We start from the raw sequence: 112,162 nt of genomic DNA on the forward strand, positions 1-112,162 counted from the left end.
TCAGGAGTTCACGTGGACATCCAACTCCAGCCCGATCCGGCGGCTGCGGACGACCTCGCTCTGATCGGGCGCGCGGCGAATGGCGACCTGACGGCCTTCGAGGCCCTGATGCGCCGCCATAATCAGCAGCTCTACCGTGCCGCCCGCAGCATCCTGCGCGACGAGGCCGAGGCCGAGGACGCCGTCCAGGAAGCCTGGTGGAAGGCTTATGGCCATCTGCGGGATTTTCGCGCCGAGGCCCGGCCCGCGACCTGGCTGACGCGCATCGCCATCAACGAGGCCCTGATGCGGCAGCGGCGAAACAGATCGCGCGAAACCCTCATCCAATCCGCATACCAGGTTTCGCACGAACAGGACACCATGCCGACGCACGACCCCGACACCGCCGCGCCCGCCTCTTCAGGCCCCGATCAGATGGCCTGGCGCGCCGAACTGCGGCGCCAGCTGGAACGGCACATCGACGCCTTGCCGGATCTCTACCGTACAGTCTTCATGCTGCGCGCCGTGGACGACATGCCGGCCGCCGAGGTCGCGGTCGTCCTGGGCTTGCCCGAAGCCACCGTGCGCGTGCGCTTCATGCGCGCCCGCCGCCTGCTGCAGGAAGCGATGCGGCCGGATTTCGACCCGCACGCCGTGGGCGCGTTCTCGTTCGCGGGCGCACGCTGCGACCGCATCGTGGCCGGCGTCATGGCCAGGGTGCGGGCGGCGGGCTGAAGCAGCGGGGGCGAACGGGGACCTGCCTGACCGGTGCCGCGGCACCGGGGCACACACGCCCCGGCGCAGGCTCAATCGACCCGCCCCTGTTTCAGAATGGCCGCCACGTTGGGGAAACCCGCCACGGCGACCGGCGGCAGTTGCGCATCCGTGTCGGCATAGGGGTGGGCGTCCGGCGCGTCGCCCACCACGATCCGCCCGACCATCCCTGCGTGCTCGTGCGGCAGGCAGAAGTAGTCATAGACACCCGGCGTGTCGAACACCATGGTGTAGGACTGTCCGGGCAGCAGATAGTCCGAATTCCACGGCTTGACGCCTTTCGGCATGCGCAGCGGCTTGCCGTTGGCCGGATGATAGGCCGTCGAGGTATGGACATTGCCGGCATCACGGTTGATCCAGCGGACCGCCTGGCCCGGCCGGATCAGCAGGCCCCGAGGCCGGAACCAGACCTCGGACCCGGTCGACGTACCGGACATGCCGATCTCGACCGGATCGCCCGCCGCAGCCGGCCACGGCAGGACGGCCGCCAGCAGCAGGCCGCCGCCGGCGCCCAGCAACAACCGGCGGCGCGGGTCGTACGCGATCGCGTTCATTTCGCCACGCGGTTTTCCTGCGCGGCCGGCACGTTCCACAGCACGATGTGGATGTGCGGCTCCGCCACGCCAGGATGCCCCGCGTTGTACATGATGTCGACGTGATCCACCTTGACGCCGGCCGGCACCTTCAGGTCATTCAGGTGCATGTCCGGCTTCATCAGCGACAGCGGGATCATGTAGGTGGTGTTCACCAGGTGGCCTTCATGGTCGTAGCCCAGGAACGGCCCGGCCGGCAGCGTGGCGGGATCGACAAACAACTGCCCCATGCCGGGAATGAAATCGGGCAGCTTTACCAGAGAGCTGACTGCCTTGTAGGGCGCGGCGGGCGGCGCCTTCAGCGCCGACGTGCCGGCCGCCTGAGCGACGGACGCGCCAAAGCAGAGCACCACGGCGGCCGTGGCCGCCGTCAAAAAGGAACGTGAGGACATGTGAATCTCCCGATCTACGCGGCGGGAATCGCCGTGTTTCGCGCCATTGGATGCGCAGTCCGGGAAATTCGTTTCGGCAGCGGGATATCAGCAGCGGATCAGGCCGCCTCGTCCTCGCACATCAGTTCGGGCAGGCCCCGCAGGACGGCGCGCGCGTCCAGCGAGCGCAGAGGGATGCCCGTGTCAGCCGGGATGCGGCCGTCGACCTGCAGCATCTGGTAGCGCAGACAGCAGACGCGCAGGAAAGAGGAAAAATTGCCGGTCTCGCCCCGGTAAGCCAGCAACTCGTCGTACAGACGCTCGATCAACTGGGTCACCCGCATGCCGTCGCGCTGCGCAATGTCTTCCAGCACCTGCCAGAACAGGTGCTCCAGGCGCACGCTGGTCGCCACGCCATGCAGGCGCAGGGAACGGGATTCGCTATCGTAGGACCGGGGGTTGGCCCGGATGAAGATTTCGCACATGGCGCAGGCTCCGGAACGGTCACGGGACCCTGTGACTGTAGAGACGTGCACCCGGGCCGCGCAAGAGGGAAATCCCCGACGCCCCGGACCGCAGCCGCAGGACACGCGGCGCGCGGCACCGTCACGCCGGCCCGCGCGCGCCCCGGAGAATCAGTGCTGGATACGCGTGCCCAGCACCGCCAGGAACTGGGCGATCCAGGCCGGATGCGCAGGCCAGGCCGGCGCGGTCACCAGATTGCCGTCCGTGTGCGCCTGATCGATCGCAATGTCGGCATACTGGCCACCCGCCAGACGGACTTCGGCCGCGCAGGCCGGGTACGCGGAGCAGGTGCGGCCCTGCAGCGCACCGGCCGCCGCCAGCAGTTGCGCCCCGTGGCAGATCGCCGCGATGGGCTTGGCGGCGGCGTTGAATTGCCGCACGATGGACAGGACACGCTCGTCCATGCGCAGGTATTCGGGGGCACGCCCGCCGGGCACCACCAGCCCGTCGTAGGCCGCCGCGTCCACCGCATCGAAATCCTGGTTCAGCGTAAAGCGGTGCCCAGGCTTTTCGCTATAGGTCTGGGCGCCATCGAAATCGTGGATTGCCGTGGCCACCCATTCGCCCGCTTTTTTTCCCGGGCACACCGCATCGACCTGATGCCCGACCGCCAGCAAGGCCTGGAACGGCACCATGACTTCGTAGTCCTCGACATAGTCGCCCACCAGCATCAGCAATTTCTTGGCCATTGTTCGTCTCCTGTTTCAAGTGATTCCCGGACATACCCCGGGAATGAATATCGGGCGCCGGAACTCGCGTCCGGATGCCGCATCCGCTCATTGTGACCCCCGGAACGCTGACCCGGGTGGTATTCCCATACCGCCCGGCGTCCATACGGCATCCCTTGGAAACCGGTCGGCCCGACCCCATGTGTGTCTCATTGCCCGATTTCCTCATTGCACACTGCACACACGGAACACCCCATGCCCACGCTATTCGATCCCCTCCAGCTCGGCGACCTGTCGCTGCCCAACCGCATCATCATGGCACCGCTGACCCGTTGCCGGGCCGAGCCCGGGCGCGTCCCGGGGGAACTGATCGTCGAATACTATCGCCAGCGCGCCAGCGCCGGCCTGATCATCAGCGAAGCCACGGCCGTCACCCCGATGGGGGTCGGCTACCCGGACACCCCGGGCATCTGGTCCGATGCTCAGATCGAGGGCTGGAAGAAAGTCACCGCCGCCGTGCACGAAGCGGGCGGACGCATCATGCTGCAGCTCTGGCACGTGGGCCGCATTTCCGATCCCCTGTACCTGGATGACGCGCTGCCGGTCGCGCCCAGCGCCATTCAGCCCGCCGGCACCGTCAGCCTGGTGCGCCCCAAAAAGGCCTACGTCACGCCCCGGGCCCTGGACACCGAGGAGATCCCCGGCATCATCGATGCCTACCGGAAAGGCGCGGCAAACGCCTGGGCGGCAGGCTTCGACGGGGTGGAGATCCACGCCGCCAACGGCTACCTGATCGACCAGTTCCTGCAAAGCAGCACCAACCGGCGCACCGACGCCTACGGCGGCCCGGTCGAACACCGCGCCCGCCTGCTGCTGGAGATCACGGACGCCATTCTGGAAACCTGGGCACCCGGGCGCGTCGGCGTCCATCTGTCCCCTCGGGGCGATGCCCATGACATGGGAGACGACCGGCCGCGCGAGACCTTCGGCTACGTAGCCGAAGCCCTGGGCCGGCGCGGCATCGCCTTTCTGTGCTTGCGCGAACACGAAGGCGAGGACAGCCTGGCACCGATGATGCGCGAGAAATTCCCGGGCCGGCTCATTGCCAACGAGGCCCTGAATCAAGAGCGGGCCACCGGCTGGCTGGCGCAGGGGCGCGCCGACGCGGCTGCCTTCGGCCGGCTGTTCATCGCCAACCCCGACCTGCCCGCCCGCTTTGCCCAGGACGCGCCCCTGAACACGCCCCGGTCCGAGACCTTCTACGCCTCGGGCCCGGAGGGCTACACCGACTACCCGGCGCTGGAAGGCTGCGGGGCCGACGCCTGAGGTCTGCCCTACTTCAGGCTGGCGTCGATCAGCAGTGCTGCCGCCTCAGTCAGATGCTGCACCGGACCGGCCGCGCCGAGCATCTGGCTGGACACGTAGGCGCCTTCCAGCAGCAGTTGCAGCCCATCGCCCAGAACCTCGGGGTTGCGCGCGCCCATCCGGCGCGCCAGGTCGGTCAGGCGCTCGCGCACCTTCTGCTTGTTGGCCACCGATACCAACCGGGCCGGATGGTCGGGTTCGGGGTATTCGACGCAAGCGTTGGTCAAACCGCAGCCCCGGTAGCCCGGCAGACCGGTGCGTTCGGTCAAGCCCGAGAAATACGCCAGGATCTGCGCGCGCGGATCATCCGGATAAGCCTGGGCCGTCGCATCGAAGCGACGCCAGAATTCCAGTTCGTAGTCCCGCAGATAGGTCGCGGCCAGTTCGTCCTTCGAGGCGAAGCTGCGGTAAAGACTGGGCTTGGTGACGCCCGCCTCGGCCACGATGGCGTCCACCCCCACCGCCCGGATCCCCTGGTGGTAGAACAGGTCCCGCGCGCTGCTGCGGATGCGGTCGGCCGCGCGCGGCGGCTCGGCCGGCGACGCAGGCCCCCGCTCATCCGGCCGTTTCCGAGGTTGCAATGTTTTTTTCATAGCGGCACTTGACGATGTTACTGACCGGTACGTATTATAAGCCCTTTAGAACGTACCGGTCAGTAACATCCATCATGCCCTCCCCCGCACGCCCTGTCCGCACCGCCCTCGTGTCCCGCATGGGCCAGCGTTATGCCTTTGTGGTGGTCGGCGTCATCTTCTTCTGTCTGCTGTTCTCGGCCGGACTGCGCGCCACGCCCAGCGTGCTGCTGGACCCGCTGCAGGCATCCTTCGGCTGGAGCCGGTCGGCCATCTCGCTGGCTGCCGCCATCGGCATCTTCTTCTACGGCATGGTGGGGCCTTTCGCTGCCGCCGCCATGGACCATTTCGGCCTGCGCCGCGTGCTGCTGACGGCACTGGTCGTCATGGCAGCGTCATCCGCCGCCAGCGCCTACATGACACAAACCTGGCACCTGATCGCCTTGTGGGGCGTGTTCTCGGGCATCGGTTCGGGTGCCGTGGCCACGGTGCTGGGCGCCACCATCGCCAGCCGCTGGTTTCTCAAGCACCGGGGTCTGGCCATGGGCATCCTCACGGCCAGCACCGCCACCGGCAACCTGATCTTTCTGCCCCTGCTGGCCGCCCTGGCCTCGTCGGGCGACTGGACGCGCGCTGTCTGGATCGTGGCCGCCGCCATGGTGGTCATGGTGCCGCTGGTCTGGCGGCTGGTGCCCGACAGTCCCGCCAGCGCGGGCCTGCTGCCCTATGGCTCCAACCCGGACGACCCGCCCGCGCCCGCTGCGCCGCGCACCGGCCTGATCGCCGCCACCTTCGGCGCACTCGGCCGTGCCAGCCGCACCCGCGCCTTCTGGTTCCTGTTCGCCACCTTCTGGGTCTGCGGCTTCACCACCAACGGCCTGGTGGGCACGCACCTGATCGCGATGTGCGGCGACCACGGCATCGCCGCCGTCCAGGCGGCGGGCCTGCTGGCCTTGATGGGGGTGTTCGATCTGGTCGGCACCACGGCCTCGGGCTGGCTGACCGACCGCTACGATCCGCGCAAGCTGCTCTTCGTCTACTACGGCCTGCGCGGCGTGTCGCTGATAATGCTGCCCTATACAGACTTTTCGCTCTACAGCCTGTCCATCTTCGCCATTTTCTATGGCCTGGACTGGATCGCCACCGTACCGCCCACGCTGCGCCTGGCCACCGACATTTTCGGCGACCGCGACACCCCAGTGGTATTCGGCTGGATCGTGGCCGGCCACCAGATCGGCGCCGCCACGGCGGCCTGGATGGGCGGATTCGTGCGCGAGGTGTCCGGCAGCTACCTGATGGCCTTCGTGCTCTCGGGCGCCACCGGCATCGCCGCCGCCGTGATCGCGCTGATGATCAAGCGACGGCCCGTGGCGGGAGGGCTGGCGGCGGCTTGAGGGAGCGTCTGCTCAGTCAGATCAGTCCAGAGGAATCTCGCCATCGAGTTTGACGAGCAGTTTGTTGGTGGGATGACGCAGCAGGCGTACGACGGTACTGTCGCCAAAACGGCCGAAGGCTTCCGGTGAAATCTCGGCATCCACAGGAATACGGGTGCGGTGCCCGGTGCTGTTATAGCTGTCGACCTGAACCCATAGCCGCACCGGCACTTTCCCGGAAACTGTGGGCTCGCCCGTCGCCTGCACGGACTTGACCACGGCGCGCACCGGCACCCATGGCACGGAGGTGTCGTGCAAGCCGCGCTTCCGGATGCGACTGCCATACCAGCCTAACAACGCGATGCCGCAAAACAGGAACAGCACGAACACCAGCCCCGCCCACGTCGGATAGTGTTGCTGCATCCATGCGAAACCGTAGATCAGCAGTCCGAGCACTGCGAAAAAAATGAGGATGCGAAGCAGTCTGGGCAGTCTCATGACATGTCTCCCGGAGGGCTGATCACACTGGCCGGATGGCCTAGCCGGCAACTCCCACGACGCATTGCCGACTCACCTCATCCGGCAGCAGGCTCGCAGCCGCTTCGTCGAGGATCATCGTCGTCCGCGGGTGTCTTTTCAAAATCGTGAACGGCACCGTCTCGGTCACGTCCCGTCGATACCATTCCGCCACGATCTGCGCTTTGGACTCACCCGTGGCCACCAGCAGGATCTCTCGCGCAGCCATGATCTCGGCCAGCCCCAGGGTCATCGCCGAGGCGGGAACCGTCGCGCCCGCCGCAAAAAAACGGCGGTTGTCGATCCGGGTCTGCTCGGCCAGTTCCACCACGTGGCACGGACAATCAAAAGCCGTCCCGGGCTCGTTGAAACCAATATGCCCATTGCCGCCAACACCCAGTAGCTGCAGGTCGATCCCGCCGCACGCCCGCAGCTTGGCAGCGTATGCCTGGCAATGCTCGGCCGGGTCCTGCGCCAGCCCGTCCAGCAGATGCAATCGTGCCGCGTCGAACGCCAGGTGCCGGAACAGGTGTTCCCGCATATAGACCGAATAGCTTTTGGGGTGATCCGCGCTCAGTCCGACGTACTCATCCAGGTTGAAGGACGTCAGGCGGGACACGTCCAGACCGGACTGGCGCGCCTGGTCGATAAAGCGTGCATAAATCGGTTCCATCGTCCCGCCCGTGGCCAAGCCGAGGACGGCATCAGGCTTGGACTGGATCTTGGCGATGAGCGCCGCGCTGACGTATTCCGCGACGGCGGACGGATCGGAGAAGATCTGGAGCATAGATGAGATTGGCCTTTGCTTGGCGTCCTGACACGAGACGGGAAGTATGCCGGACAAAATGCGCCAATCCTAGCACCAGAACGGGGTACGCCGTGTTGAATTCTGTCAGAAGTTCTCAGCAATTACCCTTCTTGGCTTGCCCCGGAGGACAGAAGCCTCCATGCCCGTGACTCGGAGCCGGATCGACCACCACGGCCCCGCGCGGCGTGTACACCGCACAGGCCGAAAACAGGGAGAGCATTGCACACACCAACAGTATTCTTTTCATGCCAGCCTCTTTTAGAGCACAGCAATTTTGCCCCAAGCTGCCGAAAAAGGGGTTACGGAGCGTGACTGATCAGCCAGCACCTACGGGGGATAAGGTCCCGCATGGTAGCAATCTCTGAAGACAACAAAGCCCGCGAACCTTTCGGTGGGCGGGCTTACGTTGACTGGCGGAGAGGGTGGGATTCGAACCCACGGTACGGGGTTACCGTACGCCTGATTTCGAGTCAGGTACATTCGACCACTCTGCCACCTCTCCGGTACGACGCATTGCAAGTCGAGTCGCGCACTATAGCATGAATCCGGTCACTCCGCCTCATTGCCCGCCCCCGCTGTTGGTGCAACGTGAGAATGTCCGGTCTGTGCAAAGTAGAAATGTCCGCTTCAATGGGGAGAACCACACGACCGAGGCGGGCAGGGACGATGATCACGATGAGCCAGAAGGAAGTGAGCCGACTGCGGGTGCTGGAGCAGGTCGTGCAGGGTGCGCTGAACCAGGACGCGGCCGCTGACGTGCTGCAACTCTCGGTGCGCCAGCTACGCCGTATCCAGCGCCGCTACGAGGCCGGCGGCGCCAGCGCCTTGGTCCATGGCCTGCGAGGCCGAGCCTCCAACCACACGCTTGAGGCCGCAGTGGTGCGCCAGGCCCAGCAACTGATTGCCACGCACTATGCGGACTTCGGCCCGACCCTGGCCTGCGAGATGCTCGCCGAACGCCACGGCATCAAGCTCTCGGTCGAGAGCGTGCGCACGCTGATGCGTGCAGCCGGCCTCTGGCGCGCCCGGCGCCGGCGCTGCACCCCGATCCATCCGATGCGCGAGCGCCGCCCCCGGCGTGGGGAACTGATCCAGATCGACGGCAGTCCGCACGACTGGTTCGAGGGGCGCGGGCCGCGCTGCACGCTGCTGGTGTTCATCGATGACGCCACCAGCGAACTGATGGCGTTGCGCTTTGCGCGCGCCGAGACCACGGCCGACTATCTGCGGGTGCTGCGCCAGCACATCCTCGCCCACGGCCTGCCCATGTGCCTGTACAGCGACCGGCACAGCATCTTCCGCTCCACCAGTCCCCAGGACCCGCAGCCCACCTGTTTCGCCCAGGCGCTTGAGCGCCTGGGCATCGAAGGCATCCAGGCCAACTCTCCCCAGGCCAAGGGGCGTGTCGAGCGGGCCAACCAGACCTTGCAGGATCGGCTGGTCAAGGCCATGCGCCTGGAGGCCATCAACGACATCGAGACGGCCAACGCCTGGCTGCCCGCGTACATCAAGGCACATAACCAGCGCTTCGCTGTCGCACCGGCCCTGCCCGAGGATGCTCACGCGCCTTACCTGGGCCAGGCCGATGCCTTGGATCTGGCCCTGGCCTTCCACCACGACCGGCGCCTATCAAGCACGCTCTCGTGCCAGTTCCGCCAGCGCGTCGTGCAGGTCCTGGCCCCGGCCGAGCAGCGGCGTCTGGCCGGCGAACGGGTACAGGTCATCGAACACCTGGATGGCTCGCTGCAGGTTCTGCACGCAGGACGAGCGCTGCGCTTTGAGACCCTGCCCAAGCCCAGCCGCATCAAGCCGGTCGAAGACGCCAAGTCGCTCAACACCAGGGTGCAGGCCGTCGTCACAAAGCGCTCGGGGCCACCGGCCAATCATCCCTGGAGACGCTGGGAGGGGCCTATCGAACGCCTGCGCGCACACCCGGCCGCCTCCCCCTGAACCGGACATTTCTATTTGGGAGAAAACCGGACATTTCTATTTAGCGTTGACACATTGCCCGCCCCCGCCTTCTGGCCTATAGTGAACTCAGGCATAAACGCAGTCGGAGGTCCGCCATGAACATCCAAGCCCTGCATTTCGTGCTCGACATCGACGGCAACGGTTCGATTGCCGGATGGGAGATCATCGCCGCCCTGAAATGGGCTTTTTCCCTGCCCGGCCGCCTGATGGTCGAAGGCCTGGGCAACATCCCGCTCGTCGCAGACACCTTCCACATCCAGGCCTCGGCCGCGACCGGCTACGCCAGCTTCCACAGTCTGCTGGCTACGGTCCTGAATCTGCTGTTCTGGGTTGGTTGCCTGGTCCTGGTCACGCGTATCGGCGCCGACAGCAAGGCCCACGCCACCACGACGGATGTGACACCCTCGGGCCCCGACGGCATGCCGCACTACCGTGGCCCGAAGACGCACAAACAGTAATCAGCCCCGGATGGCTTCCAGCCCGCCCATGTAGGGACGCAGCGCGGGCGGAATCACGATGCTGCCGTCGGCCTGCTGGTAGTTTTCCAGCACGGCCACCAGGGCGCGACCCACGGCCAGCCCTGACCCGTTCAGGGTGTGCAGGTATTCCGGCTTGGCTTTGGGGCCTTCGGGGCGGAAACGTCCCTGCAGGCGACGAGCCTGGAAATCCAGGCAGTTCGACACCGACGAAATTTCCCGCCAGGTGTTCTGCGCCGGCAGCCAGACCTCCAGGTCGTAGGTCTTGGCCGAACCGAAGCCCATATCGCCCGCGCACAGCAGCACCACGCGGTATGGCAGCCCCAGGGCCTGCAGCACGTGCTCGGCATGCCCGACCATCTCGTCCAGCGCCTGCCAGGACTGTTCGGGATGCACGATCTGCACCATCTCGACCTTGTCGAACTGATGCTGGCGGATCAGGCCGCGCAGATCGCGCCCGCCGCTGCCGGCTTCGGACCGGAAGCACGGCGTGTGCGCGGTCAGCCGGACGGGCAGATCCTGCGCTTCCAGGATGCGGTCACGCACCGTGCCGGTCAGCGGGATTTCGGCGGTGGAGATCAGATACAGGTCCTCGACCGGACCGTCTTCGTCCGGGGTGCTGCCCTGCCCGCCCTTGGTCACCCAGAACATGTCGTCCTTGAACTTGGGCAACTGCCCGGTGCCATACAGGGTGGAGCCATTGACGATGTACGGCGTATAGCATTCCTGGTAGCCGTGCTCGCCAGTCTGCAGGTCCAGCATGAACTGCGCCAGCGCGCGGTGCAGACGGGCGATGGGGCCGCGCAGCATCATGAAGCGGGCGCCCACCAGGGACCGGGCCGCCTCGAAATCCAGGCCGAAGGGCTCGGCCAGAGCGACGTGGTCGCGCGGCTCGAAACCCAGGCCGGCGGGGTTGCCGTCGGCACCGGCGGCACCCGGCAGCCAGCGGCGGACTTCGACGTTGCCGGCTTCATCCGCGCCGTCCGGCACGCTGTCGTCGGGCAGATTGGGGATGGTCATCAGCCAGGCGGACAGTTCCTGCTGCACCTCGCCCAGGTCCTGCTCCAGGGTCTTGAGCCGGTCGGGGATGGCCTGGGATTCGGCCAGCACGGCCGAGGCGTCCTCGCCGCGCGACTTCAGTTGACCGATCTGCTTGGCCAGCGCATTGCGCCGCGCCTGCAGTTCTTCGGTCTGGACCTGCACCGCCTTGCGGCGGGCTTCCAGGGCATGGTAACGGTCGGTATCGAAGGCCAGGCCGCGCCGGGCGAGAGCCCGTACGACGCGGTCCAGGTCCTTGCGCAGCAGATTGGTATCGAGCATGGCGAGAGGGCGACGAAGATTCTGGAAAAGAAGTATTGTATTCAATCCGGCCCGCGCCCCGTCGCACTGCCCCGGAGATGCGCGCCGCCCCTGGAATCAGAAGGAGTCTTTCCATGTCGAAAGTACTGGTGCTCTACCACTCGACCTATGGTCACATCGAAACCATGGCCCAGGCCGTCGCCGAAGGCGCCCGCTCGACGGGCGCCGTCGTCGACATCAAGCGCGTGCCGGAACTGGTCCCCGAAGACATCGCCCGCAAGTCCGGCTACAAGCTCGACCAGGCTGCGCCCGTGGCTCAGGTCAAGGATCTGGTCGACTACGACGCCATCCTGATCGGCTGCGGCACCCGCTTCGGGCGCATGTGTTCGCAGATGGCGAACTTCCTGGATCAGGCGGGCGGCCTGTGGGCCAGCGGCCAACTCAACGGCAAGGTCGGCGCGGCCTTCACCAGTACCGCCACGCAGCACGGCGGCCAGGAAATGACGTTGTTCTCCATCATCGCGAACATGCTCCACTTCGGCTTCGTGATCGTGGGTCTGCCCTACAGCTTCCAGGGCCAGATGCGCCTGGACGAAGTCACCGGCGGCGCGCCCTACGGGGCTTCCACCATTGCAGGAGGCGATGGCTCGCGCAAACCATCCGCCAACGAGCTGGACGGCGCGCGCTACCAGGGCAAGCACGCGGCGGAAGTGGCGAACAAGCTGTTCGGGTAAGGCCGAGGCACATGGAAAAAGGGGCCAAGGCCCCTTTTTCCTATTCCTGCCCCGCGTCCTCGTCCCACGCCCGCAACTGCGCCAGTTTTTCGCCGATCTTCAGTTCCAGGCCCCGGGGCACCGGCCGATACCAGCCCGGCTCGGCGATACCATCGGGGAAATAGGTTTCCCCCGCCGCGTAGGCGTTGGGTTCGTCATGGGCATAGCGGTAGGCATGGCCGTAGCCCAGTTCCTTCATGAGCTTGGTCGGCGCGTTGCGCAGATGCACAGGGACTTCGCGGCTCTTGTCCTGCTTCACGAAGGCGCGCGCCTGGTTGTAGGCCATGTAGCCTGCGTTGCTCTTGGCGGCGACCGCCAGGTAGATGACGGCCTGCCCCAGGGCCAGCTCGCCTTCGGGACTGCCCAGGCGCTCGTAGGTCAGCGCCGCGTCGTTGGCGATCTGCAAGGCGCGCGGGTCGGCCAGGCCGATGTCTTCCCAGGCCATGCGCACGATGCGGCGCGACAGGTAACGTGGGTCGGCGCCGCCGTCCAGCATGCGCGTCAGCCAGTACAAGGCGGCGTCCGGGTGCGAGCCGCGCACCGATTTGTGCAGCGCCGAGATCTGATCGTAGAAATTGTCCCCGCCCTTGTCGAAGCGGCGGCTGTTCAGGGTCAGGGCGTTTTCGATGAAACCGGCGTCGATCCGCGTGACGCCACTGGCGCCCGCTGCGGTCTGGCACTGCTCCAGCAGGTTCAACAAGCGACGGGCGTCGCCGTCGGCGTAGCCCACCAGGGTATCGAGAGCCAGATCATCGAACACCAGACCGTCCATGGCCTGGGATTGGGCCCGCCGCGCCAACTGGCGCAATTCGTCTTCGCCCAGCGACTTCAGCACGTAGACCTGGGCACGCGACAGCAGGGCGGAATTGACTTCGAACGACGGGTTTTCCGTCGTCGCGCCGATGAAGGTCACCAGGCCGCTTTCGACGAAGGGCAGCAGCGCGTCCTGCTGGGACTTGTTGAAGCGATGGATTTCATCCACGAACAGGATGGTGGGCTGGCCCCGGGCCAGGTTCTGTTCGGCCTGCGCCATGGCGGCGCGGATGTCCTTGACGCCGGAAAACACGGCCGACAAGGCGATGAACGCACAATCGAAGGCCGTGGCGGTCAGCCGCGCCAGAGTGGTCTTGCCCACCCCCGGCGGCCCCCAGAAGATCATGGAATGCGGCTTGCCCGACTGGAAGGCCAGCCGCAATGGCTTGCCCTCGCCCAGCAGATGCGACTGCCCAATGACCTCGTCCAGGCTGCGCGGGCGCAGCACCTCGGCCAAGGGGGCGTGCGCCGGTTTGGCGCTGGCGCGCGCCGGTGCGGCCGCATCCGCAAAATCGGGGTCGTCACCCAGCAGATCGCCCTGATTCGCCATGGCCGATTTAATCCATCTTCACGAGATCGGCGCCCTTGGGCACCGTGAATTTGAACTGCCCGGCGGGAATGTCGGGATTGGCCTTCAGGTCTGTGAAGACGATGCGCGAGACCTGAGCAAAGGCGTCCAGCAACTCCAGCCGCCGAGGCAGGCCACCGGAAAAACCGATGTCCGCATGGACGAAGCCGGCGTCCGGGGTCTTGGGCACGGCGCGCAGCCATTGCAGGCCGTCACGGTCGGGTTGGGGCTGGAGGTTGAAAGCCTCGTCCAGCGATCCCGAACCGAACAGCAGCGCGGCCGGCGAGGCGCCGACGGCCTGGCTGGCGCGACGTTCCGTGACCTGCTCCAGATCGGGGTCATACTGATAGACATGCTGCCCATCGGACACGATCAATTGTTCGTAGGGCGCGCGGACTTCCCAGCGGAATTTCCCGGGCCGCTGAAAGGCGAAAGCGCCACTTTGCGGCTTCTGGGCAGCGCCTTTGCCGTCGGTCCGTTCCTGGCTGAACTGGCCAGTGGCGGATTTGACCTTGCTGACGAAGGCCTGCAACTGTGCCTGCGCCGGTTCGGCCGCCCAGGAAAAACCGGGCAGTCCCGCCAGGCCGCACCACACGATGGCCGCAGCCAGGACGCGGCGGCGGTTGGAAAAATCGACGTTCATAGGGATCACTCGTCCTCGCCGGCCTTGGCCGGCACCAGGATGTCGCGGTTGCCGTTGGGCTGCTGGGGGCTGACCAGCCCCGCGTGTTCCATTTGTTCCAGAATCCGTGCCGAGCGGTTGTAGCCGATTCGCAGATTGCGCTGCACGAAGGAGATCGAGGCCCTGCGGCTGCGCATCACGACCTCGACGGCCTGATCGTACAGCGGATCGCTTTCCGCGTCGGCAAAGCCCGTGACGGAGCCGAGCCCGTCGCCGGTCTCGCCTTCGCCGGCGCCTTCCAGCAGGCCCTCGACATAATCGGGTTCGCCTTCGGCCTTCAGGGCCTCGACCACGCGGTGGACTTCGTCATCATGCACGAAGGCGCCGTGGACCCGTGTCGGCATGCTGGTGCCCGGCGGCTGGTAAAGCATATCGCCCATCCCCAGCAGGGTTTCAGCGCCCATCTGGTCGAGGATGGTGCGCGAATCGATCTTGGACGAAACCTGGAAAGCAATGCGCGTGGGGATGTTGGCCTTGATCAGGCCGGTGATGACGTCCACGCTGGGGCGCTGGGTGGCCAGGATCAGGTGGATGCCGGCGGCGCGGGCCTTCTGGGCCAGCCGGGCGATCAGTTCCTCGACCTTCTTGCCCACCACCATCATCAGGTCGGCCAGTTCGTCGATCACCACCACGATCATGGGCAGCGTGCCCAGAGGTTCGGGCGCGTCGGGCGTCAGCGAGAAGGGATTGGGAATGGGTTCCTCGCGCTTTTGCGCATCCCGGATCTTGGTGTTGTAGCCCGCCAGATTGCGCACTCCGAGCTTGCTCATCAGCTTGTAGCGCTTTTCCATTTCGGCCACGCACCAATTCAGGGCATTGGCCGCGTGGCGCATGTCGGTGACCACGGGGGCCAGCAGATGGGGAATGCCCTCGTAGACGGACATTTCCAGCATCTTCGGGTCGATCAGGATCAGACGCACCTGGGTGGCGTCGGCCTTGTAGAGCAGCGACAGGATCATGGCGTTGATCCCGACCGATTTGCCCGAACCGGTGGTGCCGGCCACCAGCAGGTGGGGCATCTTGCCCAGGTCGGCCACCACCGGATTGCCGGCGATGTCCTTGCCCAGTGCCATCGTCAGCATGGACGTGCTGGTGTGATAGACCTGGGACCCCAGGATTTCCGACAGGCGCACCGTCTGGCGCCGAGGATTGGGCAGTTCCAGTCCCATCAGGTTCTTGCCCGGGATGGTCTCCACCACCCGGATGCGGACCAGACTGAGCGCACGGGCCAGGTCCTTGGCCAGATTGACGATCTGGCTGCCCTTGACGCCGGTGGCCGGCTCGATCTCGTAGCGCGTGATGACCGGCCCGGCCTGGGCGGCCACGACGGTGACGCTGACGCCAAAGTCGGACAGTTTCTTTTCGATCAGGCGCGAGGTGTATTCGATGGTTTCCGGCGAGACGGTTTCCAGGGATTGCTCCACCGGGTCCAGCAGCGACAGGGCCGGCAGGCTGCCCGCCATCGACGGATCATCGCGTGCAGTGAACAGGGCCTGCTGTTTTTCCTGCTGGACGCGTGGGGATTTCGGCACGGTGGTGACGGTGGGCTCGATACGCACCGGCTGCTCGTGCACCAGTTGGGTCTGGCGGGTCTCGACGATTTCCTGGCGCTCGGCCTGGGCCGTGACGCCCACGCGGCGATCCTGCCAGGCGTTTTTCAGGTCCCGCAGGCGACGCCAGGCGAGTTCGATGGCGTAGCCGACACGTTCGGACACGTTCAGCCAGGAAAAGCCGAAGAACAGACTGGAGCCCATGACGATGAAGGCCAGCAGCAGCAAGGTGCTGCCCGCCCCGCCCATCAACCGGGCCAGGGCGCCTGCCAGCAACTGGCCCAACTGGCCGCCCGCCCCGGCGGGCAGTGCGCCCCCCCAGACCTGCAGCCGCAGGGCCTCGACGCCCATGCAGCCCAGAAACAGCAGGGTATAGCCGATGCCGACTTCCCAGCGCACACGCGGCAGCAGTTCCGGGACCTTGCTGGGCAGCACCGCCCGGGACAGGCGGTAGAATCCCGCCGCCACCCGGCGCAGCAACAGCAGCACCCACAGCCAGGCGGACGCGCCGCACAGATACAGCAGCAGATCGGCGACATACGCGCCAAACGTGCCGCCCCAGTTGTGGACCACGCCGCCATGCACGGAATGGGACCAGCCCGGGTCAGTGCGCGACCAGGTGGCCAGCACCAGGATCAGCCAGCAGGCCAACGCCGCCAACAGCACCCAGCGGGCTTCGCGGAACAGGCCCGAGAGGCGTGTCTGCAGGGGCGAGGGGCCATTGCGCACGTTGCGGGAGGAACGGGTGGGGGTCGCCGGAATTCTTGCCATCGGATCATTATAATTGCGGGGTCAATGTCGAACGGATTTTCAGCGATGTCCAGCGCAAAACACGCCAAACTCATCATTCTCGGGTCCGGCCCGGCGGGCTACACCGCCGCCGTCTACGCCGCGCGCGCCAACCTGTCGCCGGTCCTGATCACCGGCCTGGAACAGGGCGGCCAACTGATGACCACGACCGAGGTCGACAACTGGCCGGCCGACGTCGCCGGCGTCCAGGGCCCCGACCTGATGCAGCGCTTCATGGAACACGCCCAGCGCTTCAACACCGAAATGGTGTTCGACCACATCGCCAGCGTGGACCTGTCCAGGCGCCCCTTCATGCTGACCGGCGACACGGGCGCAACCTACACCTGCGATTCCCTGATCATCGCCACGGGGGCCTCGGCCCAGTACCTGGGCCTGCCGTCCGAGCAGTCCTTCATGGGGCGCGGCGTGTCGGCCTGCGCCACCTGCGACGGCTTTTTCTACAAGAACCAGGACGTGGTCGTGGTCGGCGGCGGCAACACCGCCGTCGAAGAAGCCCTGTATTTGTCCAACATCTGCCGCACCGTCACCCTGGTGCACCGCCGCGACAAATTCCGTGCCGAACCCATCCTGGTCGACAAGCTGATGGAAAAGGTCGAACACGGCAATATGCGCCTGGCGCTGTTCCGCACGCTGGACGAGGTGCTGGGTGACGATTCCGGCGTCACCGGGGTGCGGCTGCGCAATACGCAGAACGACGAAACCGAGGACCTGGCCGTCATGGGCGCCTTCATCGCCATCGGCCATAAGCCCAACACGGGCATCTTCGAAGGCCAGCTCACCATGGAAAACGGCTACATCACCACCCGCAGCGGCCTGCAGGGCCTGGCCACCATGACCTCCGTGCCCGGCGTCTTCGCCGCCGGCGACGTGCAGGACCATGTCTATCGCCAGGCCATCACCAGCGCCGGCACCGGCTGCATGGCCGCCCTGGACGCCCAGCGCTGGCTGGAGAGCGAAGGCCTGTAAGTTGAAGGCCTCCAAGTCGTCTCTGGCCGACCTGCGCCGTCTGCGCGCCGAGGCCGTCCCGCCTGAACCGCCCCCCGCCCCGCGCCGCCCGACCGGCAAAAAGCGCGGCGATCGGGGCGCGTCCGCACGTCCGCAAGACGACAAGGCAGGTGCCCCGGCGGCACATCGGGACGACGAGCCGCAAACAGCCCCTCCCCTGGACCTGGCTGATCGTGCCCTGTTCCGCCAGGCCATGCGCTTCGTGCAGCCCTTGCCGGACCACGGCCCCCGCGCCAGGGCGGGCGGCGCACGGCGCGACTCCGCATCCCTGCTGCAAGCCCGGCGCCAGCATGCCCAGGGTGCCACTGCTGAATCAAAAGCGGTGCCGACCCACAAGCAGCGGCGCAAGACCCCGGCCTTCGACCCCGAGGCCGACGCCTTCCTGCAGACGGGCTGCGGCCCGGACCTGCTGCGCGGCCTGCGACGCGGCAAATGGATACCCCAGGCGTCGCTGGACCTGCACGGCAGCACCCTGGAGCAGGCCCGCGAACGCCTCGACCGGTTCCTGGCCTCGTGCCTGGAACACGACATCCGCTGTGTGCGCGTCATCCACGGCAAGGGCATTGGTTCGCGCCAGGGTGAACCCGTCCTGAAGGCCGCGATCCGCCGGCACCTGTGCCGCCTGGAGGCGGTCCAGGCCTGGGTCCAGTGCGGCGAACGCGAGGGAGGAGACGGTGCCCTGCATGCCCTGCTGCGGCTGCCCGGGCAGCCCGAGAACTGACGACGCACCAACGACCCGCACCGACGCCGCCCATCCCGCACCCCACCCATCCGCACTGACCGGAGCCTCCGATGAACCCTAGCTGGATCTACCTGAGCATCGCCATCGTGGCCGAAGTCATCGCCACATCCGCCCTGAAGGTCTCGGACGGCTTCTCGCGCCCCCTGCCCTCAACGATCACCGTCATCGGCTACGGGCTGGCGTTCTATCTGCTGGCCCTGGCGCTGAAGACCATTCCCGTCGGCATCGCCTACGCGGTCTGGTCGGGTGCGGGCATCGTCGCCATCGCCCTGATCGGCTATTTCATCTTCGGTCAGACGCTGGACACCCCCGCCCTGATCGGCATCGGCCTGATCCTGGCGGGCGTGCTGGTGCTGAACGTGTTTTCCGCCTCAGGCGGGCACTAAGACCGGCGCCGGCATCAGGCGCCGGTAGCGTGCCGGCAGGGCGAACAAGGCCCCGTGGAATTCGGCACTGTAGACCTGCAGTTCGCCAATGCCCCGAGCCTGCAGGCGGGCCTCGACGTCCCCTGGCGTCAGTTCGACCGGATCGAGCATATCCGACGCCACCGCCAGGGCCCAGTACGAACCGTACAGCGGGATGTGCAGGCCATAGCCGCTGACCCGCGCAAAGACCTCGCCCAGGGCCGCCGCCAGACCGGACACCTGATCCGGTTCGTGGAACGGCGCCCCCAGATGCAGCACCAGGGCGCCGCCCGACGCCAGGATGCCCTGACACGCCTCGAAGAACGCCTGGGTGTACAGCGGCCCGGCCGGAGTCTCCGGATCGGTCAGGTCCAGATAGACGAGATCGAAGGTCTGGCCCGTTTCACCGCATTCGCGCACGAAAGCCGCTCCGTCCTGGATGCGGAGCGTCACCCGGGGATCGTCCAGACTGCCCCGGTGGATGGACTTCAGGTGCGTCCGCGCGATGTCCACCACGCCGCCGTCCAGTTCCACCAGGGTCGCGGCTTCGATACAGCGGTGCTTCAGCAGTTCTTCCAGCGCGCCGCCATCGCCGCCGCCGACGATCAGCGCCCGGCGCGGCGCCGGGTGCGCCAGCGCCGCCGGATGGATCAGGGCTTCGTGGTAGAACGCCTCATCCGCCTCGGACGTCATCAGGTGGCCGTCCAGGCGCAGCGTCAGCCCCAGTTCGCGCGATTCGAGCAGCTCCAGCCGCTGCAGGCCCGTGTCGCGCTCCAGAATCCGGCGATCGAAACGGAAACCGTATTCAGCGCCCTCGCTCAGAGGTTCCAGCAGCAGCTCGCCATCAGGCGACGGACCGTCGCGCTCCCCCCGCATCAGACGCTGGCGCTGACCTTGCGTGGGCTGAAAGGCGGTTTCGATCCGGGCGATCAACTGTTCCGCCCGAGCGGAGTTGTCGGCCTCGAAATTGCAGACGTAGACATCCAGCGTCACGCCGCCGCGTTCCGGCCAGGTGTGCACCGCCAGATGGGATTCGGCCAGCAGCAGCGTACCGGTCACGCCCCCGGGCTGGCCCTGGTAGTCGGGAAAGGTATGCCATTTTTCACCGACGATGGTCAGGCCCGCGTCGAGCGTGGCCTGGCGGCACAAGTCGGCGAGGGCCGCCTCGTCGGTCAGCAGCGCGCTGTCGGACTGGCAGTGATAGAGATCTGCGGTGAGGTGCAGGCCTTGCATGATGGCATCCCCCAAAACAAAGGATTGCGCGTCGTGCGCGGTGTCGCAGTCTGGCGGGGCGGCGTCTGCTGACGCACCCTGACCGCCAGTGCGGCGAAAAATCCATCGATGATAGATGAAGACTCATTTTGAATCAAGATGAGTGCAGATTATCGCAAAAAGCAGCTTTTTTTATTTTCCAACCCTCTGGCCGGACGGCGCCGTCCGGGAGGCAGGCCGACGGCCGTGCATCTGGTGGACGCCGGAAATGGAACGGGGCCGACGATTGTGTCGTCGGCCCCGCCAGATTTCTGTTTTTTATGGGTACTGCTACAAATGAAAGCACCCTCTCCGTGGTGCCAGTGCCCAGCAGGGCTGTCTCCTCACCTGCATGGGCTGCATTATGACGTCTGTATCTATAAATAACACCTAGGGAAGTCCCGTAGCCGGCGCAGGCCGGCCGAACAGGAAACCCTGTCCATGGACGCAGCCCATGGACAGCAGTGCGTCACGCTGGGCAGTGGTTTCCACACCCTCGGCGACCACGCCCAGATTCAGGGACCGGGCCAGACCAAGCACGGCCGAGACGATGGCGGTGCTGCGCTGCGGAGAGTCCAGCCCCAGCGGCGCGATGAAGGATCGGTCGATTTTCAGCGTGCGCAACGGAAAACGGTGCACGTGGCTGAGCGAGGAATAGCCGGTGCCAAAATCGTCCAGCGCGATGCGTACGCCGGCTTCGTGCAGGCTGCCCAGGATTTCAGTCGCCGTGTCCGGGTCCGCCAGCAGAGAACTTTCGATCACCTCGACACACAATCGATCGGTTGCAACCCCGGCCTGCGCCGCCAGATCCAGCAAGCGCTGCGGGAAATTCCGGCTGTGGAAGTGGCACGGCGAGATATTGATGTTCAGGATCTTGTCCTGTCCCAACAGCGCGGGCGCGGCCCGACAGGCCAGGCCATACATGTGCCAATCGATCGCCTCGATCAGGCCGGTCTTCTCGGCTGCCGGCAAGAACTGGCCCGGCCCCAACAGGCCGAGCTCCGGATGCTGCCAGCGGATCAGCGCCTCGTACCCGGTGACACCGCCGTCCGCCAGGCGCACGATGGGCTGGAAATACGCCACGAACTGCCCCTGTTCCAGCGCGTCTCGCATCTGCTGCTCCAGATCGAGCACATTCATGGCCGATACGTGCAGCGCCTCGTCAAACATCACGAAGCGCTGACGGCCGGACGCCTTGGCCCGATACAGGGCGGTATCGGCGTCATGTACCAACTGGTCGACCGTCCGGTACGCCTGGCGACTCATGGCAATCCCGATGCTGACCGAGATATGCAACTGACGGCCGCCCACTTCGATGGCCTCGGCCATCCGGGTCTGGATCCGTTCGGCCACCAGGCAGGCGGCAGAAGGCTGCGGGCAGTCTTCAAGCAGAACGGCGAATTCGTCGCCCGACAGCCTGCCGACGATATCGGGCGCCCGCACGCAATCGGCCATCCGGGCCGAAACGATGCGCAGCACCTCGTCACCCACCCCATGCCCCAGACCGTCGTTGAACAGCTTGAAGCGATCCACGTCCAGATACAGCAGGGCAAAACCGTGCGCCGGGTCGAGCTTCTGGGCGTCAAACGCACGCTCCAGGCGCTCGCGCAGGTATAACCGATTGGGCAGGCCGGTGAGCGAATCATGCATGACCTGATGCTTGAGCTGCTTTTGCGCCTGCTCACGGACCACGATCTGCCGACGCAGTTCCTGCGTGCGCTCCTGGACCCGCTCTTCCAGTTCGGCATTCAGAGTCTGCAGGGCCTCGGCCTGCTGGCGCCGCTGCAAGGTATTGGCGATCTGATAGGACACGAAGGTCAGCAATTCGGCATCCTGCTGGGTGTAATACAGGTCGGCTCGATAGCTTTGCACCACCACCATGCCCATCACGCCCTGCGCCCCCATCAAAGGCGCCCCCAGCCAGGAGACGGCAGGGGTTCCATAGGTGGCCGCATCCACCTCGCCCTGAGCGATCAACGCATTGACCTCATCGGCGTCAATCAAGAGGGTCTGCGCGCGGCGGATCGCGTACTCGCTCATGCCCCAGCCCATGGGCCGGCGCTGAAGTTCCGCCCCGGAACTGTCGACGTAATAAGGGAAATCCAGCCACTGCCCGTCGTCTGAGATCAGTGCGATGCAGAAACTCTCGACGTCGAGCAGTTCGCCCACCGCCCGGTGGATGCTGCGATAAAACGCCTCGTTGCCGTCCTCGCCGTGGCTGAGCGCGGCGATCCGGTACAGTGTGGCCTGCAAGTGGGCCGCCCGTTCGCTCTCGCGCACCTGTTCCTGCAGTTTGGCGTTGGCACAGGCCAGTTCGCGGGTCCGTTCCGCCACCCGGCGCTCCAGGGCTTCCTGCCCCTGCTTGCGCTCCACGGCGTTCAACACGTGGCCGGCCACGAAGGCCAGCACGTGCTCGTCGGACTGCGTGTAGCCCCGCCCTTCCTCGTAGCTCTGCACGGCCAGGATGCCGAGTACCTGACCGTCCCGGCACATCGGCACCGCCATGAAGTCCACCGAGGGCGTGCCGATCCCATGCCCCTGTTTCAACCCCAGGGCGCGGGCGATCGTGTCCGACGGCCCGCGCATGGGCTGTGCCCGCTGGATCAGGCGCAGCGTGAGAGTGTCACGCAACTGCTCAACGGAAAATTCCTGGCCGGGCTGGAAGATCGACCCATCCATCACATCCGCGAAATAGAGGAACCGGACGGTCCCGCGTTCCGGGTCGTGCTGGGCGATCAAGAAATTTTCCGCATACATCAACTGGGCGATGCTGCGGTGCAGCCCTTCCATCAGGCTTTGCATGTCCAGCCCGGACGCTGCCATGTCGGCAATCGCGAACAGCGCCCGCTGCAGACGTTCGGAATGCTCGAGACGCTGCACCGAGGCCTGCAGACGCTGAATGGCCCCCGCCTCGGTGATTTCCGCCGAGCCCGACAGATCCGTCCGACGCTGATGTCTCATACGATCCCCAGTGGCGCCGCGCGATGCGCTGATTTCCGTCTTTTTTTGCAGTATACCGGCCGATGCCGGCCTGAAAAGGCAAGAAAACTAGGGGAAAACAACGAAGACCCACTTTCGCCGCCCCGATCGAACCCAGTGACAACAGATACAAAGTAAAGCTCGCTATCCACCCTCGCATACCCCAGACTGAATGAAACGAGGCAGAAGTCATTCAAGGCCGATATTTGAACCAACAGATTGCGCCACCGCCTCCGTCAAAATCGCATATTCAGTACATGCGGCCCCTTGCACACTGATTTCGTCGAAATCGGAACGTTTCGCGATGGGCAACCCTGGCTCAGATGTATACAAGAACCCGGCCAGGCTACTTGGAGCCCTCATGATCCTTTACCTCTCTCCCGATGGCGTTTTCGCCCCGAAACTGCAGGCAGCAGACATGGATTGCCCGCCTTCGCCACCCTCACCGTTCGACGAGATCGAACGCAACAGGCGGCGCATTAAGCACCGTGCCCATTTTCTCAAGCTGATGAAAGAAAAATTCCCCGGATTGCCATACTAAACCCGCGATCCGGCCACGCAGCGGTACTGCCAAACTCCTAACCTAACACCCGTGCCATCAACCCATTTTGGGCGATGGCAACCGAAATCTCGGAGCACACCATGGAACAAATCAGACCCATCAACACCCCTTCTGTTAACGAGAAGAAGGATGAGTTGCAACCGAAGCCCAACCCCAAGGGCGGTCACCAAGAATCCGCTGGGCATGAGCGCAGGGATCAAGCGCCGAAAAAGTAACGGTAGCCAAAAGGCTACTGAAGGAAGGCCTAGCAACCCTTCCCTCATCTGCACTACCAGCCGCCTACGGGCGGCTCTTCTTCGCCCTCACTGCCTGCACACCTTCTTCCACGCCGCCGCCATCGGTCAAGGGATACGGCTTTTCTTTGGGCTTGGCCGCGTCGATGGCGGCAGGCCGTAGGAAATACACGAACGTGCGAGGCATGGGACCATGCTCCTGATGAATCCCGAGAAGGACGGGGCCATACCTGCACACATGGCCCCGACTCCTGGCCCCAAAATGATCCGATCCCAATGGATTCATCTGGACAAGAAAAAGCCCGGTCTCATAGGGAGAACCGGGCTTTCGTGGACTTTAATGGATCAATCTGGAGTCGATCACATATTGTCGATCATCACCTGGCCGAAGCCCGAGCACGACACCTGGGTCGCGCCTTCCAGCAGGCGGGCGAAGTCATAGGTGACCTTCTTCGACAGAATGGACTTTTCCATGCTGCTGATGATCAGGTCGGCGGCTTCGGTCCAGCCCATGTGACGCAGCATCATCTCGGCGGACAGGATTTCCGAACCCGGGTTGACGTAGTCCTTGCCGGCGTACTTCGGCGCGGTGCCGTGGGTGGCTTCGAACATGGCCACGGAATCGGACAGGTTGGCGCCCGGGGCGATGCCGATCCCGCCGACCTGGGCAGCCAGGGCGTCGGAAATGTAGTCGCCGTTCAGGTTCAGCGTGGCGATGACGTCGTATTCAGCCGGGCGCAGCAGGATCTGCTGCAGGAAGGCGTCGGCGATGACGTCCTTGACCACGATATCGCGACCGGTCTTGGGATTCTTGAATTTGCACCACGGACCGCCGTCCACCAGTTGGGCGCCGAATTCCTTCTGAGCCAGGTCATAGCCCCAGTCACGGAAGCCGCCTTCGGTGAACTTCATGATGTTGCCCTTGTGCACCAGGGTGACGCTCGGACGGTCATTGTCGATGGCGTACTGGATGGCCTTGCGGACCAGGCGTTCCGTACCTTCGCGCGACACGGGCTTGACGCCGATGCCGGACGTGCCCGGGAAGCGGATCTTCTTGACGCCCAGCTTGTCCTGCAGGAACTCGATCAGTTGGCGAGCCTTGTCGGATTCGGCCTCGAATTCGATGCCGGCGTAGATGTCTTCGGAGTTTTCACGGAAGATGACCATGTCGGTCTTTTCCGGCTCGCGCACAGGCGAAGGCACGCCCTTGAAGTAGCGCACCGGGCGCAGGCAGACGTACAGGTCCAGCTCCTGGCGCAGGGCCACGTTCAGGGAACGGATGCCGCCGCCGACGGGCGTGGTCAGCGGTCCCTTGATGGAGACGACGTACTCGCGCACGGCTTCCAGGGTTTCCTCGGGCAGCCAGACGTCCGGACCGTAGATCTTGGTGGACTTTTCACCGGCGTAGACTTCCATCCAGTGGATTTTGCGCTTGCCGTTGTAGGCCTTGGCCACGGCGGCGTCGACGACTTTCAGCATCACCGGGGTGATGTCCTGACCCGTGCCGTCGCCTTCGATGTAGGGAACGATAGGCTCGTCGGGGATGTTCAGGGAGAAATCGGCGTTGACCGTGATCTTCTGTCCGCCGGCCGGGACCTTGATGTGCTGATAGGACATGGGTGCTCCAGTGTTGCTGGGTTTGTTGTTCAGAAAAGAGAGAGAGGAATCAGTCTTATATAAGAGTGAGAGTTTAACGTAAAGTAGCCGCCCGCAGGCAGCCTTTCTGTCCTATTCTACCGGCCCTCTCCCAAGGGGATGCTTTTTACCTTGGGGCGACCGGGCAGTAAAATGCACGATCCAGCCTATTTTTCCACGCTCTCCCCCATGTTCAATCCCTCCAAGGAACAAGTCCGCGCGTTCTTCATCGACGCCTGGCGCAAGCGCCGCGAGGGCGGAGTGCCCACGCCGCTGGAAACCATGGCCGCCGATCTGGTCGAGCGCCATCCCGAATATCACGACGATCTGCAGGACCCCGACGCCGCCGAACGCGACTACCCGGTCGAAGCCGGCCGCACCAACCCCTTCCTGCACCTGTCGATGCACCTGGCGATCCAGGAACAGTTGTCGATCGATCATCCGCCCGGTATCCGGGACGCCTGGAACGCTCTGCTGCGCAGCCGCGACGAGCACGAGGCCGCCCATGTCATCATGGAAGCGCTGGGTGAAGTCGTCTGGGAGGCCCAGCGGCTGGGCAAGCCGCTGGACAACGAACACTACCTGGACCTGATCCGGCGACACGCCACGCACGACCGCTGAGCGCACGGGCGAACGGCCCGACGATGAAAAACGCCCGCCTCATTCAGGCGGGCGTCTGTCGGCAGGTGACGCGCTTTACTTGCGCACGGCCAGCGACGAAGGCTGGGCCGACAGCCAGGCGGAGATGTTCTCGATGTCCACAGCCGACAACTGCGCCGCCATGGCGCCCATGATGGCGTTCTTGCGCACATTGGCCGAGGCCGGCGCGCCCGCCTGACCACGCTGGTAAGCGATCAGGGCATGCGCCAGATAGTCCTGATGCTGCCCGGCCAGGATCGGGTATTCGGGCATCATCGGCGTCTTGGCGTCGGCGCCGTGGCAAGAGGCGCAGGTGTATTTTTCAAAGGCGGCTTTGCCGGCCTGCAGGTCAGCCGCCTGCGCGCCGGTCGCCGTCAATCCGAGACCCAGCAGGGCAATCCACAATGTACGCATGATGGTGTTCCCCCGGATCACTTGAGACTGGAATAGTAGGCCGCGACGTCGGCCATGTCCTGTTCGGACAGGGACCGGGCAATGGCGTCCATGGTCGGGAAGGAACGCGCGCCACTGGCGTATTCCTTCAGTGCCGCGACGAGGTAGGCCGCGTTCTGACCGGCGATCATGGGGACATGGTACAACTCGGGATAGGCTGCCTTGTAGCCCTGGATTCCATGGCAGCCAATGCACATGGACACCTTTTGGGCCCCGGCCTGGGCATTGCCCTGGACGGCGGGGGGATCCGCCGCCAACGCCGGACCTGCCAGCAGACAGGATGCCGCCACTACAACGGCACCCAAACCACGATCAAGCATTGCTCGCGACTTCATATGGCCTCTTGTCTCTATGATTCATATTGTGTCGGCATCGGCCAGCCTCCTGCCGGGCCGATGAGGCATGTCGATTGTACGATAATTGTTTCGATACAGTCAGACCTCGACATTTCAAACCCATAATATCCGGCTTCCGGATCCACGCGCCACGATTCTGCCTCCCATGACCCGCACGACCGCCTCCGCCCCAAGCACCCGTTTCGACGGCACTGACCGCTATGTCGCCACCGACGCCCTGAAAACCGCCGTCAATGCCGCCCTGACGTTGCAGCGCCCGCTGCTGGTCAAGGGCGAGCCGGGCACCGGCAAGACCCTGCTGGCCGAGGAAGTCGCCCGCGCCCTGGGCCGGCCTCTGCTGCAATGGCACATCAAGTCCACCACCAAGGCGCAACAGGGCCTGTACGAATACGATGCCGTCTCGCGCCTGCGTGATTCCCAGTTGGGCGAAGCCGCCGTGCACGACATCCGCAACTACATCGTTCAGGGCGTGCTGTGGCAGGCCTTCGAGTCGGAGCAACCCTGCGTGGTGCTGATCGACGAGATCGACAAAGCCGACATCGAATTCCCCAACGACCTGCTGCGCGAGCTGGACCGGATGGAATTCCACGTCTATGAAACCCGCCAGACGATCCAGGCGCGCCACAAGCCTCTGATCCTCATCACCTCGAACAATGAAAAAGACCTGCCCGACGCATTCCTGCGGCGCTGCTTCTTTCATTACATCGAGTTCCCCGATCGCGAGACCCTGAGCGACATCGTCGCCGTCCACTTCCCGGACCTGCGCGCCGACGTCCTGAGCGCGGCGCTGGACGCCTTCTTCCGACTGCGCGAAGTCCCCGGGCTGAAAAAACGCCCCTCGACCTCCGAATTCCTGGACTGGCTGCACCTGCTGCTGGCCGAATCCGTGCCGCCCGACAGTCTGGCGCGCGGTGACGTCCCGCCGCTGGCCGGCGCTCTGCTGAAGAACGAACAGGACCTGAACCTGCTGCGGCGGCTGGCCGCCCTGACGCAGCGCGGCGGGCGTTGAACGCCGCCACGCCGCAACGATCAGGCCGCGCAACGCCTTCCCCCGATTCCTCACCACCGGACCGACCCATGAGCACTCCCGGTTTCAAGCAAGCGCCCCACCCCGTCACCCTCGAAGGCCATGGTGTGCGCCTGGTCCCGCTGTCCCCCGAACACAGTGCCGGCCTGCGCGCCGCAGCCGCCGACGGCGAACTCTGGAACCTGCGCGTCACCTCGGTGCCCGAACCCGAACAGACCGAAACCTATGTCACCCAGGCGCTGCAAGGCCGGGACGACGGTCACATGCTGCCCTTCGCCGTCCTCGACGCCGCCAGCGGCACCGTCCTGGGCACCACGCGCTACCACGACATCGTGCCGGCGGTCGCCCGGCTGGAAATCGGCTACACCTGGTACGCCCGCTCGCACCAGCGCACCCGCATCAACACAAGCTGCAAGCTGCTGCTGCTCGAACACGCCTTCGACGTTCTGGGGGCGGGTGTGGTGGGCTGGCGCACCGACAACTACAACCACGCCTCCCAGCGCGCCATCGAGCGTCTGGGCGCCCGGCGCGACGGCGTGATCCGCCACCACGCCCTGCGCCGCGACGGCACCGTGCGCGACACGGTCATGTACAGCCTGCTGGCGGGCGAGTGGCCCGAAGTCCGCGCCCATCTGCTCTACCAACTGCAACGCCCCCGCGCCTGAACCTGCATCCCCTTTCCTGGCTATGCTGATCGATTTCTTCACCCAGTTGCGCGCCGCCGGCATCCCGGTCTCCATCCGGGAATACCTGAGCCTGCTGGAACTCCTGTGCAGCCCCGCCGCACCGACCAGCACCGAGGCGTTCTATCACCTGGCCCGCCTGGCGCTGGTCAAGGACGAGACCCGCTACGACCGCTACGACCGGGTCTTCGCCGCCTTCATCGGTCAGCTTCAGGTGCGCGCGGGCGGCCCGGACGTCCCGCCGGACTGGCTCGTCCAGACCTTCCGCAAGCAACTCAGCGACGCCGAAAAGGCAGCGCTGGAAAAGCATGGCTGGGAGCGCCTGATGGAAATGTTCCGCGAACGCCTGGCCGAACAGAAGGACCGCCACGCGGGCGGCAGCAAATGGATCGGCACCGGGGGTTCCTCACCCTTCGGTCACGGCGGTTATCACCCCGAAGGCATCCGCATCGGCGGCCCCTCGGCCGGCAACCGCACCGCCATCAAGGTCTGGGAACGGCGCGACTACCGCGACTACGACGACCAGCAGACCCTGGGCACGCGCAACTTCAAGATGGCGCTGCGGCGCCTGCGGCGCTTTGCCCGCCAGGGCGCCGCGATGGAACTGGACATGCCCGGCACCATCCGCGGCACCGCCGAACAGGCCGGCATGCTGGACCTGCACTGGGTGCCTGAACGCCACAACGCAGTCAAAGTCCTGATGCTGCTGGACGTGGGCGGCAGCATGGACGATCACATCGCCCGCATCGAGTCCCTGTTTTCCGCCGCGCGCAGCGAATTCCGGCACCTGGAGGTCTATTACTTCCACAACTGTCCCTACGAGTCCGTCTGGCGTCACAACAGCCGCCGCCACGGCGAACGTCTCGAAACCTGGGACCTGTTGCGCAGCTACGGCGAGGACTGGCGCCTGATCCTGGTGGGCGACGCCACCATGAGCCCCTACGAACTGTTGTACCCGGGCGGCTCCGTCGAGCACCACAACGAGGAAACCGGCGCCGCCTGGCTGCAGCGCATTCTGGGCCACTGGCCGCGCGCCGTCTGGCTGAACCCGGAACCGTCCGGTTCCTGGCAATACCGCCAGTCCATCGCCATCGTGCGCGAACTGATGCACGAGCGCATGTTCGGCATGACGATGGACGGGCTGGAACAGGCGATGCGCCTGCTGTCGAAATAGGCGGTGCCGAGCGGCCCGCGCAGGCTCAATCCACCGTCTGCAGCACCTCGGCCAAAGTCCCGAAAATCTGCCCGATCTGGGCCTCGTCGATGATGAGCGGCGGCGAAATCGCGATGATGTCGCCGGTATAGCGGACCAGCACCCTTTTGTCGAAGCACTTGCCGAACACCTCGGCGGCCCGGGCCCCGGGCGCGCCCGGGCGGGGGCTCAGTTCGATGCCGGCCACCAGGCCCAGGTTGCGCACGTCGATCACATGAGGACTGCCCTTGAGCGCATGCGCGGCGTCTTCGAACGCGGGCGACAGCGCTTTCGCCCGATCGAACAGCCCCTCGTCGCGATAGATGCCCAGGGTGGCGCGGATGGCGGCCGTCGCCAGGGGGTGCGCGGAATAGGTATAGCCGTGGAAGAATTCGATGCCGGCCGCGCTGGCCTCGATGATGGTGTCGTGTACGCCGCGGCGCACCGCGACCGCGCCGGCCGGCACCGCCGCGTTGCTGATCCCCTTGGCCAGGGTCATCAGGTCGGGCGTCACGCCGAAAAACGCGCTGCCAGTGGCTGCGCCCAGGCGGCCGAACCCGGTGATGACCTCGTCAAAAATCAGCAGGATGCCGTGCTTTTCGGTGATGGCCCGCAGCCGTTCCAGGTACCCTTTGGGCGGCAGCAGCACGCCGGTGGAGCCTGCCAGCGGCTCGACGATGACCGCCGCGATCGTCGAGGCGTCGTGCAGCGCGATGATGCGCTCAAGCGCGTCCGCGAACGACTCGCCGCCCCAGGCCGGCTGGCCCCGCGAAAAGGCGTTGTGCTCCAGATCGTGCGTGTGCGGCAGATGATCCACCCCCGGCAGCAGCACCCCGGAAAATGCCTTGCGGTTGGGCGAGATGCCGCCCACCGAGATGCCGCCGAAACCGACGCCGTGATAGCCGCGTTCGCGACCGATCAGCCGGGTCCGCTGGCCCTCGCCGCGCGCCCGATGGTAAGCCAGCGCGATCTTGAGTGCCGTATCGACCGACTCGGAGCCCGAGTTGGTGAAGAACACCCGATCCAGGCCGGCGGGCATCAGGGCCGCCACGTCGGACGCTGCCCGGAAGGAGTCCTCGTGGCCGATCTGGAAGCTGGGCGCGTAGTCCAGATGCGCGGCCTGCCGGCTGATCGCATCGATGATGGGCTGCCGGCCATGCCCTGCGTTGACGCACCAGAGCCCGGAGGTGCCGTCCAGCACCTGATGGCCGTCCGCAGCGGTGTAGTACATGCCCCGGGCGGCGGCGAGCATGCGGGGATGCGCCTTGAATTGCCGGTTCGCGGTAAAGGGCATCCACAGATTGGACATATCGGGGGAACGCACGGCGTCGCTTGGCATGGCAGCCTCTCAATCCAGGGTTCAGGGGGTCGGTGTGAATAGCTTCATTCTGGTCCGGCCCTTGAGCGAAGGCCATAGACGGTGACAGAACAGCCGGATAACTGTATTGTCCAAATTGAGACAACTGTATTGAAAGCACACCCATGATCCTGTTTGCGCCGGACCGTCGGCGGAGTGTCGCCCCGTCCCTGGTGGACCAGACCGTCACCGCCCTGGAAAACGCCATCCAGACACGCCTGCTCCGCCCGGGAATGACGCTACCCTCGGTGCGGCAGTTCGCCCGCGACCATGGCCTGAGCACGTTTACCGTCATGGCGGCCTACAACCGTCTGGTCGCGCGCGGCCTGCTGCAGTCACGCCCAGGCGCCCACTTCCGCGTCGGCCGCCAGCAACAGGCCGCACCCGCACCGGTGCCCGAATGGGTGGCGCCACGCATCGGCGCCTCCTGGCTGCTGGCCGACGTATACGCCGACCATTCGATCGCGATCAAGGCAGGCTGCGGCTGGCTGCCTCCGGACTGGCACGATCAGGCCGGCCTGCCCCATGCCATGCGCCAGCTCAGCCGCGCCCCTGTCAGCCAGATCGCGACCTACGGCCACCCGCTCGGTTACCACCCCTTGCGCGAACACATTGCGCACAGCCTGCTGGGGCACGGACTCGACATTGCGCCCGAACAGGTACTGCTGACCCATGGCGCCACGCAGGCGCTGGACATCATCGTCCGCACCCTGCTGCGCCCTGGAGACCATGTCGCCATCGAGTCGCCCTGCTATGCCAACCTGCTGCAGATCCTGGCTCTGAACCGCATCACGGTTCACGCGGTCCCCAGAACGGCGGAAGGCATCCACGAAGAAACGCTCGAAGCGCTGGTGCACCAGCACCCGATCCGGGCGGTGTTCGTCACCACGGTGCTGCAGAATCCGACCGGCGCCAGCTTCACGATGGCGGGGGCATTCCGCCTGCTGCAACTGGCCGAACGCCATGACTTCCTGGTCGTGGACGACGACACCTCCCGCGAGCTCCTGCTCGAACCAGCCCCCATGCTCGCCGCGCTGGCCGGCGCCAGTCGGGTGATCTACGTGTCCGGTTTTTCCAAGAGCGTGATGCCCTCTACCCGGGTGGGCTATCTGGCCTGCGCCAAACCACTGGTGGATGAATGCGCGCGCACCAAGATGTCGCTGGGTCTGACCTCCACCGAGGTCATGGAGCGCGCCGTCTATCACGTCCTGCGGGACGGACGCCACAGCACCTATCTGCGCGGCATCCGCGAGCGCCTGCGCCAGGCGCACGATCAGGTCACCACCGCCCTGCACGCGCACGGCTTCGAAGTTTGGGGAGAACCGGGTGCCGGGCTGTTCCTGTGGGCCAGACCACCCGCACCGTACCCCACCGGGGCTGATCTGATCCGGCTGACCGAGCGGGCGCTGAAAGCCAGCATCTGGCTGGCCCCGGGCAGCTATTTCGACCCGGAAGGCCGGGAGGAAGGCTGGATGCGCTTCAATGTCGCGTATTCCGGGGACCCTCGCCTGTGGCGGTTTTTTCAGGATGCGCTGGCAGAATCGGCATCAAAGCCGTCCGCAAACGCCTCCAGCAGATAATCCAGCAGGACCCGCACGTTCCTGGGCGTCCGATGCGTATACGGACGCAGCGCGAAGATGGTCCGCCCGAAGGTGCCGACCGGGCGCCATTGGGGCAGGATTTCCACCAGACCGCCCTGGCGCACCGCATGCTGCGCGGAGAAGTTCGGCAGCAGCGCAATGCCCAGCCCCGCGCAGGCCATGTCACGCAGCACCTCGCTGTTGTTGGCCACGAACCGTGGCTGAACAGGGACCGTGACCTGCTTGCCCCTGCGCCGGGAGTCCACGCGCTCGAACACCCAGTGGGCCGCCCCCTGTTGACGCGGATAGTGCAGGTGCCAGTGCTCCACGAGCTGCGCGGGCTCCTGGGGGGTGCCCTGCGCCGCCAGATAGGCGGGGCTGGCGACCAGCAGCGTACGGGTGCGGCACAAGACCCGGGCTACATCGGTGTCCGGCGGTGATTCGACATGGCGCAAGGCCAGGTCGAATCCTTCCGAGGCCAGGGACACCAGGCTGTCCCGCATATCGAGTTCCACCCGGATTTTCGGGTAGCGCCGCAGGAATTCCGGCAGGCGGGCAACCAGTTGCTGACGCGAGAAGGCCACGGGCGCCGTGATGCGCAGCAACCCGGCAGGCACGTCAGACAGATCGCGCACGTCCGCGAAGCTGTGCGCGATGCGCGCGTAGGCGTCGCGCGTGTCCTCGACCAGGCGCTGTCCGGCATCCGTCAGCCGCACCGAGCGCGTCGTGCGCAGGATCAGGGGCACGCCCGCCGCCCGCTCCAGTTCGGCCATCCGTTGACTCATGGCCGCTTTGCTGACGGCAAGCCGCCGGGCGGCCGAGGTAAAGCTGCCCTGCTGCGCCAGGACGATCAGCCAGTGAATATGCGGCCAGAGCCTGTCAATGTTTTTGGAATCCATAAGTCTATTGTTCATTAAAACAAACAATGATTCCAGCCTTCGAGTCTATGCAGCCGCCCAGGCCGTTCTTACACTGGCTCCACCGTGCGCCATGCGCCATGCGCAACGATCGAACCCCTCGGGAGACCACTATGCAAGCCTACGCAGACACCGCCGACGTCGGCCATTTCATCAACGGGCAGCGCACCCTGGGCCAGGGCGACCGCACCCAGGCCATCTACAACCCGGCCACCGGGCAAACCACGCGTCAATTGCGCCTGGCCGGCGCTGCGGACGTCGAAGCCGCAGTCGCCGCCGCAGCCTCAGCCTTTCCCGCCTGGGCGAACACCCCTGCGTCCCGCCGCGCCCGGGTCATGTTCAAATTCCTGGAACTGATGAACGCCCACCAGGAAGAACTGGCGGCCATCATCACGGCGGAACACGGCAAGGTCTTCAGCGACGCCATGGGCGAACTCGCCCGAGGCATCGACATCGTCGAATTCGCCTGCGGCATTCCGCAGTTGCTGAAGGGTGACTACACCGAGCAGGTCGCGACCGGCCTGGACAACTGGACCATGCGCCAGCCCCTGGGCGTCGTCGCCGGGATCACGCCCTTCAACTTCCCGGCCATGGTGCCGTGCTGGATGTTCCCGCTGGCAGTCGCCTCGGGGAACTGCTTCATCCTCAAGCCCAGCGAACGCGATCCCTCCGTGTCCCTGCGCATCGCCGAACTGCTGCGCGACGCCGGATTGCCCGACGGCGTGTTCAACGTCCTGCAAGGAGACAAACAGGCGGTGGACGCCCTGCTGACCCACCCCGAAGTCCAGGCCATCAGCTTCGTCGGCTCCACGCCCATCGCCCGCTCGATCTACGAACGCGGTGCGCAGCATGGCAAGCGGGTCCAGGCCCTGGGCGGCGCCAAGAATCACATGGTCGTCATGCCCGACGCGGACCTGGATCAGGCCGTCGACGCCCTGATCGGCTCGGCCTACGGTGCGGCCGGCGAACGCTGCATGGCCGTGTCGGTGGCCGTGCTGGTCGGCGACGCCGCCGACCGCATCGTGCCCATCCTGGCCGAGCGCGCCCGCACGCTCAAGGTCTCCCACGGCATGGACCCCCAAGCCGAAATGGGACCGGTCATCACCCGGGACGCCCTGGAGCGCATCCGCGGCTACCTGGACATCGGCCTGGCCGAAGGCGCCCAACTGGTGCACGACGGCCGCGACCTGTGCGTCCCCGGCCACGAAGACGGCTTCTTCATCGGCGGCAGCCTGTTCGACCACGTCACGCCCGACATGAGGATCTACCAGGAAGAAATCTTCGGCCCGGTCCTGGCCTGCGTCCGCGCGCCGGACATCGATGCGGCCATCCGCATCATCAACGAACACAGCTTCGGCAACGGCGTCGCCTGCTTCACGCGCGACGGCCACGCGGCACGCGAATTCGCGCGGCGCATTCAGGTCGGCATGGTGGGCATCAACGTGCCCATCCCCGTGCCCATGGCCTGGCACGGCTTCGGCGGCTGGAAAAACAGCCTTTTTGGCGACATGCACGTCTACGGCGAAGAAGGCGTGCGCTTCTACACGCGCCAGAAGTCAGTCATGCAGCGCTGGCCGGACAGCGAGGCCAAGGGCGCGGAATTCGCCTTCCCGACGCACTGATGCACGGGCGCGCCGCCGCATACTCTCTATCTAGCGGCGCTATATCTCCGGCTTATACCCCTGCGCAAAAAATCCTGCTTCCCAGCGTGGGCGCGCCTGCCTAGAATCGGAGCATGAATGCGGACGACGAGACCTTCGATCTGATCGTACTGGGCGCCGGCGCCGGCGGCATGACCGCCGCGTTGGTCGGTGCGCTGGAAGGACTGCGCGTCGTGCTCATCGAACGCACGGACTGGATCGGCGGCACCTCCGCCACGTCCTCGGGGACGGTCTGGATCCCAGACAACCCGCACCAGCGCGCGCTCGGCGTCACGGACGATGCCGGGCACGCCCTGACCTATCTGGACGCCCTGGTCGGCGGACATGCCGACCGGTCCCTGCGCGCAACCTTCATCGACCAGGGCACACGCATGGTCGAATACCTGGAAGCACGCAGCGACGTGCGTTTCAAGGCCTATCCGCACCACCCCGATTATCGTCAGGAACTGCCGGGCGCAGCCCTCGGCGGCCGCCCCCTGGAACCCCTGCCTTTCGACGGCCGTCGGCTGGGCGCCGCGTTCGGGCGGCTGCGCGCGCCGATCCGCGAACTGATGCTGCCCGGAGGCCTGATGGTGACCCGGGGCGAGGCGGCCCGCCTGCTGAGCGGCCCGGCCTCGTGGGACGCCATCCGGCTGGGCACCACGCTGTTCGCGCGTCTGCTCGCCGACCGCCTGCGCCACCGCCGGGGCACGCGGCTGGTCCTGGGCAACGCGCTCGCCGCCCGCCTGTACCAGAGCCTGCTCGATCGGGGGGTGGGCATCCTCATCGGCACGAAGACCACGCAACTGCTCGTCACCGAGGGTGCCGTCCAGGGCGTCATCGTCAGCCGGGACGGCATCAAACGCACCCTGCGCGCCCGCCGCGGTGTGGTGCTGGCCGGTGGCGGCTTTCCCGCCGATCCGCAATGGCGCGAACGCTATCTGCCCTCGCCCACGCCACACCACACCGCAGCCTGGGAGGCCTGCACGGGGGAAACCATCCGCCTCGGCTTGGAAGCGGGCGGCGCGCTGGGCCCTGCCGCAGGCGACAACGCACTCTGGTTTCCCAGTTCGATCGCCACGCGCCGGGACGGCTCTACCGCCGTCTATCCCCACATCGTCCTGGATCGCGCCAAACCCGGCCTGATCGCGGTCAACGCCGCAGGCCGGCGCTTCGTCAACGAAGCCGCGTCCTATCATGAGTTCTCACGCGGCATGTATGCCGCGCACCGCGACACACCCTCGATTCCCGCCCTGCTGGTCTGCGACCGCCGCTTTCTATGGAAGTACGGCCTGGGCATGATCTGGCCCCATGCGCTCACGGTCCACAGACATGTCCGCAGCGGCTACCTGCTGAGCGGCGAAACGCTGGCCGATCTGGCGCGCCAGGCGGGCGTCGATCCCGAAGGCCTGGCCCGCACGGTGGCAGCCTGCAACGCATCCGCCGACAGCGGCCGGGACCCGGATTTCCACAAGGGCGAAAGCCTCTATGACCAGAACAACGGCGACGCCGCGCACCGGCCCAATCCGTGCCTGGGTCCGATCGCGGCCCCGCCGTTCTACGGCGTGCGCGTCTATCCCACGCCGCTGGCCACCAGCCTGGGCTTGCGCACCAACGCCCATGCCAACGTCCTGAGCCAGGACGGCCAGCCCATCGCCGGCCTCTATGCCTGCGGGGCCGACATGCACTCGGTCTTCGGCGGCGAATATCCCGGCGCCGGCACTCAACTTGGACCGGCCATGACCTTCGGCTATCTGGCGGCGCGGCACGCCGCCGGTGCCGCGCCCGAGGCCTGAGCCCGAGGCGCAGCAGCGCCCCCTGTGCAGTGTTTCCTAGCGACAGGGTTCCTCGTCCATCGGCGGACTGGTGATCACCAGGAACACCAGCGTCTCGGTGCCGGTGCAATGAAACTCATGCACCACACCGGGCGGAATGTGCGTCACGTCGTTCGCGCGCACCAGGCGCTCCTCGCCATCCACCACCAGGATGCCCTCGCCGCTGATGACGTGGTAGATCTGCTCCTGGACTTTGTGCACGTGGCTCTCGACGTAGGCGCCGGGCTCGTAGCACGACATGCGATAGTCGAAGAAGCGGCTGCCCGAACGTTCGGGGGTGACGATCGCCTTGGACAGGGCCTGGTTGAAATGGCCGGGGTACTGAATCCACTTCAACTGACCCAGATTGCAGGTCGTCGCCACGGGCTTCTGTTTCGATCGCCCGGAGGATTTTCCACGGACTGCGGCTGGTTTGCTCATCACGGTCTCCTGGTCGGAATTTCAGTTCATGTCCCGGTGCCCGACCCGCCGGGCGCGAGATACGGTTTGCCATACGCGGGTTCAGGATAGCGCAGCGGCGGCAACTGCCAGGTGCCGGTCGACGGCGGGCGCACGTTCGCGTCCACATGCACGTCGACGACGCAAGGCTGCCGCGCCGCCAGGGCCTGCTCGATCGCGGCGCGCAGTTCCTGGGGCCGGGTCACCGTATAGCCCTGGGCGCCGCAAGCGCGCGCCCAGGCGGCGAAATCCGGGTTGTAGGATTCGCCGGTGCGGCCATGGTAGAACGCCGTGCCGATCTCGCGGCCGTCGAACAGACCGTACTGCAGGTCGCGGATCGCTCCCCAGGCGAAATTGTTCCAGACCACCCAGACCACCGGCAGGTTGTACTCGACAGCGGTGCACAGGACATAAGGCGCCATGGTGAAGCCGCCGTCGCCGACCACCGCCACGCAGGGCCGGTCGGGGGCCGCAAGCTGCGCGCCCAGAATGCCGCACACGCCGAACCCCATGGACGAATAGCCCCAGCTATTGAGCATGCTGCCGGGCCGCCTGGCGCGCCAGAACTGCATGAACCAATTGTGATGCACGCCTGAATCCAGGGACAGGATGACGTCGTCGGGCAGCATCTCCTGCAAGGCGCCCACCACGAACTCGGGCCGCAAGGGGCTGGTCGAATCCTGGAAATGCGGCCGGATGAAGGATTCCCACTCGGCCTGCCAACCGGCGACCTCTCGCCGCCAGTCGCCATAGCGTGCCGAGGTCAGTTCGGGACGCGCATCCAGCCCGGTCAGCAACTGCCGCGTGAAGACCTTGGCATCGGCGACGATTCCCACCGTAGGAGGATAGTTCCGCCCCAGTTCGGCAGGATCGATGTCCACATGAACCAGCCGGGTCTGCGGGAAGTTCCAGGAATACCCGGGAATCCAGGTCGAGGACGAACGGTCATCGAAACGCGTCCCGATCGTGAGGACCAGATCGGCGTGGCGGCCCGCCTGATTCGCCGGATAAGCGCCGTTGCGGCCGATGAAGCCCAGGACCAGGGGATCGTCGGCCGGCACGCAGCCCATGCCGTTGGGCGAGGTAATCACCGGAATACCCAGGCGACGCGCCAGCTCGGTCAGTTCGGGACCGGCCTCGGCCAGCGTCGCGCCATGGCCGATGAACAGGGCCGGCCGATGTGCAGCCGCCAGCAGGTCCAGGACGGCGCCTACGTCGGACTCGCGTGCCGAAGGACGTACCCGGTCGTCCAGCCGGGAGGACGGCGGCAACTCGACGTCGGCCTCTTCCTGGAAGACGTTGTAGGGGATGTCGAGGTTCACGGGGCCGGGCCGCCCCATCACCATGGCATCCATCGCCTGACGCAGCGCCAGCGGCAGCATGTCCACCCGCGAAGGCTGGAACGAACGCTTCACCACCGGCCGGATCACCGAGGAAAAATCCGCCTGGTTGTGGGCGTACAGTTCCTGGAAAGGCGCGCGATTGTGCTGGGACGTCGGAACGTTCGCCGTAATGGCCAGGAACGTCGAGGAGTCGGACAGGGCCGTGATCAGCGACATCACCAGATTCGCCGACCCCGGGCCGGTCGAGGTCAGCGTGGCCGCCGGCCGGTGCCGGACGCGATAGTAGGCATCGGCCATGTGCCCCGCACACTGCTCGTGCCGGGGCGAGACCAGCGTGATCCGGTCCCGCGCGCCATGCAGGGCATCGAGGATGCCCACGTTGCCGTGGCCGCAAATGCCGAACACATAGGGAATCTTTTCCTGGATCAGGTATTCGACGATCAGTTCGCCGCCCTTCATCATGGCCATCACATCACTCCCGCAAGGCCGGCCGATCCGGCCCAAGCTCAAAAATGTTCCGGACGTGCGGTACGACGCACACGCGTGGACCGCGATCAGGCGGTCCGCTAGACCCGGATCGTCACCATCCGCTCCTCGCTCATTTCGCGCACTGCGTAGTGGGGTCCTTCCCTGCCGAACCCGCTCTCTTTGGAACCCCCATAGGGCATCATATCGACCCGCGAGCTGGACGTCTCGTTGATGTGCACGCCCCCCACCCTCAGACGCCGAGCGGCGTCGAATGCCGCGTCCAGGCGATTGGTGAACAGGCCGGTCGCCAGGCCGTAAGGCGTGGCATTCACCCGTTCGATCGCCTCGTCCAGCGTCGTGAACGGGACCACCGTCATCACCGGCCCGAAGACTTCCTGGCAACTGATCGGCAAGGATTCATCGACGTCGGCCAGCAGCGTGGGCGGCACCACCGCGCCGTGCCGGGCACCGCCCGCCAGCACGCGTGCACCCCGGGTCCGTGCCTCGTCGATCCATTGCTCCACGCGGCGTGCCGCCGCCAGGCTGATGAGCGGCCCCACCACAGTGTCCGCCCGATCGGGATCGCCACACGGCAGCGCCGACACCATGCCAGCAAGACGGGCCTCGACGCGATCGAGGATCGGCGTCTGAACCAGCAGGATCTGCACCGAGGTGCAGACCTGCCCCGCCTTGCGATAGGCCGCGCTCACGATCTTGGGCAGCGCGACGTCCAGGTCGGCATCGGCCGCCAGGATCGTGAAGGCGATGCTGCCGAGTTCCATCTGGGTGCGGCGCAGGCCGGCATGCTGCTGGATGTAGCGCCCGGCGGCGGTACTGCCCGTGAACGCATAGAAGCGCACGAGCGGCTCGTCCAGCAGCCATTGGGCGACCTCGGCGCCGCCGTGCAGGACGGACAGCAATCCCGACGGCAGGCCGGCCTCGAGCAAGGACTCGGCCAGAATCACCGCCGCACCCGGAGTATGCTCGGACGGCTTGAGGATCACGGCATTGCCGGCCGCCAGGGCCGGTGCGATCTTGTGCGCGACCGTATTGAGCGGCGCGTTGAACGGCGTGATGGCGCACACCACCCCCAGGGGAACCCTCAGCGTGAAGCCCAGCCGTCCTTGCTGCCCCGCCGCACCCTCCAGAGGGACCATCTCGCCCGACAGGGCCCGGGCCTCGTGCGCGGACAGGCGCAGTGTCTGGGCGCTGCGCCGCAATTCGTTCAGGGCATCCGATACGGGAAATCCGGCCTCCTGGCGCAAGACCGCCAGAACGTCGGCCTCGCGCCGCAACAGGACATCGGCGGCGCGATCCAGGATCTGGCCGCGTTCGAACGCGTCCAGCCTGTCGCTGCCAAAAGACTCCTGCGCGCACGACACCGCCTGGCGCACCTGATCGCGCGACGGCACGGCCATTTCGGCACAGACATCCTGGGTGTACTTGTCCAGCACCTGCCCGACCCGCTCGCCGTCGGTCCAGCCGCCGCCGATCAACAAACGGCATCGAGTCACTCGCCGTGTCTCTTCCATGTCTCGTCCCTTCGTCTCAGTGCGCTGGAGAACCGCTCGGGTCATGGCTTACGGCCGATCGAACCCAGGCGATGAGCAGCCTTTGCCGGCATTATAGGAACGCGGAAAAATAGGTAAAAATACTATTTTCGGCGAAGGGGTATAAGCATAATATATAGCGATCCGTCTTTCCCCTCATGCTCCCGTCGATCCCGTCCGGAACCGCGCCATGAATCTCAAGCAGCTGCAGTATTTCGTCCAGATCGTCGAAAGCGGCAGCTTCGCCAAGGCTTCGCGCCAACTGTTCATCGCCCAGCCCGCGCTCAGCCAGCAACTGAGCAAACTCGAAGACGAGGTCGGCAAACCGCTGCTGCTACGCTCCCCAAAAGGCGTCACCCCCACGGAAAACGGGCTGGCCCTCTACCATCACGCCAAGTTCATGCTGCGCCAGCTCGACCAGGCGCTGTCGATCGCCCGCCAGGAAACCATGGAAACCCACGGCATGGTCACCGTGGGCCTGCCGGCCACCACGGTCTCGGCCCTGGGCCTGCCCCTGGTCCAGCGCATCCATGAACGCTACCCCCGGATTCTGCTGAACGTGGTCGAGGGCATGAGCGGCCATCTCAGCCAGATGATCCGCCTGGGGCAGCTCGACATCGCCATCCTGTTCAAGCCCAACGTCGGGACGGATCTGAACGCCGTCCCCATCATCGAAGAAGAACTGTTCGTCCTGCTGCCCCGGTCCAGTGCGCTGGTCGCGCCGCGCCGCGCCCGGATCACGCTGGCCGAGGCGGCCGAACTGCCCCTCATCCTCCCCACCAGCAAACACGGCCTGCGCCAGCGCATCGAAAGCGAACTCGAAGCACGCAATCTGTCGGCGCGCATCGTCGCCGAGATCGATTCGCTCTCCCTGCTCATGAACTGCGTCTACGCCGGCATGGGCGCCACCATCAAGCCCATGTCCGCCCTGCAGCTCGAAGGCGAACGCGGCAAAGAGTGGCGGGCACTGGCCATCTCGGACGCGCAGATCACCCGCCGCAACTATCTCTACACCGTTTCCCACGAAATGCTGTCGCCGGCGGCCGCGCTGATCGCCTCCGAGATTCGCACCACAGTCCGCTGGCTGACCGAAACGGGCCGCTGGCCCACAGTCAGGCTGCTGGAATGAAGCGCCGGCCGCGCTGATCCGGCGGTACGCACCGAGGGCGCCCATGGGCTATATGAATTGCCTATACCCTATCTCGAAAAACGGTATTTCATGATGAGGGGAAATCACCCCTATCATCAACCTGTCATTCCTACAAGAAGCAGCACTCCTGCAAACAATCCATCGGAGACAAGGCCATGAAATACGGCAAGCAGAACACGGGCGCGTCGATACCGCGCCGTGCCGTGCTGAAGTCCGGCGCGGCATTGATCGGTAGCGCAGCTCTGGGTTTTCCCCTGCTGGGCAGAGCCCAGTCCGACGCCATCCGGATCGGTCACCTCACCCCCATGACGGGCTTCCTGGGTGCCCTGGGCAACTATGCCGTCATGGGCATCCAACTGGCCACAGAACAGATCAATGCGGGCGGCGGGCTGCTCGGCCGCAAGCTCGACGTGATCTCGGAGGACTCCGTCAACCCTCAGGTCGCCTCATCCAAAGCGCAGCGCATGATCGAACGCGACCACGTCGTGGCGCTGATGGGCGAGATCAGCTCGGCCTCCGCACTGGCCATCTCGCAAGTCGCCGCGCGCAACAAGATCCTGTTCCTGAACACCGGCGCCCGGTCCGACACCCTGCGCGGCAAAGACTGCAACCGCTACACGTTCCACATCGACATCCCCGTCACGGTCATGGTCAATGCGGCGGGCGAGGCCCTGGCCCGGGACGGCCTGATCAAGGGCAAGAAGATCTACGCCCTGACCGCCGACTATCTGTTCGGCCACGACCTGTCGGCTGCAGTGCGCAAGTTCGTCGACTCGCATGGGGGCAGCTTGATCGGCGACGAACTGGTCGCCACCGACGTCACCGACTTCAGCCCCTATCTGCTCAAGATCCGCCAGGCCAAGCCCGACGTCGTCGCCTGCAATCTGGCGGGCAATCAGGTGACGAACTTCGTCAAGCAATACGCCGAGTTCGGCCTGCAATACCCGATCGCGGGCTTCAACCTGAACACCGCCGACGCCTGGGCCGCCGGTCCCGGCAACCTGAGCGGCATCTGGCCCACCGTGTGGCACCACAAGCTGCAGACGCCCGGCACCCGGTCCTTCGTGGCCGAATTCACCAAGAAATACAACAAAATCCCCGAGAACCACGCCTGGATCGAATACGTGTCGCTCAAGATCCTCGCGCAAGGCATCACCGAGACCAAATCGACCGACACCGACAAGCTCATCGCCTATTTCGAATCGGGCGCGCAGTTCGACATCCTCAAGGCGCGCAAGGCCTACTTCCGCCCCTGGGACCACCAACTCATGCAGGAAGCCTACCCCTTCACCGTCATGCCCCCCGACCAGGTCAAGGGCCCGCAGGACTTCCTGGTCTTCGGCGACCCGGTCCCGGCGCCTGACCAGTCGCTTGAAGTGCTGGCACCGCCCAAGTCGGCCAACACCTGCGTCATGTAGTTCCGGCGCCGCCCGAGGCGGGGCACACGCCCCGTCCCGGGCCCGGCGGCACGCGATCCCCCCCTTCCCTGCCTGGTGAGCGGACATGGAATTCACTTTTTTTCTGGAGCAGGCCGTCAACGGTCTGGTGCTCGGCGGCTACTACCTGCTGCTCGCCCTGGGCCTGTCCCTGATCTTCAGCGTCGGCGGCATCGTCAATCTCGCCCATGGGGCGTTCTACGCCCTGGGCGCCTACGTGTCCCTGGAGGTCATGCGCCACCTGGGCTTCGGCGGCAGCATCCTCATCACGCCGGTGCTGGTAGCCCTGCTGGGCATCCTGTTCGAACGTTTCCTGCTGCGCCGCTTCTACACCGCCGATCCGATCCTCAGCCTGCTGATCACCTTCGCGCTGGCCATGGTGGTCGAACAACTGATCCGCATGATCTGGGGCGCCTCGCCGCTGCCCTCCACCATGCCGGCCGCCTTCAAGGGTTCGATCTCCGCCGGCGATTTCCTGTTCTCGAAATACCGCCTCTTCATCCTGCTGGTGGTCCTGATCGTGATGAGCGGCATCTGGCTGCTGCTGCACAAGACGCCTTTCGGCCGGGTCATCCGCGCCGGGGTCCAGAAACCCGACATGGTGGCCGCCCTCGGCATCCGCCTGCAGCCCTACATGACGGCGATCGTGATGCTGGGCGTCGGGACGGCCGCGCTCGGCGGCGTGCTGTTCGGCCCGATCACCGTCGTGCACCCCGCCATGGGGACCGAGATCATGACCGTCGCCTTCGTGGTGGTCATCATCGGCGGACTGGGCAGCTTCTGGGGAGTCGTGCTGGCCGCGCTGCTGGTCGGCGTGGTGCGCGGCATCACGATCTACTTCGAATCCGCCGCCGGCGAGGCCTCGATGTACGTGCTGATGTTTCTGGTGCTGATGTTCCGCCCGCGCGGCCTGCTCGGCAAGCGGATCGAGCGTTTCGAGTGAGGCCGGCGACATGATGCGCACCTATCGACCCTTGTGGACCGGCATCCTCTGCCTGATCCTGCTGCCCTTCGCGCTCCAGAGCGTCGGCCTGACGCTCGACAGCGCCACGCTCGTGGTGATCCTGGCCATGGCCGCCATGGGCCTGAACCTGCTGGTGGGCTACACCGGCCTGGTGTCCTTCGGGCACAGCGCCTGGTTCGGCATCGGCGGCTACGCGGCGGCGCTCGCCCAGATCCACTGGTTCCCCAACCAGATCTTCATGCCAATCCTGTGCTCGATCGTCTTCACCGCACTGGCCGCGCTGATCATCGGCTTCCTGATCCTGCGCCGCCGGGGGGTGTATTTCGCCCTGCTGACGCTCGCGCTCTGCGCGCTGACCTTCGCCATCGCCTTTCGCTGGACCAGTGTGACCGGCGGCGAGGGGGGGCTGGGCGGCCTGCAACGCGGGGCGATCGGCCCGATCGACCTGAACGACTACCTGGCGTACTACGTCCTGACGGCGACTCTGGCAGTGCTGGTGCTGTACGTGCTGCTGCGCCTCGTGCGATCGCCCTTCGGCCATGTCCTGGAAGCCATCCGGGAAAACCAGTTGAGGGCCACCTTCCAGGGCTACGGGGTCGAATACTACAAGCTCGTGGCCTTCATCCTGTCGGCCTGCGTGACCGGCCTGGCCGGTGCCCTGCTGGTCTTCCTGCACCATCTGGCCGCAGCGGAATCCACCACCGTGGTGTTCTCCGGCGAACTGCTCGCCATGGTGGTGATCGGCGGCATGCGCAGCCTGCTCGGCCCCGCCCTGGGCGCGCTGTTCTATCTGCTGTTCCGGGAACTGTTCTCGATCTATACCGATAACTGGCTGTTGTGGTTCGGCCTGATCTTCATGGCCTTCGTGCTGTTCTCGCCCGCAGGCCTGACAGGCATCTGGACCGCGATCCGGCAGCGCATCCAGCCGCCCCCCGCCGACGGCGCGGCGATGAGCAAGCGCAAGATCCACGAAGGCCTGCCCCTGCCCGCGTTCCTGCGCCCCGAGGCCGACTCCGGCGACGTGCTGCAGGCGCTGGACATCGACGTGCGCTTCGGCGGCATCCACGCCGTGCGCGGCGTGAACCTGACCGTGAGCGCCGGCCAGATCCATGCGCTGATCGGCCCCAATGGCGCGGGCAAGACCTCGACCTTCAATCTGATCTCGGGCCTGTTCATGCCCACCTCGGGCCGGGTCCTGCTGCATGGGCGCGAGATCCAGCGCGAACGCGCCGACACCATCTGCCAGCGCGGTCTGGCGCGATCCTTCCAGATCACCAGCCTGTTCAAGGGCCTGTCGATCCAGGAGAACCTGCGCCTGTCCCTGCAAGCGCACCATCCCGGGCATTTCAATCTCTGGCGCGACATCGACGACTTCCCGGACGTCCAGGCGGAAACGGCCGAACTCATGAAATTCCTCGGGCTCGAAGGCATGGAGCACGTCGGCGGCGATCAACTTTCCTACGGGGGCCAGCGCCTGGTAGACCTGGGCATCGCGCTGGGCTCCAAGCCGCGCGTCCTGCTGCTGGACGAACCCCTGGCAGGCCTGGCCGCAGCCGAACGCGAACGCGTGTCGCGCCTGATCCAGACCATCGCCGCCCACATCCCGGTGCTGATCGTCGAGCACGACATCGACCGGGTGCTGTCGTTTTCGCACCAGGTCACCGTGATGAACCAGGGTGAGGTCCTGCTCACCGGCACACCCGAGATCATCCGCCAGGATCGCCGGGTGCAGGAAATCTACACCGGCACCGGCACACCGCCGGTCACGGGGCGCTCGGCCACGCCGACGGCCGAGCGACCCCTGCTGCTGCGTTTCGACCAGGTCGATGCCTACTACGGAAAAAGCCATATCCTGAGCCAGGCCACCCTGGACGTGCGTCAGGGCGAGATCGTGGCGCTGCTGGGACGCAACGGCGCCGGCAAATCGACGCTGCTGAAAACGCTGATGGGGCTCGTCCACCCCGCCTCCGGGACGATCGAACTCGCGGGACGGCCTCTCTCGGGACTGCCCACTCCCGACATCGCCCGCCTGGGCATCGGCTACGTGCCGCAGGGTCGCGGGCTGTTCGCCGGCATGACGGTCGCCGAAAATCTCGCGCTCGGCCGGCAGGCGCGCGCCACCGACGGGCGCTCGGGCACCGTGTGGGACGAGGCGAAGATCTTCGACTATTTCCCCCGCATCAAAGAACGCATGCACGTCGCTGCCGACTACCTTTCCGGCGGCGAACAGCAGATGGTCGCCGTCGCCCGCGCATTGTCAGGCAACGTCCGGCTGTTGCTGCTCGACGAGCCCTTCGAAGGCCTGGCGCCCACCGTCGTGCAAGAGCTGTTCACCGTGTTCGACCGTCTGCGCGAGCACGTTTCCATCCTGATCGTCGAACACAATCTGGATCTCGTGCTGGCCCTGGCCGACCGGGTCTACGCGCTCGAACGCGGATCGGTCTTCCACGAGGGTCCGGCCGAGCCCCTCCTGACCGACCTGGAATACCGCAAGCAAATCCTGTGGCTGTGAGCGGCACTCTGCCGGCCCACTGCCGACACTCCACCCCATGACCCTGCAGAGGTTACCCATGAGCAACAAGACAGCCCTCATATTCGGCGGTTCGCGCGGCATCGGCGCGGCCTGCGTCCAGGCCCTGGCTGCGGACGGCTTCGACGTCGCCTACACCTACGTCGCCCGCCCGGGGGATTTCCCCGAGCAGATCGGCGGCCGACGCTGTGTCGGCTACGCGGCCGACATCCGGGACGAGGCGCAGGTCGCCCAGGTCTTCGCCGACGTGGCACGGGACTTCGGCGATGCACCCACCTGCGTGGTGGCCAACGCCGGCATCAACGTGCCGCCCGGCCCCCTTGCGCAGTTCGACAGCGATCATTTCCGCAGCCTGGTCGAAATCAATATCGTCGGCGCCTTCAACGTCCTGCGCGAAGCCGCCCGCCACGTCAAGGACGGCGGCACCATCATTGCCCTGACGACTTCGCTGGTGCGCCACGCGGTGCCGGGGATCGGCCCCTACAGCGCCACCAAGGCGGCCGTCGAATGCCTGGTGCGTTCCCTGGCCAAGGAGCTGGCGGCACGCAATGTCCACGTGAACGCGGTCGCGCCCGGCCCCGTGGATACGGATCTGTTCCGCTCGGGCAAGAGTGCGGAGGCCATCCAGCGTTCGGCCGCCATGAGCCCGTTCAACCGCGTGGGCGACCCGGCGGAGATCGCAGCCGTCATCGCTTTTCTCGCCTCGGGCAAGGCCTCGTGGGTGCACGGACAGGTCATCCAGCCCAATGGCGGGCTGATCTGAACGTTCAGTCGCTGACAGGCGGTTTTTCTATACGCTTGTCCAGCGCGCTCCTGAACAGCGCCGCCGAACGGAACACCCCGTGGGCGAACTTGCCGTACGGCATGGTCAGGAAGAAGGCCATCACGGCCCCCAGATGCAGGGCCAGCCACAGGCCCATGGCGCCGGTGTCGCGCCAGACGAGCAAGGCCAGGCCGGTGGCGCTCACCAGCACCAGTAGCGCAATGAAGCCCCGGTCCATGGGCTGCTGGGCCGACACGGCGTGTTCGGGATGGCGCCGGAGATTCAGCCACAGCAGGCCTGCAGGCCCGATCAGCAGGCCGATCCCGCCCACGATGCCGAACAGCACCGGCACGCTGACGACGGGATACGGCGCCGGGTAGTCCAGCAGATAGTGGTACAGGGTCGCCACCGAGGTGGCGATGAAACAGCACACGAAGCCGTAGAACGTCAGGTGATGGAACACCCGACGCCTGTGGGTGTAGCGGTCATCCTCGTCGTTGCAGCCCTCGCCATGGCCGCCATCCAGATATTTCAGCGTCAGGGCCTTGCCTGCGGCATCCAGGCCGGCTGCGCCCAGGACGGCTACCGGCGCAGCCGCAGGCGACAGCATGCGCCAGAACGCGGTGACCCCCAGGCCCAGGGCCACGATCGCGTACAGGAACACCGCACCGAACATCAGCACCAGGGTGTTGTGCGGAAAGATCGCATAAAAATTGCCTGCCAGCGGGGCATGCAGCCAGGCGCCCTGATTCACGATCAGCACCAGCACGAGGAACAGCGCCAGACCGCCCGCAGTCGCCAGCGCCATGGTCAGGCCGGCCCGCCGGTACAAGCGGCCCAGCGCCGGCGGCCAGGCGAACTCCGCATAGGTCAAGGGCCGCACCGCCGCCAGCGCACGCGGCACGTTGACGGCGAACTCGTGGGGCTCGGCATACTGGCAGGCATGCAGACAGGCGCCGCAGTTGTGGCAGACGTTCGCCAGGTAGTGGATGTCGGCCTTGTCGAATTCCAGCAGGCGCGTCATCGCCGGGAATACGGCGCAAAACCCTTCGCAATAGCGGCAGGCGTTGCAGATGGTCATGACGCGGTCGACTTCGGTTTCTTCGGGCGACAGCATCAGGGTGGATACCGCGTCCCGGGTCAGAGCTTGCAGGGTCTGCATGAAATGTCCTCGATACTATGCGACGAGCGCAGGGGCGGGCCGATGCAGGGCGGCCGCTGCAGCCTGGGTCCCGGCGATCCGGCCGAAGGCCGTGCCGATGCTCATGCCCACGCCGGCGGTATAGCCCTGCCCCAGAACGTTGCCGGCCATGACTTCGCCGGCCGCGAACAGGTTGTCGCTGGGTCGTCCGCCGAAATGCACGGCGGCGCGCGCGTCGACCCGTACGCCCAGATAGGTGAAAGTGATGCCGGGACGCAGGGCGTAGGCGTAATAGGGCGGCGTGTCCAGAGGCCGAGCCCAATGGGTCTTGGGCGGCACGAGCCCCTCGGTATGACAGTCGTCCAGGACCTCATGATCGAAATGTCCGGTGCGGCAGGCCGCGTTGTAGTCGGTCACGGTCCGCATGAAGGCGGCCTCATCCAGGCCCAGGCGCCGCGCCAGCTCATCCAGAGTATCGGCCTGCTCGCCCTTGAACACCGGCGGCATGAAGCGGCCGATCGCCTTGGCATCGATGATGGAATAGCCGATCTGGCCGGGTTGCCGGGCCACCAGCCGCCCCCAGATGGCATAACGCTTGGGCCAGAAATCCTCGCCTTCGTCGTAGAAGCGCTGCGCCAGGCGATTGACCACGATCCCGAGCGACACGCAATCGATGCGCGTACAGATGCCACCGTCGTACAGCGGCGCACGCGCGTCGATCGCCACCGAGTGGCATTGCGTCGGGTCGCCGATCCGGTCCGCCCCCTGATTCAGCAGGTCGCGCAGCAGCACGCCTTGATTGAAGCGCGTGCCCCGGATCAGGAAATTCTCAGCGGGCCACTCCCCGGCCTCGTCGGGGCCCCACGCCTCGCGCAGCCACTCACGATTCGATTCGAATCCGCCCGAGGCCACGACGCAGGCACGCGCCTCGATGCGCTCATCGCCCAGCCAGGCAGCCCGGAAACGGCCGTCCTCAAGTTCCAGCCGATCCACCGTCGCGTCATAGCGCACGCGCACGCCCAGCGCCTCGGCGCTGCGGTAGTAGGCGTTGACCAGAGCCTTGCCCCCGCCCATGAAAAAGGCGTTGGTGCGCGCCACGTGCAGCGTACCCGACAGGGACGGCTGAAACCGCACGCCGTGGCGGCGCATCCAGCCGCGGCAGCTTGCCGAGGCGCGGATCGCGATGCGCGCCAACTCTTCGTTGGTGCGCCCGCCCGTGACCTTCAGCAGATCCTGCCAGAACTCTTCCTCGGGATATGCGCCCACCAGCACATCCTGGGGCGCGTCGTGCATGCAGCGCAGATTGCGCGTATGCATGGAATTGCCGCCACGCCACGCCCGGGGCGCGGACTCCAGGAGCAGCACCTCGGCGCCCGCCTCGCGCGCCATCAGCGCGGCGCACAGGGCGGCGTTTCCGCCGCCGATGACCAGGACATCGAGCATGATCGGCTCTCGAAAGGTTGCACACCTCCGAAAGCTTAGGTGACGCCGAACGAATCCGCTAGACGTCCGTCCGGCAAGCCCTCTTCACGATTCGTGAAGACTGCGGGCACCAAGCCACTGCCCGCTTTCGACCAGCCCGCGCACCACGTCACGCAGCGCCACGCGGACCGCCAGGCCTGCGGGTGACAATTCTTCATCGGACAGGCTGGCCAGCAGATTGCGGCGCACCAGGCCCGGGTCCGAGAGCCGCGCCATGGCCAGATCATGCCCCGCCATGCGGGTGATGGCCGCCCCTGGCTGGATCGTCGCCACCAGCCCGGCCGCCACCGCATCCATCAGCATCGCCAGAGAATCGATCTCCAGCGCGACTTCCAGCTTGACGGCCTGACGGCGCACTGCGGACGCCAGGGTGCTGCGCAAGCCATGCAGGTGCGTGGGCATGGCCAGCGGCAGGCCGGCCAGGCCGGCCAGACGCACGGTCTTGCGCCGGGGAAAGTCCTTGAATCCCCGAGCCGCAATCACGTAAAGATTTTCTTCGAGCAAAGGCATCACCGACCACTTGCGCCCTGCCTCATCGTTGAACAGGATCGCCAGATCGAGCTGACGGGCATTGAGCATGGCCGCCAGATGTCCCGACAAGGACTCGACCAGATGCAGACGCACATCGGGATAGCGTTCGCGCATCGCCAGGATCAGGGGCAAGCCGAGGACAGCCGCCGTGGTGGGGGCCAGACCGACGCTGACATGACCGGACAAACGCGCCTGCCTGGCGGACCGCGCCGCCTCATCGATATTGCGCAAGGCAAGCTGAGCCTGGCGAAAAAACGCGATGCCCGCATCGGTCGGCACAATTCCCGTCGCCGTGCGCTGCAACAGTCGGGTCGAGAGCTCGGACTCGAGGCGGCTGATCTGCTGGCTCAGGGTCGAGGTGACCACGCTCAGTTCGCGCGCGGCCCGGCCCATGCTGCCTTGCTCGATCGCGCACACGAAGTAGCGCAGTTGGCGGATTTCCATGAATCGATAGTAGCCCAATATACATGGAGAAAATCTGCTGTATGGTGCTGTATCGTTATGGATTGCCCCAACCTATGGACACTGAGACATGCGCCTGACGAGACTCCCGATCGCTCTGGCCGCGCTGCTGCTGGCCACTGCCGCCCTGAGCGCCGAGACGACCCCGCCCCCGCCTCCCGCCGCGTCCACGACAACCGCGCCCGCCCTTCCCGCCGGCATCCGCCAGATCGTGATGATCGAGGGCGTGACCGAATACCGCCTGGACAACGGCCTGCAGGTGCTGCTGGCGCCGGACGATTCCCGCGCCCAGACCACGGTGAACATGAGCTACCGCGTCGGCTCGCGCAACGAGGGGCCGGGCGAAACAGGCATGGCGCACCTGCTGGAGCACCTGCTGTTTCGCGGCAGCCCCAAGCACCCGGACGCGCTGGCGGAATTCGCCCGCCGGGGGCTGGCGGCCAACGGCTCCACCACCGTCGACCTGACGAACTACTACGCGACCTTCGCCAGCGACCCCGACACACTGCGCTGGTACCTGTCCTGGCAGGCCGACGCCATGCTGAACTCACGCATCGCCCGCGCCGACCTGGACGCGGAAATGCCGGTGGTGCGCAACGAAATGGAACGCGGCGAAAACAGCCCGTTCAGCATGCTGATGCAGCAGGTCGCTTCGGCCGCCTACGTCTGGCATCCCTACGGCCGCAGCGTCATCGGCGCGCGCTCCGACGTGGAACACGTCGGCATCGATCCGCTGCGCGCGTTCTACCACCGCTACTACCAGCCGGACAACGCCACGCTGATCGTCACCGGCCGCTTCGACACCCGGCAGGCGCTGCAATGGATCGCCCAGGATTTCGGCTCCATCCCCAGGCCGGCCCGGACCCTGTCGCCCGAATATACGGTCGAACCCGTCCAGCAGGGCGCCCGCAGCGTCACCCTGCGGCGTATCGGCGGCAGCCCCATCGTCCTGGCGCAATACCACCTGCCGGAAGCCGCCAGCGACACCTATACGGCCCTGTCCATCGGCACCGCGATGCTGGCCGACACCCCGGCCGGCCCGCTCTACCAGGCCCTGGTGGCCAAAGGCCTGACCAGCAATGTGTTCGGCTTCGCCCGCGCCATGAAACAGCCCGGCTACGTCGTGTTCGGTGCGCAGGTCCAGCCCGGCGCGGACGCGCAGGCGGCACTGTCCGCCCTGGAACACGGCCTGGAAAACGAGGGCACTGCCCAACTGGACCAGACCGCCCTGGAGCGCACCCGCACCGCCTGGCTGAACGACTGGAAACAGACCTTCAACCAGCCCGCTGCGCTGGCCAGCGCCCTGTCCGATGCCGTCTCCCGGGGAGACTGGCGCCTGTTCTTCATCGAACGACTGCGGGTCCAGGCGCTGACGCTGGAGGGCGTGCACACGCAACTGTCCACCTGGCTGCTGCCCAGCAACCGTACCAGCGGACTGTATCTGCCCACGCCAGACCCGAAGGACGCGCCCGCACCCGCTCCAGCCGATCTCGCCCCCTGGATCGGACAACTCGCCACCGACACCGAGCGCCCCGCCGTGGCCGCCTTCGACACCCGCCCCGAGGCCATCGATGCCGCCACCCGGCGCAGCATCCTGACCTTGCCCAACGGACCCGTGGCCCTGGCCCTGTTGCCCAAGGCCACCCCAGGGGGTCAGGTTCACGCCGTGCTGCGCATGGGCTTTGGCAGCGCCGATGAACTGCGTGGCCTGGGCCTGGTGCCCCTGGCGACCAGTGCCATGCTGCTGCGCGGTGCCGACGGCATGAGCCGCCAGCAGATCCAAGATCGCCTGAACGCGCTGGATTCCGAGTTGGGACTCAACCTCGACGGCAACGTCCTGAGCGTGTCCATGCGCAGTTCCCGCGAGCACCTGCCCGACGTACTCGACCTGGTCTTCCACCTGCTGCGGTCGCCCACATTCCCGGAGGATGAACTGGAGCAGATGAAGCGCAGCCTGCGCACCGACCTGGAAGACGATGCCGCCAGCCCCGGCTTTCTGGTGCGCAACACGCTGCAGCGTCACGACCAGCCCTGGAGCCCGGACGACATCCGCTACACCCCCACGAACGACGAAGTCCTGGCCCAGGCCAACAAACTGAGCCGCGACCCGCTGCAACGCTTCCACGATCGGTTCTATGGCGCGGGCCACCTGTCCCTGGCCGTGGTCGGTGACTTCGATCCCGACGCCGTGGAACAGCACCTGCGCACCGGCCTGAACGGCTGGCGCAAGGCACCGACCTACGCGCGCCTGGCGGACCCCTGGTATCCGATGAAGCCCGAAACCTTCCGCATCCCCGCCCCCGGCAAGGCCAATGCCGAATACCAGGCCACCCTGCCCTTGAAGCTGCGCGACACCGATCCGCGCTGGCCTGCGCTGATGCTGGCCAACTACCTGCTTGGCGGATCGGAGGATTCCCGGCTGTGGCAGGGCATCCGGGTGCGCAGCGGCCTGTCCTACGGCGTGGGCAGCGCCGTCGACGCCTCGGCCTTCGAGGCGTCCGGCACCTGGACCCTGTTCGCCAGCATGGCCTCCCAGAACGCCGACGCACTGCAAACCGCGATGCGCACCGTACTGGACGAGACCCTGAAGACCGGCTTCACTCAGGCCGAGGTGGATCAAGGGGTTCTGTCCCTGCTGAACTACCTGGATCTGGGACGCTCCAACGACACCTACCTGGCCTACCGCTGGAGCGACTATCTGGACACGGACCGCAGTTTTGCCTGGCAACAGCACATCATCGACCAATTGCGCGGCCTGAAGGCCGATCAGGTCAACGCCGCGATGCGCGACCTGCTCAAGCCGGATCAGCTCAGCATCGCCATTGCGGCCGATGAGGCCGGACACGGCAAGGAATGATTGAATTCATCTTTCCCTTCATCGGCGGCATCGGGCTTTTTCTCATCGGGATGAAACTCCTGTCCGATGGGTTGGTCGCCTTTGCGGGCGGTTCCTTGCGCAGCGCCCTGGTCCGTTTCACCGACACCTCGCTCAAAGCCTGCCTGTCCGGCGTGGTGGTCACGGCGGTGGTGCAGTCTTCGACCGCCACCACGGTGACGCTGATCGGCTTCGTCAGCGCGGGGCTGATCACATTCACGCAGGCGATCGGCGTCGTGATCGGCGCCAGCCTGGGCAATACCGCCACTGGCTGGATCGTGGCGGGCCTGGGACTGAAAATCAGTCTGGGCTTCTACACCCTGCCGATGATCGGCGTGGGCGCCATGATGCACCTGCTGGCTGCAGGCCGCTGGAAATCCATGGGACTTGCCCTGGCCGGATTCGGCACACTGTTTCTCGGCCTGGATACCCTGCAGGAAGGCATGCAGGGGATGGCCAGCGTGCTCAGCTTTGCTGATCTCCCGGTGGGCGGCTACGGCGCGTATTTCCTGGTCATGCTGACCGGTCTGGCCCTGACGGCCGTTCTGCAATCGTCCACCGCCGCCGTGGCCATGACGCTGACCGCACTGCACGCCCAGGCGATCAACTTCGACCAGGCCGCCGCCCTCGTCATCGGCGCTTCCATCGGCACCACCTTGACCAGCGCGCTGGTCGCCATCGGTGGTTCCCTGTACGCCAAGCGCACCGCGCTGGCCTACATCCTGTTCAACCTGGCCGCCGGCCTGATCGCCACGGCGCTGCTGCCCGTGCTGATCAAGCTGATCGATTACGCCAACCAGCACGGCCTGGCGCCAGGCGCGCTCAGCCTGGCCGCCTTCCACAGCCTGTTCATCGGCATCGGCGTAGCGATTTTCCTGCCCTTGACGCCGCGCTTCGCGTATTGGGTCGAAAAACTGATGCCCGAACGCAAAGACGACGCCGCGCAGCACCTGGACGACAGTCTGCTGGGCGTGCCCACCGTCGCCCTGGAGGCATCGCAACGCGCACTGGAAGACATGGCCGTTCAATTGGTCGATGGCTATGAGCACTTGCTGGCCGGGCAGGCCGGCAATCAGATCGAGCCCACCCTGGCCCGCATCCAGCCGGTGCTGGAGCATGCTTTCGATTTCGTCACTCGCATCCAGGCGCCCCCAGGCGATGCTGCCGCAGCCGCGCAGCAAGTTGCGCAATTGCATGCGATCGACCACCTGCTGCGCCTGCGCGCGCGCCTGCTGGACATGGCGCGCGCCAGCGTCGACTTCAAGCGGCCGGAATTCCAGGGAGTGGTCGGAAAAAGCCAGGATCTCCTGGCCCAGATCCGCGCAGTGATCGCCCTGCCCGCCCCCCAAACCACGAGAGACTGGCTGGAACGCATCGGCGAAAATGCCTGGGCGCTGACGCATCTGAGCACTCTGGCGCGTCAGGAATTCCTGCAAGGCACCCACCCCGGAGGTGCCGCGCGAACGCTGCACACCACCGACGTCTTTCGCTGGCTGGATCGCACGGGCCGCCATATCTGGCGAGCCTGCCACCACCTGGCTCAGGGCCGCTACCCGGAAACGGCACTGTCCAAATCATCCCCCACCCAGGACGCGGACAGCACCGAACTGGAGGCGGTGTAGATCAAGCCCCGCCGGACAGACTGCGGCGAAAGACCCGGGGCGACACCCCGGCTGCGCGCGTGAAAACCCGGCTGAAATGCGCCGGATCGGAAAAGCCCAGGCCATAGGCGATGGTGACCACCCGCATCTGGGTGTAGGCCAGGTTGCGCCTGGCCTCGCGGATCAACCGGGCCTCGATCAGAACCGAGGCGGGCTCGCCCGTAGCCGCGCGCACGATGCGACTGAGGTGGGTGGGCGTCACCGCCAGCGCCCGCGCATAGTCCGCCACTTTCCAGTGCGCGCGGAAATGCTGCTCCAGCAAAGCCTCGAACCGCGCCAACAGGACCGGCCGGGCCGCCTCGCCGCGAGACAGGCTCTGGCGTGCCGTCGCGCGCGCCACCAGACCCAGCAAGGTGGCGCACAGGCCGCGCAACACCAGCGCACGCGCCGCCTTCAGCGCATTGAATTCCGTCCAGAGCGGCGGCATCAACGCGGCGACGGATCCGTCGTCCCGGCCCACGAAAGAGCGGCCCAGTACCAGGCGCAGTTCGCCGGCCTCGGCCAGCAACAGATCCATCATCTCTTCGGCCAGGGTCACCACATAACCCTGGGTGCCGGGCTCGAAGCGAAAGGCATGCACGTCACCGGCTGCCACATTGATCAGAGACATGGGCCCCAGCGGCAGGGTCTCGCCTTCGATCTGTGCCTGCCCCCCGCCCGATTGCAGCATCAGCACCTGATGCAGGCGGGCATGGCGGTGAGGCATCAGTTCCCAATCGTGCAGCGAAGATCGCGCGGCGATCGTCTCGCAATGAAGCACATCGGGCAATTGGCTGGACTCACCGAACAGCCCCTGGGATTGAAGGATTTTTTCAGCGAAAGGCATGTTCGAATCGTACAAGTTTTTTTGAAATCCGGACATGGATACATGTTTAGTTCTGAAATAACATCCAAACACTTCAGATTCCAAACCACAGGAGACATCCATGAAGACCAGCGTCTGCATCATCGGCGGAGGCCCCTCCGGCCTCATGCTGTCCCAGCTCTTGCACCTCAAGGGCATCGACACCATCGTGCTGGAACGGCAAAGCCGCGAATATGTGCTGGGTCGCATCCGGGCCGGTGTGCTTGAGCATGGTTTTGCCGAATTGATGCGCGAAGCCGAGTGCGGCGAACGCATGGACCAGGAAGGCGAGATCCATGACGGCATCATCATTGCCCACGATGGTGAGCAACAGCGCGTCGATCTGAACAAGTACAGCGGCGGCAGCTCGGTGCTGGTCTATGGACAAACCGAACTCACGCGCGATCTCTACGAAGCGCGTGACCGCATGAAGGGCGTGGTCATTCACAACGTCGAAGACGTGCAACTGCACGAGCTGGTCGGCACCAAGCCCCACGTGACCTATCGCAAGGGCGACGAGATCATCCGCGTCGACTGCGACTTCATCATCGGCGCCGACGGCTTCCATGGCGTCAGCCGCAAGTCCATCCCCAAGACCGTGCTCAAGGAATACGAAAAAATCTATCCCTTCGGCTGGCTCGGCCTGCTCTCGCGCACCCCCCCGGTGTCGCCCGAACTGATCTACGCCAAACACGAACGGGGCTTCGCGCTCTGCTCGCTGCGTTCTCAGGTTCTGAGCCGCTACTACATCCAGGTGCCGCTGACCGACACGGTGGAGGACTGGTCCGACGAGGCTTTCTGGGCGGAACTGAAGCGGCGCCTGCCCCAGGACGTGGCCACGCGCCTGGTCACCGGCCCCTCGATCGAAAAATCCATCGCGCCGCTGCGCTCCTTCGTGGCCGAACCGATGCGCTACGGCCATCTGTTCCTGGCAGGCGATGCCGCCCACATCGTGCCGCCGACCGGCGCACGCGGACTCAATAGCGCCGCCTCGGACATCTACTATCTCTACCACGCCATGGTGGCGCACTACCAGCAAGGCGACAGCAGCGGCCTGGACAACTACTCGGCCAAGGCGCTGGCCCGCGTCTGGAAGGCGCAGCGATTCTCGTGGTGGATGACCACCCTGCTGCACACCTTCCCGGACAGCCCCAGCTACGATCAGAAATTGCAGCAAACCGATCTGGAGTACCTGTTCTCATCCGATCAGGCACTGGGTTCGCTGGCCGAAAACTACGTCGGTCTGCCGTTCTAAGCCTTCCAGACCCGCCGTTGCAACACCCCCCGATCCCGTCCCGGTCAACACCGGGGCGGGATCGGGGGGTGTGGTGTCCGCGTCAGGAAAAGAAGTTCTTCACCTTGTCGGTCCAGGACTCGCTTTTGGGCGAATGGCGGTCGCCTCCCGTGTGCAGAGACGACTCGAACTGGCGCAGCAGCGCCTTCTGTTCGTCGTTCAGACGCACCGGTGTTTCCACCACGACGTGGCAATACAGATCGCCGGGATAACTGGATCGCACACCCTTGATGCCCTTGCCGCGCAGGCGGAAAGTCTTGCCGGTCTGGGTGCCTTCGGGGATGGTGATTTCACCGCGCCCGGCCAGCGTCGGGACTTCCTGTACGCCGCCCAGCGCCGCCTTGGTAAAGGGGATGGTCAGCTCACAGTGCAGATCCTCGCCCTGGCGCTCGAAAATGCCATGGGGCTTGATGCGGATTTCCACATACAGATCGCCTGGAGGGCCGCCATTCAGCCCCGGTTCGCCGTTGCCGGTGGAGCGGATGCGCATGCCGTCATCGATCCCGGCGGGAATCTTGACCTGCAGGGTCTTGTTCTTGCGAATGCGTCCCACGCCGTCGCAATCGCCGCAGGGATCCGTGATTTCCTGACCAGAGCCGTGGCAGGTCGGGCAGGTCTGCTGCACACTGAAAAAGCCTTGCTGCATGCGCACGGCGCCGCTGCCGCCACAGGTGTGGCAGGTGCGCGGCGAGGTTCCGGGCTTGGCGCCCGAACCGTGGCAGGTCTCGCACGGGTCCCAACTGGGGATGCGGATCTCGGTGTCGAAACCGTTGGCCGCCTGCTCCAGGCTGATTTCCAGGGAATATTTCAGGTCGGCGCCGCGATAGACCTGCGGACCGCCGCCGCCTCGCCGACCGCCCGCACCACCGAAAATTTCTCCGAAGATGTCGCCGAAGGCGTCGGCAAAGCCGCCCGCCCCGCCGCCCATGCCCGCACCGGCCGCCGCATTCGGGTCCACGCCGGCATGGCCGAAACGGTCATAGGCCGCGCGCTTTTCCGCGTCGGACAGCATCTCGTAGGCCTCTTTGACCTCTTTGAACTTGTCCTCGGCTTCTTTGCTGTCCGGATTGCGGTCCGGGTGGTATTTCATGGCCAGCTTGCGGTAGGCCTTGCGGATGTCGTCATCCGAGGCGTTTTTGGCCACGCCCAGGATTTCGTAAAAATCTCGTTTTGCCATGGATTCGGATTGCCTGTGTCTGCGCTACTGATTGAAGGACACATGCCCGGACCGGTCAAAAACCGGAACCGGGCAGGTGCGCGCGGATCACCGCGCCATCCCGACAGCCGCCGCAAGGCGGGCCGGCAGGACGCGGTGGGAGATCAGTCGCGCTTCACTTCCTTGAAGTCGGCATCGACGACGTCGTCTTCCGCCGGCTTGGCACCGTCGGCTGCCGCCGCGCCTTCGGCCGCCTGCTGGGCCTGCATGTCGGCGTACATCTTTTCGCCGAGCTTCTGCGAAGCGGTGGACAGGGCCTCGACCTTGGCGTCGATGGCGGCCTTGTCGTCGCCCTTGATGGCTTCTTCCAGATCCTTGATGGCGGACTCGATGGCTTCCTTTTCGGCCGCTTCGAGCTTGTCACCGTATTCGGTCAGGGACTTGCGCGTGGCGTGGACCAGGCCCTCGGCCTGATTGCGCGCCTGCGCCAGTTCGGCGATGCGGTGATCTTCCTCGGCGTTGGCCTCGGCGTCCTTCACCATGCGCTCGATCTCGTCTTCGCTCAAGCCGGAGCTGGCCTTGATCGTGATCTTGTTTTCCTTGCCGGTGCCCTTGTCCTTGGCCGACACGTGCAGAATGCCGTTGGCGTCGATGTCGAAGGTGACCTCGATCTGAGGCAGACCGCGCGCAGCCGGCGGGATGCCTTCCAGATTGAACTCGCCCAGCGCCTTGTTGCCCGCAGCGATTTCACGCTCGCCCTGATAGACCTTGATGGTCACGGCCGGCTGGTTGTCGTCAGCCGTCGAGAACACCTGCGAGAAACGCGTCGGAATGGTGGTGTTCTTCTTGATCATCTTGGTCATGACACCGCCCAGGGTTTCGATCCCCAGCGACAGCGGCGTCACGTCCAGCAGCAGCACGTCCTTGCGGTCGCCCGACAGCACGGAACCCTGGATCGCGGCACCAGCGGCCACGGCCTCGTCGGGGTTCACGTCCTTGCGCGGATCGCGGCCGAAGAATTCCTTGACCTTCTCCTGGACCTTGGGCATGCGGGTCATGCCGCCGACCAGGATCACGTCGTCGATGTCGGAGACCTTGACGCCGGCGTCCTTGATCGCCACACGGCAGGGCTCGATGGTGCGCTCGATCAGTTCCTCGACCAGCGCTTCCAGCTTGGAGCGGGTGATCTTCAGATTCAGGTGCTTGGGACCGGAGGCGTCGGCCGTGATGTACGGCAGGTTGATCTCGGTCTGCTGGGTCGAGGACAGCTCGATCTTGGCCTTTTCAGCGGCTTCTTTCAGGCGCTGCAGGGCCAGCACGTCCTTGGACAGGTCGGCACCGGATTCCTTCTTGAACTCGGCGATGATGTATTCGATGATGCGCTGGTCGAAGTCTTCGCCGCCCAGGAAGGTATCGCCGTTGGTCGACAGCACTTCGAACTGCTTTTCGCCGTCCACGTCCGCGATTTCGATGATGGAGACGTCGAAAGTCCCGCCGCCCAGGTCATAGACGACGATCTTGCGGTCGCCGCGCTCGGACTTGTCCAGGCCGAAGGCCAGGGCCGCCGCGGTCGGCTCGTTGATGATGCGCTTGACTTCCAGACCGGCGATGCGGCCGGCGTCCTTGGTCGCCTGACGCTGGCTGTCGTTGAAGTAGGCCGGCACCGTGATCACGGCCTCGGTCACTTCCTCGCCCAGGTAGTCCTCGGCGGTTTTCTTCATCTTGCGCAGAATGTCGGCCGACACCTGCGGGGGGGCCAGCTTCTTGTCCTGGGCTTCGACCCAGGCGTCGCCGTTGTCGGCCTTGGTGATGCGGTAGGGCATCAGGTCGATGTCCTTCTGCACGGCCTTTTCTTCGAACTTGCGGCCGATCAGGCGCTTGACCGCGAAGATGGTGTTCTTCGGGTTGGTGACGGCCTGGCGCTTGGCCGGGGCACCCACCAGGATTTCGCCGTCCTGCATGTAGGCGACGATGGAAGGCGTGGTACGCGTGCCTTCGGAGTTTTCAATGATCTTGACCTTTGAGCCGTCCAGCACTGCGACGCAGCTATTGGTCGTACCCAGGTCGATGCCGATGATCTTGCCCATGTTGAGTCCTGTCGATATTTGAATGAGTGGGCGGGCCACATGCCCGCCGATGAATCGAATATGGGGCCGCCGGGTCCGGTTTCAAGACCCCGGCGGCAGTCTTCAAGCCGGGCCGGCCGAGACCATGACCAGTGCCGGACGCAACACGCGGTCGGCGATCAGGTAGCCCTTTTGCAGCGTCTGAGCGACGGTGCCCTGAGGATGCTCCGACGGCACGTTGGAAATCGCCTGGTGGCGGTGCGGATCGAAGGCTTCGCCGGGCGCCGGAGCGATCTCGCGCATCTGGTTGCGCTCGAAGGCCGCGTTCAGTTGCCGCAAGGTGGCCTCGACACCGCCCCGCCAGTCTTCAGCGGTCTGGTTTTCCTGGGCCAGGGCGGCCTCCAGGCTGTCGCGCACGGGGATCAGGCTCTCGGCGAAGGATTCCGTGCCGAACTTGCGCGCCTTGGACACATCGTCCTGAGCGCGGCGGCGAATGTTCTCGACTTCGGCGTGTGCACGCAGCAACTGGTCGTGGTAATCGGCGACCTGCTTCTGTGCCTCGTCCAGCAGCGCGGCGAGGTCCTCGCCCGGCTGCGCGGCCGCAGGACCGGCAGCGGCATCGGCCGGCTGCTGGCCTTCGGCCTGGGGTTCGGCGCTCGGCGCGGCTTGCGGATCCAAGTCTTCCTGGGGAGCCGACATGGTGAAATCTCCAATGCTGAAATAAGGGAACGAAGAGACAAGTGGGGACGAGGCGGCGGTTCTTCAAGCCCCGGACGGCAGCGGAACGGCGCCGCGCACCGCCTGCCGGTGCGAATGCGGGCGGTACGGCGATAAATTCAGGGGTTTCTACGTCCAGCCGCCCAGATTGTCGGCGATCAACCCGGCAAAATCCCGCGCCCAGTCCGGATCGGCGTTCAGGCAGGGGATGTAGCGAAAGGCCTTCCCGCCCGCCGCCAGAAAGGCCTCGCGGCAGCCCATGTCGATCTCTTCCAGGGTTTCCAGGCAATCCGCCAGGAAGCCCGGACACATCAGATCCACCGTGCCGACACCTTCCCGCCCCCAGGCCTCCAGCGTAGGCTGGGTGTAGGGCTGCAACCAGGGCGCCGCCCCGAAGCGGCTCTGGAAGGCGACGTGCAGGCGCCCGCCGTCCTCGCCCAGGCGCTCGCGCAGGGCCCGGGCGGTCTGCTGGCAATCGCGGAAATAGGGGTCGCCCTGGCGCACCGACTGCTGCGGCAGGCCATGGAAACTGAGCAGCAGCCGGTCGGGCTTGCCGGCCCGATCCCAATGCGTGCGCACGGCACGGTGCAGCGCATCGATATAGGCGTCGGCCGTCGGGAAACGGTCCAGGAAACGCAGCGTGGGCTGATGACGCAGCCGGGCCAGATACGTGGCGACGGCATCGACCGCCGTGGCCGTGGTGCTGGCGGCGTACTGGGGGTACATCGGCACCGCCAGGATGCGGCCGCAGCCGGCCACGCGCAGCGCATCCAGCGCGTCGGACAGGGCCGGCTGGCCATAACGCATGGCCAGTTCGACACGCACGTCCAGTCCCCGATCGCCCAGGGACGCCGCCACGGCGTCCGCCAGGTCCTGGCTATGCACCAGCAGGGGCGACCCCCGATCCAGCCAGATCTGGGCGTATTTCGGCGCGATGGCCGCCGGCCGCCGCGTCAGCACGAACAGGCGCAGAATGATCTGCCACAGCGCAGCAGGCAGTTCCACCACCCGGGGGTCGGACAGGAACTCACCCAGGTAGCGGCGCACGGCCGCCGGGTTCGGCGCGTCGGGCGTGCCCAGATTGATCAGCAGGACACCCAGCGGCCCGCGGTCGGGTCCGGGCACATCCGGGTCCAGCGCCCGGGGATCGGGGGCTTCGGAAAGAAAACGGTTCATGGCTGGAAGACTTGGAATACGGAAGAAAACGGCATCAGGAGGCTGCCTGGCCGAGGGCATTGGACAGCATGCGGGCGGTGATGTCCACGATGGGGATGACCCGGTCATAGGCCATGCGTGTGGGGCCGATGACGCCCAGCGTACCGATCACCTGCCCGTCCACCCCGTAGGGTGCGGTGATGACCGAGACGTCTTCGAGCGGCACCAGGCGGGAGTCGCCGCCGATGTAGATCTGCACGCCCTGGGCGCGGCTGGAGACGTCCAGCAGATGCAGCAGGTCGGTCTTCTGCTCGAACAACTGGAACAGGCGACGCAGCCGGTCCATGTCGGCCGTCATTTCGGACACGTCCAGCAGTTTGCCCTCGCCGGAGATGACCACGGCCTCGTCGTCCGTGTCCGGCACATCCAGGCCGGCGTCCACGGCCTGCTGCATCAGACGGGAAATATCGGTACGCAGCATGGCGAGTTCGTCGGCCAGCGCCAGGCGCACCGCATGGAAGGACTTGCCGGAAAATTGCCGGTTGAAGAAATTGGAGGCCTCCAGCAGTTCGATCTCGGTGTATTCACGCGAAACGAACAGGATGCGGTTCTGTACGTCGCCGTTGGGCGTGACGATGATCAGCAGCACCCGCCGGTCCGACAGGCGGATGAATTCGATGTGGCGGAACACCTGGGTGCGCTTGGGCGTGAGCACCACACCCGCGAACTGCGACAGGTTCGACAACAGCGAAGCGGCGGCGGTCACGGCGCGCCCGGGTTCGGCCGCCGGCAGGCAGTCCGCGATCCGCAGGTCGGGGCTGAGTTCGTACGGCCGGGCGGTCAGCAGGCTGTCGACGAACATGCGGTAGCCCTGCGGTGTGGGCACGCGCCCCGCCGAGGTGTGCGGGCTGTGAATCAGGCCCAGGTCTTCGAGGTCGGCCATGACGTTGCGGATCGTGGCCGGCGACAAGTCGAAGACTTTTGACAGCGTGCGCGACCCCACGGGCTGGCCGTCCGCGATATAGCGTTCGACCAGCGCCTTCAGCAATGTCTTGGCTCGATCATCCATGTCCAGTGTCCAGCACGGGATGAAAACGACCCGCCGGCATCGGCAACTGCGTCCTCATCACCCTATAATCGGATACGCCTATTATTCCATTAATTCCGGGAGCCTCCCCGCCCATGCACTTCAAGACCGTCGCCCTGATCGGCCGCCACCAGGACAGCGGCATGGACGCGCCCCTGCGCCGTCTGGGCCAGGCCCTGTCTGCGGCGGGATGCACCATCCTGATCGAGGCCGAAACAGGCCGCAATACCGGCGTCGCCGATTTTCAACTGGCCTCGTACGAGGACATCGGCGCGCGCGCCGACCTGGCCATCATCATGGGCGGCGACGGCACCATGCTGGCGGCGGCGCGGCAACTGGCCACGTCCGACGTGGCCATGATCGGCATCAACCACGGCCGCCTGGGCTTCATCACGGACATCCCCCTGGGCAGCGCCGACGAGGCCATCACCCGCGTGCTGAACGGCGCCTTCGTCCAGGATGAACGCATGCTCCTCGAAGGCCGCGTCATGCGTGGCGACGAGACCATCTTTTCCGGCGTGGCCCTGAACGACGTGATCATCAACCGCGCCGGACGCGGCGGCATGATCGAACTGCGCGTCGAATGCAATGGCGTCTTCATGCACAGCCAGCGCGCCGATGGCCTGATCATCGCCACCCCCACGGGATCGACGGCCTACGCCCTGTCGGCCGGCGGGCCGATCCTGCACCCCCAGGTCAACGCCCTGGTGCTGGTGCCCGTCGCGCCGCAGACCCTGTCGAACCGGCCCATCACCCTGCCCGACGACAGCGTGCTGAACATCACCATCAGGGCCCTGGGCCGGGTGGAATCGGGTGCCAGCGTGCACTTCGACATGCAGGCCCTGTCCAACTGCCAGGAAGGCGACCGCATCGATGTGCGCCGCAGCCCGCACCGCGTCCGTTTCCTGCACCCCCAGGGCTACAGCTATTTCTCCACCCTGCGCAGCAAGCTGAACTGGAACCGCATGCTGCACCCCTGGGACGAACCCGATCAATAGCCTCCGCCACCACCATGCTGCGCGCGCTGCACATCCGTGACTTCGTCATCGTCGACCAGGCCGACATCGCCTTCGACACCGGCTTTACCGTGTTTTCCGGCGAGACCGGGGCCGGCAAGTCGATCCTGATCGACGCCCTGGCGCTGGCCCTGGGCGGCCGGGGCGAAGCCTCGCTGATCCGCCAGGATGCCCCGCGCGCCGACATCAGCGCTGTCTTCGACGCGCCCGAGGCGGCCGGCGACTGGCTGGCCGAACAAGCCCTCGAAGGTCCTGAACTGATTCTGCGCCGCGTCATCGACGCCCAGGGACGCAGCAAGGCCTGGATCAACGGCGTGCCGGCCACCCTGGGTCAGTTGCGCGACCTGGGCGCCCTGCTGGTGGACATCCACGGCCAGCACGCCCATCAGAGCCTGCTGCAATCCGCCAGCCAGCGTGAACTGCTGGACACCCACGGGGGGCACGCCGATCAGGCGCGCGCCCTGCTGCAGGCCTGGACCGACTGGCGCCAGGCGCAGGCGGCGCTGGACACCGCCCGCAGCGACGCGGCCGGCCAGATCGCCCTGCTTGAACGGCTGGCTGCCGACGTCGCCTGGCTGGACGACCTGGCCCCAGAGCCCGGCGAATGGCCGGACCTGTGCGCTCGTCAATCCCGCCTGGCGCACGCGCAGGCCCTGCTGGCCGGCGCCGGCCAGGCCGTCGAGGCGCTGGATGGTGAATCCGGCTCGGCGGCCCAGGCCCTGCACACCGCGATCCAGTCGCTGCAATCCCTGGTACGCCACGACCCGGGCCTGGAAGAACACTGCCAGGCCCTGGAATCGGCCCGCATCCTGTGCGCGGAAACCGTGTCCGGCCTGAACGCCTACGCCGATCGGCTGGAGCCCGACCCCGCCGCGCTGGAGCAGGCCGACGCCCGCATGGGCCGCATGTTCGAGGCCGCCCGCCGCTTCCACGTCGACCCGGAGACCCTGGCCGAACACCACGAAGCCCTGCGTACCCAGCACCGCCAGGCCGAGGCCGGCCAGGACCTGGAGGCCCTGGAACACGCCTGCCGCCAGGCCGAATCACACTACCTGGATCTGGCCCGCGCCCTGGGCACTGCCCGCCGGGCCACGGCCGTTCAGCTCGCCGCACAGGTCACGGCCGCCATGCAGACCCTGTCCATGGACGGCGGCGTCTTCGACATCACGCTCACGGACTGCAAGCCCTCCGCGCACGGTCTGGAAACGGTGGAATTCCTGGTCGCCGGCCACGCCGGCGTCCCGCCCCGGCCACTGGCTCGCGTGGCCTCCGGCGGCGAACTGGCGCGCATTTCCCTGGCCCTGTCGGTGATCGCCAGCCAGGCGGCCCGGGTGCCGACCCTGATTTTCGATGAAGTGGATGCCGGCATCGGCGGCGCCGTGGCCGAGGTCGTCGGCCGTCTGCTGCGCGAACTGGGCGCGCGCCATCAGGTTCTGTGCGTCACCCACCTGCCCCAGGTCGCGGCCTGCGCCGCCCGGCATTTCCAGGTCAGCAAGACCACCCGTGCGGGCCGGACCCTGTCGGCCATCCAGCCGCTGGACGTCCAATCCCGCACCGAAGAAATCGCCCGCATGCTGGGCGGGCTGAAGATGACGGACGCCACGCGCACGCACGCCCGCGAGATGCTGACATCGGGACAGGCGGGCTAAAGCCCGCCCAAGCCCTGCGCCGGCCTGGCGTCGGTGCGATCAGGCCTTTTTAGCGGCGGAACACTTCGGGCAGATGCCGTAGAGCATCATGTTGTGGCTTTCGAGGGTGAAGCCGTGCTCCTTGGCGATCCGATGCTGACGTTTTTCGATTTCCACGTCCGAAAATTCCTCGACCAGACCGCAGTTGGTGCAAATCAGGTGGTCGTGGTGGTCGCCGTCGTTCAGCTCGAACACGGCCTTGCCGCCGTCGAACTGGCTGCGCAACAGAATGCCGGCCTGTTCGAACTGGGTCAGTACGCGATACACAGTGGCCAGGCCGATGTCCACGTCCTCGGCGATCAAGGCGCGATAGACGTCTTCGGCACTGTGGTGGCGGGTTTCCGCCTTGCGGAATACATCGAGGATCTTCAGGCGCGGAAACGTCGCCTTCAGGCCCATGTTCTTGAGTTCAATCTGATCGTTCATGGTTGAAGTATCCCGGGGAACGCGACGAAAGGCAAGCGGGCCTGAAACCCCCCGCATTCAGCCGCAGACATGCGCAATTCCGAATTCCCTTTATGATAGCGGTTTTAGCGGTCGCCGATGCGCGGCCCTTGCATCCACCACGGGGACTTTCGTGCACATCGTATCCAGCGCTCACTCCCATCGGCTGACCTTATGCCTGGCCGCCAGCGTCATGGCGCTGGGTCTCGCGGGCTGCGGCTCGACCAACTGGGGCTTCCCCTACCGGGCCACCATCCAGCAGGGCAACTGGATCACCACAGAACAGGTCGCCAAGCTCGAAACCGGCATGACCCGCGACCAGGTCCGCTTCATCCTGGGCACCCCGACGCTGCAGGACATTTTCCACGCCGAGCGCTGGGACTATCCCTATTACAACCAGCCCGGCTACGGCAAGGATGAATTGCGCAAGTTCACCGTCTGGTTCGAAAACGACCAGTTGACGCGCTGGACGGGCGACGAACAGCCCGACCGCCAGCCCTTCCAGAAGGCCGACAGCGGCAAGGAAGCCATCCAGTCCGCCGACACCGCACGCGCCGCGCAACAGGCGGCCTCTCCGGGCCTGGATTCGTCCGCCTCGCCCAGCGGCCAGAGCGTCGTGCCGCAGGCCACCATCGAAACCGCCCCCATCGGCACGCCCCAAAAGGAGGGTCAGGAATAATGCGTATCGCCATTGCAGGCGCCTCGGGCCGCATGGGACACATGCTGATCCAGGCCGTCCTGGAATCCCAGGACCTCACCCTGGCCGTCGCGCTGGACCGCACCGGCCACGACGCCATCGGCCAGGACGCCGGCGCATTCCTGGGTACCGACACTGGCGTGCACATTACCGACGACCTGGATGCCCTGGCAGGCGCCGATTGCCTGATCGACTTCACCCGTCCTGAAGGCACCCTGACCCATCTGGACGCCTGCGTCGCGCACGGCGTCAAATGCGTCATCGGCACCACCGGCTTTGACGCCGAGGGCAAGCAGGCCATCCGCGCCGCCGCCCAGAAAACCGCCATCGTCTTCGCTCCCAACATGAGCGTGGGCGTCAACGCCACGCTGAAACTGCTGGACATGGCCGCCCGGCTGCTGAACAGCGGCTACGACGTCGAAGTCTTCGAGGCCCACCACCGCAACAAGGTCGACGCTCCTTCCGGCACGGCCCTGGCCATGGGCGAGACCGTGGCACGCGCCTGGGGCAAGCCGCTGGACGACATCGCCGACTGGGCGCGCCACGGCGAAACCGGTGCGCGCGAAACCGGCCATATCGGCTTTTCCGTGCTGCGCGGCGGCGACATCGTCGGCGACCACACCGTGTATTTCTGCGGCACCGGCGAGCGCATCGAAATCAGCCACCGCTCCAGCAGCCGCGTCTCCTACGCCCAGGGCAGCCTGCGCGCCGCGCGCTATCTCGCGCGTCGCGAATTCGGTCTGTTCGACATGCAGGACGTGCTGGCGAGCTGAGGTTGCTCCGTTACGATCGATTGGAAGATGAAGGGCCTTCGTTCATGCGAAGGCCCTTTGTTTTCAGGACGATGGTCAGTCCAGAACCACCGGTTCCTGCTCCAACTCGACCCCGAAGCGCGCCTGCACATCGGCGCGCACGGCCTGCGCCAGCGCCAGCACGTCCGCTGCCTGCGCGCCGCCGTGGTTCACCAGCACCAGCGCCTGACGCGCGTGCATGCCCACCGGCCCCAGGCGTCGCCCCTTCCAGCCCGCCTGCTCGATCAGCCAGCCCGCCGCCAGCTTGACCCGGCCATCGGCTTGGAGATACGTCCGCAGATCGGGGAACCGCTGTTTAAGCCCCGCCGCCTGATCGGCGCCGATGACGGGGTTCTTGAAGAAACTGCCCGCATTGCCCAGCACCGCCGGATCGGGCAGCTTGCGGCGGCGAATATCGCAGACGGCGTCGAAAATCTGTCGCGGCGTGGGTCGCAGTGACCCGCTTTCGGAGCCGGGCGCCCCGCCCTCGCTCCGCAGCCCGGGATGGTCGCGCAGATCCGGGTAATCCAGGCGCGACGCCCAGGCCTTGGGCAGCGCGAAACGCACCCGCACGATCAGCCAGCGCCCCGCTCCGTCGCGTTTGAATACGCTGTCGCGGTAGGAGAAGCCGCATTCGTCTGGACGCAAGGTGCGCTCCCGGCCCGACCGCAGATCCCAGGCCACCACCGAATGCAAGCGCTGGTCCAGTTCCAGCCCATAGGCGCCGATGTTCTGCACCGGCGCCGCCCCCACCGTCCCCGGTATCAGGGCCAGGTTCTCCAGCCCCGGCCAGCCCTGGGCCAGGCAATGATCCACGAAGCCGTGCCAGGGCTCCCCCGCTGCAGCCTCGACGACCCAGTGGCTGGCGGTTTCATCCCGCAAACGGATGCCGCGCAGCGCCACGCGCAGGATGCGATGACGCGGCCGGGCCTCGATCACCAGATTGCTGCCGCCGCCGAGGATGAACAGCGGGTCATCGGCTTCCTGACCATTCCGGCCTGCCGCCAGGGCCGCACACAGGGCCGGGATGACGGATTCATCGTCCAGCACCGCCACGGCCGCCCGGGCCGGCAGGCCCAGGGTATTGCGGGCTTGCAGGTCCTGATCGGAAAAAACGAGGGACTGAGTGGACATGGAAACAGAAGATCGCACGAGAAGGCGTAAGCATACCGCGCGGGGTTCTGACAGGCCTTCGGCAGACGCGCAGGCCGGACCGGCCAGGCCGATATCTGGCTCGGTATTCAGCCGCGCGCAGTCGATTTGACAGGCCCTGATATCGTGCTTTATAGTTCTGCCTCTTGCTTGATTGCGTATCGGCAACGGCGCCCCCAGGGCACTGAAGCCCCGTCTGAAAGATCTCACGATTTGACAGGCCGAAAAATACACCATACAATGCAGGGCTTAGCTAGATAGCTAAGAAACGCGGGAATAGCTCAGTTGGTAGAGCGCAACCTTGCCAAGGTTGAGGTCGCGAGTTCGAGACTCGTTTCCCGCTCCAGATTCAAAAAAGGCCCAAACTTCGGTTTGGGCCTTTTTGCATTTGGCGGCGATCTACTTTCAGGCGTGACGGTCACACGACCGATCCCGATCATGTCGCCTTTGGCAAGCGTCTCCATGCGAGCAACCGTCGTGCGGGAGACCCCGGCGCATTGGGCCAGAGTTTCCTGGCTCAACCCAAGGCCACCGGAATGGCGGCCACGCTCAAAGGCTAAAATCCCGGCATGGACATCTTATTCACCCTGCTGGCCCTCATCGTGGCCTGGCGACTGCTGTGCCTGCGCTACCAGCGCACCCATATCGCACTGCTGGGACGCCACCTGGCCGACCTGCAGCTCGAACGTCACATGGAAACACTGACAGAAGGCTACACCCGCGCCATTCACGAAAAAGACGCAAACCGCCAGCTTCAGGTGCTGGATACGTTCGCCCAGACAGAACGCAGTGTGGCGGCGCAGAGCCGCACCCTGGCGGACGCCCTGCAAAGGGAAGACGCGCAAGCCACTCGCATGGGGACGCTGCCGTTCTGCGTACCGTACATCGAGCGCTGGCTGCCCGCCTCGACGCGGGATTTCCGCGCGCTGCTGCACGTCCACGCAGCCGGGCTGCGCTACGTCGTGGACAATGAGGGCCGCTGGGACCCGAAGGATCGCGCCTACCACCTGTCTGCAGAACTCTATCTGTTCCAGCACAGTTGCCATTGGTTCTGCAAATCCCGCGCCGTGGCCGATGCGAGATTGACGCTGCGGCATCAGGTCCAGCATCAGAAAGTGCTGGAATCGGTCTCCTCGGTGACTCGCGCCGCCTACCTGAAATGGCTGCAGGACGGCGGGCGGGCTCGCTGATCAGCGCAGCGTGGCCACCTGGATCGGCCTTGCCCCGCAGCTCCGCACCAGTTCATCGTCATAGCTGGCGAACAGCACCACCCGGTCCCGCCCCCACTGCCTGAACTGCTCGGCCAGCGCAATGCGAGCCTGCGTATCCAGACCATTGCTGGGGCCATCCGCCACGATGACGGCAGGATCGCCCAGCAAGGCGGCGCTCAGATAGACCTTGCGACGCGTGCCCGTGGACATCTGCTCGAAGCGCTTGTCCAGATGCGGACTCAAGCCCAGACGTTCGGCCAGATCGAATACCGCATCGTCCAGAGACGTCTGCTTTTCCGCCGCCACCCGCTCCAGCAATTCTCGCCCCGTCAGGGTCGGAAACGCCAGGCAGTCATCGGGCACGTAGGCCAGACGCGCCTTGGCCAGCAAAGGTTCGCGAGTCATCGAATGCCCGTCGATCCAGACCTCGCCGTCATCCGGCGCGATCACGCCCGCGATGAGACTCAGCAGGCTGGATTTGCCGGTGCTGTCTTCTTCACACAGCGCCACGCACCCGGGGCCGAAGGTCTGGTTCAGCCCCTGGAAGACGAGGTAATCGCCGTAGCGCTTGGTGAGATTGTCGAGTCGCAGCATGCCGGGCAGTGTAGCAGCGGCGCGCACACCTCCAGCAGGAAATCCAGGAGCGCCCGGATTCGAGGCGACAGCAGGCGACGGCTTGGGTAGATGGCGGTCAAGCGCGCACTGGACCTGCTAAGACGGATGTGCGGCAAGACCTGGACGAGCCGGCCGTCGGCCAGAGGCTCGGCGCAATATTGGTGCGGCAGGATCGACAGGCCGCCGCCGGCCATGACCATACGGCGCACGACCAACGGGTCGTTGACCCGTGTGATCCCCCGGGACAGGTCCAGATTCGCCGCCTCGCCCTGGATGTCGACCGGCATGCGCCGCAGCGCATAGCGCGTCTCGCAGACCTGGATCTGCGCGCGCACGGCGTCCAGCGTCTCGCCCGGCCGGTGACAGGCCAGCCATCGCGGGCTGGCCACCCAGATCAGGTCGCCCTCGATCAGGGTGCGCGAGACGAGCTCACTATCTTCCAGCGGCCCCACCACCACAGCCAAATCGACCCGGTCGCGCACCAGGGCCGCGCCCTGGCTGCTGACCAGGATGTCCAGTTCCAGGCCGGGATGGCGGGCGCGGAATTCGGGCAGGCGCGGCGCCACGATATCCAGGCTGAATGCCGGCGGCAGTGCCACCGACACCCGGCCCGTCGGTGCCGACCCCAGACCTGCCATCAGATCGTCTGCCTCCCGCGCCTGTTCCAGGATCAGCAACGCCTGGCGATGGAAGGCCTCGCCTTCGGCGGTGACGCGCAGGCTGCGCGAAGACCGGTCGATCAGGCGCAGACCCAGCGCCCGCTCCAGCCGGGCCAGGGCCGCACTGACCGTCGATTTCGGCATGCCGAGTTCCCGGGCGGCGGCCGAGACCCCATCCTGCTGGATGATGGCCACGAACACGGGCAGGTCGTCGAGGCTCCATTTCATGATCGTTCAATACGCAAGTGTCATCAGAATCACGGATCGCCTGTCGTTCATAAATCTGAACGAATCATTCAAATTTACACTATTGTCCAAAAAATATCATACCTATAACATGACCAACTGAAATATGACCACCTGAAATCTTCATCCGACAAGGACACGCACATGGCTCGCATCGTCGGCGGCATCGGCGCCTCGCACTCTCCCACCATCGGCTACGCCAAGGACACCGGCAAGCAGGACAGCCCGGCATGGAAACCGATCTTCGAAGGTTTCGATCGCATCCGCGCCTGGGTCAAGGATCAGCGGATCGACGTGCTGTTCATGATCTACAACGACCACGTCACCTCCTTTTTCTTCGACCATTACTCGGCCTTCGCACTGGGCATCGACGATCATTACGCGGCCGCAGACGAAGGCGGCGGCCCCCGTGACGTGGCGCCCGCGCGCGGCCATCTGGGCCTGTCGCAGCACATCGCCCAGTCGCTGGTGGCCGACGAGTTCGATCTGTCGGTCTTCCAGGGCAAACCCGTCGACCACGGCATCCTGTCGCCGCTGTCCATGCTGGGCGATGCGCAGGGCCCCTGGACCGGCCAGGTGGTGCCGCTGCAGGTGGGCGTATTGCAATTCCCCATCCCCAGCGCCAAACGCATGTGGAAGCTCGGCAAGTCACTGCGCCAGGCGATCGAAAGCTACCCCGAGAACCTGAATGTGGCCATCATGGCCACCGGCGGCCTGTCACACCAGGTGCACGGTGAACGCGCCGGCTTCATCAACGAAGCCTGGGACGATGAATTCCTGGACCTGTTGGAAAAGACGCCCGAAAAGCTCGTGAACATGCGCATCGCGGAATTCGCGGCCAAGGGCGGCATGGAAGGCGCCGAGGTCGTCATGTGGCTGATCATGCGCGGCGCCCTGTCCGACCAGGTGCGGCTGGTGCACAAGCAGACCTACGCCCCCTCGGTCACCAACATCGCCACGCTGATCTTCGAGGATCTGGGCGGCGCCCCTGATCCGGCTGCCATCGAGGCCCACCGCCGGCACATCGGCCATGAACTCGAAGGCGCAGGCGACATTCCCGGCTCCTACCCCTTCACCCACGCGCGCAGCCAGGCCAATCTGCGCATCAACCGCTTCCTGCACGATCTCATCGAGCCCAGCCACCGCGCGCGCTTCATGACCGATTTCGAGGCCCTGGCGGATGAACACGGACTGTCCGATGAGGAAAAAAACCTGATCCGCGACCGGAAATGGATCGACATGGTGCGCCGGGGCGTGAGCTTCTTCGTGCTGGAAAAAACGGCCGCCGTGCTGGGCGTGTCCAACCCCGAGGTCTACGCGGCCTTCCGCGGTGAGACGCTGGAACAGTTCCTGGCAACGCGCAAGGTGCCGATCACGTATTCAGTGGCGGGGGGTGAGCAGGCGCGGAAAATGGACGGAACCTGAGCCTGAGCCTGAGCCTGGGCCCGCCGCACCGGACACAAGTCCGAACCTCCGTTACATGACGCCTGCAAGCGTAGCCGCTTCCGTGTGATTTTGTCAGCAGCGCCTACAGCCGCTTCCGCCATCAAAGCCTGCCCGACCGGACCCGCAACAGGGACGCGCGGGGCCGATCATGCCGGGCACACGCCCCGCCCCGCTGTCGGACCCGCTTACAGTGCCGCCCGAAAGACCTTGATAAGGTGACTGGAGACCATTTTTTCAGGAGGCACTCATGTCAAAGACGATACTTGCATTCCTTGCCATCTTCGCAGGCAGTTGCGTGCTGGCTGCGTGCTCGACGCCCTCGACCGTCACCACACGCGACGGCCGGACCGAGTACTCCGCCGATGCGCCGGTCACCGACACGGACGACGGCTTCGTCACCTACCAAAAGGGCGGCCGTGACGTCAAGGTCAACAAGTCCGAGGTCGAGCGGATCGAAGAAGTGGAATAGCGCCCGGATTCAGACGCAGCACCTGATCATCACGATCCCGTGCGGGATCGTGATGATCCGCTTGTCGGCCGGCCGTCCTTATTTCGCGGGCGGCGTCAGGGCCACGGCGGCCTCGGGCGACAGCAGCCGGAACGTGAAGCTTTCCTGCAGATACAGGCGCACGGCGCTGTCCGTGTGCGACTGGTAGCCGATCGAAATGTCCTGGCCAAGGTGCAGGGAAAAGTCCCCGCCGCGGGTGCTGAGCAGCACGCCGCCTTCGATGCCCGGAGCCCAGACGATGTCACCGTCCAGCAGCGGCCGGATGTGCTTGAGCAGCGGATAGCCCTCGTCGCTGGCCCCGCTGACGGCGGCGTAGGCCTTCTCGCCCAGAACCAGGATGTACGGACCGTTGACGCCTGCCAGGCGCAATTGGCTCAGGGCCTGCGCCACGACGGCGGGATAGCGCTTGATGTCGGCCGGCAGCTTCGCCGCCGGGTTGTCGGCGCCCGGCCGGATGCCCTGGATGCCCGCCGCCGCGTAGCCGTCGAACACGGCCCGGTCTTCCGCATAGGCGATCTTGCGCGCGGCGTCCTTGAGCGGCTGCAGGTCGGGATCGTCGGAACCGCGCTCGACGCTGTCGAGCGTATGACGCGACAGTTCGAACGGCACGCGCAGTTCCACCAGGGACTGGACCTGGTGCTGCTCGGCCAGGACGCCCGTGTCCGGCGCCTTGATGGCCTTGAGATGGCCAGTGCCGACGGCGGCCAGGGCGGCTCCCTGGGGATCGGCGACGTCCACGACGCGGCGCGCGGCAAGGTAGCGCTTGAGCGTCCGGGAGGCCTCGTCTTCGATCTGGGCCCACGCTGCGCCCGAGATCGGGGCCAGTTCACGATGCAGGTTATTCATGCGGGGATTCTCCTTTGAGTGAGCCGATGCCCAGCGTGCCGTCGGGCGCGCCGGCGCCCGGCGAGGATTCATCGGGGGTTTGCGGCGCCCCGAAATCGGGCGCGTCTTCAAGGAAGCCGACCGAAGGCACGAAAAACAGCGAGCCCGTGACGGCGCGGCTGAAATCCAGCAGCCGGTCGTAGTTGCCCGGCGGGCGTCCGACGAACATGTTTTCCAGCATCTGCTCGATGCGGTTCGGGGATCTGGCATAGCCGATGAAATAGGTGCCGAATTCGCCCTTGCCCACGTCGCCGAACGGCATGTTGCCGCGCACGATGTCCAGTTCCTCGCCGTCGTCTTCGATCACGGTCAGCGCATTGTGGGCCCAACTGGGTTTCACGTCATCGGCCAGTTCGATGTTGGTCTGCTTGGTGCGGCCGATGATTTTTTCCTGCATTTCCACCGGCAGCGCATTCCAGCCGGCCAGATCATGCAGATATTTCTGCACGATCACGTAGCTGCCGCCGGCGAAATCGCCATCCTCGTCACCGATGACCGTGGCCGCGACCGCATCGCCGCCAACGGGGTTCTCTGAGCCGTCGACGAAACCGACCAGATTGCGGGCATCGAAATATTTGAAGCCGTGAACCTCGTCCACGGCGGTGACCGCCTGGTCCAGCCGCGTCGTCACCTGTGTGGCGAGCTCGAAGCACAGGTCCATGCGCGCGGCGCGGATGTGCAGCAGGATGTCGCCCGGCGTGGCAACGGCATGGTGTATGCCCTGGATTTCCTTGAAGGGATGCAGGTCTTTGGGCCGGGGTGAACCGAACAGACGATCCCAGGCGTCGGAACCAAAACCCATGATGCAGGACAGACGGCCGTCGAGATCGCGAAACCCGATCGAGCGCACCAGCGCGGACAAGTCCGCACACAACGCGCGTACGGCATTCAGGGGTTCGGCCCCCGGATTGATGGTCAGAACCAGGAACATGGCCGCCGGCGTGAGCGACGTGTCGACAGGCTGATGCGTCACGGAAGACAACTCTTTCTCCTTGCCGGGTCGGGGAACCCAGGTGATTGGCCCAGTGTACCTTGCGAACCGGGCTCGGCCCATAGACCGGGCCCGCGTTATAATGCAGCCCTGAAGTACCGTCATCCATGGGTTCCCTCACCCCATCCAGCAAAAAGGTCCACATGAACTCCATCTCCGTTCCGCCGTCGCGGGCATCGTCCTATCTCGCCCTGCTGGTCGCGTTCCACATTCTGGTCATCATCGCCAGCAACTATCTGGTGCAGTTGCCCATCGAACTGTTCGGCTTCCACAGCACCTGGGGCGCCTTCAGCTTTCCCTTCATCTTTCTGGCCACCGACCTGACCGTGCGCCTGATCGGCAAGGGTCCGGCGCGCCGGGTGATCCTGCGCGCCATGGTGCCGGCGCTGATCGCTTCCTACATCGTCTCGGTGCTGTTCCACGAAGGGCGCTTCAACGGCCTGGACGCACTGAACGAATTCAACACCTTCGTGTTCCGCATCGCCTTCGCCAGCTTCGCGGCCTACGCCCTGGGCCAGTTGCTGGACGTGCATGTGTTCGACCGCATGCGGCGCGGCTATGTGCAGTGGTGGGTGGCGCCGGCGGCCTCTGCCGTGCTGGGGCAGGCGCTGGACACGATCGCGTTCTTTGGCATTGCCTTCTGGCGCAGCGACAACGCCTTCATGGCGGCAAACTGGGGAGAAATCGCCGCCGTGGACTATGCCATCAAGCTGACCGTCAGCCTGCTGCTGTTCGTGCCGATGTACGGTGTCGCCTTGAATGCGATCGTCCGCGCCATGCGGCGACGCGAGACCCTGCCGGCTGCGGCCTGAGCTTCACCACCACCCGGAGACCCGAAGCTGGGCAATCTGGGCGCCACCAAGCCATAATGGTCGTCTTGCCCATACGACCCTTGTGAGCCACGGGGCGGCAGAGGCCAGGCACTACAGCGTCACCGTCCCTTCGATGCAGGTGACGACCTCGCCGCCCACCCAGATGTCCGGGCCGGACTTCTGGACGTGCACGCGGCCCGCACGGCCCAGCGCCGTCCCCTGGGACGCCACATAAGACTCGGGCGCCAGGCCGCTGCCGATCAGCCACTGAGCGACACCGGCATTCAGGCTGCCTGTGACCGGGTCCTCTGGAATGCCCAGGCTGGGCACGAAGGCCCGCACCTCGAACTGCGCCTGCGTGCCATCGACGGCCGGGTCCCAGGGCGCCACCACACCCACCTTGAGATCGCTCAGGAGGGCCATATCAGGGCGCAGGTCCAGCACCTGCTGCCGCGACGTCAGCCGCACCGCCAGCCAGCCCGGACCATTGTCCACCCACTGCGCCTCCAGGATTTCATCCACGCCCAGCCTCAGCCCGGCGGCAACGCGTGACACCAGATCGGATTCGACCGGACCGGAGCGCACCAGCGGCGGCGCGGCGAACGCCACCCGCGACCCGTCAAGGCGCAAGGTAATCAGGCCCGCCAGGCATTCCTGAACGATCGTATCGCCGCGCGCCCGCCCCCCGCTGGCCAGCCACACCGCACAGGCACCCAGCGTGGGATGCCCGGCGAACGGCAACTCGCCACCCGGCGTAAAGATCCGCACCCGGTAGTCCGCCTGCGACGTCGTCGGCCGCAGCAGAAAGATCGTCTCGCTCAGGTTCGTCCAGCGGGCGAACGCCGCCATCGTCGCGTCCGTCAACCCGTCGGCGGCGATCACCACCGCCAGGGGATTGCCTTTCAGAGGGTCACTGGCAAAAACGTCTACTTGCTTGAAATCGAAGGTCGGCATGATGTGGGGGTCAGGCGATGAGGGAGAAAAGTTTTAATTCTCGCATCAAGGCGGGCTTGCGCGCATCCAGTACATCGGCCTGAATCCGGTAAATGATGGATCGGATCACGTCGGACTGGGACATATCAGTATCCCGTGCCAATTGCTTCAGGTTCTGCGCGGTTCGGGCGGTGACCTTGAGCGACAGGCGGCGACGCGCAGCGCCCCGCTGTTCTTTATACGTTTTCCTGGCACCCAGGCAGGCCTCCCGAAGCTCCGCAGCCGGATATTCACCCGTCGCGTAACGATGCAGGTACAGCGCCATCAGGATTTTCCGGAACTCGGTCGTGTTGTTCAGATCCACCTGGTACGCGGCATAATCCAACACGTCCAGATAGATCGCGGGCAACTGCGCTTCGATCGACTCCACCGCCTTTCGACGCGCATCCCGAATGGCCGGTGTGGACTGTGCTGGCGTGGCGACCACTGCATCGCAAACATCACACACATCCACCAGCAGGTCTTTCACCACCCCCAGTCCATCGCTGAATGGCACCGTACGTCGGACAAGCGTTGTCTCCACGATCTTCTTGCACTGGTGGCAGATCGCCCGGCTCTTGTCGCCTTCCTGGAACAGTCTAGTTTTCATGATGCGCAGGTGCGGTGGATGCTGATGAACACGGTGTCAGGGTCTCCGACAAAGTAGAACTTGATGTACCAACCTTGTGTCTTGATGATGTGGACATCGATCTCGGCGATGTAGTGATGCGGAGCACAGGTGTATTCAGTCCCGATGGCGCGCTGGATCAGAGCCCGGACCTCCACCGCTTTGACCGCACCGCATTGCAGTAGATTTTTCAAATCCATCTGGCTGCGGGTCTCGTGCCGAAAGGCCCCGGCTTGCAAAGCCTCGATGACAGTCTGTTTGACTGCCTTGAAGCCCTTTGGCATCTCCATTGCTTCTCCAATTTTACGATATATATCGTATAAATCAATGCTTTATTTCAAAGCAGCAGATCTTTCGAGCACACCACATCCACATCGATCAAAATTCCTGATCAATCATTTATTTTCTTTCAAAATACCCTATTGCCAGCCTTGATCAGGATAAAAACATCTATTAGGGTTACCCTCCGAGGTTCTTTCTCATGGGTATAATACTGTTCAAACATACAGTTATCAGAACGCCATGGAAGCCCCCGCTCTCCTCTCTCTACAGCCTGCCGTCTGCCGGCACGTCCAGGTCCCGGCGCACTGCGGCTTTCCCAGCCCGGCCGAGGACCACGCACAGAAACGGATCGACCTGAACACCGTCCTGATCCAGCACCCCGAAGCCACCTTCTACATGCGCGCCCGGGGCGAATCCATGCGCGACGCCGGCATCAGCGACGGCGATTCTCTGGTCGTGGATCGCGCCCTGGAAGCCCGGCACGGCGACATCGTGGTGGCCGTCGTCGACGGCGACTTCACCGTCAAGACCCTGCATCGCCAGGACGGCCGGGTGCGCCTGCGGGCGGCCAATCCCGCCTTCCAGGACATCGTGCCGCGCCACGGCCAGGAACTGCTCATCTGGGGAGTCGTCACATGGGTGCTCAAGCCCGCCGGCCGCCACCCCGCATCGCGCTGATCGACGGCAACAGCTTCTACTGCGCCTGCGAACGGGTCCTGCGCCCCTCGCTGGAGGGCAGGCCCGTCATCGTGCTGTCCAACAACGACGGCTGCGCCATCGCCCGCACGGCCGAAGCCAAGGCCCTGGGCATCGCCATGGGCGCCCCCTGGTTCAAGATCCAGCACCTGCAGGCCCGGGGACTGATCGCCATTTCCGCCAACTTCGCCCTGTACGGCGACATGAGCGACCGCATGATGCGCGTCATCGGCCAGTTCTCCCCCGCCCAGGAAATCTATTCCATCGACGAGTCCTTCCTGGACCTGACCGGCCTGCCCGGCACGGGCCGCGACATCGGCACGCAAATCCGCCAGCGCGTGCTGCGCTGGGTCGGCATTCCCACCTGCGTCGGCATCGGCACCACCAAGACCCTGGCCAAGCTCGCCAACCATCTGGCCAAGTCCCTGTCGCGCCTGCAAGGCGTCTGCGACCTGTCCGGCCTGGGCCAGGCGGAACTGATGCGCGCCATCCGCCACGTGCCCATCCAGGACGTCTGGGGGGTGGGCCGCAAGCTGGCGCCCAGCCTGGAGTCATCGGGCATCCGCACCGCCGCCGATCTGGCCCAAGCCGACCGCCATGTCCTGCGGCGGCGTTACTCCATCATGCTGGCCAAGACCGCCCAGGAACTGTGCGGCGAACCCGCCCTGGCCTGGGAAGACGCGCCCGTCCCCAAGCAGCAGATCATGTCCACCCGCAGCTTCGGCCTGCCCGTGCGCGAACTGGCCGAACTGGAGCAGGCCGTCAGCCTGTTCACCAGCCGCGCCGCCGAGAAACTGCGGCTGCAGCATTCCCATGCATCCGCCGTACAGGTCTATATCCGCACCAGCCGATTCAAGGTCGGACCGTGGCATGCCGACAGCGCAGTCGTGCCTTTGGGTTCACCCACGGACAGCACACCCACCCTGCTGCGCGCCGCGCTGAGCGGCTTGCGGTCGGTGTTCCGGCCAGGATTCGACTACGCCAAGGCAGGGGTGTGCCTGCTGGATGTCAGGCCGGCGGTGCCGGCTGCCGCGCAGGGGGAGCTGTTTGATTTTGAATCGCCAGGCGACGCGGCTCGATCCGGACGAACCATGGCGGTCGTGGATGCGCTCAATCAGCGCTTCGGCAGCCGGATGGTCCAGGTGGCAAGCGCCTTGCACGAAGCAGATGCGCGATGGTTGATGCGGCAAGCGCATCGGTCGCCGAGTTATACGACGGTGTGGGGGGAGGTGGTGGAGGTGGGGTGAGGCCAGGCATCACATCAGCCATGAGCCAGGTCGCGGCGACGCACCGCCAGCCAGGCCTTCACAGCGGCAATGGTAATGGGCACCGAGCCGAAGATGATGAAGACCAGATCGCCCGGCAGACGCAGCCACTCGATCGCCAGGGCCAACTCCGTACGCGTATAGGCGTGCGAGCGAGCGTGCCAGTAACCATTTTGCATGACATCCCACATTTGCAGCGCGCCGCTGGGGAAAAGGCTCAGGAGGACCATCATCAGGAGGCCCGCATTCGTGCCCCAATACGCCATGCGGACGTATTTCTCGATCCCGGGCCAGTCTTCTTCGCTGGCGGTCTGGCGCAGCACGAAGACCATGACGGCCAGGGCCAGCATGCCGAAAACGCCCATGAGTGCCGCGTGCCCGTGAGCCGGCGTCATTTGCGTACCGACCTCGTAGTAGCTGACGATAGGCAGGTTGATGAGGAACCCGAAGACCCCCGCGCCGAAAAAATTCCAGAAACCGACCGCGATCAGGAAATAGATGGTCCACTTGTGCGGCACGCGCACGCGACGGCCATCCGCCCCCTCTCCGCCCCGGGCGGTCTGCATGAACCGCCAGGCATCCAGCGTCAGCAGCGTCAGGGGAACGACCTCGAGCACCGAGACCAGGGCGGCGGCGGCCAGGTTGAAACTGCTGTGGCCGGAGAAATACCAGTGGTGTCCGGTACCGATCACCCCGCCCAGGAAGTACAGGATGGCATCCAGGTAAATGACACCCAGGGCCGTATTGCGGCGCGCGAGTCCCAGTTGGTAGAGGATGAGCGCCACCACCGTGGTCGCAAAGAACTCGAAGAAACCCTCGACCCACAGGTGGATGATCCAGAAGCGCCAGGTGTCCACCACCGTGTAATTGGTTTCCGCGCCATAGAACAGGGCCGGCAGGTAGAACACGGGGATGGCAAGTGCCGCAACCATGAACATGCGCACGATGGGGCGTGCCTCGGCCCGATCGACCTTGGCGGGCCGCGCCAGCCACCACAGCACACCGAACCAGACCAGCAGCCCGATCGCGAGCAGGTACTGCCAGAGCCGCCCGAGCTCCAGGTATTCCCATCCCTGGTTGCCCAGCCAGAACCACCAGTCACCGAGCATTTGCGCCATGCCGGCCCAGATGCCGAGCGAGCTGCCGACGATCACCGCCACAAAGGCGAAAAACAGGAAATGGGCCCAGCCCGCCAATGCGGCCGGCACCTGCTTGCGCAGGGTCGAACCCAGGAACAGGGCTGCGGCGACATAGGCCGTGGCGATCCACATGATGGCACTTTGCAGGTGCCAGGTGCGCAGCAGGTTGCTCGGGAAGATTTTCTCAAGCGGCAGGCCATAGAAACCATCGGGCTCGATACGGTAGTGGGCCACCGCGCCGCCCAACAATGTCTGGAGCAGGAAGACAGCGGCCACGAGCACGAAGAATTTGACAAGTGCGCGCTGGGCTGGCGTTGATTCTCCGGCGGGCGCGAAAGGACGCGTGCCGGGGCCGGAACTGATCCAGCCGATGTTCTCGAAACGTCCCGAAACCAACAGCATGAAGGCAATGCCACCCAACAGCACGATCAGGCTCATCGCGCTCCAGAACATCGTGCCGGCCGTCGGATGGTTGCCAACCAACGGATCGTAGGGGAAATTGTTGGTGTAGGAGTGGCCGTAGCCCGGACGTTCGGCGACCGACGCCCAGGCCGCCCAGGTCACGAAAGCGGAAAACTGCCGCAATTCTTCCGGATCACTGATGGCCTCGGATTTCAGGCCGCCACTATGGGCAGGGTCACTGAAGTACGTTTGCCAGTATTCCGGCTGCTTCGCCCAGGCCAGCGTTTCCGCGGCCGTGAGCGTCAGTGTGTCGGACTGGGCATCGTAACGATTCTTCTTCAGGATGGCGGCCACCTGTCCGGTGACGCCCGCCTGCCGGACCTCGTCCAGACTGTCGAAGGGTACGCCGAATTGCTCCAGCGAGAGCCTGTCGGCGCTGTCCACGCCGATCTTGTGCAGCGCCTCTGCCGAATAGTCCGGCCCCAGGTAGGCACCGTGTCCCCAAATGGAGCCATTGTTCATGAGACCATGCTTGAGGAACACGGACTGACCCGCGCCCACGTCGGCTCGGGTGAACAGCACGACGCCATCGGACCCGACCACCTTGCCCGGGATGGGGGGTGCATTCCGGTACCCGAGGAAGGTGATGAACAACAACATGGCGAAGCCAAATACCATGACAATGGCAATGGTACGCGTCCACCAACGAGAAAGCGGAGGGCTCTCTGGGGAGTGTTCTTCGGGTCTTGGTCTCACGTTTCTCGGCTCCGGAAGATATGCCCGGGTCAGGTACCGAGCATCGATGCAAGAAAACCGCCGTATTCAAATAATGCCAAGCCTTCGCTAAAAAGTCGACTATGGAAAATCCGTAGGGTCGGCGGGGAAACGACAGAGCGACTGAGTTCGGGCTGATCTTGAGGCGCCTGCGCGATCGTCGACATGGCGCAACCATTCAGAAAATCCAGACCGTTGCATCCACCGGTTGAATCCACAACCGACACCCGCCACCCCTACCCCCTCAACGCCCGCTCCACCCCCGCCACATCGATCTTCGCCATCTCCATCATCGCCTCGAACACCCGTTTCGCCGCCGCGCGGTCCGGGTGCTTCAACGCCTCCGACAGCACCCGAGGGGTGATCTGCCAGGAGATCCCCCACTTGTCCTTGCACCAGCCGCAGACGCTTGCCTGGCCGCCGTGGCCGACGATGGCATGCCACAGACGGTCGGTCTCGGCCTGATCGTCGGTCGCGACCTGGAACGAAAACGATTCGTTGTGGGTAAATTCCGGGCCGCCGTTCAAGCCCAGGCAAGGAATGCCCATGACGGTGAACTCGACGGTCAAAACATCACCTTCCTTGCCCGAGGGGTAGTCTCCAGGCGCATGGACGACGTCGCCCACGACGCTGTCCGGAAAGGTCTCCGCATAAAACCGGGCCGCCTCCAGGGCGGCGCCGTCGTACCAGAGACAAATCGTGTTTTTGCTGATCATTTATCGCTCCTGAGTAACGACGCATGCCGCACCTGCAGCGTCCTGATTCTGGCCACCGCCGCGCGATCGGCGACTGCGGCATCCATGGCCGCGTCAACCAGCGGCATGTCCTGCAGGTCCCGCTCGGTCTGGAAGAACGGCGTGACGGCTGCCGAATAGCCCGTCCCGACGGGGTTGATGAACACCAGGTCGCTGCGGTCGAGCAGGCTGTCGGTATTGTCTTCCAGCGTGCAGGGCGCGTTCCGTCGTATCCGTCACGGAATCATCCGGACCATTGCCGTATGCCGTCGGATCGGAATAGGGTTGGTCTTTCATGCCGCCCTCCCGGGAAACGTCTGACTGGCCCCCTGCCCTCGGTTTCATTTAACCGCCCGCCCCCGGCGGGGGCAAGCATGGTAATGGGTGCTTACCGGTCCGCTCGCAACACGTCGTGATTGCGCTGCTCGATGACTTCTCGAGTCCGGTCGCTCGTGCATGCGGTCGGTTCCAGCCGGATGTCGCGGTAACCCAGTACCGGACCATCCGCAGCGCGCGGCCCCATCCACTCGATGGGCCGGCCGCTGCGCTTGTCCACCATCCGGATGGGGCCACCGCCCGGTTCGCTCCCGGCCCACCGATCCCCCCACTGCATCAAAGCGACCAGAATCGGGTACAGCGCCTCGCCCTTCGGGGTCAGGCGGTATTCGAAGAAACGTTCGCCCTCCAGGGGCTGCTTGCTCAGGATGCCGTGTTCGACCAGATGGTTCAGGCGGTTGGTCAGCACATTGCGGGCGATGCCCAGGCGGCGCTGGAAGACGTCGAACCGGGTCGTGCCCAGGGTGCATTCGCGCACGATCATCAGGCTCCACCACTCTCCGACGATGTCGAGAGAGCGGGCGATGGAGCAATCGATGGCGGACAGGTCTTTACGGTACATACGGACATCTTATCACTCATAAGTTTCGTGACGAAACCATAAGGAGTATAGTTGCGTCACGAAACTATATGTCGCCCGCCGCACCATCAGACCCTGATCGGCGGTCTCGACCTGTCTTCAATCCGCTCTACCGCAGAGCCCCACGAGGGCTCGGGAGTCTCCCTCATGGATCGCCATCTGCTCACACTCGCCCTGGGAATGTTCGCCATCGGAACCGACAGTTTCGTGGTGGCCGGCATCATCCCCCTCATCGCCGATTCGATGCACGCCCCCATCCCCACGGCCGGCCAGATGGTGACGCTGTATGCCCTCTCCTACGCCGTGTTCTCGCCGGTCATCGCCGCCCTCGCCGCCCACTGGTCCCGCAAGGGGCTGCTGGTGGGCGGCATGGGAGTCTTCATCCTCGGCAATATGATGACGGCGCTGGCCCCCACGCTTTCCGTGCTGTTGGGCAGCCGCCTCATCACGGGACTCGGTGCCGCGATGTTCAGCCCGACCGCGACGGCAGTCGGCGCCTCCCTGGTTCCGCCGGCTCAAAGAGGACGGGCACTGGCCATCGTGATCGCGGGCTTGACCAGCGCCACGGCGCTCGGTTCCCCGATCGGTACGTTCCTGGGAACCCTGGGCGACTGGCGCATCACCCTGTGGTTCGTCACGGCGCTCGGCATCCTGGCGGCCATCGGCGTCTGGCTGCTGCTGCCCAGCCTGCCCACTTCACCAGCCATCAGCCTGCGCCAGCGGCTGGCTCCGCTGACCGACAGCCGCGTGACGCTCACCTTGCTCACCACGTTGCTGGCCTACGGCGGTTTTTTCACCGTCTACACCTACATCGGTGTGTCATTCGACCGCGCTACCCTCGGGAACGGCGACCGGCTGGCGCTGTTGCTGCTGATCTGGGGCTGCGCGGCGACCGCAGGCAATCTGGTCGCAGGCAAGCTGACGGACCGGTTGGGCAGCCGCCGCATCATCAATGGCGCCCTGTTACTGACCATAATCGACTTCACCTTGCTGCCCTGGAGCAGCGGTAGCCTGGCGAGTGCAATCCCGGCGTTGATTGTCTGGGCGTTCTGCGGCTGGGGACTGCTGGTGCCGCAACAGCACCGCCTGCTGGCGATCTTCCCTGCCCTGGGCGCACTGCTGATGGGGCTGAATTCCGCAGCGATCTACCTGGGGGTCTCCGCCTCGGGCATCCTGGGCGGCCTGGGGATTCAATTCGCCGACGCGCACCACCTGGGCTGGATCAGCGCGGTGCTGATCGCCCTGGCGTTCTTGTGTGCCGAAGGGGCCCATCGGCTGATGGCCCGATCGGAAGGTACCGCGCCACGTTGACGGCAAGGGGCGGCCGGGTTGGAGCGATCCCGCCAAACCGCTTCATGCCGGACGCCTTGAGTGCACCCTCCCTGCTGATCTGGCACAACGCCTGGTTGACGCGCTTTGTCAGTTCATCGTTGCCTTCTGTACGAACAATCAACCTCTCTTGGGCTCGACGCCTACGCGCGCGTCGCGGGCCAGCACCAATTCGGCCAACCGTTCCGCCGCCTCTTCGAACGCCGGGTCGTTCTGCGAAATGTAAAGCCATTTCCCCAGCACCTTGTGCGGCCGCAGCGCGGGCATTTCCTCCAACAGGCCGGCTTGACGCTCGTGCGAGGTACAGACCAGCAGCCCATTCCATGGCTCGTCGCCGCGATCAACGACACCCAGACACAGCATGCCGTCCATATACGCCGTCTCGCACCCGAACATGCGCGAACGAAGATAGCCCGGATCGAACTCGAACCGGTCGAAAACCCAGATGAGCGAGTTTTGGCGCCGAACGCGGGCTTTGGGCTCGAAAATAGGAGGTGGCTTAGGCATGGAGGTTTCCAAAACCGAACCTGGAAAAAGAAAACCCTCTGGAAAACCAGAGGGTTTCAGGTGACTGGTGGAGTCGGGGGGAATTGAACCCCCGTCCGCAAGCCCTCCGCAGGTAGCTCTACATACTTAGTCGGCCTATTTTGAGTTTTAACCTTGGATCATGCCGGACGACAGGCCCTTCCTTGGCGATTCGCACTGATTTAAGACCCGACCCAGCGACCTGATCGAACCCGATTCCCTGTAGATGACGCTGCTGTGGGTTTGACCCCACCCGACCCAGGGACCAGTCGGTGCAGCGGCTCACCGCTTAAGCGGCCAGAGCGAAACGCTCGTCGTTGGCGTTTGTAGTTTTCCAGTGGATTTACGAGCGTACTGGTGCTCGGTATGCACTATCCTGTTTTGTGACCCACGTCGAAGCCAAATCGACCCCATGCCTCTCATTGTACCGGCATTTTTCAGATAATGAAATTACAATCGGGGGCCATGAGGACGTTACGCCACACACGCGCCACACCGCCGGTCGCTTCAGCCAGGATTTCGCCATGCTGCGCTGGCTGACGGGACGCGATGCCCGGGACCGGGAACTGGACCAGGCCCTGGAATCGCTGGACACGCGGGTCTGGATGCCCCTGCTGGCGCAACACCCCTTCCTGCTCGGCCTGGACGCCCAGGAAACCGAAACCCTGCGCCGGCACACGGCCTGGATTCTGGCGAACAAATCCTTCCATGGAGCCCATGGCCTGCGGGTGACGCCGGACATGTGCCGCTCGATCGCAATTCAGGCCGCCTTGCCGGTCCTGGGGCTGGACACCTCGCTGTACCGGGGCTGGACGCAGATCGTGGTCTACCCGGGCGGTTTCCTGGTACAGCGCGCCGAGACCGATGAGGCGGGCGTGGTCCACGAATACGAGCAGGAAACGTCCGGCGAGTCCTGGGAAGGCGGTCCGGTGATCCTGTCCTGGGAAGACGCGCGCGCCGGGACGGACACCCAGGCGAACGTGGTGATCCACGAATTCGCCCACAAGCTCGACCAGCGCGACGGCGGTGCGGACGGCATGCCGGGGCTGCGCGCGCATCGGGATCTGAGCCCACGCCACTGGCGCGAGGTCCTGGACCGGACCTTTGACGATTTCAGCGCCTGGGTGGACGAGGTCGATGCGCTCATCCCGCCCGACGTGGATCCGGAATCCGACGAAGCCGCCGGGTGGTACGCGGAACTGCCGCTGGACCCCTACGCGGCGCAGGACCCGGCGGAATTTTTCGCGGTCAGTTCGGAAAGCTTTTTCATCGACCCCTGGGCGATGGCGGCGGCCTGGCCGGACTGGTATCAGTTGCTGGTGCAGTATTATCGGCAGGATCCCCTGCATCGCCTGGAAGCCGCCAGCACCCAGCGCCCCGTCCGCCCCTGACGCGACAGGCCGGGACGACAGAACGCACGCCGGGCCCAGACAGGACGGCTGGCTGCCCCACCACCATAAGGACTCCGAACATGGACATCACCCTCGCGGCCGCCGACGGCCATACGTTCACCGCCTATCTGTGCGGCCCCGAAGACGCCCGGACCGGCATCGTCGTGCTGCCGGAAATTTTCGGCATCAACGCGCACATTCGCCAGATGGCGGACCGCTTCGCGGCGCGGGGCTATCGGGTGATCTGCCCGTCCCTGTTCGATCGGGCGGCAGGCAGCGAACCCGGCCTGCAACTGGGCTACGACCCCATGGGCCGCGACCAGGGCCTGGCCCTGCGCAAGACGATCAGCGACGAAGACGCCCTGCTGGACATCGAGGCGGCGGCCGCCGCGCTCGGCGGCCAGTCGGCCTGTCTGGTGACCGGCTACTGCTGGGGCGGCTATCTGTCCTGGCGCGCGGCCTGCCTGAGCGACACCTTTGCCGCCGCGTCCTGCTGGTACGGCGGGGGCATTGTGCGCCATTGCCACGACACGCCCCGCATCCCGGTACAGATGCACTTTGGCGGACAGGACGGATCAATCCCGATGTCGGACGTGCAGGCCATCCAGGCGGCGCAACCCGGCCTGCCGATCCACGTCTATCCAGAGGCCGGCCATGCGTTCGGCCGCGAAGGCACGACAGCCTACCACCCGGCTTCGGCGGCCCTGGCCTGGGAGCGAACGCTGGCGTTTTTCGCTGATCCCCGCCTCTGACGACGAAAACCACTGGCCGATACCGTGGCTTTTTCGATACACCCAGCCCGGCGCGCCAGAGCCGATCACGCGCGCGATGAGCAACAAACGTGTGTAGTTGTTCCTGTCACGCAATGAAAGCCGCCCATCCGTAGCTTTTTGAAGCGTCTGTCCCCGGAGTATTCACAATCCAGCCGCCTGCACGGGCCACAATGGGGTCCCTCGATCCACAGGACAGTCACATGAAAAAAAGCATCGTTGCGGCAGGCCTGCTCGCTGGCATATTGATGGCGGGACCGACTGCTCATGCGGGCGACGTGGACGTCGGCATTTCCATCGGCATCCCCGGCGTCGTCTGGGGCGGGCCCGCCTACTATCCGCCTCCGCCGCCTCACTATTACCGCCCGCGCGTCGTCGTGGTGCCCGAGCCTGTTTATGGACCCGGCCCCGGCTACTATCGCCAGGGCTGGAGGGACCGGGAACGCTACGAGCGCCACCAGCGCAAACAGTGGAAGAAATATATGAAACATCACAGAGGCCACGACTGGGACGATTAAGCCCCAGCCTCGTCCCGCTTCCGGAGAGACCCTTCCTGGACGCGGCGCGCGCAAGCAATGCGCCGCCGCGTCTTTTTTTTATCGACTGAAAGCGGAACCCAAAGCGGGCTTGGCCGCGCGCCTACTGCGTCAGCACGCCGTCCCGGTAATCGCGCATGGCCTGCTCGATTTCCTCGGTCGTGTTCATGACGAAGGGGCCGTACTGGACGACAGGCTCGTTCAGAGGCTTGCCGGCCAGCAGCAGCACCCGCACAGCATCGGCATCATCCTGCGTCGGCGCAATATGCAGGGTCTCGCCCTGCGCGCCGAACCAGACCGTATGCCCGGCCTCGACGGCCTGCCCCTCGGCGTCCAGCCTGCCCTCGAAGACGTACACCAGCGCCTGATGCGTGGCCGGGACCGGAATGTCCACGGCCTGCCCCGCCATGACGCGAATGTCGGCGATCAGCGGCTGGGTGGCGGGATTCGCCTGCCCCGGTCCCTGCAACGGACAGGTCGCCCAGGGAATGGTGCCGGCGATCAGCTTGATGAAGCCGCCTTCGGGCAATTCGGCCACGGCCAGCGAGTCGGCCGGGATGTCGCGGTAATGCGCGGGCTGCATCTTGTCGGCCGCCGGCAGGTTCAGCCAGATCTGGAAACCGCGCAGCAAGCCGTTTTCCTGCTGGGGCATTTCTTCGTGGATGATGCCGCGCCCGGCGGTCATCCACTGCACGCCGCCGGCCTTCAGATCGCCCTCGTTGCCCAGGTGGTCACGATGGCGCATGTGGCCGTCGACGATGTAGGTCACCGTCTCGAAGCCGCGATGCGGATGCGGTGGAAAGCCGGCGATGTAATCGTCCGGGTTGTCGGACGAGAAAGCGTCCAGCATCAGGAAGGGGTCCATGCGGAACTGCCGCTGGTGTCCCAGGGCGCGCAGCAGGCGCACGCCCGCGCCATCCTCGGCGGGTTGGGCGGGCAGAATGCGGGTGACGGCTCGATGCGTCATGATGGGCTCCTTGGGGGATCGGCCGGGAGCCGACGCCCCCGCCGCGGGCCTGCGGTTCAGAGCCCGACGTTGTCCTTTTCCAGCACCTGTTCGGCGCGGTAGCTGGACCGCACCAGCGCACCGGACACGACCTCGCGGAAGCCCTTGGACAGACCCAGATCACGGTAGGCGCGGAATTCGTCGGGCGTGACGAAACGGCGCACCGGCAGGTGATTGGCCGTGGGCCGCATGTATTGGCCGAAGGTCAGGATATCGACGTTGGCGGCGCGGATGTCGTCCATCGCCTGCTCGATTTCGTCGTCGGTCTCGCCCAGGCCCAGCATGATGCTGGTCTTGGTCAGGGTGTGCGGCGCGTAGGCCTTGGCGTGCGCCAGCACGTCCAGGGTCTGGCGATAGCCGGCGCGGGCGTCGCGCACGACGTGCGTCAGGCGTTCGACTGTTTCGACGTTCTGGGCAAAGGTGATCAGGCCGGCGTCCAGGATCTTTTCCACACAACCGTGATCGCCCTTGAAATCGGGGGTCAGGGCCTCGACGGCCGTCCGCGGCGAACGTTCGTGAATGGCGCGGATACAGGCGGCGTAGTGGCCCGCCCCGCCGTCGATCAGGTCATCGCGGTCGACCGAGGTCAGCACCACGTATTTAAGCTGCATCAGCGCCACCGCGTCGGCGACGCTGGCGGGTTCGTCGTGGTCCAGCCAGCCATGGGGATTGCCGGTGCTGACGGCGCAGAACTTGCAGGCCCGCGTACAGACCGAACCCATCAGCATCAGGGTCGCCGTGCCCCGCCCCCAGCATTCGGCGATGTTGGGACATTTGGATTCGGCGCAGACCGTGTTCAGCTTGTGCGTCTGGACGATCTCGCGGACCTCCTGATATCGCGCCCCCGCCGGGACGCGCACCCGCAGCCAGGACGGCTTGGGCGCGGAATCGGGGATCTCGGTGAGGTCGCTGGGGCGCATGCCGTCCTTGACGGCCTTGGTGCCCTGCGGACTGATGAATTTGGCTCCCGAACGGGCGCGGATGATGGGGACTTCGGTCGTCATGGAAAACCTGCGGGAAATAGTCGAAAACGGGCACTCGTCACCCCCGGCGAGCGCCTGTGCGGATAGTACCACGCGCCCCCGGGCACACCGTCCCGCCCGACCTGGCGACGGGGTCATCGATCGATATACAGACTATTTCGCGACACCGCACCGCCCGGTATACTCCCCGCCATGCTGCCGGCCGCCCCCCCAAAGATCCCCCTGCTCGCCCGCCCGCCGGGCGCCGCCCTGGTGCTGCTGTGCCTGCTGGGCATGGTCACGCTCTGGACGACGCTGTGCGCCCTCAGCCATACCGCCCCCGACCTGGACGGCATGGAAGAACTCGTCTGGGCGGCCAGCCTGGAACTGGGCTACACCAAGCATCCGCCTCTGCCCTCCTGGTTCATGCACCTGGCCACGGAACTGCTGGGCCGTCCGGTGTGGCTGCCTTTCCTGATGGGGCAGATATTCTCGGCCCTGGGACTGTGGTTCGTGTGGAAGCTGGGCCGCGAGATCACCACGCCGCACCGGGCGCTGATCGCCACGCTGCTGGTTTCGGTGACCGCCTATTTCTCGCTGCGCGGCACGATCTACAACCACAACACGGCCCAGCTCTGGTCGATCACCGCCTCGATCTGGCTGTTCCACCGGGCGCTGCGAGGCGGCCGGATGCGCGACTGGGCGCTGCTGGGCGCAGTCGGCGGCCTGGCGATGCTGACCAAATACAGCGCCCTGATCCAGTTCGCCGCCTTCTTCCTGTACGCGCTGCGCTGCGGCGCACTGCGCCGCCCGGACGTCTGGCGTGGCATCGCCGTCGCAACGGCGGCGTTTCTGATCGTGCTCGGCCCGCACCTGTGGTGGCTGGATCAGCATGACTTCGAACCGCTGCGCTACGCCGACGCGTCATTGGCTGCGGGCGGGCGGCTGGCCGCCCTGAAAGACTTGCTGGACTTCACCCTGGACCAGGCCGGACGGCTGGCACCCATGGTGCTGGCGCTGGCCGCCTGGACGCTGTGGCGCAAGCGCCGAAGCGATCGCGCGCCCGGCCACGCGGCCAACGACGAACAGTTCGCGGGGCCCGCCGCCGCCCCGCGCTACTGGTTCGACCTGGCGCCTGAGGACCGGCGCTTCCTGCTGTGGGTCGGCCTGGCGCCTTTTCTCAGCACGGTGCTGATCTCGGTGGTGCTGGGCTCGCGGCTGGAGGCTTCCTGGGGCAGCACCTTCTTCGTGCTGTTCGGCTTCTACGGACTGGGCTGGCTGCGCGGCCCCGAGACGGTGCAACTGCGACGCGTCCTGATCCTGACGATCGCGCTGCATGTCCTGATGGCCGTCGGCTATGCCGCCGCCCGAGGCCCGATCGCGCAGATGACGGGCCACGCCTCTCGCTCCACCTACCCCGGGCCGGCACTGGCCGCGCAGGCGCTGCGGCACTGGCAAGACCACCAGCCCGGGCGGCCCCTGCGCGTCGTGGTCTCGAATACCTGGATGGGCGGCAACATCGCCGTGCACGTCGGCCCTGACACCCGGGTCTGGATCGACGCCAGCGACGAGCAGTCCCCCTGGTTCGCTCCGGGGACGGCCCTGCGCTGCGGCGCGCTGATCGCCTACAGCGAACGGGGACGCGCCACGCCGGCGCCGGCCGTGCAGGCCTTATATGACGCAGCGCCCTGGAAAGGCGTAGATGCGGTGCCCTGGTCCGGCCCCAAGGGCAAAGTGATCGATCTGCACTGGGCGGTGCTGCCCGCCACGCCCGATTGCCTGAAGGGCGATTAGGCTTGGGGGTTGATCAGGCCTGGGCTAGTGAGCGGCGGGCCTGGCGGACTGGGCACCCGGGCGCAGGTCGGTGCCATTGGCCAGCAGCGGCTCGAAATCGATCGGCGCCAGCGGCCGGGCGAACAGATACCCCTGGCCGTAATCACAGCCGGCGGCGGCCAGCAGCGCGTATTGTTCGCGCGATTCGATGCCTTCGGCCACTACGCGCAGGCCCAGCTTGTGCGCCAGCAGGATGACCGCCTCGCACAGGGCCAGGTCAGGACCATCCGAACTGAGATTGGCCACGAAGGACTGGTCGATCTTGAGAAAATCGATGTTGAACTTGCGCAGATAGGACAGCGAAGAATAGCCGGTGCCGAAGTCGTCCAGCGCGACCTGCATGCCGGCATCGCGGAAGGCATCCAACTGGCGCTGGATGCGTTCGTCGCCGGAATCGATCAACAGGCCTTCGGTGATTTCGATGATGACCTGACGCGGCGACAGGCCCAGGGTATCCAGGTGGCTGCGCCAGAAGGCGTGATCCAGGCCCTCGTGGCGCAACTGGGCCGGAGAAATATTGACGCTGACCTGCATGTCCAGCCCGTACTGACGACGCCATTCGGCGACCTGGCGGGTGGCCTCGCAAAAGACCCAGTCCCCGATGGGGCGGATGATGCCGGTTTCCTCGGCCAGGGGAATGAATTCGCTGGGCGACACCAGGCCCCGGACCGGATGATGCCAGCGCAGCAGCGTCTCGGCCTTGATGATGCGGCCGCTGTTCAGATCGACGATGGGCTGATAATCCAGCGAGAACTGGTTCTGGCCCAGCGCCAGATGCAGATCGTTGACCAGCCGCATGCGGGTCTGGGCCTGTTCCTGCATCGACAGCGTGAAATAGCAACTGCGGTTGCGACCCTCGGCCTTGGCGGCGTACATGGCCTGGTCGGCGTTGTTCAACAGGGCTTCCGCGTCGGCGGCGTCATCCGGATAAAAAGTGATGCCGATGCTGGTGGAGATGAAGACGGTTTCGACCCCCAGGCGGAAGGGCTCGGCCAGCCGGCGCAGGATGTTGCGGGTCAGGCGTTCGACATCACGCGGTTCGCGGATGTCGTCCAGAAGGACCGTGAATTCGTCGCCGCCCAGCCGGGCCACGGTATCACTCTGGCGCACGCAGCCGCCAAGCCGCCGGGCGGCTTCCTTCAGCAGTTCGTCGCCCATGGCGTGACCCAGGGTATCGTTGATTTCCTTGAAGCGGTCCAGGTCCAGGAACAGCAACCCCGTGCGGCTGCCGGTGCGCCGGGATTTACGGATGCTCTGTTCCAGGCGATCGTGAAACATCTGCCGGTTGGGCAGATCGGTCAGGCGGTCGAAGTTGGCCTGCTTCCAGATGATGGCCTCGGCCTGCTTGATCTCGGCGATATTGGAAAAGATCATCACCCGGCGATGGACCTCGTCATCCGCGCCATAGGACGTGTTGATGCTGAGCCATTCAGGGTAAAGCTCGCCATTGGCGTGCTGGCCCCAGTGTTCGCCCTGCCAACTGCCGGTTTCCATCACCGTGCGCCACATGGTCCGGTAGAACTCGCGGTCGTGGCAGGGAGAATTCAGGCAGCGGACGTGGCGGCCGATGACTTCGGATTCAGGACGTCCCCGCAGTTTCACGAACGCCGGGTTGACGTCCAGGATGAAGCCCTTGGGGTCCAGCACCAGCATGCCCTCGCTGGTGCTGCGGTAGACCAGCGAGGCCAGTTCAGCCTGGCGGTCGATGTCGGGCAGGCCCGGCCGGCGCAGGCGCATGACGTACAAGTGGCTGTGGCCAGTAGGCGACGGGATGTGCGTGGCGGCGCCCGCCAGCATCAGGGGCTGGCGCTGCCGGTCCAGGCCCGGACCGCGCCACGGCAGGGTATTGCGCGTGCCGGACTGGCGCAGCCGCTGATTGATGTCGCCCACATCGGGCAGCAGGGCCTCGACGCCGAGTCCGATGGCCGTGCCCCTGCGGTAGCCGAACAGGCGCTCGGCGCTGCGGTTCATGTAGACGATGGCGCCGTGCGTGTCCGTCGCCAGGAAGGCATCCTGCGAGTAGTCTCCCAGCCGGATCAGGGCCAGGATGTGGGAACGGTCGGTGTGATCGGACGATAGCAATACATCGACGTCCGGACCGGGTTCCTGGATATAGAGAGGGATGGGAGATTTGAGCAGGGGAAACATCACACGAGCAGGAGTGGATGTGCGTCAGTCGTCACAATAAAGTCCGCTGAAAAACCTGCGACTTTTCGATTTTTAACACATCGGTAACCTTGGTCACCATGGGTATTATCCATGAGACCTGCCGCGCGCGCAGGCCACTCCATCCGCCCGGCATGGTTTTACGGGCCAGGAAGGCCGCCTCTGGCCGGGCCGGCGGCGATCAGGGAGCTTCGCCGAAGTATTCCTTGAACCGATGTCCCAGCTTGCGCGCCTTGGTGCGCAGATATTGCTCGTTGTAGGGATTGCGGTTGACCTGCAACGGTATGCGCTCGGCGACCGTGATGCCCAGATCCGCCAGCACGCGCTCCTTGCGCGGGTTGTTGGTCATCAGCCGCACGCTGCGAATGCCGAAATGATCCAGCATGGGGCGGCACAGGTCGTAGCGGCGCAGGTCGGCGGGAAAGCCCAGACGTTCATTGGCTTCGACCGTGTCGGCACCCTCGTCCTGCAACTGATAGGCACGGATCTTGTTCAGCAAACCGATGCCCCGGCCCTCCTGGCGCAGGTACATGATGATGCCCCGGCCCTCCTCCGCAATGCGCTGCAGAGCGGCCTCCAGTTGGGCGCCGCAATCGCAGCGCTGGCTGAACAGAGCGTCGCCCGTCAGGCATTCGGAATGGATGCGCGCCAGCACGGGCTCGTCTCCGAACGGCTCGCCCAGCGTCAGGGCCACGTGTTCCTTGCCCGTGGCGGGCTCGGCAAAAGCGTGAATCCGGAAGACGGCCCAGGGCATGGGCAACTGGCTGGAAGCGACATACTGCAGGATGCCGCCATCCGCGACAGGCGCGGAACCGGAGGGGGTGGACATGGAGAATGCGTCATGGAGGGAATGAAACGGGCTATAGATTAACACCCCGGCCGCGCGCCTTAAACTACACCGCTTGCCGGGACCCCGCGACATCCAACGACACGACCGCCGCCATGAACGCATTCCTGTATCTGCTGACCGTACTGATCTGGGGCACCACCTGGATCGCCATCAAACTGCAACTGGGCATCGTCGCCATTCCGGTGTCGATCTTCTACCGCTTCGGACTGGCCTCGGCGATTCTGCTGGGCGCCTTGATCATGCTGGGCCGCCTGCAGCGGCTGGACCGGCGCGGCCACCTGCTGTGCCTGGGCCAGGGCCTGTGTCTGTTCTGCCTGAACTTCCTGTGTTTCTACAGCGCCACACAGTGGATTTCCAGCGGCCTGGTGTCGGTGGTTTTCTCCGCAGCCACCCTGTGGAACGCACTCAATGCACGCCTGTGGTTCGGCACCCGCATCACGCCACGCGTCATGCTGGGCGGCGCCTTTGGCCTGGCCGGCCTGGCGCTGCTGTTCTGGCCCGAACTGGCAGGCCAGGCCGCCACGCTGGAAACCCTGCTGGGCCTGGGCCTGGCGCTGCTGGGCACGCTGTGCTTTTCCACCGGCAACATGCTGTCGTCGGCCCAGCAGCGCGCCGGCATCGGCCCGCTGACGGGCAATGCCTACAGCATGCTGTATGGATCGCTGATCCTGCTGGCGGGCTGCCTGCTGACGGGCCAGCCCTTCGATTTCGACCCTTCGCCAGCCTATGTGGGGGCGCTGCTGTACCTGGCGGTTTTCGGTTCCGTCGTGGGCTTCACCGCCTACCTGACCCTGGTGGGCCGCATCGGCCCGGTGCGCACGGCCTACTGCACGGTGCTGTTCCCGGTGGTGGCACTGAGCATTTCCTCGGTGGCCGAAGGGTATCGATGGACGCCCTATGCCGTCGCAGGACTGGCGCTCGTCATCCTGGGCAATGTGCTGGTGTTCGCGCGGCGGGCGGCCAAGTAAACAGCGCAAAAAAACCCGGGATTTCGGTCTTCGCCCACGTCGCGGCCTGCATGCCGCTCCGATTCGCTAGGCATGAAATGATCCGCAGGGATCATTTCATGTCCGACCTCATCCCGGGAATCGCCCGGCAGACCGGGCACGAATCAGGTCAGGCCTTGACGCCGAGATAGCGTTCGATGATCTCACCGTTTTCGTGCAGGTCCTTGGGCGTACCCTCGTACACCACATGGCCGTTGTTGACGATGTAGGCGCGGTCGGCCAGCGACAGCGCGGCACGCACGTTCTGTTCCACGATCACGATCGTCTGGCCCGCGTCCGCCAACTGGCGGCATACGGACATCAGATCGCGCACGATCAGCGGGGCCAGCCCTTCGAAGGGCTCGTCCAGCAGGATGATGTCGGCGTTGCGTATCATGGCCCGCGCGATCGCCAGCATCTGCTGCTCGCCCCCGGACAACTGCTTGCCCCGGTTGCGCTTGCGTTCGGCCAGGCGCGGGAAGGTCGCGTAGATCTCGTCCAGGGTGCGCGGTTTGGGCGCCGTCATGGCCGCCAACTGCAGGTTTTCCTGCACCGAGATCGAGCCGAACACGCGGCGTTCCTCAGGCACCAACTGGATGCCCAGCGCCGCGCGGCCGTAGGGCGGCAGATGCTGGATTTCCACGCCTCTGTGGCGGATGGTGCCGGACTTGACCTCGACCATGCCCATCAGGGATTTCATCGTGGTGCTCTTGCCGGCCCCATTGCGCCCCAGCAGGGCCACGACCTCGTGTTCCTCGATCCGCATCGAGACGTCGAACAGGATGTGCGAGTCACCGTAATAGCTGTTGATCTTGTCGATTTCAAGCAGACTCATCGTCCATCCCTCCAAGGTAGGCGGCCTGGACCGACGGATCCCTGCGGATTTCGTCCGGCGTGCCTTCGGTCAGTTTGCGGCCTTCGTACAGCACCGTGATGCGCTCGGCCAGCTCGAACATGGCGTCCATATCGTGCTCGACGATCACCATGCTGCGGCCCTGGCGGATCGACTTGAGCAGCGCCACCACCAGAACGCGCTCCTCGGGTCCGAGGCCCGCCAGCGGCTCGTCGAACAGCAGCACGTTGGCGCCCGTGGCCAGCGCCAGACCGATCTCCAGACGGCGCTTTTCGCCGTAGGACATTTCCGAGACCTGCGTGTCGGCATGATGGCTGAGATCCACCAGCGCGATGGCCGCGTTGACCTGGGAATCCAGGTGATCGGAATGCAGGCTGCTCAGCAGATCGCTGCGATAGCGCCCGCGCAACCGCGCCAGCACCGGAATCATCATGTTCTGGCGCACGGTCAGGTGTTCGAAGAGCTGGTTGATCTGGTAGCTCTTGCTCATGCCCAACTGGCAGACCGAGGTCACGCCGATGCCGGTGATTTCCTGGCCTCGGAAGAAGACCTGACCCGTGGTCGTCGGCAATTCGCCCGCCAGCATCGCGAAGAAGGTGGACTTGCCGGCGCCGTTGGGGCCGATCACGCCATGGAGTTCGCCTTCACGCAGGGTGAAGTCGATATCCGAGTTGGCCTTCAGGCCGCCGTAATGCTTGCTGACGCCTCGCGCCTCCAGCACCGGCGCGCCGGGCCGGGTCGTCGCCAGAGGAGGCACGATATCCAGCTCACTGGCCACTTTGCTGCTGGCGTCGGCATCGATGCCCGCAGGCAGCTTGCGCGTCCGTTGCCAGAGCTGGATGATGGCACCGGCCACACCACGGCGAAACACCGTCACCAGCACGACGAAGACCACCCCCAGGATCAGTTTCCAGTAGGGTCCCAGACTGCCCACCTGCTGCAGACCATCGTACAGGTAGAGCCAGATGGTCGCACCCAGCAGCGGCCCCAGCAGCGTGCCGGCCCCGCCCATCACGGTCTGGATCACCAGTTGCGCCGAGGTATCCAGCGAGAAGGCATCGGGTGGCATGTAGGACTGGAACAACCCCAGCAAGCCGCCCGCCAGACCGCCGTAGGCAGCCGCCACGACGAAGACCATGAGCTTGTACGACTGGATCGAATGGCCCAGTGCGGTCGCGCGCTTGGGATTGCCCTGGATGGCTTTGAGCACGGCGCCGAACGGCGAGCGCACGATGCGACGGGCGATGAGATAGCCGACGAAGAACACCAGCGCCACGAACCAGTACATGGGCCAGCCGCTGCCGATCTTGATGTTGATGAAGCCCAGCGCGATTTCAGGCGACGGCACGCCCGCGATCCCGTTTTCCCCCCCGGTGTACTCCTTGAAGACCGAGTTTTCCATGAAGAAGAACATCTCGCCGAAGGCCAAGGTGCTCATGGCAAAGTAAATGCCCGTGCGCCGCAAGGTGAGATAACCGATGAGCAAGCCCATGACGGCGGCCGCGACCGTGCCGATGGCCAGCGCCAGCAGCATGTTGGGCACGACCCCGTCGGTCAGCAGATAGGCCGTGACGAATCCGCCCGTGCCAAAAAAAGCCGCCTGGCCGAAGGACAACAGTCCGGTGTAGCCGAACAGCAGATCGAAACCCAGGCCGAACAGGCCGAGGATCAGGATCCGGGTCAGCAAATCGGGGCTCATGCCGATGGCCGGCAAGATGAAAGGCGCCAGGATCAGGCCGAGTCCTACCCACATTTCGGGCAGCCGTCCACGCATGATCATGCCTCCCCCTCCCTGTTTGACAGACCGGGCCGAACCAGCGGCTTCGGCCATCGTTGATTGAGATGAACTCATTCCCGACCCTCCTGACCCATGAGACCTTGCGGACGGAACACCAGCACCAGTGCCATGGCGACGAACAGCATCACATCGGAATACTGAGGATTCACCATGGCCGTGAGGCTGAGAATTTCTCCGGCGATGATGCCGCCCACGATGGCGCCCGGGAAAGATCCCACGCCGCCGATCACCACCACCACGAAGGATTCGACCAGGTAGCGAAAGCCCATGTCAGGCGTCAGCGCCACGATGGGCGAATTGACCACCCCGGCAAACCCGGCCGCCATGGTGCCCAGGCCGAACACCACCAGGAAGGCCCGCTTGATGTTGATGCCCAGGGCATCGACCATCTGCGCATCTTCGATGCCCGCGCGCACCACCAGACCCAGGCTGGTGCGATACAGGATGAAATACAGCACCAGCAGGGTCACTGCCGCAATGGCGAGCGTTTCCAGCCGGTACATCGGATAAATGAGCGAACCGATCTTGGCGATCCCCATGCCCCATTCAGGCGGTGAGACCGACAGACTGACGCCGCCGTAAATGCCGCGGATGATTTCGATCAGAATGATGCTCAGGCCGAACGTGACCAGGATCTGGTCTTCGGGCGGACGGCTGTAGAACTTGCGCATCAGGCCGCGCTCTATGACCAGACCGCAGGCCAGCGCCACGGCGGCCCCGCCGGCCAGGGCCAGCACGAACGACCCCGTCAGGTCGTAGACCGTATAGCCCGCATACCCCCCCACGACGAACAGCGCGCCGTGAGCAAAATTGATGACACCGAGCGTGCCGTAAATGATGGTCAGGCCGGTACTGATCAACGCCAACAACAAACCGGTCGTCAGCCCATTGAATAATTGCGAGAGAAACAATGACATGCTCGGGTACCTCCTTCAAGTCCCGGACAGTGGCCGCTCCCGGGGCCGCAAAGCCCCGGGAGGAACGGATTGCTCAGATGTAATCACCCAATTTGCAACCCAGCACACCCAGGTCCGGCACGACGTCCTTGCCCTCGACGATCTGGACGATTTCGTAGTAATCGTCCGGGTTCTTCATGTCGGCCTTTTTCTTGCCGCGCATGACCGGGAAGTTGACGATGCCCTGGTGGTCCTCGGGGCGAATCGAGAATGGCCCGGTGGCGAGATTCAGGACGGCACCCGATTCCAGGGACTTGATGACGTCGGGCGGATACAGCCCCCCTGCGCGTTCGACGGCCGCTGCCCAGACCATCACGGCCAGATAGGCATAGAAGGACGAGTCGCGCGGCATGCCCTTGAATTTCTTCTGGTAGGCTTCGACGAAGTGCTTGGCCTCGGGGTACTTGTCCTGCATGGTCCACCAGAACCCCTGGGCCACGATGACGCCTGCCATCAGATCGGCGCCGACTTCCTCTTCGATGTAGGCCGAGCTGTAAGGCACGACGACTTTCATCTTGTCGAGCAGACCGAACTGTTTGGCCTGCTTGATGGCATTGGCGGCATCCGCGCCATAGGCCACGCACACCAGCACATCGGCATCGGTATTGGCAATGTTGATCAGGTAGGAACTGTAGTCCTTGGCGCCCAGCGGGTGGACCTGGTTGGTGACCGTCGTCCAGCCTTCTTTTTCGGTGAATTCCTTCATCGACTGCGTGGTGGTGTGGCCGTACGTGTAGTCGGGCGTCAGGTACGCGGCCTTGCGGTTCTTGCCGAGTTCCTTGGCAGCCACGGGCGCAACCGCCTTGCAGGCCATGTAGGCGAAATAGCAGGGGCGGAAGCCATAGCGCTGGCAATCGACGCCGGTGGTTTCATTGGAACCGGAAATGGCCGTGAAATACGGCGTATGTTCGCGGTTGCAGACCTTTTCCAGGGCAATGGCCACCGCGCTGCTGGTGCTGCCGGAGATCATCATCGCCTTGTTGTCGTGGATGAATCGCGTGGCCGACTGCACGCCGGTGTTGGGTTTCGTTTCAGCATCGGCCGATACGATTTTCAGCGGCTTGCCCAGCACCCCTTTCTTGAGGTCGGGAGAAATGCCCTTGAGGATGGGATCGCCATTGTTGATGTGCTCGACGGCCAGTTCGTAGCCGCGCTGCTGCGCGGCGCCTTGCGCCGAATACGGGCCGGTCAGATCGACGGTCAGGCCCAGGACGATGGAGTCGCCCTCCGAACCTGCAGGCCAGGCCCCCAGGGGTTTCTTGTCGTCGGCCAGCGCAACTCGGGCGGCGCCGGGCATCAGCATGCCACCGGCCACCCCGGCAGCCCCGGCCTTCAGCACCGAACGGCGCTTGACCTGCGTCTGCATGGCTTGTCCCAAAGTCTTGTTGTCTTTCATTGGTTTGTCTCCTGGTAAGTGGCCCCGGGCACCGGATGCACCCGGCTGAAACACAGTCATTCCAGCTAAAACCGCGATTTATTTTTGTGTGAAACAGCTTTGTTTTTATCTCTGCAGTCAATCGCGGACCGGATTTTCAAAGGGCCGGATTTCTGCGTGATGCTATTAGTAAAATTTGAAACTTACGCAAAACTTACGCTCATCAGACAAGGGCCGATGCGAAGCGGACAGGGGGCTGAGAACACGTGCTTACTCCGTACAGAGGAGTGACGTATCTCTTTGATTCAGAAAAGCAATTTATTTTAATCTTGAATGATGCAGTGCAAAATAATCAGGGTTATCACTTAAGGGAAAACCGCAGTTATGAATAACCCCTAAATCACCCCTGATATTGCACTGCATCATGAAAAACGGGACCCTCGGGTCCCGTTCATTCAAACTCAAAATATCGGTTCAGGCAGACTGGATTCAACCCAATCGAATGCGCGCGGCATATTCGCGCAACACATCCATGCCCGGATCCTTGCGCGGCCAGATCAGGCCCACGCCGTCATCTTCGTAGCGCGGCAGCACGTGGATATGGGCGTGCGGCACCGTCTGCCAGCCGGCCGGACGATTGGCCTGCAGCAGTGTCAGCCCCTCGGGCTGAAAGGCGTCCTGGACGGCGCGTGCCACGCGATAGGCCAGGCGCATCAGTTCAGCCGCCAGATCCTCGTCCATGTCGAGCAAGGTGGCATAAGGCTCGCAGGTCGCCACCAGCACATGGCCCGGGTTCAACTGACCGGCATCCATGAAGGCGAACACACGGGCGTCGCGATGAATGATGGCGGCCGGGATCTCGCCGGCCAGAATGCGGGTGAAGACGGTTTCCATAGGGGATGCACACTCCGGAAAGGCCCGTGGCCGGGATAGGGTCCGGCCACGGTAGCACATCCTGTCTCAGCCTAGGGGGACGGAGTGCCCATATCCTGTTCGACGGCAAAGCAGGCGACCTGCCGGCCGCCTTGCGAGAGCAGGGCCGGCAGGCGCTCGCGGCACACCGGCATGACCCGGTGGCAGCGGGAACTGAACGGACAACCGGGCGGCGGATTCAGCGGGCTGGGCAATTCGCCCGACAGCTTGATGCGCTCGCGCCGGTCGGCGTCGTTCAGGCGCGGCGTGGCCGACAGCAGCGCCTGGGTGTAGGGGTGCAGCGGCTGGCCGAAGATCGCTTCCTTGGTGCCCTGCTCCACCACCCGGCCCAGGTACATGACCATGACTTCGTCGGCCAGATGCTCGACCACCGACAGGTCGTGAGAAATGAACACGTAGGACAGGCCCAGATCGCGCTGCAGGTCCTGCATCAGGTTCAGTACCTGGGCACGCACCGACACGTCCAGCGCCGAGACGGCCTCGTCCGCCACCAGAATCTCGGGCTCCAGCATCAGCCCCCGGGCGATGGCGATGCGCTGGCGCTGGCCCCCGGAGAACATGTGCGGATAGCGGCCGTAGTGTTCCGGCCGCAGGCCCACGCGCTCCATCATGGCGTGACCTTTTGCGCGGCGTTCGCGCGCATCCAGCCCGGTGTTGATGAGCAGGGGTTCTTCCAGGATGTCGCCGATGCGCTTGCGCGGGTTCAGCGAGGCATAGGGATTCTGGAAGATGATCTGGATCTTGCTGCGGCGCAGTTTCGCCAGTGCCGGATCGGCACGGGACACGTCCTGGCCCCGGTACAGCAACTGGCCGGCGGTCGGCGGCTCGATCATGGTCAGCACGCGGGCCAGCGTGGACTTGCCGCAGCCCGATTCACCGACCACCGCCAGGGTGCGGCCGGCCGGCAGACTGAAGGACACGCCATCCAGGGCCTTGACGGACTTGGCCGGTTTCAGGAAACCGCCGTCCACGGCGTAATGGCGCTTGAGATCGATGGCCTGCAGGACGGATTCGACGGGCGCGGCCGGCGTGGCCTGCCGCACAAGCTCTTGAAGCGTTGTCATGCTTGGATCCCCAGCGCCGCCTGCGTGGGCAGACCGGCATCATCCAGCGGGGTATGGCATTTGACCTGCCGGCCTGCAGGGCCGGCCAGTTCCGGCTCACGGACACGGCACGTTTCGGTGGCATAGGGGCAGCGTGGACTGAGCAGACAGCCCTGAGGCCGGTCGTAGCGCCCCGGGACCACGCCGGGCAGCGACACCAGGCGCTCGGCGCCCTGGGAAAATTCCGGCAGCGCCCGCAGCAGCGCCTGTGTGTAAGGATGGCGCGGGTGGCGGAAGATGTCCGACGCAGGACCGGATTCCACCAGTTGGCCGGCGTACATGACCAGGATGCGGTCGGCAGCCTCGGCGACCAGGGCCAGATCGTGGGTGATCAGCACCAGCCCCAGACCCTCGCTGCGTTGCAAAGACAGCAGCAGGTCCATGATCTGGGCCTGGATGGTCACGTCCAGCGCCGTGGTGGGTTCGTCGGCGATCAGCAGGCGCGGCTTGCAGGCGATCGCCATGGCGATCATGACGCGCTGGCTCATGCCGCCCGACAACTGGTGCGGATAGGCCCGCAGGCGCGATTCAGGGTCGGGGATGCCGACCTGCTCCAGCAGTTCGATCACCCGGGTCCGCAGCGCACGGCGCGAACCGCCACCGTGGGCGCGCAGCGCCTCGGCGATCTGGTATTCGACCGTGTAGCAGGGATTCAGGCTGGTCATCGGGTCCTGGAAGATCATCGAGACCTCGGACCCGACCAGGGATCGACGCTGCTTTTCCGGCATGCGCAGCAGATCCTGGCCATCGAAGCGCAAGGCGTCGGCATGCACCCGGCCGGGAAAGTCGATCAGCCCCATCAACGCCAGGGAACTGACGGATTTCCCCGAACCGGATTCCCCCACCAGGCCGACCACCTCGCCCGCCTGGACGCTGTAGCTGATGCGGTCCACGGCCTTGAAGGGTGCGGTTTCTTCGCCGAAATGCACGGACAGATTCTGGATTTCGAGCATGGTCCTACACCTTCAGACGCGGATCGAGGGCGTCGCGCAGACCATCGCCCATCAGATTGAACGCCAGCACGGCCAGCAGGATCGCCAGGCCCGGGAAAGTCACCACCCACCAGGCGCTCTGGGCGAACTGCAGCACGTTGGCCAGCATGGTGCCCCATTCCGGGGTGGGCGGCTGGGCACCCATGCCCAGAAAGCCCAGTGCGGCCATGTCCAGAATGGCGTTGGAAAAGCCCAGGGACGCCTGCACGATGAGCGGTGCCAGGCAGTTGGGCAGGATGTTGACGAACATCTGCCGCCAGGCGCCCGCCCCCACCACGCGCGAGGCGATCACGTAGTCACAGGTCATTTCGCGCAGCACCGCCGCGCGCGTCAGGCGCACGTAGTGCGGCAGCGCCACGAAACTGAGCGCAAGAGACGCATTGACGATCGACGGCCCGAAGATGGCCACCAGCACCAGGGCCATCAGCAGACTGGGCAGGGCCAGCATGATGTCGACCAGGCGCATGATGGCGATATCGACGATGCCGCCCATGTAACCGGCGACGACCCCCAGGAAGATGCCCAGCACCAGCGACACGCTGACCACCAGGAACCCGACCAGCAGCGACAGGCGCGCGCCGTGCATCAGGCGCGACAGGATGTCGCGGCCCACGTCGTCGGTACCCAGGACGAAGCGCCAGGTGCCGCCATCCATCCAGGCGGGCGGCTGCAGCAGGGCATCGCGGTACTGCGCGGACGGATCGTGCGGCGCGATCCACCCCGCAAAGATCGCGATCAGCAGCATGGCCGCGATGTAGTACAGGCCGATCAGGGCGCCGCGGTTGCGGCGGAAGTCCTGCCAGAAGGATTTGAACGGCCCCGGCGGCGCCGGGACGGTTGCAATCGCATTTGTGGTCGTGGACATGTCAGTTCCTCCCCCGGCGATGGCGGATGCGCGGATCGGCCAGCCCGTACAGGATATCGACGCACATATTGACGATGATGATGAGGGTGGCGACCATCAGCACGCCGCCCTGGACGACCGGGTAGTCGCGTTGCTGCAGGCCGTAGATCAGCCAGCGTCCGATCCCCGGCCAGGAAAAGATGGTTTCGGTCAGGATCGCCCCGACCATCAGCACGCCGACTTGCAGCCCGACCACCGTCAGCACCGGCAGCAGCGCGTTGCGCAGGGCGTGCACGATCACCACCCGCAGGCGCGACAGGCCCTTGGCCCGCGCGGTGCGGATGTAGTCCTCGTTCAGGACTTCCAGCATCGAGGATCGCGTCATGCGCACGATCACCGCCAGCGGAATCGTCGCCAGCACGAAGGCCGGCAGCAGAATGTGATGCAGGGCATCCAGGAAGTTGCCTTCCTCGCCGAACAGCAGCGTATCGATCAGCATGAAACCGGTCAGGGGATCGTCGGGGTCCAGGAACACCCCGGCGCTGACGCGCCCGGACACCGGCATCAGGTCCAGTTGCACGGACACCAGCATGATCAGCATCAGACCCCACCAGAACACCGGCATGGAATAGCCGGTCAGGGCTGCGGTGATGGCGGCGTGGTCGAAGAACGAGCCGCGCTTGACGGCGGCCAGCACCCCCACCGGGATGCCGATCAGCAGCGCGATCGCCATGGCGATGACGCTGAGTTCCAGCGTCGCCTGGAAGCGCGGCACGAATTCGGACCAGATGGGCTCACGAGTGGTCAGCGAAGTGCCCAGGTCGCCATGCAGCACGCCCCAGACGTAACGACCGTACTGCGTCCACAGCGGCTGGTCCAGGCCCAACTGGGCCATCATGGCCGCATGGCGCTCGGGCGACAGGCCGCGTTCGCCCGCCATGATCATCACCGGGTCGCCCGGGATCAGGTGGATGAACGCAAAGGTCAGCAGCGTGATGCCGATGAACGTCGGGATGGCCAGCCCGACGCGTTTGAGGATGAAGGAAAGCATGGTGCGAAATCACCCCTCCGGAAATCGAAGGATTGAATGAAGCATGACGATCCGCGCCCCGGCGGGCCTGCGATGCAGGGGCCGGGGCGCGGATCGTGGGTCGGCGCAGACTTACTTGCCGAGGCTGACGTGGTCGAAGATGTGACGGCTCACGGGCGAGATCTTGTAGCCCTGAACGTTCTTGCGCAGGGGCTCGTACACCGTGGAATGCGCGATCATGATGGCCGGAGCCTGCTCATGCATCACGACCTGGGCCTGCTTGTACAGTTCGACGCGCTTGGCATGGTCGGACGTGGTGCGGGCCGGCTGGATCAGGTCCTCGAAGGGCTGATAGCACCAGCGGGAATAGTTCGAACCGTTCTTGGCCGCCGCGCAACTGAACAGCGTCGCCAGGAAGTTGTCCGGATCGCCGTTGTCGCCCGTCCAGCCGATCAGCATGGCCTGGTGCTCGCCGCTCTTGGTGCGCTTCAGGTATTCGCCCCATTCGTAGGTGACGATCTTGACCTTGACGCCGATCTTGGCCCAGTCGGCCTGGATCATCTCGGCCATGCGCCGGGCATTGGGGTTGTAGGGACGCTGCACCGGCATGGCCCACAGGTCGGTCTCGAAACCGTCCGGGTAGCCCGCCTCGGCCAGCAGGGCCTTGGCCTTGGCCACGTCGTGCGGCCAGTCCTGAACCGCGTCGTTGTAGCTCCACATCGTCGGCGGCAGCAGGTTCTTGGCCGGCTGGCCCGCGCCCTGGAAGACGGCAGCGATGATGGCGGGCTTGTCGATGGCCATGGACAGGGCCTGGCGCACGCGCACGTCGGTATAGGGTTTCTTTTCGGTGTTGAAGGACAGGTAGCCGACGTTCAGACCCGCTTGCTGCAGCACCTGGAGGTCCTTGTTCTGGCGCATCGATTCCAGGTCGGCCGGATTCGGGTACGGCATGGACTGGCATTCGTTTTTCTGCAGCTTGGCGTAGCGCACCGAAGCATCGGGGGTGATGGAATACACCAGGCGGTCGATCTTGGGCTTGTCGCCCCAATAGGACTTGAAGGCCTTGTACAGGATGCGCGCATCCTTCTGGTAGGTACTGAACTCGAACGGGCCAGTGCCGATGGGATCGGAATCTACCTTGGCGGGCGTGCCGGCCTTCATCATGGCGTCGGCATATTCGGCCGACTGGACGGAGGTGAAGTCCATGGCCAGATTGGCGATGAACGGGGCCTCGGGGCGGGTCAGCACGAAACGGACGGTGTGATCGTCGACCTTTTCGATGCGGTCGATCAGAGCCCCCATGCCCATGTCGTTGAAGTACTGGTAGGAGCCGTTCGAGACCTTGTGGAAGGGGTGGTTGGCGTCCTTCTGGCGCAGAAACGTGAACAGCACGTCATCGGCATTGAAGTCGCGGCTGGGCTTGAAGAGCTTGTTGGCGTGGAATTTCACACCCTTGCGCAGATGGAAGGTGTAGACCTTGCCGTCTTCGCTGACGTCCCAGGATTCGGCCAGGCCCGGCTCGGTTTCGGTGGTGCCTGCCTTGAACGAAACCAGGCGATCGAAGATCGGGTGGGTCACGTCATTGGTCGTGCCGGAGGTGAAGAACGCGGCGTTGAAGCCTTCGGGCGAGCCTTCGGAACAATAGACGTAGGTCGTGTCGGCGGCTTGCGCGGTCGCCATGGCCATGGACACCAGGGCCAGGCCCAGCGTCCGCTTGAAGATTTTGTTCATTGTCTGACCTCTTTGGATGTGACCATGAGTGGCGGAAAACCTGAGATCAGCAGCGGATCACGCTGCTGCCGCAAATTTTTTGAAAAATAGCACGAAACACTGCGCATATTCCACCACTCGGGCATCAAGGATTACCCGAGTGGTGATTCACGCAATTAATGGTCACCCCCCCACGCTGCGCAGGCTGACGCCTGCTTGCTGCCCCCCCAAGGGGGGCGCTTTTTGCCTTGGGGCGGCCCGGCGGCAAAAAGGGAATTATTCCCCCAGCCCCGCCACCGCACCGAATTGTTCGATGAACTCGGCAGGCGACATCGTCCGGCCGTTGACCGTGACCTGACCGTCGGCATAACGGTAATCGGCCGTCACGGCGTCACCCTCGCGCTTGAGCAGACCCTCGCGCTCGTACTGGCCGATGTACTGGTCGAACATCATGCTGACCAGCGCGACGGCCATGTCGGGGTCGCCTATGCCGTCATCCACGCCCTTGACCTGCGACAGTTGGCGCACGACCTGCAGCAACATCGGTTTGGACAGATTCACCTGCGCGGACAACTGGCGGATGGCGCGTTCGATCAGTTCGCCCACGTCCTGGTCCGCCCCCTCAGGCACCGGCTTGAATTCGGCCAGCACCTTGAATTCGCTGGCCCCCTTGGGGGTTTCCCACCGCAGACCCTCGAGCCCCAGGCGCGGACCGGCCGCCAACACGGGCTTCACCAGCGTGAGCAGGCGCTGCTGATCCTGTTCGGACAGGCCCTCGTCCTCATCATTCTGACTCATCTGTTCCAGCGCGCTGGCCAGAGCCTGCAACGCCGGCACGTCCAGGTGCTCGGCCGACAGGGCCAGCGTGATCCGCCCCAGTTCCTGGCTGTCGACCTGCAACTGGCCCAGGTCGTAGTGCAGCCGGCTGTCCAGCAGACCGCCCGTACGCGCCGTATCCGAGCGCAGCGACGGACCGACGAGCACCACCGGCGGCACGTCGGCCGTCTCGATCAGGATCTTTCCGAACTGCGCCTGCTGCTGCGACTGCAGATCGGACTCGCCGCTGCGGGTGGTGGTGCCGTCGAAATCCAGGCCTTCGAAACGCACACGGACGCCGGAATCCGCACTGAAGATGGCCAGTTGGTCGATCCGTCCCGACACGGTCGCCACACGCGTCGCGGCCTCGTAGTCGATTCGCACCAGACCGCCGCTGAAGTCGAGTTGGCCGTCAGCCAGCTTGACCGGTGCCAGATGCCAACGTGCGGCAAGCCCGCCGTCAAAACCGATCCGGGACTCCAGGGTCCAGGGCGCCGTGCCGGCCGGCAGCGCGTCGAACCAGGGCTGCCACAGGCCGCCCGGAAGAGGCTCGATCAGGCTCTGGGCGGCCACGGGCCGCCATTCGCCCTGCTGCAAGGCCGACCAGGGCCAGGGGCCGTGCTGCAACACGTCGTGCAGGCCCAGCGTCTGTTCCTGACCTTCGTCGTCGCGGAACTCCAGGCCATAGCGAATGTCCGAATCGAACACTCCGCGCCGGTAGTCCTGGATCTTCAGGACGGGCCGCGGGTCGGCCGAGGTCCATTGGGCCGCGATTTCTTTGTTCGCCTGATCCACCCAGGTTTCGATGCGTTCCTGGGCCGTGCGACCGGCGTACCAGGAGGCGCCGGTATAGGCGAGGGCAAGGACGGCCACCAGGCCGGCAGCGGTCTTCATGGAGCGTGCGCTCATCGGGGGGTTTCTCCATCAGTGCGCCTGGAGGCGCGGTCATACGGTTGAATGAAAAACAGTTCGCCCTGGGCACGCCCGTGCGGCCCAGGGTTACAGCATCCGATTTTCAATGTCACTCGGTTCGTTTGCGGGACAGTTCGCGCGGCAAGGGAAAGGCGACCTGCTCGCGCACCCCGTCCAGCGGGCGCACGGAACGCGCACCCAGTGCCTTCAGCCGGTCGATCACCTGCCGCACCAGGACTTCGGGCGCGGAGGCCCCGGCGGTCACGCCGATGCGCCGGGCGCCGGGCAGCCAGGCCGGATCGATCATATCGGGATGGTCCAGCAGGTAGGCGGTCACGCCCTTGCGCTCGGCGACCTCGCGCAGGCGATTGGAGTTGGAACTGTTCGGACTGCCCACCACCAGCACCAGATCGCACTGCGGCGCCATGACGCGCACCGCATCCTGACGATTCTGCGTGGCGTAGCAGATGTCGCTTTTCTTGGGTTCGGCGATGCCCGGGAAACGCACACGCAGGGCATCGGCCACCTGGGCGGCGTCATCGATGGACAGCGTGGTCTGCGTCACGAAGGCCAGATGACCGGGATCACGCACCTGCAAAACCTGGACGTCTTCGACCGATTCGACCAGATACATGCCATCGTCGGCCTGGCCCAGCGTGCCCTCGACCTCTGGATGGCCCCGGTGACCGATCATGATGACCTCGCGGCCTTCCTTGCGCATGCGGGCGACCTCGACGTGGACCTTGGTCACCAGCGGGCAGGTGGCATCGAAGATGCGCTGACCGCGCTGGTCGGCCTCGTCGCGCACTGCACGCGAGACGCCGTGCGCGGAGAAGATCACGATTGCGCCCGCAGGGGCGTCTTCCAGTTCATCGATGAAGATGGCGCCCTTGGCACGCAGGTCTTCGACCACGTAGCGGTTATGCACGATCTCGTGGCGCACGTAGATCGGCGCCCCATGGATTTCCAGGGCGCGCTCGACGATTTCGATGGCCCGGTCCACCCCGGCGCAAAAGCCGCGCGGCTGCGCCAGGACGATTTCAGCGCCCGGGACGCCATCGCCATCGACCGGAGCATCCGGCTGATAGGGATCGCTCACGGTATTGCTCATAGCACCCCCAGAATCTTGATTTCGACCTGCAGATCGATGCCCGCCAGGGGGTGGTTGAAGTCGAACAGGGCCGCATCGTCCCGCAGGGTCTTGAGCACGCCGGAATAGCGGCCGCCGTTGGGCGCCACGAACTCGACCATGTCGCCCGCCTCGAACTCGGTGTCCGGCGGGGCGTTGCGCGTCATCTCGTCGCGCCCGACCCAACGCAGCAGGTCCGGATTGCGCTCGCCATAGGCCTGGGCGGCCGGCAGGTCCACCGTGAACTGTTCGCCTTCGGGGCGGTCGAGCAACAGGGACTCGATGCCCGGCGCCCACTG

At 65.3% G+C, this 112,162-nt stretch carries 104 protein-coding genes, 2 tRNA genes and 1 other RNA gene (1 of these 107 running past the window's edge); 43 read left to right on the plus strand and 64 right to left on the minus strand.

All coding sequences use genetic code 11. The annotated features are described in order from the left end of the window. Window positions 1–12: 12 nt before the first annotated feature. The gene (locus WA983_RS04975; RefSeq protein ID WP_424249173.1) at window positions 13–714 is read left to right on the plus strand and encodes an RNA polymerase sigma factor; all 702 of its coding nucleotides are present in this window, start codon (window positions 13–15) and stop codon (window positions 712–714) included. 71 nt (window positions 715–785) lie between these two features. On the opposite strand, the gene WA983_RS04980 is transcribed toward WA983_RS04975, so the two are convergent. The 4 genes from WA983_RS04980 to WA983_RS04995 form a co-directional block, all read right to left on the minus strand. Then, window positions 786–1,307, minus strand: coding sequence for a plastocyanin/azurin family copper-binding protein (locus WA983_RS04980; RefSeq protein ID WP_424249171.1), 522 nt, complete (start codon window positions 1,305–1,307; stop codon window positions 786–788). After that, the gene (locus WA983_RS04985; protein ID WP_424249169.1) at window positions 1,304–1,738 is read right to left on the minus strand and encodes a DUF5602 domain-containing protein; all 435 of its coding nucleotides are present in this window, start codon (window positions 1,736–1,738) and stop codon (window positions 1,304–1,306) included. The genes WA983_RS04980 and WA983_RS04985 overlap by 4 nt, the downstream gene beginning before the upstream one ends. Window positions 1,739–1,836: 98 nt before the next feature. Further along, window positions 1,837–2,202, minus strand: coding sequence for a ribbon-helix-helix domain-containing protein (locus WA983_RS04990; RefSeq protein WP_424249168.1), 366 nt, complete (start codon window positions 2,200–2,202; stop codon window positions 1,837–1,839). 150 nt (window positions 2,203–2,352) lie between these two features. Beyond that, a complete protein-coding gene (locus tag WA983_RS04995) occupies window positions 2,353–2,931 on the minus strand; it encodes a DJ-1/PfpI family protein (protein WP_424249166.1) in 579 nt (192 codons plus the stop codon). A gap of 234 nt (window positions 2,932–3,165) precedes the next feature. Between WA983_RS04995 and WA983_RS05000 the strand changes: the two genes are divergently transcribed. Continuing rightward, window positions 3,166–4,236 (plus strand): alkene reductase, encoded by a 1,071-nt coding sequence (locus WA983_RS05000; protein WP_424249164.1) that lies wholly within the window; start codon window positions 3,166–3,168, stop codon window positions 4,234–4,236. 8 nt (window positions 4,237–4,244) lie between these two features. On the opposite strand, the gene WA983_RS05005 is transcribed toward WA983_RS05000, so the two are convergent. Beyond that, window positions 4,245–4,856 (minus strand): TetR/AcrR family transcriptional regulator, encoded by a 612-nt coding sequence (locus WA983_RS05005; RefSeq protein ID WP_424249162.1) that lies wholly within the window; start codon window positions 4,854–4,856, stop codon window positions 4,245–4,247. 131 nt (window positions 4,857–4,987) lie between these two features. Here WA983_RS05005 and WA983_RS05010 point away from each other — a divergent pair, with 131 nt between their 5' ends. After that, window positions 4,988–6,241, plus strand: coding sequence for an MFS transporter (locus WA983_RS05010; RefSeq protein WP_424311718.1), 1,254 nt, complete (start codon window positions 4,988–4,990; stop codon window positions 6,239–6,241). A 21-nt stretch (window positions 6,242–6,262) separates the two neighbouring features. On the opposite strand, the gene WA983_RS05015 is transcribed toward WA983_RS05010, so the two are convergent. The 3 genes from WA983_RS05015 to WA983_RS05025 form a co-directional block, all read right to left on the minus strand. Further along, a complete protein-coding gene (locus WA983_RS05015; RefSeq protein WP_424250137.1) occupies window positions 6,263–6,718 on the minus strand; it encodes a hypothetical protein in 456 nt (151 codons plus the stop codon). A gap of 40 nt (window positions 6,719–6,758) precedes the next feature. Further along, the gene (locus tag WA983_RS05020) at window positions 6,759–7,523 is read right to left on the minus strand and encodes a glucosamine-6-phosphate deaminase (protein WP_424311686.1); all 765 of its coding nucleotides are present in this window, start codon (window positions 7,521–7,523) and stop codon (window positions 6,759–6,761) included. 432 nt (window positions 7,524–7,955) lie between these two features. After that, window positions 7,956–8,046: transfer RNA gene (locus WA983_RS05025), tRNA-Ser, on the minus strand. Between the two features lie 173 nt (window positions 8,047–8,219). On the opposite strand from WA983_RS05025, the gene WA983_RS05030 reads away from it, so the two are divergent. Next, the gene (locus WA983_RS05030) at window positions 8,220–9,494 is read left to right on the plus strand and encodes an ISNCY family transposase (protein ID WP_424250141.1); all 1,275 of its coding nucleotides are present in this window, start codon (window positions 8,220–8,222) and stop codon (window positions 9,492–9,494) included. 116 nt (window positions 9,495–9,610) lie between these two features. Further along, window positions 9,611–9,973, plus strand: a complete 363-nt coding sequence (locus tag WA983_RS05035; RefSeq protein WP_424249304.1) for a hypothetical protein — start codon at window positions 9,611–9,613, stop codon at window positions 9,971–9,973. Here the strand turns inward: WA983_RS05035 and serS are convergent, their stop codons facing one another. Further along, window positions 9,974–11,311, minus strand: a complete 1,338-nt coding sequence (gene serS, locus WA983_RS05040; RefSeq protein WP_424249306.1) for a serine--tRNA ligase — start codon at window positions 11,309–11,311, stop codon at window positions 9,974–9,976. A 113-nt stretch (window positions 11,312–11,424) separates the two neighbouring features. Here serS and wrbA point away from each other — a divergent pair, with 113 nt between their 5' ends. Beyond that, window positions 11,425–12,024, plus strand: a complete 600-nt coding sequence (wrbA, locus tag WA983_RS05045; RefSeq protein WP_424249308.1) for an NAD(P)H:quinone oxidoreductase — start codon at window positions 11,425–11,427, stop codon at window positions 12,022–12,024. Between the two features lie 40 nt (window positions 12,025–12,064). Here wrbA and WA983_RS05050 read toward each other — a convergent pair whose 3' ends face one another. The 3 genes from WA983_RS05050 to WA983_RS05060 are packed head-to-tail and all read right to left on the minus strand — an operon-like array spanning window position 12,065 to window position 16,447. After that, a complete protein-coding gene (locus tag WA983_RS05050) occupies window positions 12,065–13,426 on the minus strand; it encodes a replication-associated recombination protein A (protein WP_424249310.1) in 1,362 nt (453 codons plus the stop codon). Window positions 13,427–13,433: 7 nt separating this feature from the next. Beyond that, window positions 13,434–14,087: an outer membrane lipoprotein chaperone LolA gene (gene lolA / locus WA983_RS05055; protein WP_424249312.1), complete on the minus strand. Its 654-nt coding sequence runs from the start codon at window positions 14,085–14,087 to the stop codon at window positions 13,434–13,436. A 5-nt stretch (window positions 14,088–14,092) separates the two neighbouring features. Then, on the minus strand, window positions 14,093–16,447 hold the full coding sequence (locus WA983_RS05060; RefSeq protein ID WP_424249313.1) for a DNA translocase FtsK: 2,355 nt from the start codon (window positions 16,445–16,447) through the stop codon (window positions 14,093–14,095). Between the two features lie 45 nt (window positions 16,448–16,492). Between WA983_RS05060 and trxB the strand changes: the two genes are divergently transcribed. The 3 genes from trxB (at window position 16,493) to WA983_RS05075 (ending at window position 18,619) form a co-directional block, all read left to right on the plus strand. Next, complete coding sequence (trxB, locus tag WA983_RS05065; RefSeq protein ID WP_424249315.1) at window positions 16,493–17,452, plus strand: thioredoxin-disulfide reductase; 960 nt, start codon at window positions 16,493–16,495, stop codon at window positions 17,450–17,452. A 1-nt stretch (window position 17,453) separates the two neighbouring features. Further along, entirely contained in the window at window positions 17,454–18,212 is a 759-nt protein-coding gene (locus WA983_RS05070) for a Smr/MutS family protein (RefSeq protein WP_424311687.1), read from the plus strand. A gap of 71 nt (window positions 18,213–18,283) precedes the next feature. Beyond that, window positions 18,284–18,619 carry a DMT family transporter gene (locus WA983_RS05075; RefSeq protein ID WP_424251996.1) on the plus strand — a complete coding sequence of 112 codons (336 nt, stop codon included), beginning with the start codon at window positions 18,284–18,286 and terminating at the stop codon, window positions 18,617–18,619. Here WA983_RS05075 and speE read toward each other — a convergent pair. Continuing rightward, window positions 18,605–19,870 (minus strand): polyamine aminopropyltransferase, encoded by a 1,266-nt coding sequence (gene speE / locus WA983_RS05080; RefSeq protein WP_424251998.1) that lies wholly within the window; start codon window positions 19,868–19,870, stop codon window positions 18,605–18,607. The genes WA983_RS05075 and speE overlap by 15 nt on opposite strands. Before the next feature lie 408 nt (window positions 19,871–20,278). Beyond that, window positions 20,279–22,849, minus strand: coding sequence for an EAL domain-containing protein (locus WA983_RS05085; protein WP_424311689.1), 2,571 nt, complete (start codon window positions 22,847–22,849; stop codon window positions 20,279–20,281). A gap of 379 nt (window positions 22,850–23,228) precedes the next feature. On the opposite strand from WA983_RS05085, the gene WA983_RS05090 reads away from it, so the two are divergent. Beyond that, the gene (locus WA983_RS05090) at window positions 23,229–23,408 is read left to right on the plus strand and encodes a hypothetical protein (protein ID WP_424247005.1); all 180 of its coding nucleotides are present in this window, start codon (window positions 23,229–23,231) and stop codon (window positions 23,406–23,408) included. Between the two features lie 101 nt (window positions 23,409–23,509). Continuing rightward, window positions 23,510–23,644: a hypothetical protein gene (locus tag WA983_RS05095; protein ID WP_424247007.1), complete on the plus strand. Its 135-nt coding sequence runs from the start codon at window positions 23,510–23,512 to the stop codon at window positions 23,642–23,644. Between the two features lie 64 nt (window positions 23,645–23,708). Here the strand turns inward: WA983_RS05095 and WA983_RS05100 are convergent, their stop codons facing one another. Beyond that, the gene (locus WA983_RS05100; RefSeq protein ID WP_424247009.1) at window positions 23,709–23,849 is read right to left on the minus strand and encodes a hypothetical protein; all 141 of its coding nucleotides are present in this window, start codon (window positions 23,847–23,849) and stop codon (window positions 23,709–23,711) included. A 173-nt stretch (window positions 23,850–24,022) separates the two neighbouring features. Further along, window positions 24,023–25,279: an NADP-dependent isocitrate dehydrogenase gene (gene icd, locus WA983_RS05105; RefSeq protein WP_424247010.1), complete on the minus strand. Its 1,257-nt coding sequence runs from the start codon at window positions 25,277–25,279 to the stop codon at window positions 24,023–24,025. A gap of 207 nt (window positions 25,280–25,486) precedes the next feature. Here icd and WA983_RS05110 point away from each other — a divergent pair, with 207 nt between their 5' ends. Next, entirely contained in the window at window positions 25,487–25,918 is a 432-nt protein-coding gene (locus WA983_RS05110; protein WP_424247034.1) for a DUF1841 family protein, read from the plus strand. A 75-nt stretch (window positions 25,919–25,993) separates the two neighbouring features. On the opposite strand, the gene WA983_RS05115 is transcribed toward WA983_RS05110, so the two are convergent. Both WA983_RS05115 and WA983_RS05120 read right to left on the minus strand, forming a co-directional pair. After that, window positions 25,994–26,350 (minus strand): c-type cytochrome, encoded by a 357-nt coding sequence (locus WA983_RS05115; RefSeq protein ID WP_424247012.1) that lies wholly within the window; start codon window positions 26,348–26,350, stop codon window positions 25,994–25,996. 17 nt (window positions 26,351–26,367) lie between these two features. Next, entirely contained in the window at window positions 26,368–26,724 is a 357-nt protein-coding gene (locus WA983_RS05120) for a c-type cytochrome (protein WP_424247014.1), read from the minus strand. Between the two features lie 166 nt (window positions 26,725–26,890). Between WA983_RS05120 and WA983_RS05125 the strand changes: the two genes are divergently transcribed. From WA983_RS05125 to WA983_RS05135, 3 genes are all read left to right on the plus strand, one after another. After that, window positions 26,891–27,754, plus strand: coding sequence for an AAA family ATPase (locus WA983_RS05125; protein ID WP_424311690.1), 864 nt, complete (start codon window positions 26,891–26,893; stop codon window positions 27,752–27,754). A gap of 68 nt (window positions 27,755–27,822) precedes the next feature. Then, a complete protein-coding gene (locus WA983_RS05130; RefSeq protein ID WP_424247018.1) occupies window positions 27,823–28,437 on the plus strand; it encodes a GNAT family N-acetyltransferase in 615 nt (204 codons plus the stop codon). A 22-nt stretch (window positions 28,438–28,459) separates the two neighbouring features. After that, window positions 28,460–29,629 (plus strand): vWA domain-containing protein, encoded by a 1,170-nt coding sequence (locus tag WA983_RS05135; protein ID WP_424247020.1) that lies wholly within the window; start codon window positions 28,460–28,462, stop codon window positions 29,627–29,629. Between the two features lie 25 nt (window positions 29,630–29,654). Here WA983_RS05135 and WA983_RS05140 read toward each other — a convergent pair whose 3' ends face one another. Further along, window positions 29,655–30,941, minus strand: a complete 1,287-nt coding sequence (locus tag WA983_RS05140) for an aspartate aminotransferase family protein (protein WP_424247036.1) — start codon at window positions 30,939–30,941, stop codon at window positions 29,655–29,657. A 188-nt stretch (window positions 30,942–31,129) separates the two neighbouring features. Here WA983_RS05140 and WA983_RS05145 point away from each other — a divergent pair, with 188 nt between their 5' ends. Next, the gene (locus tag WA983_RS05145; protein WP_424247021.1) at window positions 31,130–32,584 is read left to right on the plus strand and encodes a PLP-dependent aminotransferase family protein; all 1,455 of its coding nucleotides are present in this window, start codon (window positions 31,130–31,132) and stop codon (window positions 32,582–32,584) included. On the opposite strand, the gene WA983_RS05150 is transcribed toward WA983_RS05145, so the two are convergent. Beyond that, complete coding sequence (locus WA983_RS05150; RefSeq protein WP_424247023.1) at window positions 32,527–33,483, minus strand: LysR substrate-binding domain-containing protein; 957 nt, start codon at window positions 33,481–33,483, stop codon at window positions 32,527–32,529. The two genes, WA983_RS05145 and WA983_RS05150, sit on opposite strands and share 58 nt — an antisense overlap. A 131-nt stretch (window positions 33,484–33,614) precedes the next feature. On the opposite strand from WA983_RS05150, the gene WA983_RS05155 reads away from it, so the two are divergent. Together WA983_RS05155 and WA983_RS05160 are read left to right on the plus strand one after the other, a co-directional pair. Next, a complete protein-coding gene (locus WA983_RS05155) occupies window positions 33,615–35,123 on the plus strand; it encodes a CoA-acylating methylmalonate-semialdehyde dehydrogenase (protein ID WP_424311692.1) in 1,509 nt (502 codons plus the stop codon). A gap of 113 nt (window positions 35,124–35,236) precedes the next feature. After that, on the plus strand, window positions 35,237–36,937 hold the full coding sequence (locus WA983_RS05160) for an FAD-dependent oxidoreductase (RefSeq protein ID WP_424311694.1): 1,701 nt from the start codon (window positions 35,237–35,239) through the stop codon (window positions 36,935–36,937). Window positions 36,938–36,973: 36 nt separating this feature from the next. On the opposite strand, the gene WA983_RS05165 is transcribed toward WA983_RS05160, so the two are convergent. The 3 genes from WA983_RS05165 to WA983_RS05175 all read right to left on the minus strand — a co-directional run bounded on the left by WA983_RS05165 (window position 36,974) and on the right by WA983_RS05175 (window position 40,757). After that, entirely contained in the window at window positions 36,974–37,396 is a 423-nt protein-coding gene (locus tag WA983_RS05165; RefSeq protein ID WP_424249940.1) for a cupin domain-containing protein, read from the minus strand. Window positions 37,397–37,422: 26 nt separating this feature from the next. Continuing rightward, complete coding sequence (locus tag WA983_RS05170) at window positions 37,423–39,225, minus strand: thiamine pyrophosphate-binding protein (protein ID WP_424249939.1); 1,803 nt, start codon at window positions 39,223–39,225, stop codon at window positions 37,423–37,425. Between the two features lie 98 nt (window positions 39,226–39,323). Beyond that, the gene (locus WA983_RS05175; protein WP_424249937.1) at window positions 39,324–40,757 is read right to left on the minus strand and encodes an aldehyde dehydrogenase family protein; all 1,434 of its coding nucleotides are present in this window, start codon (window positions 40,755–40,757) and stop codon (window positions 39,324–39,326) included. Between the two features lie 208 nt (window positions 40,758–40,965). Here WA983_RS05175 and WA983_RS05180 point away from each other — a divergent pair, with 208 nt between their 5' ends. The 5 genes from WA983_RS05180 to WA983_RS05200 all read left to right on the plus strand — a co-directional run bounded on the left by WA983_RS05180 (window position 40,966) and on the right by WA983_RS05200 (window position 47,618). Then, window positions 40,966–41,904, plus strand: coding sequence for a LysR substrate-binding domain-containing protein (locus WA983_RS05180; RefSeq protein WP_424249936.1), 939 nt, complete (start codon window positions 40,966–40,968; stop codon window positions 41,902–41,904). Window positions 41,905–42,080: 176 nt separating this feature from the next. Next, a complete protein-coding gene (locus WA983_RS05185; RefSeq protein ID WP_424249934.1) occupies window positions 42,081–43,343 on the plus strand; it encodes an ABC transporter substrate-binding protein in 1,263 nt (420 codons plus the stop codon). 85 nt (window positions 43,344–43,428) lie between these two features. Beyond that, window positions 43,429–44,304, plus strand: a complete 876-nt coding sequence (locus tag WA983_RS05190) for a branched-chain amino acid ABC transporter permease (protein ID WP_424249932.1) — start codon at window positions 43,429–43,431, stop codon at window positions 44,302–44,304. Between the two features lie 10 nt (window positions 44,305–44,314). Then, the gene (locus WA983_RS05195) at window positions 44,315–46,837 is read left to right on the plus strand and encodes an ATP-binding cassette domain-containing protein (RefSeq protein WP_424311696.1); all 2,523 of its coding nucleotides are present in this window, start codon (window positions 44,315–44,317) and stop codon (window positions 46,835–46,837) included. 58 nt (window positions 46,838–46,895) lie between these two features. Further along, window positions 46,896–47,618, plus strand: a complete 723-nt coding sequence (locus WA983_RS05200) for an SDR family NAD(P)-dependent oxidoreductase (protein WP_424311697.1) — start codon at window positions 46,896–46,898, stop codon at window positions 47,616–47,618. Window positions 47,619–47,622: 4 nt separating this feature from the next. Here the strand turns inward: WA983_RS05200 and tcuB are convergent, their stop codons facing one another. From tcuB to WA983_RS05215, 3 genes are all read right to left on the minus strand, one after another. Next, window positions 47,623–48,780 carry a tricarballylate utilization 4Fe-4S protein TcuB gene (gene tcuB, locus WA983_RS05205; protein ID WP_424250928.1) on the minus strand — a complete coding sequence of 386 codons (1,158 nt, stop codon included), beginning with the start codon at window positions 48,778–48,780 and terminating at the stop codon, window positions 47,623–47,625. 15 nt (window positions 48,781–48,795) lie between these two features. After that, window positions 48,796–50,202 carry an FAD-dependent tricarballylate dehydrogenase TcuA gene (tcuA, locus tag WA983_RS05210; RefSeq protein WP_424250930.1) on the minus strand — a complete coding sequence of 469 codons (1,407 nt, stop codon included), beginning with the start codon at window positions 50,200–50,202 and terminating at the stop codon, window positions 48,796–48,798. A gap of 84 nt (window positions 50,203–50,286) precedes the next feature. Beyond that, window positions 50,287–51,216, minus strand: a complete 930-nt coding sequence (locus WA983_RS05215) for a LysR substrate-binding domain-containing protein (protein ID WP_424311699.1) — start codon at window positions 51,214–51,216, stop codon at window positions 50,287–50,289. Window positions 51,217–51,304: 88 nt separating this feature from the next. Between WA983_RS05215 and WA983_RS05220 the strand changes: the two genes are divergently transcribed. Both WA983_RS05220 and WA983_RS05225 read left to right on the plus strand, forming a co-directional pair. After that, a complete protein-coding gene (locus tag WA983_RS05220; RefSeq protein WP_424311701.1) occupies window positions 51,305–54,091 on the plus strand; it encodes a M16 family metallopeptidase in 2,787 nt (928 codons plus the stop codon). Beyond that, window positions 54,088–55,731: a Na/Pi cotransporter family protein gene (locus WA983_RS05225; RefSeq protein ID WP_424311702.1), complete on the plus strand. Its 1,644-nt coding sequence runs from the start codon at window positions 54,088–54,090 to the stop codon at window positions 55,729–55,731. The genes WA983_RS05220 and WA983_RS05225 overlap by 4 nt, the downstream gene beginning before the upstream one ends. Before the next feature lies 1 nt (window position 55,732). Here WA983_RS05225 and WA983_RS05230 read toward each other — a convergent pair whose 3' ends face one another. Continuing rightward, window positions 55,733–56,596: a helix-turn-helix domain-containing protein gene (locus WA983_RS05230; protein WP_424247031.1), complete on the minus strand. Its 864-nt coding sequence runs from the start codon at window positions 56,594–56,596 to the stop codon at window positions 55,733–55,735. 100 nt (window positions 56,597–56,696) lie between these two features. Between WA983_RS05230 and pobA the strand changes: the two genes are divergently transcribed. Further along, entirely contained in the window at window positions 56,697–57,869 is a 1,173-nt protein-coding gene (gene pobA, locus WA983_RS05235; RefSeq protein ID WP_424247033.1) for a 4-hydroxybenzoate 3-monooxygenase, read from the plus strand. An 82-nt stretch (window positions 57,870–57,951) separates the two neighbouring features. Here the strand turns inward: pobA and dnaJ are convergent, their stop codons facing one another. The 5 genes from dnaJ to hrcA form a co-directional block, all read right to left on the minus strand. Continuing rightward, on the minus strand, window positions 57,952–59,085 hold the full coding sequence (gene dnaJ / locus WA983_RS05240; RefSeq protein WP_424250887.1) for a molecular chaperone DnaJ: 1,134 nt from the start codon (window positions 59,083–59,085) through the stop codon (window positions 57,952–57,954). A 143-nt stretch (window positions 59,086–59,228) separates the two neighbouring features. Beyond that, window positions 59,229–61,151: a molecular chaperone DnaK gene (dnaK, locus tag WA983_RS05245; RefSeq protein ID WP_424250885.1), complete on the minus strand. Its 1,923-nt coding sequence runs from the start codon at window positions 61,149–61,151 to the stop codon at window positions 59,229–59,231. Window positions 61,152–61,253: 102 nt separating this feature from the next. Next, the gene (gene grpE, locus WA983_RS05250) at window positions 61,254–61,829 is read right to left on the minus strand and encodes a nucleotide exchange factor GrpE (RefSeq protein ID WP_424250883.1); all 576 of its coding nucleotides are present in this window, start codon (window positions 61,827–61,829) and stop codon (window positions 61,254–61,256) included. 147 nt (window positions 61,830–61,976) lie between these two features. Then, window positions 61,977–63,023: a ferrochelatase gene (gene hemH, locus WA983_RS05255; protein WP_424250881.1), complete on the minus strand. Its 1,047-nt coding sequence runs from the start codon at window positions 63,021–63,023 to the stop codon at window positions 61,977–61,979. Window positions 63,024–63,057: 34 nt separating this feature from the next. Next, window positions 63,058–64,071: a heat-inducible transcriptional repressor HrcA gene (hrcA, locus tag WA983_RS05260; protein WP_424250879.1), complete on the minus strand. Its 1,014-nt coding sequence runs from the start codon at window positions 64,069–64,071 to the stop codon at window positions 63,058–63,060. A gap of 113 nt (window positions 64,072–64,184) precedes the next feature. Between hrcA and WA983_RS05265 the strand changes: the two genes are divergently transcribed. Together WA983_RS05265 and recN are read left to right on the plus strand one after the other, a co-directional pair. Further along, window positions 64,185–65,087: an NAD kinase gene (locus WA983_RS05265; protein WP_424250877.1), complete on the plus strand. Its 903-nt coding sequence runs from the start codon at window positions 64,185–64,187 to the stop codon at window positions 65,085–65,087. 14 nt (window positions 65,088–65,101) lie between these two features. Then, window positions 65,102–66,754, plus strand: a complete 1,653-nt coding sequence (gene recN / locus WA983_RS05270; RefSeq protein ID WP_424250875.1) for a DNA repair protein RecN — start codon at window positions 65,102–65,104, stop codon at window positions 66,752–66,754. Between the two features lie 39 nt (window positions 66,755–66,793). On the opposite strand, the gene fur is transcribed toward recN, so the two are convergent. Beyond that, window positions 66,794–67,219, minus strand: coding sequence for a ferric iron uptake transcriptional regulator (gene fur, locus WA983_RS05275; RefSeq protein ID WP_424250873.1), 426 nt, complete (start codon window positions 67,217–67,219; stop codon window positions 66,794–66,796). A gap of 211 nt (window positions 67,220–67,430) precedes the next feature. Here fur and WA983_RS05280 point away from each other — a divergent pair, with 211 nt between their 5' ends. Both WA983_RS05280 and dapB read left to right on the plus strand, forming a co-directional pair. Further along, the gene (locus WA983_RS05280; protein ID WP_424250889.1) at window positions 67,431–67,916 is read left to right on the plus strand and encodes an outer membrane protein assembly factor BamE; all 486 of its coding nucleotides are present in this window, start codon (window positions 67,431–67,433) and stop codon (window positions 67,914–67,916) included. Further along, complete coding sequence (gene dapB / locus WA983_RS05285) at window positions 67,916–68,707, plus strand: 4-hydroxy-tetrahydrodipicolinate reductase (protein ID WP_424250870.1); 792 nt, start codon at window positions 67,916–67,918, stop codon at window positions 68,705–68,707. Before WA983_RS05280 ends, dapB begins: the two co-directional genes overlap by 1 nt. Before the next feature lie 75 nt (window positions 68,708–68,782). Here dapB and murB read toward each other — a convergent pair whose 3' ends face one another. Beyond that, on the minus strand, window positions 68,783–69,859 hold the full coding sequence (murB, locus tag WA983_RS05290; RefSeq protein WP_424311703.1) for a UDP-N-acetylmuramate dehydrogenase: 1,077 nt from the start codon (window positions 69,857–69,859) through the stop codon (window positions 68,783–68,785). 288 nt (window positions 69,860–70,147) lie between these two features. Between murB and WA983_RS05295 the strand changes: the two genes are divergently transcribed. Then, a tRNA-Gly gene (locus WA983_RS05295) sits at window positions 70,148–70,223 on the plus strand. A gap of 223 nt (window positions 70,224–70,446) precedes the next feature. After that, on the plus strand, window positions 70,447–71,067 hold the full coding sequence (locus WA983_RS05300) for a hypothetical protein (protein WP_424250866.1): 621 nt from the start codon (window positions 70,447–70,449) through the stop codon (window positions 71,065–71,067). Here WA983_RS05300 and WA983_RS05305 read toward each other — a convergent pair whose 3' ends face one another. Next, window positions 71,068–71,682, minus strand: coding sequence for an ABC transporter ATP-binding protein (locus WA983_RS05305; protein ID WP_424250864.1), 615 nt, complete (start codon window positions 71,680–71,682; stop codon window positions 71,068–71,070). After that, window positions 71,622–72,590 (minus strand): LysR family transcriptional regulator, encoded by a 969-nt coding sequence (locus WA983_RS05310; RefSeq protein ID WP_424250861.1) that lies wholly within the window; start codon window positions 72,588–72,590, stop codon window positions 71,622–71,624. The genes WA983_RS05305 and WA983_RS05310 overlap by 61 nt, the downstream gene beginning before the upstream one ends. Before the next feature lie 162 nt (window positions 72,591–72,752). Here WA983_RS05310 and WA983_RS05315 point away from each other — a divergent pair, with 162 nt between their 5' ends. Both WA983_RS05315 and WA983_RS05320 read left to right on the plus strand, forming a co-directional pair. Next, window positions 72,753–74,033 carry a gallate dioxygenase gene (locus WA983_RS05315; protein WP_424250859.1) on the plus strand — a complete coding sequence of 427 codons (1,281 nt, stop codon included), beginning with the start codon at window positions 72,753–72,755 and terminating at the stop codon, window positions 74,031–74,033. A 268-nt stretch (window positions 74,034–74,301) separates the two neighbouring features. After that, window positions 74,302–74,523 carry a YgdI/YgdR family lipoprotein gene (locus WA983_RS05320; RefSeq protein WP_424250857.1) on the plus strand — a complete coding sequence of 74 codons (222 nt, stop codon included), beginning with the start codon at window positions 74,302–74,304 and terminating at the stop codon, window positions 74,521–74,523. 78 nt (window positions 74,524–74,601) lie between these two features. On the opposite strand, the gene WA983_RS05325 is transcribed toward WA983_RS05320, so the two are convergent. Next, window positions 74,602–75,408, minus strand: a complete 807-nt coding sequence (locus tag WA983_RS05325) for a family 1 encapsulin nanocompartment shell protein (RefSeq protein ID WP_424250855.1) — start codon at window positions 75,406–75,408, stop codon at window positions 74,602–74,604. Beyond that, window positions 75,401–76,420, minus strand: a complete 1,020-nt coding sequence (locus WA983_RS05330) for a Dyp-type peroxidase (protein WP_424250852.1) — start codon at window positions 76,418–76,420, stop codon at window positions 75,401–75,403. Before WA983_RS05330 ends, WA983_RS05325 begins: the two co-directional genes overlap by 8 nt. Window positions 76,421–76,581: 161 nt before the next feature. On the opposite strand from WA983_RS05330, the gene WA983_RS05335 reads away from it, so the two are divergent. Then, on the plus strand, window positions 76,582–77,250 hold the full coding sequence (locus tag WA983_RS05335; protein WP_424311704.1) for a 7-cyano-7-deazaguanine/7-aminomethyl-7-deazaguanine transporter: 669 nt from the start codon (window positions 76,582–76,584) through the stop codon (window positions 77,248–77,250). Window positions 77,251–77,361: 111 nt separating this feature from the next. Here WA983_RS05335 and WA983_RS05340 read toward each other — a convergent pair whose 3' ends face one another. From WA983_RS05340 to WA983_RS05350, 3 genes are read right to left on the minus strand one after another with little or no spacing between them, the layout of a single operon-like run. Next, the gene (locus tag WA983_RS05340) at window positions 77,362–78,204 is read right to left on the minus strand and encodes a PhzF family phenazine biosynthesis protein (RefSeq protein ID WP_424250848.1); all 843 of its coding nucleotides are present in this window, start codon (window positions 78,202–78,204) and stop codon (window positions 77,362–77,364) included. Between the two features lie 10 nt (window positions 78,205–78,214). Then, on the minus strand, window positions 78,215–78,832 hold the full coding sequence (locus WA983_RS05345) for a hypothetical protein (protein WP_424250846.1): 618 nt from the start codon (window positions 78,830–78,832) through the stop codon (window positions 78,215–78,217). Next, a complete protein-coding gene (locus WA983_RS05350) occupies window positions 78,829–79,140 on the minus strand; it encodes a hypothetical protein (protein ID WP_424250844.1) in 312 nt (103 codons plus the stop codon). Before WA983_RS05350 ends, WA983_RS05345 begins: the two co-directional genes overlap by 4 nt. Window positions 79,141–79,372: 232 nt before the next feature. Here WA983_RS05350 and WA983_RS05355 point away from each other — a divergent pair, with 232 nt between their 5' ends. Then, window positions 79,373–79,810 (plus strand): LexA family protein, encoded by a 438-nt coding sequence (locus tag WA983_RS05355; RefSeq protein ID WP_424250842.1) that lies wholly within the window; start codon window positions 79,373–79,375, stop codon window positions 79,808–79,810. Then, the gene (locus WA983_RS05360) at window positions 79,768–81,075 is read left to right on the plus strand and encodes a Y-family DNA polymerase (protein ID WP_424311705.1); all 1,308 of its coding nucleotides are present in this window, start codon (window positions 79,768–79,770) and stop codon (window positions 81,073–81,075) included. Before WA983_RS05355 ends, WA983_RS05360 begins: the two co-directional genes overlap by 43 nt. A gap of 14 nt (window positions 81,076–81,089) precedes the next feature. On the opposite strand, the gene WA983_RS05365 is transcribed toward WA983_RS05360, so the two are convergent. The 4 genes from WA983_RS05365 to WA983_RS05380 all read right to left on the minus strand — a co-directional run bounded on the left by WA983_RS05365 (window position 81,090) and on the right by WA983_RS05380 (window position 85,040). Then, on the minus strand, window positions 81,090–83,294 hold the full coding sequence (locus tag WA983_RS05365; protein ID WP_424311706.1) for a nitric-oxide reductase large subunit: 2,205 nt from the start codon (window positions 83,292–83,294) through the stop codon (window positions 81,090–81,092). A 350-nt stretch (window positions 83,295–83,644) separates the two neighbouring features. Continuing rightward, window positions 83,645–84,124, minus strand: coding sequence for a VOC family protein (locus WA983_RS05370; protein ID WP_424250836.1), 480 nt, complete (start codon window positions 84,122–84,124; stop codon window positions 83,645–83,647). Next, complete coding sequence (locus WA983_RS05375; RefSeq protein WP_424250834.1) at window positions 84,121–84,309, minus strand: hypothetical protein; 189 nt, start codon at window positions 84,307–84,309, stop codon at window positions 84,121–84,123. The genes WA983_RS05370 and WA983_RS05375 overlap by 4 nt, the downstream gene beginning before the upstream one ends. Window positions 84,310–84,530: 221 nt before the next feature. Next, window positions 84,531–85,040: a winged helix-turn-helix transcriptional regulator gene (locus WA983_RS05380; RefSeq protein ID WP_424250832.1), complete on the minus strand. Its 510-nt coding sequence runs from the start codon at window positions 85,038–85,040 to the stop codon at window positions 84,531–84,533. Window positions 85,041–85,205: 165 nt separating this feature from the next. Between WA983_RS05380 and WA983_RS05385 the strand changes: the two genes are divergently transcribed. After that, window positions 85,206–86,369, plus strand: a complete 1,164-nt coding sequence (locus WA983_RS05385) for an MFS transporter (RefSeq protein ID WP_424311707.1) — start codon at window positions 85,206–85,208, stop codon at window positions 86,367–86,369. 138 nt (window positions 86,370–86,507) lie between these two features. On the opposite strand, the gene WA983_RS05390 is transcribed toward WA983_RS05385, so the two are convergent. Together WA983_RS05390 and ssrA are read right to left on the minus strand one after the other, a co-directional pair. Then, complete coding sequence (locus WA983_RS05390) at window positions 86,508–86,894, minus strand: hypothetical protein (RefSeq protein ID WP_424250828.1); 387 nt, start codon at window positions 86,892–86,894, stop codon at window positions 86,508–86,510. Between the two features lie 65 nt (window positions 86,895–86,959). Continuing rightward, window positions 86,960–87,324: a transfer-messenger RNA gene (gene ssrA, locus WA983_RS05395) on the minus strand. A 112-nt stretch (window positions 87,325–87,436) separates the two neighbouring features. On the opposite strand from ssrA, the gene WA983_RS05400 reads away from it, so the two are divergent. The 3 genes from WA983_RS05400 (at window position 87,437) to WA983_RS05410 (ending at window position 89,591) form a co-directional block, all read left to right on the plus strand. Next, window positions 87,437–88,303: a zinc-dependent peptidase gene (locus WA983_RS05400; protein ID WP_424311708.1), complete on the plus strand. Its 867-nt coding sequence runs from the start codon at window positions 87,437–87,439 to the stop codon at window positions 88,301–88,303. An 80-nt stretch (window positions 88,304–88,383) separates the two neighbouring features. Then, window positions 88,384–89,055 carry a dienelactone hydrolase family protein gene (locus WA983_RS05405; protein WP_424311709.1) on the plus strand — a complete coding sequence of 224 codons (672 nt, stop codon included), beginning with the start codon at window positions 88,384–88,386 and terminating at the stop codon, window positions 89,053–89,055. Between the two features lie 221 nt (window positions 89,056–89,276). Beyond that, on the plus strand, window positions 89,277–89,591 hold the full coding sequence (locus tag WA983_RS05410) for a hypothetical protein (RefSeq protein ID WP_424250076.1): 315 nt from the start codon (window positions 89,277–89,279) through the stop codon (window positions 89,589–89,591). Window positions 89,592–89,712: 121 nt separating this feature from the next. Here the strand turns inward: WA983_RS05410 and WA983_RS05415 are convergent, their stop codons facing one another. After that, on the minus strand, window positions 89,713–90,576 hold the full coding sequence (locus WA983_RS05415; RefSeq protein WP_424311710.1) for a pirin family protein: 864 nt from the start codon (window positions 90,574–90,576) through the stop codon (window positions 89,713–89,715). A gap of 56 nt (window positions 90,577–90,632) precedes the next feature. Next, the gene (gene lipA / locus WA983_RS05420) at window positions 90,633–91,619 is read right to left on the minus strand and encodes a lipoyl synthase (RefSeq protein WP_424250080.1); all 987 of its coding nucleotides are present in this window, start codon (window positions 91,617–91,619) and stop codon (window positions 90,633–90,635) included. Between the two features lie 171 nt (window positions 91,620–91,790). Between lipA and WA983_RS05425 the strand changes: the two genes are divergently transcribed. Next, complete coding sequence (locus WA983_RS05425) at window positions 91,791–93,371, plus strand: glycosyltransferase family 39 protein (protein WP_424250081.1); 1,581 nt, start codon at window positions 91,791–91,793, stop codon at window positions 93,369–93,371. A 24-nt stretch (window positions 93,372–93,395) separates the two neighbouring features. Here the strand turns inward: WA983_RS05425 and WA983_RS05430 are convergent, their stop codons facing one another. After that, entirely contained in the window at window positions 93,396–95,558 is a 2,163-nt protein-coding gene (locus WA983_RS05430) for a putative bifunctional diguanylate cyclase/phosphodiesterase (RefSeq protein ID WP_424311711.1), read from the minus strand. A gap of 199 nt (window positions 95,559–95,757) precedes the next feature. Next, the gene (gene ribA, locus WA983_RS05435; RefSeq protein WP_424250085.1) at window positions 95,758–96,405 is read right to left on the minus strand and encodes a GTP cyclohydrolase II; all 648 of its coding nucleotides are present in this window, start codon (window positions 96,403–96,405) and stop codon (window positions 95,758–95,760) included. A 113-nt stretch (window positions 96,406–96,518) separates the two neighbouring features. Here ribA and WA983_RS05440 point away from each other — a divergent pair, with 113 nt between their 5' ends. Next, entirely contained in the window at window positions 96,519–97,394 is an 876-nt protein-coding gene (locus WA983_RS05440) for a DMT family transporter (RefSeq protein WP_424250087.1), read from the plus strand. 148 nt (window positions 97,395–97,542) lie between these two features. On the opposite strand, the gene WA983_RS05445 is transcribed toward WA983_RS05440, so the two are convergent. From WA983_RS05445 to WA983_RS05505, 13 genes are all read right to left on the minus strand, one after another. Further along, complete coding sequence (locus WA983_RS05445; protein ID WP_424250089.1) at window positions 97,543–98,247, minus strand: ABC transporter ATP-binding protein; 705 nt, start codon at window positions 98,245–98,247, stop codon at window positions 97,543–97,545. Further along, window positions 98,234–100,045, minus strand: coding sequence for an ABC transporter permease subunit (locus WA983_RS05450; RefSeq protein ID WP_424311712.1), 1,812 nt, complete (start codon window positions 100,043–100,045; stop codon window positions 98,234–98,236). The genes WA983_RS05445 and WA983_RS05450 overlap by 14 nt, the downstream gene beginning before the upstream one ends. A 68-nt stretch (window positions 100,046–100,113) precedes the next feature. Beyond that, entirely contained in the window at window positions 100,114–100,980 is an 867-nt protein-coding gene (locus tag WA983_RS05455) for a branched-chain amino acid ABC transporter permease (RefSeq protein ID WP_424250093.1), read from the minus strand. 73 nt (window positions 100,981–101,053) lie between these two features. After that, complete coding sequence (locus tag WA983_RS05460) at window positions 101,054–102,415, minus strand: substrate-binding protein (protein WP_424250095.1); 1,362 nt, start codon at window positions 102,413–102,415, stop codon at window positions 101,054–101,056. Between the two features lie 468 nt (window positions 102,416–102,883). After that, complete coding sequence (locus tag WA983_RS05465; protein WP_424250097.1) at window positions 102,884–103,288, minus strand: HIT family protein; 405 nt, start codon at window positions 103,286–103,288, stop codon at window positions 102,884–102,886. Window positions 103,289–103,359: 71 nt separating this feature from the next. Further along, the gene (locus WA983_RS05470) at window positions 103,360–104,391 is read right to left on the minus strand and encodes a peptide ABC transporter ATP-binding protein (protein WP_424250099.1); all 1,032 of its coding nucleotides are present in this window, start codon (window positions 104,389–104,391) and stop codon (window positions 103,360–103,362) included. Next, a complete protein-coding gene (gene dppD, locus WA983_RS05475; RefSeq protein WP_424311713.1) occupies window positions 104,388–105,383 on the minus strand; it encodes a dipeptide ABC transporter ATP-binding protein in 996 nt (331 codons plus the stop codon). Before dppD ends, WA983_RS05470 begins: the two co-directional genes overlap by 4 nt. Before the next feature lie 4 nt (window positions 105,384–105,387). Next, on the minus strand, window positions 105,388–106,287 hold the full coding sequence (dppC, locus tag WA983_RS05480) for a dipeptide ABC transporter permease DppC (RefSeq protein ID WP_424250102.1): 900 nt from the start codon (window positions 106,285–106,287) through the stop codon (window positions 105,388–105,390). Window position 106,288: 1 nt separating this feature from the next. Further along, entirely contained in the window at window positions 106,289–107,317 is a 1,029-nt protein-coding gene (gene dppB / locus WA983_RS05485; RefSeq protein WP_424250104.1) for a dipeptide ABC transporter permease DppB, read from the minus strand. 111 nt (window positions 107,318–107,428) lie between these two features. Continuing rightward, window positions 107,429–109,027 carry an ABC transporter substrate-binding protein gene (locus tag WA983_RS05490; protein ID WP_424250106.1) on the minus strand — a complete coding sequence of 533 codons (1,599 nt, stop codon included), beginning with the start codon at window positions 109,025–109,027 and terminating at the stop codon, window positions 107,429–107,431. A 255-nt stretch (window positions 109,028–109,282) separates the two neighbouring features. Continuing rightward, a complete protein-coding gene (locus WA983_RS05495; RefSeq protein WP_424311714.1) occupies window positions 109,283–110,731 on the minus strand; it encodes a YdgA family protein in 1,449 nt (482 codons plus the stop codon). Window positions 110,732–110,843: 112 nt separating this feature from the next. After that, window positions 110,844–111,845, minus strand: a complete 1,002-nt coding sequence (gene ispH, locus WA983_RS05500; protein WP_424247362.1) for a 4-hydroxy-3-methylbut-2-enyl diphosphate reductase — start codon at window positions 111,843–111,845, stop codon at window positions 110,844–110,846. Continuing rightward, a protein-coding gene (locus WA983_RS05505) for an FKBP-type peptidyl-prolyl cis-trans isomerase (RefSeq protein ID WP_424247363.1) crosses the window boundary here: on the minus strand, window positions 111,842–112,162 show its 3' portion. The gene runs 150 nt beyond the window's last position; only the last 321 of its 471 coding nucleotides appear in the window; its start codon lies beyond the right edge, outside the window; it ends in the stop codon at window positions 111,842–111,844. Before WA983_RS05505 ends, ispH begins: the two co-directional genes overlap by 4 nt.

The sequence above is a fragment of the Castellaniella sp. genome (genome assembly GCF_049650445.1).
Classification (GTDB): domain Bacteria; phylum Pseudomonadota; class Gammaproteobacteria; order Burkholderiales; family Burkholderiaceae_B; genus Castellaniella.

Bases quoted from the DNA above. Each gene is read 5' to 3' on its own strand.
- WA983_RS04980 (WP_424249171.1), bottom strand. From the start codon at position 1,307: ATGAACGCGATCGCGTACGACCCGCGCCGCCGGTTGTTGCTGGGCGCC.
- WA983_RS04985 (WP_424249169.1), bottom strand. From the start codon at position 1,738: ATGTCCTCACGTTCCTTTTTGACGGCGGCCACGGCCGCCGTGGTGCTC.
- WA983_RS04990 (WP_424249168.1), bottom strand. From the start codon at position 2,202: ATGTGCGAAATCTTCATCCGGGCCAACCCCCGGTCCTACGATAGCGAA.
- WA983_RS04995 (WP_424249166.1), bottom strand. From the start codon at position 2,931: ATGGCCAAGAAATTGCTGATGCTGGTGGGCGACTATGTCGAGGACTAC.
- WA983_RS05000 (WP_424249164.1), top strand. From the start codon at position 3,166: ATGCCCACGCTATTCGATCCCCTCCAGCTCGGCGACCTGTCGCTGCCC.
- WA983_RS05010 (WP_424311718.1), top strand. From the start codon at position 4,988: ATGGGCCAGCGTTATGCCTTTGTGGTGGTCGGCGTCATCTTCTTCTGT.
- WA983_RS05015 (WP_424250137.1), bottom strand. From the start codon at position 6,718: ATGAGACTGCCCAGACTGCTTCGCATCCTCATTTTTTTCGCAGTGCTC.
- WA983_RS05020 (WP_424311686.1), bottom strand. From the start codon at position 7,523: ATGCTCCAGATCTTCTCCGATCCGTCCGCCGTCGCGGAATACGTCAGC.
- WA983_RS05030 (WP_424250141.1), top strand. From the start codon at position 8,220: ATGAGCCAGAAGGAAGTGAGCCGACTGCGGGTGCTGGAGCAGGTCGTG.
- WA983_RS05035 (WP_424249304.1), top strand. From the start codon at position 9,611: ATGAACATCCAAGCCCTGCATTTCGTGCTCGACATCGACGGCAACGGT.
- serS (WP_424249306.1), bottom strand. From the start codon at position 11,311: ATGCTCGATACCAATCTGCTGCGCAAGGACCTGGACCGCGTCGTACGG.
- wrbA (WP_424249308.1), top strand. From the start codon at position 11,425: ATGTCGAAAGTACTGGTGCTCTACCACTCGACCTATGGTCACATCGAA.
- WA983_RS05050 (WP_424249310.1), bottom strand. From the start codon at position 13,426: ATGGCGAATCAGGGCGATCTGCTGGGTGACGACCCCGATTTTGCGGAT.
- lolA (WP_424249312.1), bottom strand. From the start codon at position 14,087: ATGAACGTCGATTTTTCCAACCGCCGCCGCGTCCTGGCTGCGGCCATC.
- WA983_RS05060 (WP_424249313.1), bottom strand. From the start codon at position 16,447: ATGGCAAGAATTCCGGCGACCCCCACCCGTTCCTCCCGCAACGTGCGC.
- trxB (WP_424249315.1), top strand. From the start codon at position 16,493: ATGTCCAGCGCAAAACACGCCAAACTCATCATTCTCGGGTCCGGCCCG.
- WA983_RS05075 (WP_424251996.1), top strand. From the start codon at position 18,284: ATGAACCCTAGCTGGATCTACCTGAGCATCGCCATCGTGGCCGAAGTC.
- speE (WP_424251998.1), bottom strand. From the start codon at position 19,870: ATGCAAGGCCTGCACCTCACCGCAGATCTCTATCACTGCCAGTCCGAC.
- WA983_RS05085 (WP_424311689.1), bottom strand. From the start codon at position 22,849: ATGAGACATCAGCGTCGGACGGATCTGTCGGGCTCGGCGGAAATCACC.
- WA983_RS05090 (WP_424247005.1), top strand. From the start codon at position 23,229: ATGATCCTTTACCTCTCTCCCGATGGCGTTTTCGCCCCGAAACTGCAG.
- WA983_RS05095 (WP_424247007.1), top strand. From the start codon at position 23,510: ATGGAACAAATCAGACCCATCAACACCCCTTCTGTTAACGAGAAGAAG.
- WA983_RS05100 (WP_424247009.1), bottom strand. From the start codon at position 23,849: ATGCCTCGCACGTTCGTGTATTTCCTACGGCCTGCCGCCATCGACGCG.
- icd (WP_424247010.1), bottom strand. From the start codon at position 25,279: ATGTCCTATCAGCACATCAAGGTCCCGGCCGGCGGACAGAAGATCACG.
- WA983_RS05110 (WP_424247034.1), top strand. From the start codon at position 25,487: ATGTTCAATCCCTCCAAGGAACAAGTCCGCGCGTTCTTCATCGACGCC.
- WA983_RS05115 (WP_424247012.1), bottom strand. From the start codon at position 26,350: ATGCGTACATTGTGGATTGCCCTGCTGGGTCTCGGATTGACGGCGACC.
- WA983_RS05120 (WP_424247014.1), bottom strand. From the start codon at position 26,724: ATGAAGTCGCGAGCAATGCTTGATCGTGGTTTGGGTGCCGTTGTAGTG.
- WA983_RS05125 (WP_424311690.1), top strand. From the start codon at position 26,891: ATGACCCGCACGACCGCCTCCGCCCCAAGCACCCGTTTCGACGGCACT.
- WA983_RS05130 (WP_424247018.1), top strand. From the start codon at position 27,823: ATGAGCACTCCCGGTTTCAAGCAAGCGCCCCACCCCGTCACCCTCGAA.
- WA983_RS05135 (WP_424247020.1), top strand. From the start codon at position 28,460: ATGCTGATCGATTTCTTCACCCAGTTGCGCGCCGCCGGCATCCCGGTC.
- WA983_RS05140 (WP_424247036.1), bottom strand. From the start codon at position 30,941: ATGCCCTTTACCGCGAACCGGCAATTCAAGGCGCATCCCCGCATGCTC.
- WA983_RS05145 (WP_424247021.1), top strand. From the start codon at position 31,130: ATGATCCTGTTTGCGCCGGACCGTCGGCGGAGTGTCGCCCCGTCCCTG.
- WA983_RS05150 (WP_424247023.1), bottom strand. From the start codon at position 33,483: ATGGATTCCAAAAACATTGACAGGCTCTGGCCGCATATTCACTGGCTG.
- WA983_RS05155 (WP_424311692.1), top strand. From the start codon at position 33,615: ATGCAAGCCTACGCAGACACCGCCGACGTCGGCCATTTCATCAACGGG.
- WA983_RS05160 (WP_424311694.1), top strand. From the start codon at position 35,237: ATGAATGCGGACGACGAGACCTTCGATCTGATCGTACTGGGCGCCGGC.
- WA983_RS05165 (WP_424249940.1), bottom strand. From the start codon at position 37,396: ATGAGCAAACCAGCCGCAGTCCGTGGAAAATCCTCCGGGCGATCGAAA.
- WA983_RS05170 (WP_424249939.1), bottom strand. From the start codon at position 39,225: ATGGCCATGATGAAGGGCGGCGAACTGATCGTCGAATACCTGATCCAG.
- WA983_RS05175 (WP_424249937.1), bottom strand. From the start codon at position 40,757: ATGGAAGAGACACGGCGAGTGACTCGATGCCGTTTGTTGATCGGCGGC.
- WA983_RS05180 (WP_424249936.1), top strand. From the start codon at position 40,966: ATGAATCTCAAGCAGCTGCAGTATTTCGTCCAGATCGTCGAAAGCGGC.
- WA983_RS05185 (WP_424249934.1), top strand. From the start codon at position 42,081: ATGAAATACGGCAAGCAGAACACGGGCGCGTCGATACCGCGCCGTGCC.
- WA983_RS05190 (WP_424249932.1), top strand. From the start codon at position 43,429: ATGGAATTCACTTTTTTTCTGGAGCAGGCCGTCAACGGTCTGGTGCTC.
- WA983_RS05195 (WP_424311696.1), top strand. From the start codon at position 44,315: ATGATGCGCACCTATCGACCCTTGTGGACCGGCATCCTCTGCCTGATC.
- WA983_RS05200 (WP_424311697.1), top strand. From the start codon at position 46,896: ATGAGCAACAAGACAGCCCTCATATTCGGCGGTTCGCGCGGCATCGGC.
- tcuB (WP_424250928.1), bottom strand. From the start codon at position 48,780: ATGCAGACCCTGCAAGCTCTGACCCGGGACGCGGTATCCACCCTGATG.
- tcuA (WP_424250930.1), bottom strand. From the start codon at position 50,202: ATGCTCGATGTCCTGGTCATCGGCGGCGGAAACGCCGCCCTGTGCGCC.
- WA983_RS05215 (WP_424311699.1), bottom strand. From the start codon at position 51,216: ATGGAAATCCGCCAACTGCGCTACTTCGTGTGCGCGATCGAGCAAGGC.
- WA983_RS05220 (WP_424311701.1), top strand. From the start codon at position 51,305: ATGCGCCTGACGAGACTCCCGATCGCTCTGGCCGCGCTGCTGCTGGCC.
- WA983_RS05225 (WP_424311702.1), top strand. From the start codon at position 54,088: ATGATTGAATTCATCTTTCCCTTCATCGGCGGCATCGGGCTTTTTCTC.
- WA983_RS05230 (WP_424247031.1), bottom strand. From the start codon at position 56,596: ATGCCTTTCGCTGAAAAAATCCTTCAATCCCAGGGGCTGTTCGGTGAG.
- pobA (WP_424247033.1), top strand. From the start codon at position 56,697: ATGAAGACCAGCGTCTGCATCATCGGCGGAGGCCCCTCCGGCCTCATG.
- dnaJ (WP_424250887.1), bottom strand. From the start codon at position 59,085: ATGGCAAAACGAGATTTTTACGAAATCCTGGGCGTGGCCAAAAACGCC.
- dnaK (WP_424250885.1), bottom strand. From the start codon at position 61,151: ATGGGCAAGATCATCGGCATCGACCTGGGTACGACCAATAGCTGCGTC.
- grpE (WP_424250883.1), bottom strand. From the start codon at position 61,829: ATGTCGGCTCCCCAGGAAGACTTGGATCCGCAAGCCGCGCCGAGCGCC.
- hemH (WP_424250881.1), bottom strand. From the start codon at position 63,023: ATGAACCGTTTTCTTTCCGAAGCCCCCGATCCCCGGGCGCTGGACCCG.
- hrcA (WP_424250879.1), bottom strand. From the start codon at position 64,071: ATGGATGATCGAGCCAAGACATTGCTGAAGGCGCTGGTCGAACGCTAT.
- WA983_RS05265 (WP_424250877.1), top strand. From the start codon at position 64,185: ATGCACTTCAAGACCGTCGCCCTGATCGGCCGCCACCAGGACAGCGGC.
- recN (WP_424250875.1), top strand. From the start codon at position 65,102: ATGCTGCGCGCGCTGCACATCCGTGACTTCGTCATCGTCGACCAGGCC.
- fur (WP_424250873.1), bottom strand. From the start codon at position 67,219: ATGAACGATCAGATTGAACTCAAGAACATGGGCCTGAAGGCGACGTTT.
- WA983_RS05280 (WP_424250889.1), top strand. From the start codon at position 67,431: ATGGCGCTGGGTCTCGCGGGCTGCGGCTCGACCAACTGGGGCTTCCCC.
- dapB (WP_424250870.1), top strand. From the start codon at position 67,916: ATGCGTATCGCCATTGCAGGCGCCTCGGGCCGCATGGGACACATGCTG.
- murB (WP_424311703.1), bottom strand. From the start codon at position 69,859: ATGTCCACTCAGTCCCTCGTTTTTTCCGATCAGGACCTGCAAGCCCGC.
- WA983_RS05300 (WP_424250866.1), top strand. From the start codon at position 70,447: ATGGACATCTTATTCACCCTGCTGGCCCTCATCGTGGCCTGGCGACTG.
- WA983_RS05305 (WP_424250864.1), bottom strand. From the start codon at position 71,682: ATGCTGCGACTCGACAATCTCACCAAGCGCTACGGCGATTACCTCGTC.
- WA983_RS05310 (WP_424250861.1), bottom strand. From the start codon at position 72,590: ATGAAATGGAGCCTCGACGACCTGCCCGTGTTCGTGGCCATCATCCAG.
- WA983_RS05315 (WP_424250859.1), top strand. From the start codon at position 72,753: ATGGCTCGCATCGTCGGCGGCATCGGCGCCTCGCACTCTCCCACCATC.
- WA983_RS05320 (WP_424250857.1), top strand. From the start codon at position 74,302: ATGTCAAAGACGATACTTGCATTCCTTGCCATCTTCGCAGGCAGTTGC.
- WA983_RS05325 (WP_424250855.1), bottom strand. From the start codon at position 75,408: ATGAATAACCTGCATCGTGAACTGGCCCCGATCTCGGGCGCAGCGTGG.
- WA983_RS05335 (WP_424311704.1), top strand. From the start codon at position 76,582: ATGAACTCCATCTCCGTTCCGCCGTCGCGGGCATCGTCCTATCTCGCC.
- WA983_RS05340 (WP_424250848.1), bottom strand. From the start codon at position 78,204: ATGCCGACCTTCGATTTCAAGCAAGTAGACGTTTTTGCCAGTGACCCT.
- WA983_RS05345 (WP_424250846.1), bottom strand. From the start codon at position 78,832: ATGAAAACTAGACTGTTCCAGGAAGGCGACAAGAGCCGGGCGATCTGC.
- WA983_RS05350 (WP_424250844.1), bottom strand. From the start codon at position 79,140: ATGGAGATGCCAAAGGGCTTCAAGGCAGTCAAACAGACTGTCATCGAG.
- WA983_RS05355 (WP_424250842.1), top strand. From the start codon at position 79,373: ATGGAAGCCCCCGCTCTCCTCTCTCTACAGCCTGCCGTCTGCCGGCAC.
- WA983_RS05360 (WP_424311705.1), top strand. From the start codon at position 79,768: ATGGGTGCTCAAGCCCGCCGGCCGCCACCCCGCATCGCGCTGATCGAC.
- WA983_RS05365 (WP_424311706.1), bottom strand. From the start codon at position 83,294: ATGTTGTTGTTCATCACCTTCCTCGGGTACCGGAATGCACCCCCCATC.
- WA983_RS05370 (WP_424250836.1), bottom strand. From the start codon at position 84,124: ATGATCAGCAAAAACACGATTTGTCTCTGGTACGACGGCGCCGCCCTG.
- WA983_RS05380 (WP_424250832.1), bottom strand. From the start codon at position 85,040: ATGTACCGTAAAGACCTGTCCGCCATCGATTGCTCCATCGCCCGCTCT.
- WA983_RS05385 (WP_424311707.1), top strand. From the start codon at position 85,206: ATGGATCGCCATCTGCTCACACTCGCCCTGGGAATGTTCGCCATCGGA.
- WA983_RS05390 (WP_424250828.1), bottom strand. From the start codon at position 86,894: ATGCCTAAGCCACCTCCTATTTTCGAGCCCAAAGCCCGCGTTCGGCGC.
- WA983_RS05400 (WP_424311708.1), top strand. From the start codon at position 87,437: ATGCTGCGCTGGCTGACGGGACGCGATGCCCGGGACCGGGAACTGGAC.
- WA983_RS05405 (WP_424311709.1), top strand. From the start codon at position 88,384: ATGGACATCACCCTCGCGGCCGCCGACGGCCATACGTTCACCGCCTAT.
- WA983_RS05410 (WP_424250076.1), top strand. From the start codon at position 89,277: ATGAAAAAAAGCATCGTTGCGGCAGGCCTGCTCGCTGGCATATTGATG.
- WA983_RS05415 (WP_424311710.1), bottom strand. From the start codon at position 90,576: ATGACGCATCGAGCCGTCACCCGCATTCTGCCCGCCCAACCCGCCGAG.
- lipA (WP_424250080.1), bottom strand. From the start codon at position 91,619: ATGACGACCGAAGTCCCCATCATCCGCGCCCGTTCGGGAGCCAAATTC.
- WA983_RS05425 (WP_424250081.1), top strand. From the start codon at position 91,791: ATGCTGCCGGCCGCCCCCCCAAAGATCCCCCTGCTCGCCCGCCCGCCG.
- WA983_RS05430 (WP_424311711.1), bottom strand. From the start codon at position 95,558: ATGTTTCCCCTGCTCAAATCTCCCATCCCTCTCTATATCCAGGAACCC.
- ribA (WP_424250085.1), bottom strand. From the start codon at position 96,405: ATGTCCACCCCCTCCGGTTCCGCGCCTGTCGCGGATGGCGGCATCCTG.
- WA983_RS05440 (WP_424250087.1), top strand. From the start codon at position 96,519: ATGAACGCATTCCTGTATCTGCTGACCGTACTGATCTGGGGCACCACC.
- WA983_RS05445 (WP_424250089.1), bottom strand. From the start codon at position 98,247: ATGAGTCTGCTTGAAATCGACAAGATCAACAGCTATTACGGTGACTCG.
- WA983_RS05450 (WP_424311712.1), bottom strand. From the start codon at position 100,045: ATGATCATGCGTGGACGGCTGCCCGAAATGTGGGTAGGACTCGGCCTG.
- WA983_RS05455 (WP_424250093.1), bottom strand. From the start codon at position 100,980: ATGTCATTGTTTCTCTCGCAATTATTCAATGGGCTGACGACCGGTTTG.
- WA983_RS05460 (WP_424250095.1), bottom strand. From the start codon at position 102,415: ATGAAAGACAACAAGACTTTGGGACAAGCCATGCAGACGCAGGTCAAG.
- WA983_RS05465 (WP_424250097.1), bottom strand. From the start codon at position 103,288: ATGGAAACCGTCTTCACCCGCATTCTGGCCGGCGAGATCCCGGCCGCC.
- WA983_RS05470 (WP_424250099.1), bottom strand. From the start codon at position 104,391: ATGACAACGCTTCAAGAGCTTGTGCGGCAGGCCACGCCGGCCGCGCCC.
- dppD (WP_424311713.1), bottom strand. From the start codon at position 105,383: ATGCTCGAAATCCAGAATCTGTCCGTGCATTTCGGCGAAGAAACCGCA.
- dppC (WP_424250102.1), bottom strand. From the start codon at position 106,287: ATGTCCACGACCACAAATGCGATTGCAACCGTCCCGGCGCCGCCGGGG.
- dppB (WP_424250104.1), bottom strand. From the start codon at position 107,317: ATGCTTTCCTTCATCCTCAAACGCGTCGGGCTGGCCATCCCGACGTTC.
- WA983_RS05490 (WP_424250106.1), bottom strand. From the start codon at position 109,027: ATGAACAAAATCTTCAAGCGGACGCTGGGCCTGGCCCTGGTGTCCATG.
- WA983_RS05495 (WP_424311714.1), bottom strand. From the start codon at position 110,731: ATGAGCGCACGCTCCATGAAGACCGCTGCCGGCCTGGTGGCCGTCCTT.
- ispH (WP_424247362.1), bottom strand. From the start codon at position 111,845: ATGAGCAATACCGTGAGCGATCCCTATCAGCCGGATGCTCCGGTCGAT.